This is a genomic window from Devosia crocina, from assembly GCF_900116545.1.
Lineage (GTDB): Bacteria > Pseudomonadota > Alphaproteobacteria > Rhizobiales > Devosiaceae > Devosia > Devosia crocina.
Genome location: NZ_FPCK01000001.1, coordinates 341,274 through 452,678, shown reverse-complemented (window position 1 = coordinate 452,678; position 111,405 = coordinate 341,274). Strand labels below are relative to the sequence as shown.

The following is a 111,405-nucleotide window of genomic DNA, read 5'->3' as shown; positions in this document are numbered from 1 at the left end:
CGGCGCGACGACCACCTCCGGCACCGCCATACCGCCCATTCCCAAGCCGCGACCTGCTCACCTTGCGCAGGCGCCGGTGCAGGCCGTGCGCGCAACGACCGTTGCGCCCCAGGTCGCACAAGTCAGCTCTGGCGGCAATGCGTCCGCTGCAGGCGCAAGCAGCGGCGGCGGAGGCGGCGGGGGCAGCAGCGGTTGCCAGGCCTATCGTCCGCCCATGAGCCTGTCGCCGGCCGGCGCGCTGTCCCATGCGTGGTGTTTGATGGAGCTGAACCGTCCGGCACAGGCGGCCGACCATTTTAGCCGGGCGCTCGATTCAGCCACCCAGTCGGTTCGCAGCGATGCCGCCTATGGCCAGTCGCTCGCCTTTTTGCGCATGGGTCTTGCCGATGAAGCGGCCGTCGCGGCCGCTGCAGCCCCGCTCACATCGCGGCGCGCCGTCGAACTCGAAATCGCCATCCTCACCGACAAGGCGACCAGCGCCTATAGCATCGGCGAATATGCCATGACGCTCAATCTGCTCGATGCCCGCGCTCGCTTCGCGCCCGAGCGCAACGATCTCCTGACCCTGCGCGGCTGGAGCTATTTCCACCTCAAGCGCTATCGCGAGGCCGAGCGCATTTTCGAGGCCGTCGCGGCGACCGGCTATGGCGACGCCGTTGCCGGTCTCGAAGCGTCCCGCGCTTCGCTCGCCACCTACTAGGCAATCATCACGACACGAAAAAGCCGGGCTGGCCCGATCCCTTGTGAGGATCAGGCCAGCCCGGCTCCATGTTCTTTAGCCCTGCGCGAGTAGCTTGCGGATCTTGCCCACTGCAGTCGACATTTCTTCGCGATAGGCGATGGTGCCTTCGAACTCGCCCTCCCGGTTGAGGAGAAACACCGAGGCGGTATGGTCCATCGTATAGTCATCGCCCTCGAGCGGCACCTTCTGGTGGTAGACCGCCCAGGCACTAGCAGCCTTTTCGATCTCCTCAACCGATCCCGTCACGCCTGTGACATGGCCTGTCCAGGACACGTAGTCGGCCACGATCGGAGCCGTATCGCGCTCGGGATCCACGGTGATGAAATAGGCCTTGAGATCCCCCGCCTCGTCTCCCAGCGCCTCATACCACGCCGTCATCTCCGCCAGCGTCGTGGGGCAGACTTCCGGGCAATGAGTAAAGCCGAAGAACAAAAGCGAAGGATGCCCTTCAAAACTCGCCCGCGTGAATGGCGTGCCATCGGTCGTGGTCAGCTGATAATCCCCTGCCCCGACGGCTGCCACAGCTTGCGGGCGGTTGAATGCGGAATAGGCATAGAGCCCGGTAGCGGACAACGCCACCACTGCCACTACCGTCCAAAGAACCGTGCGTATCGTTGAAAGCCGCATCTTCGCCTCAGTGCCCCATGGAGCCATGATCGTGCGCGGGCGCATCGGCGGCCGAGCCCGCAGCCACGAGATCGAGGGTGACATCGCCAGCCTGTTCAAAGCTCAGCGTCACCGGGACCGTGTCGCCTTCCACAATCGGGGCATGAAGACCCATGAACATCAGGTGCATGCCGCCGGGCTTGAGGGTGATGGTCTCACCTGCCGGGATTACGATGCCCCCGGCCAGCTGACGCATCTTCATCACATCGCCTTCCATGGCCATCTCGTGGATCTGAGTGTCCTTGCCGATGGCGCTCTGGGCCGAAACCAGGCGATCATCGGTGCTACCACCATTGGTGATGGTCAGAAATCCGCCGCCGACCGGCGCATTGGGCAGAGTTGCGCGGGTAAAGGGACCGGAAATCGTCAGGTCGCCTACGGTAACTTCGCCGCTATTTTGACTGGCATGGTCGTCGTGCTGCCCATGGTCGTGCCCGTCATGGGCCAGGATAGGCGTGGCTAGAGCCAGCAGCGAAGCTGAAGCGAAGGCGAAAAGAGAGGTGCGGAGGGACATAGAAAGTCCTTGTCATGGAAAGGTGTGCGGCTCCGCCCCACGGGCAGTCGAGCCTTCAAAAACGGGAAAGTCGGCGGCAGTGCCGCAGCACGTCAGGCCGCGTGCGGCGGTCCGCGCGGCTGTCCCGGCCGTCCCCCGGCATGGTCGGCCAGCACCGACCCCTTTTGCCCATAGGCGACCGCAAGACTATCCTGCCGCACAGCGATAGGCACGGCCCCGTCCGGCGCGACCGCCAGTTCCGTCTTGCCGGCACTGGCGAGCGGGCATTTGATCGCCGCCGGCCTATCGGTTTCGCCCGGCTCGCTGACCGAAGTGCAAACGCTCCAGGAGAGCTGGCTTTCATAGCCCAGAACCGCCAGGTCGCGCTGCAGGCCTGCGGCCTGGTGCAACGGCGCCAGCAGCACCAGCACATAGAGCGCCAGCACCGCAAAAGCGGCGCCGATTTCACCCATTATGTGCCGCTGCCGGTTCCGCATGCCGCTCCCTCTTATGCCCGAGGAGCTACACCGGACCCCTTGCGGACGCAAGGCGCGCACTGTCGCATGCATGGAACTCCCCGAAAAGACGCGCCGTTTCGAACCGAGTGCCTTCTTTGGCAGAACACACAAAAGCGTCCCATGGCCCCAAGCAATACCGACACCGGAACCGCCCAGAACCTGTCCATTTTCCCCGCTCCTACCGATCTCTGGTCCGTCCATCGCGCCGTTTCCCCCCTGATCGGCACGGCCATCCACAATGGCCACCACGTCCGGCCCGAGCTGGTCGAGCAGATGGCCCTCGGCGAAGCCGGGCGCCTGCGCGAAGAAGATCCGTTCACCGAATTCACCATTCGCGACGTGCCAAATCGCGTCGTCTTCCATCGCTCCCGTTTCGAGGTGGATCTCAATCGCGCCCGCGACGGCGCGGTCTACCTCACCCCTGACCAGGCCTGGGGGCTCGACATCTGGCGCCGCCAGCCCGAGCCCGCTCTCGTCGAGCGTTCGCTGCGCGCCCATGATGGCTACTATGCCATGCTCGAAGCCATGCTCTCCGGCATCGCCGCCGATCATGGGCAGTTCGTTCTTCTCGACATCCACTCCTATAATCACCGGCGCAATGGCGCCGACGCCGCCCCCACTCCCGCGGAACAGGCGCCTGTGGTCAATATCGGCACCTTCTCCATGGACCGGGCCCGGTGGGCGCATGTGCTCGATCCATTCATCGAGAGCCTGCGCAGCACCAGCTTCATGGGCCGTCCCATGGATGTGCGCGAGAATGTGGCTTTCGCCGGCAAGGGCGAACAGACCCGCTTCGTGCACGAGCGTTTTCCCCGCTCGGGCTGCGCCATCGCCATCGAGTTCAAGAAGGTGTTCATGGACGAGTGGACCGGCGCGCCCGATCCCGGGGCGCTTCTGGCGCTGCGCCGCATGATCGCCGCGTCTCTCCCCGTGCTGCTCGAGAGCCTTGAGGCGCACGCATGACCAAGCCCGACCCGCTTTTGGCGGACATTGCCCATCTGCTTGAAACCGGCCAGCCCATCCGCAAGGATTTCGGCCGCGGCGAGCGCCTTCATATCGATCGCCCGATGCCCTTTCTCTGCGTGCACCTGGGCAAGGCGCACGAGCTGGCCGCTCGCGACCTCGTCACCTCCAATTCCGCCTATCTCGTGGTTGCAAGCCTCAAGCGCGCCAAGGCGATCATCGCGCTCGTTGCCGACGCCATGCGCGAACGCTTCGGCGGCTTCGTCCTCTTCGACATGGGTGAGTTCGCTCACGACAAAATGGCGAGCGACACAGCCTACCTGCCGCCCTTCGAGGTCTCGCTTTCGGCTGGCGCCGATGAAGCCAGCCAATCCGCCGCCGCGGCCTTTGCCGCTGCAACGCAAAAGGTGAAGGTCCGCTTTCGCACCCCGCAGCTGACCCAGCTCCCTCAAGCTCAAGACCCGGCCGCGCGCCTTGCCCGGCAATTGCCCGCCATTCCGACGCTGACCCTGCGTCTTGCTCCTATCTACCGCACGCCCGATGGCACCGCGACCTATCCGCAATTGCACGAACAGATGGTCGCCAATCTCGTCGATGCGAGCCTTCAGGCTCTCGCGGCCTTTGCCGAAGCCTCGACCAGCCTTGCCGTCTCGACCCACCGCGCCCTTGGCCGCAAGGCTTTCATCGATGCCGTCAGCCGGGCCGATCGCGCCATGGACGAGGTCGCCCAATCCTTCGACTTTCTCCTTTCCGTCACCCCGATCAATTCCGGTGCGGCCTGGGAAGAGTTCAGCGCCAGTAGTTTCGAGCGCGCCCCCACCCTGCTCTATCGCCCTTTGACCATCTCCCAGGACCGGCAGAAGCGGCAGCTCTTTTCCATCGCGCTCGATCATCTCGAAGACCCGGTTCTGACAACGCTTTACCGCGAAAAGCAGCAGGAGCTCGATCTGCAGCTATCTCTGCTCGCCGCGCGCGAAACCCCGCGTTTCGTTGAAATCAGCCGCGCGCTTTATGGTCCGGTCGAACCGAGCCTGCTCCGCGCTGCTCAGGACGTGCTCGACGCCATGCCGGGGAAAAAGCGCGGCACCCGCAATGCCGGGCAAAGCGCGGACTCCGCCTTTGTCGAGCGCGAGGCGCGCGCCATGATCAAGCACTATGCCGGTCAGTCGGCGGATTTCTCCGCCACCATCGAGCTGCGCGAGGATCTGCCCTCGGGCCTCATGGTTTCGGGCGGCAAGCTGTTGATCGCCCGAAGCACCACCATGCCACGGACGCGCGTCGAGGCGCTGTTGAGCCATGAAGTGGGCGTGCACCTGCTCACCTATTTCAATGGTTCGGCTCAGGGCCTGCGCCTGTTCCGGTCGGGTCTGGCGGGTTATGAAGGCGTGCAGGAAGGCCTTGCCGTCCTCTCCGAATATCTCGTCGGCGGCATGACGCCCGACCGGCTGCGGCTGATTGCGGCCCGCGTCATCGGCTGCCATGCCATGCTCGATGGCGCCAGTTTCGTCGAGTGCTTCCGCCTCGTGCGCGATCTCGGCCTTGCTCCCGCCAGCGCCTTCAACCTGACCCTGCGGGTTTATCGCGGCGGCGGTCTTGCCAAGGACGCGGTCTACCTCAGGGGTCTTCTTGAAGTGCTAGCCCATCTGCGTTCGGGCGGAGCGCTCGAACCGTTCTGGATGGGCAAGATCGCAGCCACCCATTTCCGCATCATGCAGGAGCTGAATACGCGCGGGCTGTTGCGCGCGCCCCAGCTGCATCCTGCATTCCTCTCCCACCCCGATGCCGGCCGTCGCCTCAAGGCGGCCTCTGCCGGTCTCACCCCCATAGATCTGCTTGCGAGCTAGGAGCGTCCCATGCGCATCGCATTCTTCGTCAATTCCATCGAGGGCGAGCACGCCACCTATTCGACCACGCATCTGGCGCTCGCCGCACTCAATCGCGGCCACGACATCTGCTATCTGACCCCGTCCGACTTCGTATTGCGGCCCGACGATACCCTCGCCGTTTGCGCCCGGCGTCCCGCCAAGGACCGCTACAAGAAGGCCGAAACTCTCTTCAAGGACCTTCAGGCCAAGGATGCTCCGGTCGAAACTCTCGATGTGGAGAACCTCGATGTGCTGTTTTTGCGCAACGACCCATCCGAGGATGCCGCCGAGCGGCCATGGGCCGCCAATGTCGGGGTGATCTTCGGGCGCATGGCCGCCGAGCGTGGCGTCCTGGTGCTCAACGATCCCGACGGGCTCGCCCGCGCCCAGAACAAGCTCTACTTCCAGGAATTTCCCCAAGCCGTCAGGCCCGAGACGCTGATCTCGAAAAGCATTGCCGAGATCCGCGCCTTTATAGAAAGCCAGCCCGAAGGCGTCGTGCTCAAGCCCCTCCAGGGCTCGGGCGGCAAGAACGTGTTCAAGATTTCCTCTCCCAAGGACAGCAATCTCAACCAGATCTTCGAGGCGGTGAGCGAGGAAGGCTATCTGATCGCCCAGGGCTTCATGCCTGAAGCGGCCGAAGGGGACACCCGCTTTTTCCTGATGAACGGCAAGCCGCTCCAGCGCGACGGCAAATTCGCGGCCTTCCGCCGCGCTCCGGCCAAGGGCGAGATCCGCTCCAATATCCATGCCGGCGGCAGCGCCCAGAAAATTGCCGTCACCGACACCATGCTGCGCATTGCCGAAATGGTCCGGCCCAAGCTCGTGCGCGACGGCATGTTCCTGGTCGGGCTCGATATCGTGGGCGACAAGCTGCTTGAGATCAATGTCTTCACCCCCGGCGGGCTCAACAATCTCTCCCAGATGTACGAGACCGATTTTACCCAGACCGTGCTTGAAGCCATCGAGCAAAAGGTCGCGATCAACGGTGCCTATGAAAAGCGCCTGACCAATCGCGAACTGAGCACGATGTAACCGCCTCCTCTAGTGGCCGCGACCCGTCGCGGCCAGTTCCTCGCCGAAGCGCCATTCAAGCGCGCTCTTGAGCACCAGGGTCACCAGGGCCAGCAGTGCCAGAAGCGAGGCCAGCGCAAAAGCGGCCGTGCCCTGATATTCGTTGTAGAACATTTCGACCTGGAGCGGCATGGTCGTCGTCTGCCCGCGGATCTTGCCCGAGACAACCGCTACGGCACCGAACTCGCCCATCGCGCGGGCGTTGCAGAGCAGAACGCCATAGAGCAGGCCCCACTTGATATTGGGCAAGGTGACGCGCCAGAAGGTCTGCCAGCCTGAGGCCCCCAGCGAAAGCGCCGCTTCCTCGTCGCCCGTGCCCTGGTCCTGCATCAGCGGGATCAGCTCGCGCGCGACGAACGGAAAGGTCACGAAGATCGTCGCCAGCACGATGCCGGGCACGGCAAAGAGAATTTCGATTCCGTAAGACTTGAGCCAGGGGCCGAGCACGCTGCCCGCGCCGAACAGCAGCACATAGACGAGGCCCGAGATCACCGGTGAAACCGAAAACGGCAGGTCGATCAGCGTGATCAGGAAAGCCTTGCCCTTGAACTCGAACTTGGCGATGGCCCAGGACGCGCAGATGCCGAACACCACATTGAGCGGCACGGCAATGGCCGCCACCAGCAGCGTCAGCCGGATAGCCGAAAGCGCATCGGGCGATTGCAGCGACTGGATATAGGTGCCGATCCCCTGCCGCAGGGCCTCGGAAAAGACCGCGACCAGCGGCAGCACCAGAAAAAGGGCCATGAACAGGAGGCCGACCAGGATCAGCGTCCAGCGCACCCAAGCCGGCTCGTTCGTCGGCGAGCTGATGCGACGGGTGCGGTGTTCAGCTGCCATAGCCATATCTCCGGCGGCTCCAAGCCTGAATGAGATTGATGATAAAGAGCATCGCAAAGGAGATGGCGAGCATAACCGTCGCGATCACCGCCGCTCCGGCATAGTTGTATTCCTCGAGCCGGATGACGATCAGCAACGGCGCTATTTCGGAGACGAAGGGAATATTGCCGGCAATAAAGATCACTGAGCCATATTCCCCAACGGCCCGGGCAAAGGCGAGCGCGAAGCCGGTCAGGATGGCCGGCGCAAGGCTCGGCAACAGCACGCGCGAAATCGTCTGGAAGCGGTTGGCGCCGAGGGTGGCCGAGGCTTCCTCGACCTCCTTGCTGGTTTCTTCCAGGATCGGCTGGATCGTGCGCACGACAAAGGGCAGTCCGATAAAGATCATGGCGATGGTGATGCCGACCGGCGTATAGGCGATGCGCCAGCCGAAGGGGGAAAAGAGCTGCCCCACAAAGCCGTTGGGCGCATAGATCGCGGTCAGGGCGATGCCGGCAACCGCCGTGGGCAAGGCAAAGGGCAGATCGACCATGGCATCGAAAATGCGCCGCCCCGGGAAACGGTAGCGCACCAGCACCCAGGCGATCAGCGTTCCGAACACCACATTGATGCCCGCCGCGATCAGCGCCGTCACAAAGCTCGTCCGCAGCGAGGCCAGCACGCGCGCATCGAGCGCCGCGGCCCAGAACCCGTCCCACCCCAGCCCGGTCGAGCGGATCACGAGGGCGATCAGCGGCATCAGGATGATCAGCGAAAAATAGGTGATGGTGAAGCCCAGCGTCAGCCCGAAGCCGGGAAGAACGCTGGGCTGGCGAAAGCCCTTCATGACTCACCCCGCCCGCTGGTCTGGTCTTGAGACAGCCTCATCGCCGTGCCCCATCCTGTTTAGCTAACCCTAGCCTGCCGGTCGGCTTTCTCAAGCTGCGCCACTGGCAAGATTGAGCGTCAGAATAGAAAATCCTACCCAGCAAACCGCTTCCCCGAGCAAGTGGCAAGTGGAGGCCCGTCACGGGCTGGGCGCCAGGCCTTGGGCGGAGCGGGACGCCCGGTTGCGCCGCACCGCACGCTGGTCTGCCTCCTCGGCCACCTGCCGGGCCAGATCGTAGCCCGCCGGCCAACGTCCGAAGCCGCTTGCCACATTCACATGTCCCGCATAGCCGAGATCGTGCACCGGAATACCCCAGTCGCCCGCAACCATCCTGGCCTTTTCAAGCGACATGTAGACGTCGTCCCGGCTCGCCACCATCAGGGCCGGAAAGGGCAGCGCATCCTTCGGTATGGTGCCGAAGTCATAGGTCCGGGCATGGAGCACCGATGTCCGTTCGATATCGGCGGGCGCCACCAGCAGAGCTCCGCCCACAAGCGGTGCTACCGAACTTTGCGCCAGCCGTGCAGTCAAAATCGCGCCCAAACTGTGGGAAACGATCAGCGCACCGGGATTGGCGATCACCGCCTGTTCGAGCCGATGCAGCCAGCGCCCCTCCTTGGGATCGGACCAGTCGGCCTGCTCCACAAGCTCGGCTTCGTCATGGTCGGCCAGCCAATGTCTTTGCCAGTGGTCGCCGGTCGAACCGTTGAGACCAGGAGCGATCAACACGCGCCGCTTCATCGATGCCCCCCTGCCCCATCGGGCGGCGCCAGATCCCGGTCCTCGGGTTCTGGCGCCATGCCATAGAGAAAGCACAGTTCCTGTTCGGCCCGCCCCGCCGGGTCCGCTGTCAGCTCCTGGTGCCCGGCTCCGCCGAAAAAGTGCGCCTTGGATGGCGCTTCGGCCGCGGGAGCACGGCGAAACCGGCCGGGGTTCAAAATCCCAAAGAAATGCACCATGTCGTCCTCCGAATAAACACTCGTCAGGCTCGAATGGGCGGCCGCTTGGAAGCGGCCGCGCTTTGGCTTACTGGCCCGGACCGGAATAGATCTGGTCGAACACGCCGCCATCGCCGAAGAACCTGGGCTGAGCTTCCCGCCAGCCGCCGAAATCCTCGATGGTCACAAGATTGACCTCGCCAAACCGGGCGATGTCTTCGGGCGCTGCCGCCGCCGGATTGGATGGACGGTAGTAATGCTTGGCTGCGATGGCCTGACCTTCGTCCGAATAAAGATAGTCGAGATAGCCCTGGGCCAGCTCCCGCGTGCCGCGCTGGTCGACATTGGTGTCGACAATGGCGACCGGCGGCTCCGCCAGGATCGAGATCGACGGCGTCACGATATCGAAGGCATCGGGCCCGAGTTCCTCGAGCGCGAGATAAGCCTCGTTCTCCCAGGCGAGCAGCACATCGCCGATCCCGCGCTGCACAAAGGTTGTCGTGGACCCACGCGCCCCAGAATCGAGCACCGGCACATGCTTGAAGAGCTCGCTGACATAGGCCTGCGCCGTTTCCTCGGAGCCGCCCTCCTGGGCCAGCGCCCAGCCCCAGGCGGCCAGGAAATTCCAGCGCGCTCCGCCCGACGTCTTGGGATTGGGCGTGATCACTTTGACCCCGTCAGCGACGAGATCGCCCCAGTCTGCAATGCCCTTGGGATTGCCCTTGCGCACCAGAAACACGATGGTCGAAGTATATGGCGCGCTGTTGTTGCCGAGCGATGCACGCCAGTCCTCGCGGATCAGCCCGGCATCGGCGATGGCGTTGATGTCGCTTTCAAGCGCCAGCGTCACCACATCGGCCTCCAGCCCATCGATTACCGTGCGCGCCTGCGAGCCGGAGCCGCCATGGGTCACCTGTACCCCCACCCGCTCGCCCGTGGTTTCCTGCCAATGGGCGATGAAGACCTCGTTATAGTCGCGATAAAGTTCGCGCGTCGGATCGTAGGACACGTTCACCAGTGTCCTGTCCTGAGCATGCGCGGTAACCGAAAACCCCACGGCCAGCGAGGCGGCGAGGGCAGTATAGGCGATAAACTTGGATGTCCGGTTCACGTGAACCTCCCACTGCAACGATGGGAGAACTCTACCAAGCAAGTAGAGATTGGAAAGGTTCACACTTGCTCGCGCCCGGCAGCGAAGAGAAAATTATACTCACAGTGAGCGCTGCACTTCAGCAGCGAGCAAGTTCATTCCATAGATCAGGCGCGGGCCCGCGGCGCCTCCAGCATCACCTGCAAGACCGAAGCCATGGGCGGGCCTGAAAGCTGCTCGCGTTCGAGGCAGAAATCGGGCAGTTCTCCCTCCCGCGCCAGCGTCACGATCACGGGCACGTCCTGCTGGTCGCATTCTTCGAGCACCACCTCGCAGGTGTCCGAGCCGAGATACGTATCGACAAAGGCCAGGTCCGGCTTTTCACGCCAGATCAGTTCAAGCGCCGAGGAACAATCCGGCGCCGGACCCAGCACCGTGTGCCCCATGCTTTCGAGCATGTGCTTGAGCGCGCGGCCCTGTTCGGCATCGTCCTCGACAATCAGAATGCAGGAGAGGGTCATGGTCAGATCGTGCCCCGGATCCGGTCGATGATCTGGGACAGCATCAATTGCCCCGCCGGGTTGAACACAAACCGCCCCCCGCTTTCCGCCCCCAGTTCCTTTTCGGTCAACTCCGCCAGCGCTTCGGGATCGGCGCGATGGCCCGCACCATCCTCGGAAACGACACTTGTGATCGCATCTCCGCTTTCGAGCTGGTGATAGGCGGCAAAGGCGAACACGGCGAGGGCCTTGTCGCTGAGGTCATTTGGCGTGGTCACGGGGCTCTCCATGGGGCTTGAGGTCACACCAGCAACGGTATCGATCCTCACTCGTTCCTCCCCGCAAGGAGGACCGCAATGAACACCGCCAATCTTCAGCTCGAAGGCCTGCTCATGGCCATGGCCGAACTCAACCGGCTCCTCGTCCGCAAGGGGCTTGTCAGCCAGGACGAGATCGACAAGGCCCTCGCCCGTTCCGAACAGACCGTGCTCGGTGATGATCGGGTGGTCGAGGATCTGTCTCCGGCCAATCGCGATGCCATCGCCTTTCCCGCCCGGCTCCTGCGCCTCGCCAACGAGGCGGGCGAAACGGCGCCCGGCTTTGCCGAGCTGGCGCGCCGCGTGGGTGAAACCAAGGGTCCCGACAACGACCAGCTTTAGCGCGCATGAAAATCGCCACTTACAATGTCAACGGGATCAACGGGCGCCTGCCCGTTCTCCTGCGCTGGCTTGGAGAAGCACAGCCCGACGCGGTCTGCCTTCAGGAACTGAAGGCCCCCGACGAGCGCTTTCCCCTCGCGGCCATAGAGGCAGCCGGCTATGGCGCGGTCTGGCACGGGCAGAAAAGCTGGAACGGCGTCGCCATCCTCGCGCGTGGCGCAAAGCCCGTCGAAACCCGCCGCTTCCTGCCCGGCAATCCCGATGACACGCAGAGCCGCTACCTCGAAGCGGCAGTCAATGGCATTATTCTGGGCTGTCTCTACCTGCCCAATGGCAATCCCGCACCCGGCCCCAAATGGGAGTACAAGCTCGATTGGTTCGGCCGCTTCGCCCGCCATGCGGCCGATATGCTGAAAACCGGCCTGCCGGTGATCCTGGCAGGCGACTACAATGTCATGCCTGGCGAACGCGACGTCTATAAACCCGAGCGCTGGACAGATGACGCTTTGTTTCGCCCCGAAGTCCGGGCCGCCTATGCTGGCCTTATCGATGCCGGCTGGACCGATGCCCTGCGCCATCTCCATCCGGAAGAGCGCATCTATACCTTCTGGGATTACCTGCGAAACGCCTATGGCCGGGACGCTGGCCTGCGTCTCGACCATCTTCTGCTTGCCCCGGCCATTGCCCCGCGTCTGCGAACGGCGGGTGTTGATCGCCATGTCCGCGGCTGGGACAAGTCGAGCGACCATGCCCCGGTCTGGATCACGCTTGCAAAGCCCTAGGGCTTGGGCACCTCTGCCGCTTCGAGCGCGGTCGTTACCCCCTCGTCATCGCCCGGCAGCGGCAGATAGCCCTGCCCCATCAGCCAGTCGCTGACAATGGTGGCGATCGCCTCCTCGCGGCTCATCCGCCCATGCGGCGGGCGGTCCTGATCGGCGATAAACCGCTCAACACCTGCCAGCACATCCGGGTCGAGCTCATTGCGGGCCATTCGGCTCCACCTTGCTGTTGCCCACACTCGGAGCATCCCCGTCATGCAGATAGCTGTTGCCGCCAAAGCCCTTGTCCTTGGGCGGATGCTCGCCGCCTGGATGCGGAATCTTGTCATAATCCTCCTCGGTCGAAGGATGCGGATCGGCCACGTCGTTTTCGGCTGAAGTCCCCTCGCCCGTCGGCACGCCTGACTTGTTCATTTCCGTTCGAGCTCCTTTTCGACTTCTTTGCGGCTATTGCCGGCCGATTTGATTGCATCCTTGACCGCCTGGCGCGATTTGCCCGTCTTTTCCGCCTCGTAACGGACTTCGTGCGCCTGTCCGCCCGCCACCAGTGCCCGATCCTGGGCCCTGCCGCGCGATGTGTGTGCCTGAGCCATCTCGGCCTCCTTTCCATTCTGGATCAGGCCAACGCATGGAAAGACTCACCGGTTGCCGTCCCCGGAACCGACGCGGCGATCTTCCGTTGCGCAAACACGTGCACAAGCTCCCAAGAGGCGACATGACCAGCCAGTCCGAAATCAGCCGCGACCTGGGCGTCGCGCCCCAGTTCGATGCCGCAAGCGAAGCCATGCGCCGCCGCACTTTTCTCCAGACCTATCTGGAGCGCTCCGGCCTCAAGGCCCTGGTTCTCGGCATCAGCGGCGGCATCGATTCCACCACTGCCGGCAAGCTTGCCCAGGAAGCGGTGACCGAGTTGCGCAAGCAAGGCTCCGATGCCCGCTTTGTCGCGGTTCGCCTGCCCTATGGTCACCAGGCCGATGCTGCCGACGCCGACGCCGCCCTTGCCGCCATCGGTCCCGACGAAACGTTCGAGGTCGATATCGCAGCGGCGACCGATGGCATGTGGCAGGCGATCGAGGCTGCCGGCTTTTCCGCCGCAAGCCCCGCCCAGTCCGATTTCCTGCGCGGCAATGTCAAGGCGCGCCAGCGCATGATCGCCCAGTATGCGCTGGCCGGAGGCTTCAACGGTCTTGTTCTCGGCACCGATCATGCCGCCGAGGCGGTGATGGGCTTTTTCACCAAGTTCGGCGATGGCGCGGCCGACCTCCTGCCGCTCGGCGGGCTGACCAAGCGCCGCGTGCGCGCCCTGGCAGCCCATCTCGGCATCCCCGACCGCCTGGTCAACAAGGTGCCCACCGCCGATCTTGAGGATCTCGCCCCTCTCCGCCCCGACGAAGATGCCTATGGCGTCACCTATGAGCAGATCGACGATTTTCTTGAAGGCAAGCCCGTGCCGCCCGAAGTCGCCGCGATCATCGTCGCGCGGTACGAGGCCACGGCGCATAAGCGCGCCCTGCCCATCTCCGCGGCGTCCATCCATGCCTGATCGTCCCCGGCGCCTCGCCCATCTTTGTGTCGACGTGCAGAACATGTTTGCCGCCGACACCGACTGGCAGACCCCCTGGCTCAACCGCATGCTGCCCGCCATCGAGGCGCTGGTCGAGCGCGACCCGGAAGCGACTGTCTTTACCCGTTTCGTGCCGCCCTCTTCGGCAGACAGGGAAACCGGCGCCTGGCAGCAGTATTACGAGCGCTGGCCCGCCATGACCAGCGAGCGGCTTGCCCCCGAAATGGTCGACCTCGTTCCTGCTCTCAAGCGCTTCGTGCCCCCAGCACGCGTCTTCGACAAGAACCGCTACTCGCCCTGGCTCTTCGGCGATCTCGACAGGACCCTGCGCGGGGAAGGCGTTGAAACTATTCTGATTACCGGCGGGGAAACCGATGTTTGCGTGCTTGCTGCGATCCTGGGTTCCATCGATCTCGGTTATCGAACGATCCTTGCCTCGGACGCAGTGTTCGGCTCCGCCAATCAGACGCACGATGCGGCGCTCACCGTGCTTGACAGCCGGTTCGGCGAGCAACTGATCGTCCGCACTACCGCCGAACTTCTCGAGCATTGGGATGAACTGGCATGGTCATGATCGGCTATCACGCCTCGCACGAGCAGTTTTCTCCGCGCGAGCTTTTGAACCTCGTGGTCGAAGCTGAAAAGGCCGGCTTCGATTGCGCCAAGTCATCCGACCATTTCCACCCCTGGAGTGAACGCCAGGGGCAGTCCGGTTTTGCCTGGTCCTGGCTTGGCGCTGCCATGCAGGCGACCGGGTTCGGCTTTGGCATGATCTCGGCTCCCGGCTTTCGCTATCATCCCGCCGTACTGGCCCAGGCTGCAGCCACTATCGGCCAGATGTTTCCCGGCCGGCTCTGGCTGTCCCTTGGCAGTGGCGAGGCCATCAACGAATCCATTACCGGGCAAGCCTGGCCGGAAAAGGCCGAACGCAATGCGCGCCTGCGCGAATGCGTTGATATCTTCCACGCTCTTTTCGATGGCGAGACGGTCACCCATCGCGGCCGCGTCACCGTCATCGAGGCAAAGCTCTATTCCCGCCCGGCCGAACCCGTGCCCCTTTTCGGCGCCGCCGTGACCCCCGCCACCGCCGCCTTCTGCGGTCATTGGGCCGATGGTCTATTGACGACCGGCGGCGATGTTGAAACCGTCAGGACCGTCATCGACGCCTTCCGCGACAATGGCGGGGCGGGCAAGCCGGTCCATATCCAGCACGCCCTCTCCTGGGCGCCCGATGAGGCTACCGCGCTACACGAAGCGCTCGATCAGTGGGGCCCCTCCTCGATCGGCGGGGAAGCGGCGTGGGATTTGCGGCGCCCTAGTGACTTCGACAGCGTCGGACGGCTGGTGACCGAAAAGGATATCCGCACCTGCGTCCATGTTTCCGCTGATCCGACGGAGCACCGCGCCCGCATCGAAGAGCTATCGGCGCTCGAACCCACGGCCATCCATCTCCACTGCGTCGGGCGCAATCAGCGCGCCTTTATCGACATGGCCGCGCGCCATCTGCTGGACAACGCGCTCTGAGTTCGTCCTGAACGCAGAATCTTGGCCTCTCATGCCACCAGACCGGCGGAGATGCGTTTGTTCTTCAACGCTTAAGGAAAAGGTGTGCCCATGGACAATGCGATCCGTTCCCTGATCTTTCGGCTGGAAACCATCGGAGATGTGACCGCCGATGACAGGGCGGCGCTCGCCTCCATTCCGCTTCGAATTGCCTCCGTGCCCAAAGGCGGCGAGATCGTGGCCGATGGCGAAATGTCGACCTCGTGCTGCCTTGTTGTCGATGGCTATATCTATCGCTCCAAGATGCGCCCCGACGGCAAGCGCCAGATCTTCTCGCTCCATCCGCCCGGCGACATTCCCGATCTGCATAGCCTCCACCTGCCCAGAATGGACCACAACCTTGCCGCCATGAGTGATTGCACCGTGGCCCGTCTTGCCCATGCCGACGTGAAGGCCGTCATCGAGGAGCGGCCTCGCCTCGGCAGTCTTCTTTGGCGCGATACCCTGATCGATGCTGCAGCGTTCCGCGCCTGGATGCTCATGCTGGGCGCCGCTGAAGCCCTCGAGCGTATGGCGCACCTCTTTTGCGAGGCCTATACGCGCGCCAGCATGGCCGGGCTGAACGAAGGCAACACCTTCCGCCTGCCCCTTACCCAGACCGATCTCAGCGACATTCTCGGCATTTCGCTCGTGCACGCCAATCGCACCCTGCAGGATCTGCGCAGCCGCGGCCTGATGGATTTTGACCAGCAGGTGGTCACCATCATCCACTGGGATCACCTGCGTGCCCTTGCCCAGTTCGACCCCAGTTACCTGCACTATCTCGATAGCCGCGTCGGCCGCATCGATCCCGCTAAGATGTGAGGGAACCACGATAATTCCTTCCTCCTTACCTTGGCGAGGAGAAGGTCCATGCCCCGCTACTTCGTTGATTTCACCCACAATGATACCGAGATCGTCGACACGGTCGGCCAGGTGCTCGATAGCGAACTCGCGGCACGGCGCGAAGCGGTCAAGGCGCTTGCCGAGATATCGGCCGAGGAAATCCCGCGCGACGGTCCCCTCCTTCTGACCGCCACCGTCTTCAACGAAAGCCGCAAGACGATCTTCGTCTGCTCGGTGCGCTTCGACTTCGAGGTGTCGCACGCGCAAGACGGCGGCTGAACCAACTCTGGCCGCCCTCCCCCTCAGCGGACTGCCCCACCGACTTTAACTTATGTTGTTGCGAGGTTGCCCAAGCACGCTAATTCGGAAAGAGCCGGTTCAGAAATGCCGGTCGTTCGTTTGTCCCTTAAGCGTCCACTTCCAATAGAGCCGCATGCCTCAAGCGGCCGGAACCGAAACCATCAGTCATGCTTGCAGTTGTGCTCACCGAAAAAGCTCATCTCGTATCCATCCGCAAAGGATCTCTGGTCGCCTTCGCTCAACTGTGGAAGGACGAACGATAATGAAAACCTTCAGGGTCGTTGAACTGAACGCAGAACAGGCCACCGAGGCCGAACACACAGTCCGCGCCGCGACCCCCGAGGCTGCCGTCCAGCAGGCTCTGGGCATCGAGGTCGTCCGCGGCAGCTCCAAGACGATCCGCCCGGTCGCACGGGTTTACTGGCAGGATACGCCTGCCCAGACCAACATGGTCCGGCTCTATCCCCGCATCGGAACGGGGCGGCGCGAGGAAGCTTAGCCCCTCGCGCGTGAGCCAGGGCAGCCCCGCCGCCCTGGCCGTCATGCGCCTTGCTTACGAGGCCATGCCCGGCTTGAGGACCACCTTGGTCCACTCGTTCTGCTGGTCGTGGAAGTTCTTGTAGCCTTCCGCGGCCTTTTCGAGCGGCAGGCGGTGGCTGATCAGAAACGTCGTGTCGATCTGGCCTTCCTGGATGCGCCGCAACAGGTCCTGCGTATATTTCTGCACATGGGTCTGGCCGCCGCGGATCTGCAGGCCCTTTTCCATCATTGCGCCAAGCGGCCACTTGTCGAGCATGCCGCCATAAACCCCGGGCACTGAAACGCGTCCGCCCTTGCGGCAGGCCAGCAGCGCCTGGCGCAAGGCATGCCCGCGATCGGCACCGGGAGCGATCTTTTGCTTGACGAGATCGAGCACGTTGTCGACGACAAAACCGTGCGCCTCCATGCCCACCGCATCGATCACCGCATCGGGCCCGAGCCCGCCGGTCATCTCCATCAGCGCCTCGCGCACATGGGTTTCCTCGAAATTGATGATCTTGGCGCCGAACTTTTGCGCCAGCTCAAGCCGGCGCGGATAGTGGTCGATGCAGATCACCTGCTCTGCGCCCATGATCATGGCGCATTGCACCGCAAATAGGCCCACCGGCCCCGCACCCCAGACCGCCACCGTGTCGCCCGGCTCGATCTGCGCATTCTCCGCGGCCATCCAGCCGGTCGGCAGGATATCGGACAAAAACAGCACCTCGTCGTCATCCATGCCATCGGGAATGACGATCGGTCCCACATCGGAAAACGGCACGCGGACATATTCGGCCTGCCCGCCGGCATAGCCGCCCGTCAGGTGCGAATAGCCGAAGGCCGAGCCCATTGCATGGCCATAAAGCTTTTCCGAAGCGTCCTGCTTTTCCACCGGATTGGTGTTGTCGCAGGCTGAAAACAGCTGGTTCTGGCAGAAAAAGCACTGTCCGCAGGAGATGGTAAAGGGCACCACCACGCGCTGCCCCTTGCGCAGCGTGCTCTTGGGCCCGGTCTCGACCACCTCGCCCATGAATTCATGGCCCAGGATATCGCCCGATTTGAGCCCGGGAATGACCCCATCGTAAAGGTGCAGGTCCGATCCGCAGATGGCGGTGGACGTCACCTTGAGAATGGCATCCTTGGGGTTCATGATTTCGGGATCGGGATGGGTATCGACGCGAACATCGTTGTTTCCGTGCCAGGTCAATGCGCGCATCAATCGTCTCCTCGGTCGGATTTGTGGTTGGCGCCGGTGGCGATTTCACCGGTTTCCATCAGCATCTTGAACCGCTTGAGTTCGTGCCGTGCCTGAATATTGGGTTCGGCCATGAAGAGCTTGGCAAGTAGCCGGCCCACGTCTCCGCCGGGTGGCTCGTAGCCGATTTCGGCGCTTACCACCGTGCCGCGTCCGGCCGGCGCATCCTTGAACGTGACGTGCCCGCTCGTCTTGATCTGCGACCCCTCGACCGAACACCAGCCGATCTCTTCGTTTTCAACGAGACCGGTTACCTCGGTTTCAAAGGTCACCGTCTGCCCCACCGGCGCCTTCACCGTCCAGGTCGAGCGCCTGTCTCCGGTCATTTCGATCCGCTCGATGGCATGCATGAAGCTGGGTAGATTGGTGAAGTCGCGCCAATAGCTGAAGAGTTCGGCGCGCGGCCGGTTGATGGTGACGCTCCGGCCCACGATGGCGAGGTCGCCGTCCTTGTCGTCGCGCCGTGTCCTTTTGGGAGCATCGTCCCGCTGCGCCGTACCTGCAGCGTCAGCACGTTGTGCCTCATCGGCAGTATCGTGGTGTGTCTCTTGCGCCATGCGCCACGCCTTTCCGTTCGAGTTGATCAGCACGACCAATGGTCTGCCCCCATCCCGGTTGCCTCGCGCCAACCTCGGTCAACCGGCATTAGGCCTCTAGCACGCGGCAAAGCCTGCTCTGCGGGCGTTAGGCTTTCGTTCACTTTTCCTGCAGCGAGCAACGTTTCAGCTCCGGATCTATTGCAGGAACGCAACCGGAGGCTCCCCGATGAAGCTCAGAACTGCTCTTGCCGCCCTCGCTGTGCTGGGCGTTGCGCCCGCGCTCGCGCAACAGGGCGATGGCACCGACATCGCCTACCCCGTCAGCGTCTTCAAGCCCAACAAGCTCCTGCCCACGAGCGACAAGCTCGCCCAGATCAGTGCGCCCGAAGGCTTCACGGTCGAGCCGTTTGCCGCAGGCCTTGGCAATGTGCGCATCCTGGCAGTCGCCGATGACGGCACGATCTATGCGAGCCGGCGCGAAGAAGGCGACGTCATCATGCTGCGCGACGCCGATGGCGACGGCAAGGCCGACAAGGCGCCGGTTGTGGTCGCCACCCGTCCCCAGACCCATGGCATCGCCATTCACGAGGGCAGGCTCTACATCGCCACAGTCAAGGAGATCTTTGTCGGCGACATTCTCGACGATGGCACCATTGGCGAGCTTGAAATGATCGTGGGCGACCTGCCTGATGCCGGCCAGCACCCCAATCGCGTGCTCGAATTCGGCCCCGACGGCATGATCTACTATAGCTCGGGCTCGACTTGTAACGCGTGCAACGAAAGCAATGCCGAAAACGCGGCCATGCTGCGCATGACGCCCGATGGCGCCTCCCGCACCATCTTTGCTTCGGGCCTCCGCAACACCATTGGCTACGATTGGCACCCCGAGACCGGCGAACTCTGGGGCCTTGATCACGGCATCGATTTCCTCGGCGACGACGTGCAGCCCGAAGAGCTCAACCGGCTCGAACAGGGCAAGCAATATGGCTGGCCGCACGTGCATGGCGAAGGCGATTTCAATCCCCAGAGCACCCCGGTCGGCGGCATCACCAAGCAGCAATGGCGCGATCAGAGCGAGCCCATGGTGATCGGCTACACCGCCCATGCCGCGCCGATGCAGTTCCGCTTCTATACCGGCAGCGGATTCCCGGCCGAATATCAGGGCGATGCCTTTGCCACCATGCGCGGATCGTGGAACCGCAATCCGGCAAGCGGCTATGAAATCGTCCATATCGCTTTCGAGAATGGCGAGCCCACCGCCATCGAGCCCTTTGTCACCGGTTTTCTCACCGATGATGGCACCACCCACATTGCCCGCCCAGTCGGCCTTGCCGTTGCCGCCGATGGTGCCCTGCTGATGGCCGACGATGCCAATGGCGTCATCTACCGGATCGCGTATGACGGGGAAGACACCGCCGCCGAACCCGCTGCTGCGGCCCCGTCTGACGCCATGGAACAGCAGGCCGCTGAAGGTGTCGGCGTGCCCTTGGCCCTCGAACGGGAAGAAACTGCAACCGAAGGCGAAGTCACTGTCTCCTCGCCCACTATCGAAGCAGGCGCCAGCATTCCCGAAAAGCACAGCGACTATGCCGATGGTGTTTCCCCTGCGCTAGCCTGGAACATGATCGATGGCGCCGCCTCCTATGCCATCATCATGGAAGACCCCGATGCGGCTCCGATCACGCCGTTCGTCCACTGGGTGGCCTGGAACATCCCCGCTTCTGTCTTCGATCTGCCCGAAGGCCTGCAGGAGCAGCCCCGCCTCGTTGCTCCCGAGGGCATGATGCAGGGCCGGAACAGCGCCGGCACCAACGGTTATTTCGGCCCCAAGCCGCCCGTGGGCGACCCGGTCCATCACTATCACTTCCAGATCCTCGCCCTCGACAAGCTGCTTGATCTGCCCGCCACGGCCGACCGCGACGATCTGCTCGCCGCCATGGAAGGCCATGTCCTCGCCAAGGGCGAACTGGTCGGCCTTTACCAGCAGAGTGTGGAGCCGCCGAAGTGAGCTGCCCCCGCGCCATCAGCCGTCAACCGCAAGGACTTTCCATGTTGACCCTCAAGACCCTCGCCTTGCCTCTTATGGCTTCCGCTCTTCTGGGCACCGCCATCACCAGTGTTTCAGCCCAGGACCAGACCGCGCCCGCGCCGGCTGCCGCTGAAGCCCGGCCGGAGAGCGAAATGGCTCAGCCGAACGAACAGATGCAGGCCGTCCTCGATGCTCTCGCCGAACTCGAGGCCAAGCCGTTCCACGAACTGTCCGTGCCCGATGCGCGAAGCCAGGCCACGCCTGCCGACGCAGCCCGTACTGTCCAGCGCGACCTCCGTATCCCGCCCGGGCCCGAAGCCGGTGTCGACAGCCACGATATCGGCATCCCGGGCCCCATGGGCACGCTGCCGGCGCGCGTCTACATGCCCGAGGAAGCCGAGGCCGGCACCGCCCTGCCCGTCATCGTCTACTTTCACGGCGGCGGCTGGGTCGTCGCCGATCTCAATGTCTATGACGCAACACCCCGCGCCCTTGCTGCCGGCACCGGCGCGCTCGTGATTTCGGTCGATTATCGCCACGCGCCCGAGTTCAAGTTTCCCGCCGCTCATGACGATGCCTGGACCGCCTATGAGTGGGTGGTTGAAAACATCCACACTCTAGGCGGCGATTCCGCACGCATCGCGGTTGCCGGAGAAAGCGCCGGAGCCAATCTTGCAACCAATGTCGCGCTGATGGCTAAGGAGCGGCAGGCGACCATGCCGGTCCACCAATTGCTGGTCTATCCCGTCGCCGGCAACGATACCGATACCCCGTCCTATCGCGAGAATGCCGAGGCCCTGCCGCTCGGCAAGGCCGATATGGAATGGTTCTTCGAGCATGTTCTGGCTGATCCGGCCGATGCCGATGATCCGCGCCTCGATCTCGTGTCCCGCACCGATCTCGGGGGCCTGCCCCCCGCCACCGTCATCACGGCCCAGATCGACCCGCTGCGGTCGGAAGGGCAGACCTATGCCAAAAATCTCGAAGCAGCTGGCGTTGAAGTCAACGCTTTGCAGTTCGACGGCGTCACCCACGAATTCTTCGGCATGGCCGCAGTCCTCGATGAGGCCAAAGAGGCGCACGAGGCTGCCTATGCCGATCTTCTTGCCGCTTTCGGCGCTGAATAGGAAAGACCAAAGCCATGACCAAAACCAGATACGGTCTCGCCCTCGGCGCTGCGCTGATGCTGGCAACCCTGCCCACCATCGGCTTCGCCCAGACGGTTGAGTCCACCCCGCCCGGCGATGCCTCTCCCATGTTCGTCGTCGACACGCCGCACTTTCTCGCGCAGGTGCAAAGCGCCAACCAGTTCGAGATCCAGTCGAGCGAACTGGCGCTCGAAAAAGACCAGGACGAGGATATCGCCGAACTCGCCCAGATGATCATCGCCGATCACACCGCCGCAGGCGAAAAGCTCGAACAGCGTCTTGCCGAAGCCGGTATCGAAAACACCGATGCTTCGGCCGAGCTTGCCCCCAAGCACGCAAAGATGCTGAGCCAGCTCGAAGCCGCCGATGCCTCAGACTTCCGCATGCTCTATCTCGACATGCAGAACCAGGCCCATATGGAAGCCATCGCGCTGTTCCGCACCTATGCCGGTTCGGGCGACAATCAGGTGCTGGTCGGCTTTGCCCGCGAAACCCTGCCGGCCCTCGAAACCCATGCCGCGCATGTCAAGGCCCTGGTCATGGCCGACGCCGAGTAAAACGCTTCAGATCATGATCCCTTGGGGCCGCCGCACAAGCTGGTGGCCCCGATGCCGTTCAAAAGAGGTCTTCGAGCGGCAGCGAGATGCGGCAGACCAGCCCCTCGGAGGCAAACTCGACCTCAGCCCCACCGCTCGCCGAATATTGCAGGCTGCGCGTAATCACCGTCTGCCCGAACCCGTGCCGCGTCGGCACGCTGATCTGGGGTCCGCCGCTTTCGCGCCATTCGATCACGAACCGTTCCTCGCCCGCAGCACTGATCGGCTGCACGGTCACCCGCCCGCCGGGCACCGACAGCGCTCCGTACTTGGCTGCATTGGTTGCCAGTTCATGGATCACGAGCCCAAAGGCGATGGCAGCGCGCGGTGCCATCAGGCGCGACAGATTGTGCGTCACCAGACGCCCCGCGGCCCCACTGGTAAAGGGCGCCAATTCGCTCTGCACCACGTCTTCGATCGTCAGATTGGTCCAGGAATTTTCCGCCAGCAGATTATGCGTCGCCGCCAGCGCCTGAATGCGCCCGGTAAACGCCTTCTGGAACCCTTCCAGCGTATCCTCGTGATTAAGCGTGCGGCTCGAGATCGAGAGCACCAGCGCCAGTGTATTCTTTACCCGGTGATCGAGTTCGCGCATCAGCAGAAGCTGCTGCTGCTCCGCCGCCTTGCGCTGTGACAGGTCGACCATGGTGACGACACAGCCGCTGATCGCGTCATTGCCGATCTGCAGCGGCGCTGCGCTGACGAGATAATCCTTGACCTTGGGCGCTTGGGGGGCATGGGCCTCGACGCCCTGCACAGCAGTACCCTGCACCGCCATGGCCACGATATCTTCCGAGCGCATCAGCCCGGTGGCATCGGGAAACACCAGCGGCACCGCTTCGGCAAATGTCCGCCCCAGCGCGTCGCCCTCGAAAAGCGCCTGGGCGGCTGCATTGGTGTGGGTGATGATCCCGTTGGTGTCGCACACCAGCACCGCTTCGTTGGCGGAGGCGATCACCGCGCGCGCCGCGCGCTCGCTTTGCTCGGCCGCTTCCGCCCGCACCCTTTCGGTCACATCGGTGAAGGTGACGGCGACCCCGAAGGTCGTCGACAACTGCAGGGGATTGGCCGCGAGGATGAAGTGCACACACTCGCCATTGCGCTCGAACGTCACTTCGGCCGAAACCGGCCCGACGAGTGGCGGCTCCAGGAGCCGGTCTATGGCATCGGCCACGGGCGGCGGCGAAACCTCCCCGATCATGCTGCCTTGCACCGAATTCTGCGTGAACCCGAGAACGGAGGTGAGTTTGGCATTGGCATAAAGGATGCGTCCGGCCGGATCGATCGCCGCCGCACCCACATTCATCACTTCCATGAAGGCGTGATAGGCGTCCGCACCCCCGCCGATATCGAAGATCTGCGGGGCATCGTGCTGCTCAACCACCAGCGCATCGACATCGCCCTGGCGGATCGCCTGCAGCGTGTCCTCGGCCTCGGAGAGCCGGCGCCGCAGTTCGTCGATCTCACTCTGGCTCATTCACCCTGAACCTTGAGGTTGACCAGCACCTTTTCCACATCGGAAAGATCCCCGATGATCTTGCGGATCGGCACGGGCAATTCGCGCACCAGCGTCGGGATTGCGACGATGCTGTGCTCCTTGGCCAGCTTCGGGTTCTGCCGCAGATCGATCACCTCGATCTCGTACTGGCCCTGCATATGCTCTTCGGTGATCTTCTTGAGATTGGCGATCGCCGCCAGCGATTTCGGAGTCTGGCCGGCCACGTAAAGGGTCAGCTTCTTGGGGTTCGACGCTTGGGTCATCAGGGTCTCATCTGCCATCGCCACGACGGCTTAATTCCATTTCGGCGGCATCGGCCTCCGCCTGTCGCCGGTAATCGGCCTCGGCTTGGGTCACCGCCGCAATTTCCGCTGCATCGGCCTCGAGGTCGGCCTGCAGCGCCTCGATCTGCGCCAGGGCCCTGCGCCTGCGGGCCTCGATCTGCTTGCGCTTGCGCTCCACCTCGGTGCGGCGCTCCACTTCCGCGCGCCGCGCCTTGGCTTCTTCATAACGCCGGGCCGAGCCGGTCAGCGCACCGGTTTCACCCAGATAAGGCGGCAACAGCTGGATGCCGTCTGCATTCATCACGAATTCGCGCACCTGGTTGGAGTGGGCGGTGCCGCGCGCCTTGAGCAGATAAAGCTCGCGATTGAACTCGCCATTGATCTCCCGATTCAGCATCAGGATCCAGCCATCCATCAGCGAGGAGAGCCCGATATCGGTTGCCACCGCGCCGTCTTGATTGTGCATGAGGTGGGTGAAGACCGCGCTTATGCCACGGCTTTTGAGAAAGTCCACCATGCGCAGCAACATCGACTGCACTTCCAGGTGATCGCCGCTTTCAAGGAAGGCTGAAATCGGGTCGAGCACCACCACATGCGGATCGAACCGGTTCACTTCGCGCAGCATGATCGCCAGATGCATTTCAAGGCTGTAAAAGGTCGGCCGCGCCGAAACGAAACGGATCTGCCCATTCTCGATAAATTGCGACAGGCCGAGCCCGATCGAGCGCATGTTGCGCACGATCTGGCCTTGAGCCTCTTCGAACGAAAAGTAGATCGCCCGCTCCCCCCGGGCCGCTGCGGCCGCAACGAAGCTGGCCGCAAGCGAGGATTTGCCTGATCCCGCCACGCCCGAGACCAGGATCGAGGATCCCCGGAAAAATCCGCCGCCTTCGATCATCGCATCGAGATCTTCAACCCCTGAGGCGATCCGCTCCTCGGACACCTGATGGTCGAGCCCGAGCGAGCTGACCGGGAGCACGGAAAATCCGTCGCGATCGATCAGGAACGGATATTCATTGGTCCCATGCGCCGTGCCGCGATATTTCACGATGCGCATGCGCCGGGTCGAAATCTGGTTATGGGCGCGATGATCGAGCAGGATCACGCAATCGGAGACATATTCCTCGAGCCCCTGGCGGGTCAGCGTCCCATCGCCGCGTTCGGCGGTGATGACGGTCGTCATTCCCTTGTCCTTGAGCCAGTCGAAGAGCCGCCGGATTTCGGCACGCAGCACTGCCTGGTTGGTGAAGGCGGAAAACAGGCTCTCGATCGTGTCGAGCACCACCCGCTTGGCTCCGATCGCATCGATCGCCAGCTCAAGCCGCAGGAACAGTCCCTCAAGATCGAAGTCGCCGATCTCGGCCACTTCCGCCGGGTCGATCTCGATATGCTCCATGGCGATCTTGTCGCTCTCGATCAGCCCTTCAATGTCGAAGCCGAGCGAAGCGACATTGGCGGCGATATCGACCGGCCGCTCCTCGAACGTCACGAACACGCCGGGCTCGTCATAGTCGCGCGCGCCATGCACGAGGAAGGTGGTTGCAAAAAGCGTCTTGCCGCAACCGGCCGAACCGCACACGAGCGTTGGCCGCCCGGTCGGCAGCCCGCCCAGGGTTAGATCGTCGAAACCTTCGATGCCGGTGAGTGACTTGGTGATGCCGAGCGAGGCGTCCATGGTAATTCCAGACAATGTAGATCTGCTCTTCTAGGGCAAAGCCGCAGGGGCAGCCAGCAAAATGGGCCACACTCCCTTGGTAAACCTTTGCAGGCATGCCGGCCCCAACAACACCGTAAGCGAAACGACAAGACCCTAGTCCATCAAGCAACTTCTGAACTCTTGCGCCCGGTCCAGAACCCACAGGCCCGATGAAGTGACGCAATGGTGCCTCCGCGACAGACAAGATGCCTGTGCTCCGCGTCCGGCATATGGTGCGCCCTCACCACTGCGCCAACACCCTCGACTTTCCATTATTGTTAGTGAACGGCGATACCTCTCGCCAATTTAGTAACCATGTAGCATTATAGTACTGTCACTGCTCGAAGATAAGTAAAGCGGCAGGCAAAAACACCACGGCAAGTGGTTTGGGACAGGACAAGAAGATGGCAAGAAAATCTCTGGCGGATACGCTCCGGCCGGACCAATGGCACCTCAACAATATCGGTCAGACCGGCGGCACACCGGGTATCGACATCAACGTACTCCCGGTTTGGGAAGACTACCGTGGCGAAGGGATCAGGGTTGCCGTTCTGGACAGCGGTGTGGACACCACCCATCCGGATCTCGTGGGCAATTACCTGAGTGAATTTGGCTATGATTTCGGCAGTGAGGTGCCGGACGGCTCTTATCTGACCCAGGACGTGTTCGATCCGCATGGCACTTTCGTTTCCGGCCTGATCGCCGGCACCGCTCAGGGCACCGGCATCCGCGGCGTCGCCTTCGAATCCAAATTCACTTCCTATGCCGATTTCAACGGCGCGCAAGCCCACACGTCCTTTGCCCGCGCGGCCGATGCGGGCTTCGATGTGATGAACAACAGCTGGGGCGCCATACTGCCCTTCAGCCTCACGTTCCGGCTCAATCCGGCCTTGGGCGAATCCGTCGAGCATGCCGTCAGCACTGGTCGCGATGGGCTCGGGCTCAACATCGTTTTCGCCGCCGGCAACAGCTACGCACGTAACAGGGTCTTCGAGGAGCTGGGCTTTGTCTGGTCAGGCGAGTTGGGCATTGCCGATACCAACACCGACAGCTTGCAGAATTCGCGTTTCACCATCACGGTTGGCGCACTCGATCACGACGGCACCTATAGCGACGGCCTTGACGATCTCGGCTACACCACGCCCGGAGCATCCGTTCTTGTGTCGGCTCCTGGCACCGCTGTGGCCTCTACCGATATCCAGGGCGATCGCGGCTATAATCCGGGTGAAGACTTTGCCGTTGATTCCGGCACCTCCTTTGCCGCCCCCGTGGTTTCCGGCGTCGTCGCACTGATGCTCGAAGCCAATCCGCTCCTGGGCTACCGCGACGTCAAGGAGATCTTGGCCTATTCCGCACGCTGGAACGATCAGGATGAACCGGCATGGTCATTCAACGGCGCGATCAACCACAACGGCGGCGGGCTGCTCAGCAACTACAATTACGGCTTCGGCATGGTCGATGCCACTGCGGCTGTACGCCTTGCCGAGACCTGGCACAAGCAGAGCACTTTCGCCAACGAGGCCATGGTCAAGGCCGAGCCGATGGTGGTCAGTACCGCCATTCCCGATGGTGATGTGATCGAGTTCCAGTTCACCCTTGAAGCTGGCGTCAGCATCGAAACTGTGGAACTCGACTTCGGTCTTAATCACGAGGAAGTCGGTGACCTGATCGTCAGCCTGATTTCGCCTTCGGGCATGTCTTCGACCCTGCTCGCCCGTCTATTCGACGGACGCGCCACCGAAGTGATGCACGCCCTGATCGAACGGGAAGGGATCGAAGCGGACCCGGCCAAGATCGCCCACACCTTGTCGAGCAACGAGTTCTGGGGCGAAGACAGCGGCGGGGTCTGGACCGTCGTCGTCGAGGATGCCCACATCGGAAATGTCGGCAGCATCGATCACCTCGCCCTGCGCGCTTACGGAGCCGAAGCGGGCGAAGACACCACCTATATCTTCACCAACGATTACGCGACCATCGCCGAACTTGATCCCGCCCGCCAGCACATCAGCAATGCCAACGGCACCCATAGCCTGAACTTTGCCGCGGTCAGCACCGGCATCGTGCTCGACCTCGCCCAGCGCCAGGGCACCATTGCCGGCACCGATCTCACCATCGGCGCCGATACCGACGTCAACCGTGTCTTCAGCGGCGACGGTAATGACCTGATCACGCTCTCTGCCGCTGGCGGCTCCGTCTTCACCGGCCGTGGCAATGACACGATCGAACTGCTCGGCCAGGGCACCGTCGATGGCGGCGCAGGCGTCGACCGCGTGCTCCTCTCCCAGAACCGGGCGGATTACGAGATCGCCGTCAGCGATGGCACCGTGACCCTGTCGCCTGCCGATCAGGGCGGCGCCGTAATTGCCAGCAATGTGCAATATTTCAGCTTCGCCCAGGGTGCGGATATTCTGGTTGCTGCGGCCAATGCCTTCGAGGCCCGGGTCGCCAGCTTCTACGAGACTCTTCTTGGTCGCGCCGCCGACTTCGATGGTCTTGCCTATTGGTTCGGCGCCCTCGACGACGGCATCGATGCCGGCGAGATTGCCTCGTCCTTTGCCGCCAGCACCGAGTTTGCCCTCGGCCACGCTGTCCTCGCCGACCGCGACTATCTCGGCATGCTTTATACTCAGGTGCTCGGGCGCGAAGCCGACACGAGCGGCCTCGACTATTGGGCGGGCGAACTCATCTCCGGCATTTCGCGCAGCGAGATCGCCGCCAGCTTCGCCATGTCTAACGAAGCGGCCAACCAGTCCTACGACAGCATTCTGCTCGTCTGAATCGCGCCGGCACCCTGATTTTGTCAGGGTGCCGGCCTCACGTTAGCGAAAACGCGTTTCGAGCGCCTACATGCTAACCAAATGCTAACCAAACTGTCACTTGAACCGGGCTGGACGCATCACCTTCGCACGGGTTGAATTAGGTTAACATGCCGATCCATGGCTCCCTGATTCAGGCTGGCAATGAAGATACGCGACTTGATTTTGGTGCTGACGATCGGCCTGGGTTTCACTCTCGTCCTGGTTGCCGTGCTATTTCTGCGCGACGAACTTGCAAGGCTCGATACTGCCCAGCGCCTGCAGGCTTCCAACAATGTACGCCAGGAATTGCTGGTCGCCAGCACCGCCTTGGCGCGTGAGCGCACCAAGACCTTTCTGCAGCTAACTGCTTATCATCATGCAGAAATCACCGAAAACACCGGCAGACTCCGGCGCGACGCGGACGCGGCGCTGGCCGGTGCGCGCATGGCCCTTGCCGAGGGCGAAGCCCTGATGCCGCGCGCCCGCCAGAGCGCCGATATTCTCGCCGAAGCCCAAGGCGAACTTGCCGCTCTCCGCGCCCAGATCGACCGCATCAGCGCCCAAGGCAATGGCAACCTCCGGCGCCGGGAAGCCAATGCCTGGCTGACCGAAGCCACCCGCCTCATCGATCAGCTTCAATCTGCCCGCCTCGACCTCCTCAACGACAATCGCCCCAGCGATGCGGTCCTCGCGGCCGAGGCGAATATCCGCGCCTTTGTCGATATCCTACATGAATCAATAGCTTACAACGAGGCTATCGGAGTCGCGCTGCTGGCGAGCGAAGGCCGGGCTCGTACCGACCTCGCCACCACGCTCCAGCGCACTATTGGTGAAATCGACCTCGCCTGGCAGCTGATCGGCTATGAACTCGACACCGCACTGCCCCCCTCGATACTCGCAGCAGTGCAAAAAGCGCACGAGAACCACCTGCGCACCTACAATCCGCTCCAGCTCACCCTCGTCAACGCCGCGCCCAATCTGACCATGGATGTGATGATGGTGGCCTGGGAAGAGACATCGGATCAGAGGCTCCAGGAACTGGGAGACCTTCAGGAACAGCTGATCGTCAGCTCGCGCAGCAGGCTCGACTCTCTTGTCGCCAACGCCCAGCGATCCGGATTTATTGTAGGGCTGGCAACCCTTTGCGGAGTTCTTGCGGCCGTCCTGATCCTGCTCGTCATCCGCCGTCGTGTCATCGCCCCTATCGGCCGGATCAGTCAGGCCATGGTCCGCCTCGCCGACAACGACCTTTCCACACCGGTTCCCCGCGCCACGCGCAGCGATGAAGTGGGCGTCATGACCAATGCGCTTCGCACCTTCAAGGCCAATGCCATAGCCCGGCAAAGGACCCAGCAGGAATTGCACCGTGTGCACGAGGACCTCAAGGCGACCTATGGTCAGCTTCGTCACGATCTCGAAGCCGCAGCGACCATCCAGCTCGCCATGCTGCCCGCGCCCGATACGGTCGGCGGCATCAGCCACACGGGGCTGTATTCCCCCTCGAGCCTGGTTGCCGGCGACACCTACAATGTGATCGCTCAACCTGATGGCAGCGTTGGTTTTTTCCAGATTGACGTCGCCGGCCACGGGGCTGCCGCAGCTCTTGTTTCGGTGGCGGGCCAGCACACCCTTTCCCAAGCCATCCTGACCCGGCGACGCGAAGATCGGCTTGAAGATATTGTGGCTGAGGTCAATCGCGACTGGCCCGAAGACCTGCCTTATTTCACCACGATTCTCGGCGAGATCGATCCCACCGCTCCGGTTGCCCGCATGGTGCAGGCCGGCCATCCAAGCCCGGTGCTGATCCGCTCGGATGGACAGGTGCAGTATATAGGCGGCAGCGGCTTTCCGGTCGGCATGCTGCCGCAGGCCCGTTATGAGACCCTTGAATTCGCCTTCCGCGCAGGAGATCGCCTGCTGATCTATTCGGATGGGGTGATTGAGACAGAAAATCCGGCCGGCGATCTCTATTCTGAAGCGCGTCTCCTCGATCTGATTGCCGAACATTCCGGCGGCTCGACCGCTGACCTCTTGACTGCGCTCCAGAAGTCCTTGCGCAACTGGCGCGGGCGCAGCGAACTGACGGACGATGTGAGCGTTCTGGTTGTGGAACGCACCAACTCTCGGAGCAACCATGCTATCCACTGAAACGATCAACGACGTTCTGGTTGTCCAGGTCACCGAACGCCGGCTCGATGCCAGCAAGGCGCCTGCCTTCAAGACCGAGGTTGCCGCCCTGACAGAAGGCGGCGTTCACCGCCTGGTGCTCGATCTGCGCAAGGTGGACTTCATCGACAGCTCCGGCCTTGGCGTCATCGTGTCCTGCCTCAAGCGCCTGGGGCCCTCAGGCAATCTGGCGATAGCAGGCGCCAATAGCGCCGTGCGCCGGCTTTTCACCCTGACGCGCATGGACCGCGTTTTCTCGATCCACGACACGCCCGAAGCGGCTGTCGAAAACATGCTGGCCTGATTTCGATCATGAGCCCGAACCTCAGCCTCAAGATCGATAGTGATCTCGGCAGCGTCGAACTCGTGGCCAAGGCCGTGCGGGCTTTGTGTTCGGACAGCTTAGGTGAAGATGCCCTCAACGATGTGGAGATCGGCGTCGTCGAAGCCATCAACAATGTCATAAAGCACGGCTATGCCGGCCAGAAAGGCTCCGCTGTCGAAGTCTCGGTGGGGCTACGCCAGGACAGGGTCGTGATCGATATCGTCGATCAGGCCCCTCCCATGCCGCCGGACGCGCTTGGCGCTCCGCTCTATGGCCATGCCGGTCCGTCCAGCACCGAGGATCTGCCCGAGGGCGGCATGGGTCTTTCGCTGATCCAGATGACCATGGACGAGGTCAGCTATTCAAGCGAGCAAGGCAGCAATCGGCTACGCCTGACCAAGCTAATTGGAAGCGAGTAAAGGCGAAATCCGCGTTTCAAACTGTGGCATAGCCGCAGCGACGAGCCCGAGCGCGGGATGAATGGCCGCGTCCGCACCACTGGTTTCGAGCGTTCCGATGATCTCGTCGACAAGGCGATGGTGCTCTGCGACTACTCCGATGCCCTGGGAAACGCCGAGCACCGCTGCATTGAGGGCGGCCGCTTGCGCGAACGGAACCTGGGGATTGGCCTCGTAGACCGTGCGGCCACTATCCACGGCCGCTTCCAGCGCAGACCGGGACCGCACGTCCGGCTGGCCAGCCGATCCGGTAACAGCGATATCGGCAACGACCTGCTCCCGAATGCGGGCCGTCGTGTCGATTCCTTCAAGATAGATGATCGCAGCGGTCGACACGATCAGGGCTGCGGTGAAGGCGATCTGCCCGCGCGCCTGCAACAGTCCTTCGCGAAAGCTCATGAGGCCATCTCCTCCTGGTTCAGATCCGCCCTGCGCATCTTGCCCGAAACGATTTCCGCCTCGAATTCCTCATCCGGCTGCCAAAAGGCTGCGCGGATGATCGGCAACATGGAGATGGCATTGCTCGCGCCCCAAAGCGTATTGGCCAACATCGCTCCAAGGCCATATCCCGGCACGCCCAAAGCATAGGCAACCCAGCCCCAGACGAGCCCGACAACCGTGAGCAGGGCAATCGCGGTCTGCCAGCGCACCAGCCGGCCATAGGTGCCCACCTGCCGGTCCTTCGGCGTCACCGGAAAAGAAATTTTCTTGCGACGCACAACGGCCCAGAGTGCCTGAAGACCGAGTGGGAAAGTTGCGAGAAACCAGGCGCGCCCTTTGCTGTTGGAATTGCCCCAGGCTGCCACCAGCTTGGATAATTCGTTCAGGATCAGGAACGGGGTGATGTGGAGGAAGAACTCCAGCGAATATCCGGCCAGGGGCGCAATACCGCTGAACAAAAAAATGATCGGAGCGAGCAGAAACATCACGTTCCAGATCGGTGAGAGATAGGAATAGAAGGTCGCCGCATACATCAGCTTCTGCTGCAGTGTCAGCCCCTTGCGAAAAAGCGGGCTGTCATTGACGAAGATGTCGAGCGTGCCCCCTGCATATTTGAAGCGCTGCACGGTCCAGCTCAACAGGTCGTTCGGCGACAGCATGCGCGCCTGAACGACCGGGTGAAGCACAGATTTCCATCCGCGTTCGCGGTCTTCATGTAGGGCGATGGACGTGTAAATGTCTTCCGAGACGTGGAATTTATAGGGCTGGAACTCCTGCTCCAGCGCGCCTTGCCAGAGCATCGCGCTTTTGACGGAATCGGAGATCGCCTTTTCCCCCGTCAGCCGCTTCGCTGCAGCTTCATCGCGTCCCGCTGCCGCCTCGATGGCGTTGGACCACTGGCGTAGAGCCGCTTCCATCACCGCTTCGCGCCGATGGATCGATCCGGCACCACAACAGAAGCTGGCATTGGCCCAGTTGCGGCGGCGCAGGATCACGTCGAAAAACAGCTGCGGGTCGTTGGCGAACGGATCCTCGCCAAGCTGCACCGGCCCGATGACGCGCTCGACCGACCGCCCGAGCCAACCACCGAAACGTCCCAGACGGCGCTGCAACTGCGCCGGTAACGGAATGCCGGGCGGCACGTCGTAGAACCATTGAGGCGTCTGCACCCAGGCAACCTTGGGGTCGCGGAAATAGCCCAGCGTTTCTTCAAGGAAACTGGGAAACGGCACCATGTCCGCATCGCAGATCAGGATGAAATCGCCCGATGTTTCGGTCATGGCATTGCGCAGATTGCCTGCCTTGAAACCGAGATTATCCTCGCGCGTGATATAGTTGACGCCTTCCTCGGCGGCGACTGCGGCCATGGCCGGGCGCTTGCCGTCGTCGAGCACATGCACGGCAACGGTGATCGGATGAGGATAGCGCAAGGCCTTTGCGGCCTGCAAACCCTGGCGGACAAGTTCGGGATCTTCGCTATAGGTGGCAAAGAACACATCGACCGTTAATGGCCGGTCGGGCTCCTCCACATCCTCGGCGCAATCACGCGTGGTCGCCGGCGGAGGGCCACGATCAGGTGAACGCGCAGACCACAGATTGATGGTGAAAAGCACAAGACCGATGAAAGCACCGGTTTCTGCCACCACAAGCGGGATGGCGAACCAGAGTGCATCCATGTTGATCGAGAACAGCCAGCGCCAGGCAAGATACCAGGCGCCGAAAATCAGGCATGCTGTGCTCAGAAACTGCCACAGCGCCTCGTGAAGCGGCGAATATGGCAAGGGAGTCCAAGGCTTTTGCGCCTCAAAGCGCGTCCGTGGTTTGCTCGTCATGGGCTGCTACTGTTCCGCGCCGGGCACAGGTTCCCCAGCAATAAGCCGAGCCTTGGCCTGTTCGAGCAACCACAGCACTTCCTTGGGATCGGTGTTGCTGGAGCGGACGTAGAGCTCACCGGTGGCGCGCCAGCCGAGCACCAGCAGATGCGCCAGATTGGCCTCGCGGGCATCGCGCGCGATCTGTGCAACGGCGTCGTCATCACCAGAGGCAATTGCATCCGGCTGGCCCGCGGATTGGGACACCGCCGGGCTCCAAAGCTGCACCGTCACACGCCGGTTGTCGGCGGCAAGCGGGCCGAATTCATCCGTCCCAGTGGTCGAAACGATATTGGCGCTCGGAAAACGTGCGCCGGCCAGGATTAGCGCGTCGAGCACGGCGCTGGCACGCGCCGCTGTCAAACGCAGATTGGCGAGTTCGGAGCCGCTCTTGTCGGCATAACCGGTCAGTGTCACCGAGCACGCGCCGGAACGCGCCGCATCCACAACATGTTGAAGGGTCTCGCCTGCGAGCCCCAGCGCGACGCTGCCGCTCTTGATGCCTACCACCTCGGCATAGGCCGAACACTCCGGGTTTTGAGCCTCCACGCGAGGCACGGCGCCTCCGCCCAACCACCCACCTTGCGGGGCTGGAGCAACAGCGATCTCGTTGCCAGTCCAGATCAAAACACCGCTGGACCGGTCTCGCTCGATGGGCGCATCGTTTTCGACAAGCAGGAAATCGTCCGGCGTCAATTCAGTCCCGCCGATATTTGCGCCAAGAACGGTGAGGCTGCGATCCTCTCCTTCGCCAGCGAAATAATCGTTGGTGAGGCGCAGGGTGAGATCGCCCGATCCGGACAGCAGATCGTCGGGTACCTCGAATGTGAAATCCTGCCCTTCCGGAACCGGTTCATCGATGGTTCCGGAGGCAATGACCACGCCGCCAAGCGTCGCCTCGAATGCCGGTCCGCCTTCAAATGCCGTGCCCGACAGCTTCAGGCGGACCTCGGCGGCTTGAAGGCTCAGCGCCGAACAAGCCACTATCGCAAACGCAACCGGTATCCTCAGCAAGCCCGCCTCCTGTCTCCCATCCTCGAGACAGAACGCCACAAAAGGGCAATGGTTGTCATCCCAGTTTCGGGCTCTGGCAAACCCTTAACAAAAGACTAGCAGAGACAAAGCCCGGGGAGAGATCAGCCCGCTTTTGCGCCGAGCTGCCGCGACAGGGCCGCCACTTCCCCTCCGGCAGCCGCGATTGCCGCCTTGATGCCGTGAGCGACGGCAAGGGAATGCGGCGTGTCGGAATGAACAAGGATGGACTGCACCTCGACATGGAGGACCTGCCCATCGATGGTCAACACGGTTCCCTCATTGAGCAATCTCGTGACCCGCGCATAAACATCGGCTTCGCTCTTGATCACCGCGCCCGGCAGAGATCGCGGGGCGAGTTGTCCATTGATGGTGTAGGCACGATCGGCAAGAAACAGATTGACCGTAGGCGTTCCCGCGTCCTTTGCGGCCGCTTCGAGCTCCGTGCCGCTGAGAACCAGAAGCGCAATTTCAGGATCGAAATCGGCTGTCGCACGCACAAGAGCTTCCGCCACCTTCCGGTCTGCACAGGCCAGATTTCCCAGTGCGCCATGGGGATTCATGTGCGTGATCCGGTGACCGACAGGCCGGGCGAGCCCGTCAAGCGCGCCCAATTGGTAGAGGACGTGCTTTTCAAGTTCGGCCAGATCCATCTGCATGTGACGACGGCCAAAGCCCATGCGGTCAGGATAGCCCACATGAGCGCCCAGATCGACGCCGTGCTCCTGGGCGATTCGAATGGTACGATCCATGACCACCGGATCACCTGCATGATAGCCACAAGCGACATTGGCGGAGGTGATCACGCCCATCAGAGCTTCGTCATCGGCGATCACATAGGGCCCGAAAGCTTCGCCCAGATCCGAATTGATATCGATCTTCATGGAAATCAGGCCTCAACAAGAATGGTCAAGACAGGCGCGCCATAGCCGAGCAAGGCGCCTTCACTCGCAAGGATGGTGCCTACTGTGCCCGCCTTGCCCGCGACGACGGGAAGAAGGACGGAGCCGTTTTCGAGGAAACCTACCGTGGCTCCGGCTGCAACGGCATCACCAGGCTGAACAAGGGGATCGGAGTGCTGCGGATGCGTCAGCAGCAAACGGCCGAGGCCCTTCGTGGTGACCGTCGCTTCGCTCCGCGGCGCGAGTGGCGCCGTTTCGCTTCCCGAAAGCGTCAGGGACAGCAGCGCCTCGCCTTCGCGGACGCGCAGTGTCTCAAGGCCATGCTCCTGCATCAGGCTAAGGGCACGATCAAGATCGGCAATGGTGATCATCTGGTCCATCCTTGAGCAGCATTGCGGACACGGGCCGTCGTGCTGCGCACTTGGGAAAGGAACGCATCGAGTTCGCCCAGCGCGTCCAGCGCCTCCGCGAAGCTGACCTGCCGGAAGCGCAGTTTGGCGCCGGGGCGGGCTTGCGCAAGACGCCAAAGATCTGCCTCGATTACGGCGCCGATCTTGGGATAGCCGCCCATGGTTGCCGCATCGGCAAGCTGGATGATCGGCGCGCCGCCCGGCGGCACCTGAATGACTCCAGGCACGATCCCGTGCGAGCGTAGTTCCACCGGCGCTTGGAGGCGCAGTTCGGGGCCCGCAAGACGATAGCCAGCGCGATTGCTTTGCGGAGTCACATCCCATTCCGCCGACCAGAGCGCCTGGTGGGCTTCAGGGACAAAGAGACCGTATTCGGCTGCGGGAATGACCCTGACCTCGGCCACGTCGCCGACGGTCGGCCGAAGCGGAACAAGGTTGACCCCAATACCACCTGCGGGAAGAAGCGTCTCGGCGCGACGGCCGTTCAGCCGGTCGCCTTTTTGTAGCATGCGCCCTTCCAGCCCGCCGAACTGCTCGCGCAATTGCGTGCTGCGTGACCCGAGTACCGCCGGCACATCGAAGCCACCCGCGACACACAGATAGGCCCGGCAGCCGGAGCGCGGCGCCCCTAGGGTCAATGTCTCACCGGCCTTGGCCGTGATCGCCCAATTGGGTGGTAAGGCCCGATCATCGAGGCGCGCACTGCAATCCGCGCCCGTGACGGCGATGTCGAGGTCCTGATCGAACCGGACGGAAAATGGCAGCATGGGGATTTCAACCGCTGCTGCGTCCGCATCGTTCCCCAGCAACGCATTGCCAAGGGCAAGGGCAACGCCGTCCATCACCCCGGAACGGGATACCCCGTCGCGATAATAGCTGTGCCGGCCTGCATCCTGGATGGTGGCGAGAGCCGAACTGCTCAGGATTTCCATCATGACAGCACCTTTTCAGGATGGAAGCGGATGGAGTCGCCCGGCCTCAACAGCGATGGCGGCTGCCTTGTCGGATCGAAAAAGGAAATGTCCGCCGACCCGATCGTGTGCCAACCACTTGGGCCCGCCGATGCAGAAACCCCGGTTTGGGCGCCCGCAATCGATAGCGAACCACCTGGAATGGACAGAAGCGGCACGGCACGGCGTGGAACAAAAAGGCGAGGGTCGAGACCGCCGAGATAACAATATCCGGCATGGCTGCCCACGGCGTAAACGGTGTAAGTGGGGGCAGAATGGATCCCGACCACTTCCTCGACCGAAAGGCCCGTGAGGGACGACACGTCTGCCAGGTGCGGCCCGCCTTCGCCGCCATAAACGATAGGCAAGTCGAGGGTCTTGCCGGTTACCGCCTTGGAAATCCCGCTATTCCAGAGCGCAATAATCCGCTCTCCGAACGTATCGATATCGCGCGGCGGCGTGGCAAAAAGCACGGTGAGATTGGTCATGCCGGGCACGGCTTCGCGAACCCCGTCCCAGGTTCCGACCGCATCCGCCATGGCCCAGATGCGCTGCTGATGTTCTATATCGAAGGCGCCGGGCGCCTCGAAGATCATGCCCGTCGTGCCAAGAGGACTGAAGCGGGGCTTGGTTTGGTCGGTGGGAGCCATAGCGTTCATGACGCCGCCCTTTCGGCGAGCCAGTGCTCAAGATGATGGATATTTATGCCGCCTTTGGCGAAGCCGGGCTCGTTCATCAGTTCCGCCTGAAGCGGGATATTGGTGGTGATGCCGCCGATCCGGAAATCGGAAAGCGCTTTACGCATGCGCTGGAGCGCATCTGCCCGATCCGCCCCATGCACGATGAGCTTGGCGACCATGGAGTCGTATTGGCTTGGAATGGTGTAACCTGCGCGGATATGAGTATCGAGCCGGATGCCCTCCCCGTTGGGTGCAACTACCTCGGTGATCGTTCCCGGCGATGGGCTGAACGTGAACGGGTCCTCTGCATTGATGCGGCACTCGATGGCGTGGCCGCGTGTTTCCACATCCCCTTGCTGCACCGTGAACGCCTCTCCACGCGCCGCCTGAAGCTGCATGGTCACGATATCGAGCCCGGTCACCAGTTCGGTTACGGGATGCTCAACCTGCACGCGCGTGTTCATTTCGATGAAGTAGAACTGACCGTCTTCGAAAAGGAACTCAAAGGTGCCTGCACCGACATAGCCGATCTGGCGGCAGGCATTGGCGCAACGTTCTCCGACTTCAGCAATGAGCGCGCGGTCGATACCCGGCGCAGGCGCCTCTTCGATCACCTTCTGGTGGCGGCGCTGCATGGAGCAATCGCGATCGCCGAGCCACAGCGCATTGCCATGGCTGTCGCAGATCACCTGAATCTCCACGTGCCGCGGATTTTCGAGGAACTTCTCAATATAGATTTCGGGATTGTTGAAGAAGCGCTGCGCTTCTTCGCGCGTCAGTGCCACCGCCTCGGCGATGTGCTCCCGGCTGCGCACGACACGCATGCCGCGCCCACCGCCGCCACCGGCCGCCTTGAGAATGACCGGATAGCCGATCTCATCGGCGATCGCGGCGATTGCAGTCACATCCTGCGGCAGAGCGCTGTCGGGCCCCGGCACGCAGGGCACACCGGCCGCAATCATGGCCCGCTTGGCCTCGACCTTGTCACCCATGGTGCGGATGCAGTCGGCGCTAGGTCCGACAAAGACGAGGCCCGCATCCGCAATAACATCGGCAAAGCGTGCATTCTCGGACAAGAACCCGTAGCCCGGATGAATCGCCCCGGCTCCAGTCTGGAGCGCTGCCAGCACGATGGCGTCGGCGTTGAGGTAACTGTTGCGCGCCGCGCCCGGCCCGATGCAGATCGTTTCATCCGCCGTTTCGAGGTAAGGCGCTTCGGCATCGGCCTGGGAATAGACGCAAACGGTCTTGATACCGAGGCCTCGTGCCGCCTTCTGTATGCGGAGGGCAATCTCGCCGCGATTAGCAATAAGCAGCTTGTCGAACATGGGCTATTCTATGCGAAAGAGGGTTTGACCCGCAGAGACCTCGGCCCCGTCCTCGACGAGGATCGCAGCAAGCGTACCGGCACGATCCGCCTCGATGGGGCTGAAGACCTTCATGGCCTCGATGGTACAAAGCGACTGTCCCGCGGTAACGGCCTGGCCCAGGGCAACGAAAGGGTCTGCACCAGGAGCTGGACTAAGGTGAATGACGCCAAAACTGGCCGCAACCACATCGTAGCCCTTCTTCGCCTTGGAAGGCGCCGGAGGCATGGCAGCCACCGCCTGGCCGGAAGCGGCCTTTTTCAGATGAACCTCGAAATCGCCGTCAGAAATTTCAAGTTCGGCGACCGGCGAGCGAGCCATCCAGTCTAGAATTTCCTTTAGTCGCGCTAGGTCCATTGTGGTCGTTCTGCTCTGGACAGGGGAGCGGCGAAGTCATGCCGCGATAGTGATTTGCTAACATGCTGACTAAGCGATGGGGTCAGATCATTGCGCGATGGGTTTAATCATCGCCGTTCCTTATCGCACCAGAACGAAGCGGTTTTAGCAGCGCATTTGCCGCATCTTTATGCTGGTCCGCGGAGCGGCCGAGCCGCTGCATTCCGGGGCATCGGGCCCCTGTCAGGATCAGCTATGAGCAACTTTCAACCGGCTGCGCGCGTAACGCGCATCAAGCCATCCCCCAGCGTGGCGGCTGCCGCGCGCGCCAAGGAACTGAAGGCCGCCGGCAAGGACATCGTCGACATGACCGTTGGCGAGCCGGACTTCGATACGCCCGACAGCGTCAAGGCAGTCGGCATTGCCGCCATCGAGGCCGGCGACACCAAGTATACCCCGGTCAACGGCACCCCTGCCCTGCGCAAGGCCATTCGCAATCGCATGGCTCAGCGCACCGGCATCACCTATGGCGACGATCAGATTTCGGTCGGCGGCGGCGCCAAGCAGATCATTTTTGTCGCCCTGATGGCCTCGGTCGACAACGATGCCGAAGTCATCATCCCCGCGCCTTATTGGGTCTCCTATCCCGACATGGTGCTTGCCAACGAGGGCAAGCCCGTCATCGTCAGCTGCCCGGAAAGCGATGGCTTCAAGCTTTCGGCCGAAGCGCTCGAAGCGGCCATCACGCCCAAGACGCGCTGGCTGATCCTGAATGCACCGTCGAACCCAACAGGCGCGGCTTACTCCGACAGCGAACTCAAGGCGCTTGCCGATGTGCTCGACCGCCATCCCCATGTGTGGGTAATGACCGACGAGATCTACGACGAGATCTGGTTCGAAGACCGGCCGCTGTCGAGCATCGTCAAGGTCGCGCCGCATCTGGCGGACCGCATCTTCGTGGTCAACGGCGTGTCCAAGAGCTATGCAATGACCGGCTGGCGCATCGGCTACGGTGTGGGCCCGGCTCCGCTGATCGGCGCCATCAACAAGCTGCAGTCCCAGATGTCCTCCTGCCCTGCCTCGATGAGCCAAGCGGCCGCCGCCGCGGCCATGGAAGGCGACCAGTCGTTCATCACCGATTGCGTCAAGGTTTATAAGCAGCGCCGCGACTTTGCCGTTGCATCGATCAACGCCATTCCCGAATTGTCCTGCTCGACGCCGAGCGGCGCCTTCTATCTCTATCCCAATTGCAGCGGCGTGATCGGCAAGGTGACCCCCGAGGGCAAGACCATCGAGAACGATCTCGATTTCGTCCTCTATCTGCTCGACAGCGGCGTTGCCGCCATTCATGGGGCCGCCTACGGCCTTTCTCCCCACTTCCGCATCTCGACGGCCACGTCGACCGATCTGGTCGAAGAAGCCTGTCGTCGCATCGCCGCCGCTTGCGCGGCCCTCAAGTAAGGAACTTCAGATGGTTCACGTCAAAACCAAGATCGAGCGGGCCGATGCCGCTCATGTTGCTGCACTGGCAAAGTTCGGCACTGCAACCATTCACGAAGCGCAGGGCCGCCTGGGCGCCCTCAGTTCGCGCCTCAAGCCTGTCGACCGCTCGATGTCGCTTTGCGGTACCGCCTTCACCGTCAAGTGCGCACCGCGCGACAACATCATGCTTCAGGTGGCAATTTCCTATGCCAAGCCTGGCGATGTGATCGTCGTTTCGGCTGGCGAATACGAGGAAGCAGGTTCCTTTGGCGACGTTCTGGCAAATGCCTGCCTTGCCAAGGGCATTGCCGGTCTCGTCACGGACACCGGCGTGCGCGACACCGCCGAGTTGATCAAGCTCGGCTTCCCGGTCTTTTCCCTCAGCACCTGCATCAAGGGTACGGTCAAGGAAACCATCGGCAACGTCAACGACCCGGTCGTGGTCGGTGACGAGATCATCTATCCCGGCGACATCATCCGCGGCGACGCAGATGGTCTGGTCGTGGTTCGCCGCGAGCACGCTGCCTATGCGGTCCAGAAGAGCCAGGAACGCGAAGATGCCGAAGCCGGCTATATCGCCGCCTACAAGGCCGGCAAGAGCGTGATCGAGGTCTCCAACCTTGCAGGTGTCCTTGCCGCCAAGGGCCTGACCACCGACGAGTAAGCTGGTAGCGCCGGTTTACCGGCGCTCCCTTTCATCAAGGCAAAGAAAAGGGCGGCCGTCTGGCCGCCCTTTGCTTTCTCCGCCTCTGTCGCCGTCTAGCCCAAGAGCAGGTTCGGCAGGAAGTGAACAATCCCCGGAAACACCGCGAGCAAGATGGTGAACGCCATCATGATCAGCAGATAGGGCATCGTCACGCGCGCCACAAAGCCCGTACTGCGGCCGGTAATGTTCTGGATCACCGCGAAGTTGAAGGCGACCGGGGGCGTGATCTGCGCCATTTCCACCACCAGCACGATGAAGATACCAAACCACACTTTATCGAACCCGGCAGCCTCGACGATCGGCAAAACGACCGGCAGAGTTGTCGCGATCATCGAGAAACCCTCGAGCGCGGTACCCAGGATCAGGTAAAGCAGCATCAAAGCCAGGATGAGCATGATCGGAGAAAGATTCCAGCTCTGAACCGTGCCCGCAACTGCTTCGGGAATGCCCAGGATTGCAGTGACATTGCCCAGCACCGAAGCGCCCAGGATGATGATACCCATGACCGAACAGGTCTGAACCGCACCCAGCGCGATGTCGCGGAGCGTCCGCAGGTCGAGCGCGCCTTGGCTCAGCGAAACGATGAAGGCACCGACAACACCGAGCGCTGCAGCCTCGGACGGAGTGGCGAGACCGCCATACATGGACCCCAGCACGCACAGGATCAGGAACATGGCCGGCCAAAGATCCTTAAGCGCTGAAAGGCGCTTGCGGAACGGCATGTGGCGCAGGGCGCGTTCGCTTTCGGGCACCATATCCTTGCGCAGCGAGGTGTGGATCATGATCCAGCCGCTGAAGACGAGAGCCAAGAGCACGCCCGGGATGAAACCGGCAGTGAAGAGGCGCAGCACCGATTCCTCAGCCAGAACGCCATACATGATCATAACCGTCGAGGGTGGGATCAAGAAGCCCAGCGTGCCTGCACCGGCCAGACTGCCGATCGCAACTTCGTCCGAATAGCCGCGCTTGAGCAATTCCTTGAGCGTCATGCGTCCGACGACCTGCGTGGTGGCGGCCGAGGAACCCGAGATCGCCGCGAAAATCGAGCAGCCGATGACATTGACGTGCAGCAGCCGCCCCGGCAGGAGGCCCGCCCACGGCGCAAGGCCCGAGAACAGGGCTGCCGACAGCTTGGTGCGGAACAAGAACTCGCCCATGAGCACGAACAGCGGCAATGCCACGAGATCCGGCGTGGTCAACACGTTGAAGACATATTGGGGGATCAGGCGATCGATGGGAATGGTCGTGAACAGATAACCAAGCCCGATCGCGGACGCGAGCAGAGCGATGCCGATCCAGGTCCCAACCGAAAGAAATGCGAAAAGAAGGCCAAACAGGCCACCAAAAACTGCGCCCATGTCAGCCCTCGATCTGTGTTGCGGCGCCCAGTTCAGGGTGCTCGACAGGTGCATCCATAAGGCTTGCCAGCAGTCGCAAAACCATCTGGATCGCCAGAATGATGGCGCCCACCGTCAAGGCCGCCTGCGGCATCCACAACGGTGTGAAACTGTCTTGCGAGGCTTCGCCTGAAGCAAACATGCGCATGGTCAGCTGACTCATGGTGATGGCCAGGAAGACGGTAGTTGCTGTGCCCACAAAGCACGACGCGATCTCGCAAACACGCGCATATTTACGTGCGCCGGCGCGCAGCAGCAGTTCAACGCGGATTTGCTGACCGGCGCGCAGCGTCATACCGGCACCCAGCATGAAGGCACCACCCATCAGATAGGCACTGTATTCCCAGCCGATATGAATACCGGACGGCATGGAAGGCACGAACCGGGCAAAGAATGCTACGGTGATTTCCGTGAGGATGAGCCCAGTCAACGCCAAGATACAGGCCGCCGCGAGAAAGGCGGCGACCAAGGCGATTCCGTCGGCGAGCCCATAAAGCACCGCCAACGGGTTGTTCACCTGGGCGTCGTCACGGGATGACGACAGGTTCTGCATTACCGGGATGCCTTGTACTGGTCGACGATCTCGCCGGCAGCAGGAACGCGCGAGACGAACTCGGCCTGCAATTGCTGGGCGCGGTCCACCATGGCAGCACGCAGATCATCGGGGATGGTCATAAGGGTCATGCCGTGCTCGGTCATGGTGGCGATGCTGTCGAGGTCGCCCTGGCGCGAGACTTCCCAGAACTCAGGCTCAAGACGGGCAGCGACTTCCTCGATGGCAGCCTGATTTTCCGGCGACAGGCGGTTCCAGGCATCGAGATTGACCGTCACCATGTTGGAACCCCAGGTATGATTAGTGGGGTAGATATAGTTCATGAATTCCCAGAATTTGCCATCGACGCCGGAAGTGGCCGAGGTGGCGACACCCTTGACGCGACCGGAGGCCAGAGCGGGGATCAGTTCGCCCCACGGCATGGCAACGCCCGACATCCCGAGAGCCGACACGATATCAACGGTATTCTTGTCGGCACCGCGAACCGGAATGCCGCGGAAGTCCTCGATGTCGTCGACCTCGACGTTGAGATAGACGTACTGGGCCGGCGAGGGCACCATGTAGAGGATCTTCTGGTTGTTCTGCGCTGCCAGTTCCTCGAACACGGGGCGGACGAATTCGTGATAGGCCTTGAGCTCTTCCATGGAGCTGACAAGGAACGGCACGCCTTCAACGCCGAAGAGCGGGTTTACGCCCACCTGCTGGCTGATATTGATGTCGGCCATCTCGACCAGACCATCACGCACGGCGGTCAGCTGGTCCGGGCCCTTGAAGCCGAGCGAACCGCCGGCCTTGACCGAGATGTTGACTTCGCCATCTGTGGCAGCCTTCACTTCATCGGCAAACTTCATCACATTGGTGACCATGAAGTTCGATTCCGGCAGCACGTCCGCCAGGTTGAACGTTGTCTGCGCATGCGCGACGACGCTGCTTGCTGCCATGGCAAGTCCTGCCAGCGCGGCAACCGCGTAAGCCCGATTGAAAGACATAAGAGGTCCTTTCCCTTGAAATTCCTGGAGGCCGCCAGTTTCCCTCTGCGGCTCCTCCAGGAGACAATCTCGCCTTCTGCCCACCGGGCTTTTGTTCGCCGGCGGAATTTATGAAGGTTTGGTTACGCTACAGCCCGGTGAGGAACAGCAGCAAAGAACACCTGCATCTGACGTGATCGGGAATTGTTATGTTTTATGCGAACCATCGCATACTATTGGCAAAATGGACTATGGGCTCACCCATCAGGCACAAACCGGAGGAGAGTTGCGATGGATACGAGACGTCTGCACGCGTTCGTCAAGATCATCGACATCGGCAGTTTGACGCGCGCCGCCGCAATCCTTCACATTGCCCAACCGGCCCTTAGTCAGCAGATCGTGGCGCTCGAAACCCATTTCGGCAAGCAGCTACTGGTCCGCTCCAAGCGTGGTGTCGCGCCCACGGAAGCGGGGCGCATGCTCTACAAGCACGCCCAGGTTATGCTGCGTCAGCTCGAGCAGGCCGAAACCGATATCGAGAGCACCGGTTCGACGATTTCCGGACGGGTCTCGGTGGGCCTTGCCCCCCTGAGTACGGCGACCAGTCTTGCCCTGCCTCTTCTCCAGGCCGTGCGCGAGCGCTTTCCCGGCATCGTGCTGCAGATCAACGAGAATATCGGCGGCGTGATCAGTGAGATGATCATGACCGGCAAGATGGACGTGGCCTTCATCTACGATCCCGGCGAAATCCGCGGCGTCGATTTCGAGCCGATCCTCACCGAAGACTTGTTTCTGGTTGCACCCCGCACCCTGCTCACCGAAACGGCGCTGGCCGAAGGCGAGATTTCGGTAGAAGACGTGGCGCGACTCGACCTCGTGCTTGCAACGCGCATCCATACCGTTCGCCAACTTGTCGACCTGACTTTTCGACGGGTCGGCGTCGAAACCAATGTCATTGCCGAGATCGAGTCGGTCCCAACGATCGCACGGGCCATCTGGGCCGGTCTGGGTGCCACCATCCTGCCCTGGTCCTCTGCCAACGCCATCCTTGCCGGACACGACGAGGTTGCCGTCTGCAGGATCACCAAACCCTCCATGCAGGTCAAGGTGTCGATCTGCACCTCGGATCAATTGCCGCTTTCCGAACCAGCTCAGGTGGTCAGCGACCTCTTAGGTGAGCTGGCGCACAAATTTGCTGCCGACCACCAGGAAAGAGGCGTGCGCGCCATCCCGCGCCAGAGCCGCCGCTAGCCTGTTCGGCCTGCGCAGAAGACGCCACGTTCTTCTTGGCTACTCCAACTCAGGTGCGGAGGGGGAAGAGCGCGTCATCGCCTTCTTTGACCTGCCGCCTGTCCTTTCTGGAAGCAACGTATCGCCGGTGGATCGCCGGATCACCTGAACCGGCGCTATCATAGACTTTTGCTATCGCCACATCGCATCGGGGCCAGAACCTGTCCCCCGCACAAGCTGGTATCGATATGACGGAGGGAGTGCCGTACAGCGGGTCCCGGAGCATCTAGTTATCGATAACATATATCGCGCAGGCTGTTGTCATGTCGAAACCCGAAATCCTCCAGATGGGCGCCTATCCCGCCTGGGACGTCGAGGCCCTCGAGGCCAAGTTCACTCTGCATCGCTATTTCGAAGCGGATGACAAGCAGGCCTTTATCGCCCAGCACGCACCCGCCATCCGCGGAATCGCGACCCGTGGCGAGCTTGGCGCCAATCGCGCGCTGATCGAGGCTTTGCCAAATCTGGAAGTGATCTCCGTCTATGGCGTTGGCTATGATGCGGTCGATCTTGAAACCGCCAAGGCGCGCGGCATCCGTGTGACCAACACGCCCGACGTTTTGACCAAGGATGTTGCCGACCTTGCCATTGCCATGATGTTAGCGCAGTCGCGCGCTGTGGTCACAGGCGATGCCTGGGTGCGCTCTGGCGATTGGGCAGCCAAGGGCAACCTGCCGCTTCAGCGTCGCGTCTTCGGCAAGAAGGCTGGCGTTCTCGGCCTCGGGCGGATCGGTTACGAGGTCGCTCGGCGCTTAGCCGGCTTCGACATGGACATCGCCTATTGCGATGTTGCCCCGCGTGAGTTTGCCGGGGATTGGACCTTTGTCGACAATGCACAGGCGCTCGCCGAACGCAGCGACTTCCTGTTCGTTACCCTGACCGGTGGCCCGGCCACGCGGCACGTCGTCAACCAGAGCGTCATCGAGGCGCTTGGGCCCAAGGGATCGCTAATCAACGTTTCCCGTGCCTCCAATATCGACGAGAACGCCCTGCTCGACGCTCTGGAAGCCGGCAAACTCGGCTGGGCGGCATTGGACGTTTTCGAAGGCGAGCCGAAGCTCAATCCGCGCTTCACCAAGCTCGAAAACGTCCTCCTGCAACCGCATCAGGCCTCAGCCACCGAAGAGACCCGCCGTGCCATGGGCGCGCTGGTTCTCGACAATCTTGCGGCCCATTTCGATGGCCGCCCCCTGCCAACCCCGGTTTTGTGAGCCAGCCCATGCGATCTCTCGTCATTCACTCCGCCAAGGATCTGCGGATCGAAGAACAGACCGTTGAAGATCTGGGCCCCGGTCAGGTACTGGTGCGGATCGAACGCGGCGGCATCTGTGGCTCGGACCTGCACTACTTCAACCATGGCGGCTTCGGCGCCGTGCGGCTGCGCGAACCAATGGTTCTCGGCCATGAGGTCGCGGGCCGGATCACCAAGCTTGGTGAAGGCGTTGAAAACCTCGCCATCGGCGATCTCGTTGCTGTCAGCCCATCCCGCCCCTGCGGCCGTTGCCAGTATTGTCAGGAAGGCAAGCAGAACCACTGCCTCAATATGCGCTTTTACGGCTCTGCCATGCCGTTTCCGCACATTCAGGGCGCTTTCCGCGAAGAGCTCGTTGCCGATGCATCCCAGTGCGTGGTTGCCAACGGCCTCACGGCCGGTGAAGCTGCAATTGCCGAGCCGCTCGCCGTTTGCCTTCATGCCGTGCGTCAGGCTGGCGAGGTTCTGGGCAAAAAAGTGCTGATCACCGGCAGCGGCCCGATCGGCGTTTTGACCGTTCAGGCGGCCCGACGCGCAGGTGCTGCGGAAATCGTCGTTACCGACATCACCGACCAGACACTCAAGCATGCCGAAAGAGCCGGTGCCGATCGTACGATCAACACTGGAATTGATCGATCAGCCATGGATGCATTTTCGGCCAACAAGGGCTATTTCGATATTCATTTCGAATGCTCCGGTGCCCCAGCGGCGCTCGCCAGCGGCATCAGCGCGCTGCGGCCTAAGGGCGTGGTGGTCCAGTTGGGCATGGGCGGGGACATGACGCTGCCGGTGCAGGCAATCACGGTCAAGGAACTTTCGCTCAAGGGCTCGTTCCGCTTCCACGAAGAGTTCGCCACGGCAGTCAAGCTCATGCAGGGCGGGCTGATCGACGTAAAGCCGCTCATCACCCACACCATGCCGATCGAACAGGCCCAAGCCGCGTTCTATCTGGCATCGGATCGCGAGCATGCCATGAAGGTCCAGATCGAGATGGCGTAGCCGTTTCGGTAGCATTGTTGAGGAGACATGACATGATCAACGCACGCGCCAGACGCGCCGTTTCCGAGCGCTCTTCCGACTCGCTTTTGCAATCGGCGCTGCTGGTTCTGGCCGGCACCGCCCTGCTCGCGATTTCGGCCCATATCCAAGTGCCGTTCTGGCCGGTCAAACTGTCTATGCAGAGCTTTGTCGTGCTTGCCATTGGGTTCGCCTATGGCAGCCGCCTCGGCGCTCTAACGGTCCTGACATACATTCTTGAGGGTGCGCTGGGCCTGCCCGTGTTCCAGAGCGGCGCCGGCCTCGCCTATCTGGCTGGCCCGACCGGCGGTTACCTGCTCGGCTTCGTGCTTGCGGCAGGGCTCATGGGCTATGCTGCGGAACGACTGGACCTGCGCTCGCTGCCTGCAGTGGCAGGCACGGTTCTGCTGGCCATGGTCGCCATCTACGGTCCTGGCATTGCCTGGCTCGCCGTGTTGTTCGGCGCAGAGAACGCTCTTCCCTACGGGCTTTTCCCCTTTGTCCCCGGGGAAGCACTCAAGGCCGCTCTCGCGACGGCAGCTATCATTGCCTTCCGCCGCTGAACTACGCTGCCATGAAACAAAAAGCCCGGCTTCCTTCAGGAGCCGGGCTTTTTCATCGCTGAGTGCCAGTCGCGCTATGTGTCAGCACGCCATTGTTCGACCGTCTGCAAGAGTGCGTCCATAGGCTCCCTGCCATCAAGGACGAGGACGTCGTTCTCACCCTCCGGCCGCTCCAGCGTGCGCAATTGGCTATCGAGCAGGGCTGGTGGCATATAGTGCCCGGTGCGCTCGGTCATTCGCCTTTCAAGCACCGCCCGTGGCAGATCGATCATCACGAACTGCAGATCAGGCCCTACGGCTTGTCGCAATCGATCTCGATAGATGCGGCGCAAAGCCGAGCAACTGGCGACCGCACCCTTGCCATGACCCAGAAGCGCCGAACCGATCCGGTCGAGCCAGGGCCAGCGATCGGCATCTTCGAGCGCGATGCCAGCCGCCATCTTGCGCACGCTTTCCGGCGCATGAAGCGCATCACCCTCTATAAATGGAGTGCTCCAACGGGCCGCAAGCGCTTCACCAAGCGTGGACTTGCCGCAGCCGCTGACACCCATAACGATTAGACGTATGGCCATGATCAGAGCGAGACGGTGATGCCGCCATCCACATAAAGCGTGTGGCCGTTGACGAAGCTCGAAGCATCGGAGCTGAGGAAAACTGCGGCACCGACAAGTTCTTCGACATCGCCCCAGCGGCCTGCCGGCGTACGCTTTTCCAGCCAGGAGGAAAACTCCTCGCTGTCGACCAGCGCCTGGTTGAGCGGGGTCTTGCAATATCCGGGCGCAATGGCGTTGATCTGAAGGCCGTGCTTGGCCCAATCGGTGCACATGCCGCGCGTCAGGTTACGCACCGCACCCTTTGTGGCAGTATAGGGGGCAATACCGGGGCGGGCGAGCTCAGCCTGGACCGAGGCGATATTGACGATCTTGCCCCGTCCGCGCTTGATCATGTGCCGGGCAACGGCCTGGCCCGTATAAAAAACGCTCGACACATTGGTCGCCAGCAGCTGCTCCCACCGCTCCGCCGGAAAATCCTCGAGTGGCGTGCGGAACTGCATACCGGCATTGTTGATCAATACATCGATCGGGCCGAGGCTGCGCTCGATATTCTCGACCCCTGCTGCCACATCGTCCGCCTTGGTGACGTCGAACGGGGCGGTTTCCACATCGCACCTTTCTGCGCGCAAGTCTGCAGCAGCCTTGGCGAGCTTGTCTGGATCCCGGCCATTGAGAACGACGCGAGCGCCGTATTCTGCAAGGCCTTTCGCCAGCGCCAGGCCAATCCCCTGGCTTGAACCAGTGACGAGGCAAAGCCGGTTGGAAAGATCGAAATGTCGTGCAGTCATTGCATACTCCTGAAGCCTATGCCGGCTCATCTTTTATCGATAACAACCTTGCGTCCGGCATGCGCTGATGACGATCAGCCGCGCCCGACAAAAGGCATTTGGGTCGCCATGATCGTCATGCTCAGTACATTGGCATCAAGCGGCAGCGCAGCCATATCCGCCACTGCCTTGCCGATCAGCGCGCTGTCGATTGTCGGCTCACTTGCCAAGGTGCCATTCGCCTGAAGAACACCCGAGCTCATCTTGCTCGTCATCTCGGTTCCTGCATTGCCGATATCGATCTGCCCGCAGGCGATATGGAAAGGCCGGCCGTCAAGCGCCGAAGACTTGGTCAGTCCGGTGATCGCATGCTTGGTGGCGGTATAGGGCGCTGAGTGAGGACGCGGGGTCGTAGCCGAAATCGATCCGTTGTTGATGATGCGTCCGCCTTGCGGAGACTGCGCTTTCATCTGTCGAAAGGCTGCCCGCGTGCACAAAAAGGCGCCCGTCAGGTTGGCAGCCAGAACCTGGTGCCAAAGGGCGACGTCCAGCTCATCGATGGGCACAGCGGGCGCTGACATGCCGGCATTGTTGACGAGAAGGTCGAGCCGGCCGTAACGATCGACCACTGCGCTGAACAGCGCATCGACCTGATCGGACTGTCCGATATCGGATGAATAAACAAAAACGTCGCCGCCCAGCTCAGCCGCGGCTGAATCCAAAACGTCCTGCCGGCGCCCCGTGATTGCTACGCTGAAACCCGACCCCAACAGGGCTCGGGTGATGGCCTTACCGACCCCAGTGCCCCCGCCGGTGACGATTGCGACTTTATTGCTCATGGCCAATGCCTTTCTCGCGCCAAAGCGGCAGCGGCAACTCCTTGAAGGGTCGCACGCTGTCCAATGGGCACATCATGGCACAACGGGTTCTGCATGCGCAGGGCAGATGCATCGGCATCAAGCCTGCCATTCGTCCGGCCTTAAATCTCGCCGGGACGAGCAGTCTGCAGACCACCCATCACCTGCAGAGTGGGCGTGATTTCCATATGGCCGACATTCATCGACACCGGAGCTGCCACCACAAAAGCGATCGCATCGGCAATATCGGAAGCGTAGGGCAGTTCGAAGCCCTCGATAAACCGCTCGCGGATGCTCGGATCGTCGCCATGAACATGGTTGAAGATATCTGTGGCAACGCGGCCCGGGCAAATTTCGGTGACCCGCACGCGCTTGCCGAACGTGTCGATCCTTAGCTGGTTGGACAGCATGGCAACGCCGGCTTTGGTGGCGTGATAAGAGGAATTGCCGCCAAAGTTATAGTTGCCGGCGATCGAAGTGATGTTGATCACATGGCCTCGATCACGCGCCACCATGCCAGGCACCACGAGGCGGCAGATATGCATGACTGCACGCAGGTTCACATCCACAAGAAGGTCGATGTCTTCGGGATCGGCATTGAGGAACTTCTTAGGGCGGTCGACGCCCGCATTGTTCACCAACACATCGAATTCGTGCTCGCTTGCAAGAGCAGCGATCGCCTCGCGGTTGGTCACATCGATGGCATGCGGTATGCAGCCGGTCTTTTGCGCCAGTTCCTCAAGCGCGCCAGCACTGCGGGCCAGTGCGTGCACCTCAATGTTTTCACGGCAAAAGCGCTCGACGATGGCGGCGCCGATGCCAGAGGATGCGCCGGTCACAAGGGCTTTTTTATAGTCGGAAAATGGCATGGATATCCCCTAGATGTTGGCCAAAGCCTAGTGCAGCGCCGCGCGCGCGCCTAAGACCGTTTGGTATTGGTGTGATAAAGAGTTGTTATGGGCATGCGGCGCCCGGTAGCCTCGGCGCCGCATCTTGACCCTCGGCTCAGAGCCAGGTCTTGAGCTGGTTTACGGAGGTGGGGAAATCGTCGATATGGTGGGGCTTCGTCGCCGCTTCGAGCACCAGCGTGCCGGTATAGCCATCAGCCTTGAGTGCTTCGACCTGGCCCTTGACGTCGGTTACGCCTTCACCGTAGCGCTTCCAGATCATTTCGCCGTTTTCGATCGCGCCGTCCTTGAGGTGGACGTTGCGGATATAGGGCTTGAGCTTGTCATAGCCAGCACGGAAATGGGCCTGCTCGGCCTCATAAAGGTTGCCCGTATCCCAGACATAACCGAATGCCTCGCGGTTCACTGCTTCGAGAAGGTTAAGGCAGTCATCGCTTGTGTCGGCCCAGCTTCCGGGCAGGTTTTCGAGCTGCACGGTGAAGCCGCGCTCTGCCGCAATGTCGACGGCCGCCCCAAGAATATCGACCACCCGGTCGAACTCGCCGTCCTGGGCCACAGCCGAACGAGTGGGCGCGAAGACGATCATGGTGTTGACGCCGACCGTTTCGGCCAGTTCAAGGCTCATCGGAAGCAGGTATTTGGTGTGCAGCACCATCAGATCGCTATCGAGACCCGCCTTGAAGAGACCAGGCGAAGCGGCGGTGTAGGTTATGCCATAGTCTTTGCCCAGGCTCTTGAGACGCTCCCAGGATTCAGCATCGTACGCTGGGAAGCGGCGGCTCTCGACGAGGCGCAGCTCAAAGTGATTGATCCCTGCATCGGCGGCGCGCTTGAAGATCTTGGGCAGCGAATCCGCCGAGGCGTCGGGAAACACTTCATTGGTTACAGCTGTGACGATCATGGTCTGTCTCCTGGATTTTTCGATGAGCCGCCAGCCCCACTCTCAGTGGTGGCGGGCGGATGAGAGGCGGAATCGATCGCGCTAAAGCAGCGACCGCAGGTATCGGAGCGAATTGGGGAAGTCTTCATCGGTCTGAGGCTCGCATTTGGCCTCGACTGTGAGCGTGCCTTCGTAGCCGTCCGCCTTGAGCGTTTCGATCTGACCCTTGATGTCGGTCAATCCCTCGCCGAACTGCTGCCAGATCATGCGGCCGTTCTCCACCCGGCCGTCCTTGAGGTGGACATTGCGGATGAAAGGCTTGAGCTTGCGGTATCCAGGGCGGAAGTCACCCGGCTCGGCCTCATAGAGGTTTCCGACATCCCAGATATAGCCGAAGGCGGGATGGTCCACGGCTTCAAGAAGAGCAAGGCAGCTGTCGGCCGTATCTGCCCAGGTGTGGGGCAGGTTTTCAAGCTGCAGGGTGAAACCACGAGCAGCGGCCTGTTCCGCCGTTTGGCGCAGCAGATCGACAACCTGACCAAAGGCGTCTGCGCCATCGCGCGCATCCCGCAACACGCCAAAGGTGACGAGTGTGTTCACTCCGATGCGCTCGGCCATGTCCATGCTCATGGCCGCCAAGTGGTTGCGATGGGCCAGCATCAGATCGCTGTGCAACGTGGTCTTGAACAGGCCCGGCGAGACGCTTGTGTAGGTGATGCCGAATTCCTTGGAATAGTGCAGCAGGCGATCCCAAGCCTCCGACTCCACGATAGGAAAACGCTTGGCTTCCACCATGCGGATCTCGAACGTGCTGACGCCCTGCTCGGCGGCGGTCCGGAAGATGCGGGGGAAAGCGTCGTGAGAGCGGTCGGGGAGCACTTCATCGGTAACGGTAGACAAAATCATATCGAGCACAATCCTGTTGGGGTTGCGTTGGAAAAGGCTGCGGAGTGGGAAGGCGCTATCCCTTGATTGCGCCCGAGGTGATGCCGCGAACCAGCGAATTCTGCAGCAGCAGATAAACGATCAGGCTTGGGACGAGCGCTAGAAAGGCGCCGGCCAGGAGCACGCCCGTGCCTACCTGGACGTCGGCTCGCAAGCTCGCCAGGGCCACCGTGATCATATAGTCCGATGTCCGGTTGGCCGCGATGATGGGCAGCAGGTACTGATCCCAGATACCGATGAAGCCGAAGATGGCAACGACGCCAAGTGCGGGCTTGCACATGGGCAGGATGATCTCGACCAGGATGCGCATCTCGCCGGCCCCATCTATCGTCGCCGCTTCGACGATTTCGTCAGGAATATCGCGCATGAAGGCAGCCATGACGAGGATCGAGAAGGCAGAGGCCGCAACCGGCAAGATGATGGCAAATATCGTGCCGCGCAGGCTGATGCCAACGAGCGGCAGATCCCCGAGAACCACGGCGAGCGGCACAGCCACCACTTCTTCGGGCAGCATCATGGTAGCAAGGAAAATGCCGAGCACGATGGCTTGCCCCCGGAACTTGCGCCGAGCCAACGCGTAGCCGGCCGTCACCGCCACGGTGATCTGTAAAAGCAGGCCGAACCCGGCGATCATCAGCGAGTTCCAGAAAAAGCCCCAGATGCCGCGATGCGTGGCGACTTCGAAGTTCTCGAGGCTGGGATTGGTCGGAAAGAGCGTCAGACGAGTGGGGTCAGGGTTAAGGTCGAAAGCGCCGGCGATAATGGTCATGATCGGACCGGCAAAGACAAACAGGATGATCGCGCAGACTGCCGCGCGCAGCAGCATGATCGTGGGCTTGCGCGGCTGCCAGCCCAACGCCGTATCGAAACTGCTGGAGCTGACCTGGCTGCGTGCAGGGCGAAGGCGTTTGGTTGTGCTCATGGTCATTTCTCCGCACGCTTGCGGGTGATCAACAGGGCAAGCGCGGTCAAGGCCACACTCGCAAGCAGCAGCAGGATCGAGCCCGCGGCAGCGATGCCCATCTGATTGCGCTCAAACCCGAGGGAATAGATGCGTGTCATCCAGACATCGGTTGCGCCGGCTGGTCCGCCACCGGTCAATACCCACACATCGGTGAAGACGCGCAAACTGCGAACGGCGGCAAGCACTAGCACAATGGTCATGGCCGGGCGCAGGGCCGGCAGCGTGACATACCAGAGCCGGTGGCGCAGCTTGGCCCCATCGATGGCGGACGCCTCGTAAAGCGAGCGATCAACACCCGCAAGACCGGCAAGGAAGATGACCATGTTGTAGGGCGCACCCTGCCAGATACCTACGGCCATGATCGAATAGAGTGCCACGCCGGGATCTTCGAGCCAGCGCACCGGGTCGAGCCCTACCGTGCCGATCATCGAATTGAGAAAGCCGTTGGGCGCAGGAAAATAGATGATGCGCCAGACTTCACCGATCACGGCGGTGGCAGTGACCACCGGCAGAAAGGCTGCAGTGCGCACGAACCACAGGGTTTTGCTGGCGCCTTCGAGCAGAAGCGCAAGAACCAATCCACCTATCACCGCGCCAATCGACTGGCCGAAGCCCAAGATCAGCGTATGGATGATTGCGTCATGGAAACGTGGATCGTTGATCACCGCTATGTAGTTGGACCAGCCGATCCACTCGTTGCCCAGAAACGGACGGACGCGCTGGAAGCTCATCTGGATGCCCTGGAACATCGGGATGAACTTGAAATAAAGGAAAAGAAGCAGCGCCGGCAGCAGGAACAACCAGACCGACCACCATCGGGACTGGGGCCTGCTCCGCCGGCGTTGAGTGCCGGCGGACGGGCGGGATGCCGCATTTTGAACCAAAGGCGTCATGGCCTCGCCCGCCTGCTGGGTCATTGCAGTGCGTCTTGCATCGAGAGTTCATCGGCAATGCGACCGGCAAGGCCGTCGAGACTGCCCTGAATGTCACCCGTACACTGCGAGAACATCGCCTGGAACGTTTCAGCGATATCGAGTCGCGCCGTAGTGAAGTCGATATCTGAAGGCATCAGCTCGGAGTCCTCGAGCTGTTCGGCCACAACGGTCCAGCGTTCGTCGCCGTAGATTTCGGCAGCGTCGAGCGTGGTGTTGACGGGCAGCCGCACCACGGGCTGGCCGGGGGCCGTCATGCCGAGGGTCTGGGCTTCCGGGCTGATCAGGAACTCGGCTAGCGCCTTCTGCTCCTCGGGCATCGAACTCGTCGCACCGAAATAGATGCTGGTACGCTCGGTCAGCGTGGTCTTGCCGCCGGGACCGGCTGGAGCGATGACGACTTCATACTTGTCCTTGCCCGGTGCGCGGTCGAAATTGGCAAAGGCATAGGGGCCGGTCTGATAGATGCCGGCATGATTTTCGGCAAAGAATGGCGTTGCACTGGCATTGGTAAGGGCACCAGGCTGAACAAGACTGGGCGAACCGCAGAACAGGTTCTGGATCCACTCGACCGCTGCGACGCTTTCCGGAGAATTGACGGTCACCGCATATTTGCCGTCAGCGCCTTCAACGAATGAACCGCCGCGCTGCATCATGTAGGACGAGAGCCACCAGGTGAAGAAGCCACGATCCGTGGTGCCCGGCACAGCCATGCCGTAGGTATCGGCATCGACACCACTTCCGTCGGGATCTTGGGTCGCAAAGGCAGTAGCAAGGGCAATCAGTTCGTCATGAGTCTGCGGAACCTCAAAGCCCAGCTTCTTGCGCCAGTCGGAGCGAATGAACGTGATCTGGGCGTGCTGGCTGAAAGGAACGCCGTAATAGGCGCCATCTGCCATGCGCACCGAGTCCCAGGAGGCTTCGCTCAGCTGGTCATGTCCGCTGATGTCCTCTGGCACGATGGGGAGGACCATTCCGGCAGTGGCATAGGCAGCCATGCTGGCCTGATCATAAATCAGCACGTCGGGCAGATCGCGAGCAGCGGCGCGCGCCTGCAGCTGCGTTTCGAATTCAACGGTGGCGAGATATTCCACCGGAATGCCGGTCTTTTCAGTGAAGGCTTCGAAAACGGCCTTATAGGTTTCGGCCGCTTGCGGACCACTGCGCGACCAGACTTCCAACGCTTCCTGCGCGATGGATGTCGAGCTGCACAGCATGGCTGCCAGGGCAGCACCCCCCCATATGGACCGGCGGGACTGGGCTGGATTCTTGGACAAATGTTCCTCCATTGTCGCTTGCGCAGGACCCCCTCGGTCAGTTGCGCATTCCCTCATCAAGGCAAGACTGGCACTGTCATAGTCCCATCACAAAGACTATGTCGGTCTGTAGCGATAGCTGTCCGTTATGGATCAGAAGATGATCCAGAACAAACGGTTATGGGCAGCGCCAAGGCTGCCCGGAAGGTGCTGTCGATAGGGAGCGAGCTCAGGCGAGCAGCGCCAGCCCTTCTTCGTTGAACAGGATGGCCTTGCTGCTTTCAAACGAAAGGCGGATCGAGCAACCGATCTCGATTGGCCGGTCCCCATCAAGAACAGCGAGGATGGGTCCACCCGATCCCACGTCGCCATTGACGATGGTTTCGCTGCCGAGCCGCTCGACAACCGAAACGGCGCACTGGATTGCACCGCCCTCGGCCAGTTGCAGATCCTGGGGTCGGACGCCAAGGGTCAACTGTTCCCCGAGGCGTGTCTTGTCAGGCGCGGCAGGCACGTCGATCTCTGAGAGATCGGAGAATTTCACCCGGACCGTGCCGGCGCCGGTTCCCACCACCTCAACCGGAATGAAGTTCATTTTGGGACTGCCGATGAAACCCGCTACGAAACGATTTGCGGGACGCTGGTAGAGTTCGATCGGAGTGCCGACCTGCTGCACCACGCCACCATTGAGCACCACGATTTTGTCGGCCAGGGTCATCGCCTCGACCTGATCATGGGTCACATAGACCATGGTGGCGCCCAGATCGCGGTGAAGCTTGGCAAGCTCCATGCGCGTATCGACCCGCAAGGCGGCGTCGAGGTTGGACAGGGGCTCGTCGAAGAGAAAGACCTGAGGTTCCCGGACGATAGCGCGTCCAATCGCGACACGCTGGCGCTGACCGCCCGACAGTTGGGCGGGCTTGCGCTCAAGCAGATGCTCCATCTGCAGGATGCGCGCCGCATTCCGGATCTTGGCGTCGCGCACATCGCGCGCCACTCCCGTCACCTTCATGTTGAAGCCTATATTGTCGTAGACGCTCATGTGCGGATAAAGCGCGTAGGACTGGAACACCATGGCAATCCCGCGATCGCCGGGGTGAACATCGTTGCACAACTCATCCCCGATCCAGAGTTCGCCGCTGGTAATGGTTTCCAATCCGGCAATCATGCGCAAAAGAGTGGATTTGCCGCATCCGGAAGGCCCCACGAACACAACAAACTCGCCGTGCTCGATGTCCAGATCGATGCCCGTAATGACGTCGGTCTGGTTGAAAGACTTGTAGACGTCCTTAAGCGTCAGACTTGCCAAGCTCGGTCTCCTCTAATTCGTTCCCATGTCGAGCTAGCCACATTGCAGGCCGCGAGGCCAAGAACGTATGGTTCTGACGAGATATTGCTTGGCGATGACCAACGCTGTCCTCGAACACCAAGTTGAGGGTGACCATCCCCCTGTTTTCGCGCTAGTCTTGTGGCGCAGTAAGACAAAAATGCAACTGCATGGGGAGGTGGCGTGGCTCGGCAGTCGCGTTGGAGGTGGCGTTTCGCCTTGGTGGCGGCCGTTCTGGTGGTCGGCTTGGCAGCGCTTGCCTACATGCTTGCGGAAGATGCGGGCATGGATCGTCTTGCCGGGCAATTGCGCGATCGCCTGACGCTGTCGCAGCGGGCAGTCGAAAGCGAAATCGAGCGCTTCGCCTACCTGCCGCAGGTCTTGGGCGAGGACGAACGGATCCTTGAGCTTCTGGCGCACCCGTCCACCAATCGGGTGCGGGAGGTGAACCTTTATCTCCAAACGGTCGCCGGCCATGCCCAGGCGGACGTTGTCTATATCATCGACCCTTCAGGGCTGACGCTATCCTCGTCGAACTGGAGCGAGCCCAGCTCGTTTGTAGGACACAATTACAGCTTTCGCCCCTATTTCGCCGACGCGCTGGTCACCGGAAGAGGCGCCTACTATGCAGTCGGGGTGACGACCGGCGTGCCCGGCTATTTCCTATCGAGTCGCATCGATGGTCCCGAAGGGCCGCTCGGCGTTGCTGTCGTCAAGGTCGATATGTCGCCGCTTGAGCGCGTCTGGGCCGAAGCGGGCGAAATGACTGGCGTCGCCGACGCGTCCGGCATTGTGTTTCTCAGCGGCGTACCGGGCTGGCGTTATCGTCCACTGCACCAGCTGGCCGACATGGATCGTGCCCGGATACTTGCCGAGCGGCGCTATGATGGTATCGATGTCGCGGCGCGCCGGCCCCTTGTCCCTGGCTCTGCAGCAGCCGATCTCACCCGCATCTTTGAAGATGGAGCGCAGGGGCTTGCCCTGAGCACGATCGTGATCGACCCGGAAGGGTGGCACCACTTCAGTGCCTTGCCGCTCGCACCTGTCCGCGAGGAAGCAAGGCTTATTGCCGGCATTGCCGGTCTTTTGAGCCTCGTATGCCTGCTGGCAGGGCTTTACGGCTTTCAGCGGCGGCAACTCACCCGTTTCCGGCTCAATCAAAAGGCGATGCTCGAAGAGCGCGTGGCCGAGCGCACGAGCGCTCTCGGCCGCGAAATCGAGGAGCGAAAGCGCGCCGAGGCAGAACTGCGCAAGACCCAGGATAGCCTGATCCACGCCGCCAAACTCGCCGCCCTTGGCCGCATGTCGGCAGCGATCGTCCACGAAGTGAGCCAGCCGCTGTCCGCGCTCGACAATACCCTGGCAGCAGCAGCCCTGCACGCCCAGCGCGGCGACGAGCCGAAATCCACCGCATCGATCACGACCGGGCGGGACCTGCTCAAACGCATGCAGCGCACCATCAAGCACCTCAAGACCTTCTCTTCGCGCGCCCAGGCGCTGCCCAGCGACCCCATTGCGCTTGCGCAATCGGTTACCGAAGCAATCGAGATCGCAGCACCCAGAGCCAGGGAGCGTGGGGTGACTTTGCGGTTCGAGCCTTGCGAGCTCTCGCCCCTGACTGCAGCCAATGCGGTGCGCATCGAACAGGTCTTCATCAATCTCCTGCTCAACGCCATCGACGCAACGGCCAGCATGGGCAATTCGCAGGTTCTTGTTCGGCTGCAATGGGACGAGACAAGAGCGGCGGTTCACTTTCTCGATTCTGGGCCCGGCATTCCCTCCGAGATTGCCGAACAGATCATCGAGCCCTTCTTCACCACCAAGGCAACAGGCGAAGGTCTGGGGCTCGGGCTCTCGATTTCGCGCGCCATCCTGGAAGATTATGGCGGCTCACTGGTCTTTTCGCCGGCTGCCGGCGGGGGCACCTGCGCAACAGTATGGCTGCCGGCTGCAATTGCCTCCCGCTCCCTGGAGCTAGCGCGATGACCCGGGGCAAAATAGTTTTCATCGATGACGAACCGGACCTCTGCGCGGCAGCAGCCGACTGGCTGGAGGCGAGCGGCTTCAGTATCGAGGTGTTTACCGATCCGCTGGAAGCGTTGCAGACCATAGATGCCGCTAAGACCGAGTGCGTCGTTTCGGATATGCGCATGCCCCGGCTTTCAGGATTGGACCTGCTCTCGCGCCTACAGCACCGCGACCCCGAATTGCCAGTCGTTCTCCTCACAGGTCATGGGGATGTGCCCTTGGCCGTTGAAGCCATGCAGGCCGGCGCCTATCATTTTCTTGAAAAACCCTATGATGCCGAACAGCTGGTGTCCCTTCTCGACAATGCCGTCGAACGGCGGCGATTGAAGCGCGAAATCGAGCGACTACGGGACGAGCCGGCCGATCTGGAGGCTAGGTTGATCGGCACCTCCCCAGCCATCGGCCAAATACGTCGATCGGTCCAGCACCTGGCCGAAATCGACGTCGATGTGCTGATCACCGGGGAGACCGGCACCGGCAAGGAAGTTGTCGCACGCGCCCTCCACGATTTCGGCCGGCGCCGCTCGGCTCCTTTTGTCGCGATCAACTGCGCGGCCATCCCTGAGGCCATCTTCGAGAGCGAATTCTTCGGCCATGAACGCGGCGCCTTCACGGGCGCAGCGAGCTCGCGACAGGGCAGGATCGCATTTGCCGCGGGCGGGACGGTTTTTCTCGACGAGATCGAGTCCATGCCGCTGGGGCTACAGGCCAAACTGCTGCGCGTTATCCAGGAGCGGGTGGTGGAGCCCGTGGGCGCCAATCGACAGATTCCGGTCGATGTGCGTTTCATCGCGGCCACCAAGGTCGACCTCAGAGCTGAAAGCGAGGCTGGGCGGTTTCGCTCCGACCTTTATTTTCGCCTTGCCACCATCGACCTTCCATTGCCGCCCCTGCGCGAGCGGGTGGAGGACATTCCGCTCCTTTTTGCCGTTTTTGCGCGGCGTGCTGCGGAACGACACGGCTTACCCTTGCGTGAGCTTTCGGCGCAAATGAGCTTTGAGCTTCAGCACCAGCACTGGCCCGGCAATGTGCGCGAACTCAAGTCTCTGGCTGAGCGCACGGTGATCGGCTTTGGCGTCTCGGCTCTGGCACCGCTTGCCCGACAAAGCCTGCCTGATCTCGTCGCCCAGTTCGAGGCCGGCATGATCGCTCAAGCATTGGAGCAGACTGACGGAGCGACTGCGGATGCTGCAGATCTGCTCGGCGTGCCAAGGCGCACGCTCAACGAGAAGATCGCGCGATATGGATTGCGTGGCGACCGCAGTCCTGGCGAGTTTCCGCCTGGCTAGAGGCGAGCGGGGCAACAATCCGCCTCAAAGCGCCGAAAAACAACGGCCGCTGGTGGGATTCGTTCTGGCATGGCTCTTGCTCTTCCTTGTTCGGCACGCCGCAACGACCGGCACTCGCCAAAACCTTTGGGAGGATATCCGTGACCAAATTCATGACGCGCTTCGGCGCGACCGCACTGCTTTGTTCCGCTCTCGTTATTCCTGCGGCGCACGGCCAGGAGTTCATCAATGTGCTTACCGGCGGCACTTCGGGCGTCTACTATCCCCTCGGTGTTGCGCTAAGCGAGATCTACGGCGACGGCATCGAAGGGTCGCGCACCCAGGTGCAAGCCACCAAGGCTTCCGTTGAAAATCTCAATCTTCTGGCTCAGGGCCGGGGCGAAATCGCCTTCGCGCTCGGGGATTCCGTTGCGCTTGCCTGGGAAGGCAATGAGGAAGCTGGCTTCCCGCGGCCGCTCGAAAGCTTGCGTGCTATTGCCGCCATTTATCCCAACTACGTGCAGATCGTGGCCGATGCCCAGTCGGGCATTGCGACACTGGAAGATCTTCCCGGCCGCTCCATGTCGGTGGGCGCGCCTGCTTCGGGAACGGAGCTGAACGCCCGGGCGATCTTCGAGGCCGCCGGCTTGAGCTATGAGGATCTAGGCCGGCTCGAATATCTGCCCTATGCGGAATCCGCCGAACTGATCAAAAACCGCCAGTTGGACTCGACCCTGCAATCCGCCGGCCTGGGCGTTGCCTTCATCCAGGATCTGACGGCCACCCACTCGATCAACATCGTGGCCATTCCTGCAGAAATCGTCGAGGCGATCGGCGCCCCCTATGTTCCGGCAACCATCCCCGCAGGGACCTATCGGGGGCAGGATGCTGATGTGCCAACCGCTGCCATCGGCAATATCCTCGTGTCTCATGAAGGAGTGAGCGAAGAAACCGCCTACCAGATGACCAAGCTGATGTTCGAAAATCTCGAGCGCATGCAGGCCGCCCACAGTGCTGCCGCCTCCATCGACATCAACAGGGCTATCGAGGGGCTTCCGATCCCGCTCCACGCCGGCGCCGAGCGCTACTATCGCGAACAGGGCATCATTCAATAAGTCTCTGGCCCGCCGGTTCCGGCGGGCCAGTCACTGCTCTTTTTGGGAGGAAAGAGATTCATGACCCAGTCCGGTGATGTTCGTGCCGACGCCCTGGCGCATCAGGCTGAAGAAGATGTAACCGAAGGCCTGCCGCCCGGTTTTGGAGACGGCATCCCGGGCAAGATCGCCTTCGGTATCGCCATCGCCTTTGCGGTTTTCACTCTCTGGACGGCAGCGTACGGCGCCCTGCCCAGCCAGGTCGTGCGTGCCATGCATGTCGGCTTTCTGCTGCTTCTGACCTTCGCACTCGTGGCCAATCTCGTCGCGAGAACGTTTTTCGGCAAAGTGGTCTTCTGGGCGCTAGGTATCGCCGGCTTCATGACTGGGATCTACAACTGGGTCTTTTATACGGACCTGATCCGGCGTACCGGGTTTTTGACGCATCTCGATCTAGCCGTGGGCACCACCGCCGTGATCCTGGTGTTCGAGGCGGCGCGGCGGGTTCTTGGCTGGCCCCTTGCGGTCATCGCCGCGATGTTTCTTGCCTATTGTTTCTTCGGGCAGCACCTGCCGGCACCGCTCATCCATCGCGGCTACAATTTCGAACTAATCGTCGAGCACTTTGGTTTCGGCACCGAAGGCATCTATGGCACCCCGATCTATGTCTCGGCTGCCTATATCTTCATTTTCGTCGTCTTCGCCGCCTTTCTTGAACGGGCAGGCATGCTCAGGCTCTTCAACGATTTCGCTCTGGGTCTTGTCGGCGGAACGCGCGGTGGTCCGGCTCAGGTCGCTGTTTTATCCTCGGCGCTGATGGGCACCATATCGGGCTCGGGCGTCGCCAATGTCGTTGCGTCAGGCCAGTTCACCATCCCCCTCATGAAGCGTTTCGGCTATCGCTCCGCCTTTGCCGGCGGCGTGGAAGCCACGGCCTCGATGGGCGGGCAGATCATGCCCCCGGTCATGGGCGCAGTCGCCTTCATCATGGCGGAAACGCTCAACGTGCCCTATGCCGCCATTGTCCAGGCGGCCATTATCCCCGCCCTTCTTTATTTCGCAGTCTGCTTCTGGATGGTACGGCTTGAGGCCGCCAAGCTCGGGCTCAAAGGCATGGCAAGGGATCAACTGCCCAATCCCTGGCGCGCCGTGCGAGAACAGTGGCCCCTAATCCTGCCACTCGCGGCCCTCATCTACCTGCTTTTTGCCGGCTATACGCCCGTCTTCGCCGGTACCATGGGCCTGGCTCTCGTTGTCGTCCTGATCCTAGGCACCCCGCTTGCCGCCAGAATTGGACCATTGGCGTTTCGTATCGTCTTTTGGGTAGCACTGGGCTTGGCCGCGGCGTCCTTCACCTGGGCTGGTGTCAACCTGCTCCTGGGCGTCATTGTAGCCCTGATTGCCGCCTGCGCCTTTTTCCGGGGCGGGCGGGAAACACTCGCCATCTGCCGCGATGCTCTCGCACAGGGGGCACGCAATGCCCTGCCGGTGGGGGTTGCCTGTGCTGTCGTGGGCATCGTCATCGGCACCCTGACCCTGACTGGCATCGCTTCGACCTTCATCAGCGCCATTATCAGCGTGGGGGAGAACAATCTCTTTCTTTCGCTGGTGCTCACCATGGTCACTTGCCTCGTTCTCGGCATGGGCATCCCCACCATTCCCAACTACATCATTACCTCGTCCCTGGCCGGTCCGGCTTTGCTTGAGTTGGGTGTGCCCCTGCTCGTCAGCCACATGTTCGTTTTCTACTTCGGCATCATGGCCGACTTGACCCCGCCTGTCGCTCTTGCCTGCTTTGCTGCCGCACCGATCGCCAAATCGAGCGGCCTCAAGATTTCGCTCAACGCGGTCAAGCTCGCCGCTGCCGGCTTCGTAATCCCGTTCATGGCGGTTTTCACCCCTTCGCTGATGCTCCAGGATGGTGGCTGGATGGCTGACGCATTCGGCTACCCGGTGGAAGTGGCCTACGTGATCTTCAAGGCCTGTATAGGCATCGGCCTGTCTGGCGTGGCGCTGATCGGCTTCCTTTTCGTGCGGACCCTGCTCATCGAGCGCCTTCTGTTTCTTGTAGCCGGGATTACGCTGATACTGGCCTTGCCGCTGACCGATGAAATCGGCTTTGTCCTGGGGGCTGGCCTTGTTGGTTTCCAGATCTGGCGCGCGCGCAAAGAAAAGGAAAAGGCGCAACCCGAGGTCACCGCATGAGCCTTTGCATTGCCGCGGGTGGTAATATTCTTGCTCTCGCGGCGACAGCGTTCAGCCTCACCTGGACCCACTCTGTCGAAAAGACCACCTGGGCAGAACACTGGCGCATCGATAACAATGCACTGCAACTTGTCCAAGCAAGTGTCGAGGGCGCCGGCGCGGGCATCGATCTGCCCGAAAACGCAGTTCGTGTTGAGGGTGCGTGGGTCTTCCGGCCTGCACTACCGCCGCTGTCTTCGCTCCAGCTTGCAGCGTCCGGAGCGACGGTATCAGCATGGCGCCTCTGTACCGGCGAGCGCTGCCTTGAACTCGGGGCAGAACCGGGCGATCCGATTACGCTCTGGGCGGCGGACCAATGCGTTTCCGGCAAACCAAGCTCCTGAAAAAAGGGGCTCCCATACAGGAGCCCCTTTCTTTTTAGCTAGCCTGGGTCATCCGCACGATGGTGGATGTGCCGGCCTCTGGGTCCTCGGTGACGGCATAAACGGCACCGTCCGGTCCGACACGTACGTCGCGCACACGTGCGCCAACGGGCACCCGCTCCTCAAAGGCCACGAGGTCGTTGTCGATGTGGAGCACGACGACATCCTGGGTCACAAGACCACCGACGAGAAACGCACCTTCCCAGCCTGGGAATTCAGTGCCCTCGTAGTAAGCCATGCCCGATGGTGCGACGACCGGGTCCCAATAATAGACGGGCTGCTGGGTCTCGGCATTGGCCGTAATACCTTCGCCGATCTGGTCGCCGCTATATTCGACACCATAGGCTACATCGGGCCAGCCGTAGTTGAGCCCAGCTTCAGGCAGGTTGACCTCGTCGCCGCCGGCAGCGCCATGTTCGACGATCCAGAGCCGGCCTTGGCCATCAAGCGTGGCCGACTGCGTATTGCGGTGGCCGAGGCTCCAGATTTCAGGCAAAGCACCCTCAGTGTCGACAAACGGATTGTCTGCGGCAGCATTGCCCTCGGAATCGATCCGGAAGATCTTGCCCAGCCCGCTAGCGAGCTCCTGTGCCTGGGTTCGCACCGGCTGGTCTGAACGCTCGCCCACCGTCACATAGAGATGGCCATCCTCTGTCGGCACGATGCGTGAGCCGAAATGCTTGTCCCCATCATAGCTCGGCTGCTGACGGAAGATCACTTCGACATCTTCGAGCGTTGCACCGCCACTGTCATCAAGCACCAGCGTTGCTGCTGCCACGGCGGTGCCATTGCCGTCCTCGCGCGGTTCCGCGAAGGACATGAAGATGCGGTTCGAGCTTTCGAAATCAGCTGCAAGCGCAACATCCAAGAGACCGCCCTGCCCACGTGCGTCGACCTCCGGCACGCCGGCGATGGGTTCGCTCGCCTCCCCTTCCGGGGTCACAATATGCAGCGCGCCTTCCTTGGCAGTCACGAGCATGCGGCCATCCGGAAGGAACTCCATGGCCCAGAGCTGCGGCAGTCCCTCGGCGATGACCTCCTGCTCCACTTCGGCCAGTGTCTCGGGCTGCGGCGCATTCTTCTGTTCGGGAAAGGCGGGGCTCTGATCGGGCGCATTGGGCGCTGCGGTCGGCACCGGCTCTCCCTGCGCCAAGGCAGGCGCGGACATCAACACAGCGGACAGCATTGTGCCGGCGAGGAGGCGTGAGGTTAGCGTCATGGCAAACTCCAGTCTGAACTTGTCGGATGTGAGCAAAGTCGAGATGAGCGCTGATCGTTGCCCAGAGGCTGATCACTAAAAATTTGGGTGCGCCGTTGTCGCAGGGTACAGCTGCGAGGCCATCTGAGGCTGGCATAGGCGTTCGGAGCTAGTCAGGCCCGACAGCGAAGCGGGCTATATTCCACCTGATCGAGGAGCGCGGCTCCGCGGCACACCGGAGTGCAGCTATGAAACTCTCGCTATTCGGAACCGGCTATGTAGGGCTTGTCACTGGCGCCTGCCTTGCCGATGTGGGCCATGAGGTCGTGTGTCTCGACATCGATGCGGGCAAGATCGAACGCATGCAGCGGGGCGAGTTGCCGGTCTATGAAACAGGCCTCGATAACATCGTCGAGCGCACGGTGCGGATGGGCAGCCTGTCTTTCACCACCGATACGGCGCAAGCCGTCCGCCATGGCGAAGTTCTATTCATTGCGGTCGGCACACCGCCTGATGAGACCGGCGCCGCCGATCTGCGTCATGTGCTCGCCGCGGCAGAGGAGATCGGGCGGCTCATGGAGGCGCCGCGGTTGATCGTCGTCAAATCCACCGTTCCCGTGGGTACCGCTGAAAAGGTGCGCGAAACGATCGCACGCGTTCTGTCGAGCCGCCGATCGGGCTTGGGGTTCGATGTCGTTTCCAATCCCGAATTTCTCAAGGAAGGCGCGGCCGTTTCCGATTTTCTCAAGCCTGACCGGATCGTCGTCGGCGCATCCAGTTCCCAGGCCTGTGAGGTCATGAAGCAACTCTATGAACCTTTCAACCGCAGCCAGGACCGCATGCTCTATATGGATCCTCGATCCGCCGAGCTGACTAAGTATGCCGCCAATGCCATGCTTGCGACCAAAGTCAGTTTCATCAACGAGATGGCCAATCTTGCCGAGCGGCTCGGGGCCGATATCGAACAGGTGCGCAAAGGCATCGGCGCAGATTCCCGCATCGGGCATCAATTCATCTATCCCGGCATCGGCTATGGCGGATCGTGTTTCCCCAAAGACGTTCAGGCGCTCAAGCACACTGCCGAAGACCTTGGCTACGAGGCTCCGCTGATCGAAGCGGTGCATGAGGTCAACGAGCGGCAAAAGCAGCGGCTCTTCACCCAGATCGCAAGTCACTTCGGCGGCGCTGAAAACCTTCGGGGGCGGACGTTCGCGCTTTGGGGCCTGGCCTTCAAGCCTGGCACGAACGACATGCGCGAAGCACCCAGTCGCGTTCTGATCGAAGCGCTCTGGGCAGTGGGTGCACGCATCAGGACCTTCGATCCCGTTGCCATGTCCGAAGCGCGCCGGATCTATGGCGAACGCGAGGATCTGGTTCTTTGCGACAGCAAGTATGGCGCGCTGGACGGGGCGGACGCGCTGGTGCTCTGCACCGAATGGGCCCAGTTCCGCGCCCCGGACTTTGCCGAAATGGGTGAACGGCTGCGGTTCAGGCTGATCTTCGATGGGCGTAACGTCTTTACGCCACAGCGGCTTGTTGAAGACGGCTGGACCTATTTCAGCGTTGGCCGGCGGGCAGTCTATGCTGAGCCGCAGATCATCAGACATGTGGCCGGGATGACCTAGCTTTCAGGCCAGCCGGGCCGGCGCGGAGTTGGTCAGTTCAGCGAAGCCTGGCGCAAGAGCATCCTTGTCGGAGATAATGATCCTGAGGCCTTCGGCTGGCCAGGCGATGCCGATATCCGGATCGTCCCACCTCAAGGCTCGCTCGCTTTCCCTGTGCCAGAACTCGGTGGTTTTGTAGAGCACTTCGGATCCATCCTCGAGGGCCAGAAAGCCATGGGCGAAACCGGGCGGGATCCATAGTTGAAGATGGTTGACGGCACTGAGCTCTACACCGAACCAGCGCCCGAATGTGTCGGACCCATCGCGAAGGTCAACCGCCACATCAAAGACGCGGCCGGCGCTTACCCGGACCAGCTTGCCCTGCGCATAGGGCGGCAGCTGGTAGTGCAGCCCCCGCACGACGCCGGCGCTGCTGATGGATTGATTATCCTGGGCGAAATAGGCCGAAGTTCCTGTCGCTTCAGCAAATGCGAGGGCATTGAAGCTCTCGAAGAACGCGCCGCGATCGTCTTCATGCACCGTAGGCTCGAACAACATGAGGCCATCAGGGTGACAGCGCGTCGACCGCATCACTCTCACTCCTGCTCGGCTGACCGTTCGCGGATTCCATACTCTTGAGGATCGTGTCGCGCACGCCTTCCTGCCAGGGGGGAAATCGAACATCGAGGGCGCGTTGGAGTTTCTTTGTGTCGAGGCGCGAATTGCGCGGACGAAGCGCAGCCTGCCCATAATCGGCTGCAGCGATCGGCTCCAGAGCGCAGTCGAGGGTTTGCCCTTGTTCCCGTGCAGTCTCGTGAATGAACCGCGCATAGTCGTACCAGCTGCACCCGCCCGACGCAGTCAAGTTGTAGATGCCGGAAGCGAGAGGCTCGCCGTCCTCGATGCGATTGAGCGCAAGCACCGTGCTATCGGCAATCAGCGCGGCGCTCGTCGGGGCTCCAACCTGATCGTTGACTACGGACAAGCGCGACCGCTCGGCCAGGAGGCGCAGCATGGTGGACACGAAATTGACGTGCGCGGGTGCGTGCACCCAGCTTGTGCGAAAGATCAGGTGCTCGCCCTTGCGCCTTGCGATGGCCCGCTCCCCGCCAAGCTTGCTCATCCCATAGACATTGAGAGGCGCAGGCATGTCGGTTTCCTTATATGCGCTCTCCTTATGCCCATCGAAGACATAGTCGGTCGAATAGGAGACAACCAAGGGAACGCTCGTCTCGGCAATCTCCCGCACGGCGTCTGTGTTGACCCTATGGGCACTGGTTGCTTCCGTTTCGGCGCGGTCCACGGCAGTCCAGGCCGCGGCGTTTATCACGACATCGGGTTGCGCCGTCTCGATCGCAGCGGCCACATCCCCGGGGACGAGCAGGTCTACATCTTTTCGGGTCAGGCCTGTGACCGGCCAGCGGCGGGGCAGCCTTGCCATCAATGCCGACCCCACCTGCCCCTTGGCGCCGAGAACGAGAACACGCATGATATGTCCCCGCTATCCGGCAGCGCGCAGACTGGCGCCGGCAGGAACGGCATCGCGATAAAAGGCTGCTGCCTCGGTGCGGTTTCGGGCGCCGAGCTTGCTGATGATATTGTGCAGATGGATCTTCACCGTATGCCGGGAAAGATTGAGGTCATTGGCGATCGACTTGTTCTGTAGGCCCCGTTGCACCATTTCGAGCACCTGCATTTCGCGTTTGGTCAGGACCCGCAGCGGCATGGCGATCGGCTGGGCTTCCTCGGGTTCACGCGCGGCCGGTGGGGTGTCCGAGACGTGCTCCATGGCTGCACCGAGAAGGCGTCTCGGGCAATATTCGATACCTTGCAACAGCAGACCCAGAATGGAAAGCGAGATATCGTGGCGCACCTGAATGGGCAAGATGCTGCGGATGATCTGCGAGGTTGCAAGCCGGAGCGCCAGTTCCCTCTCGTCCATCATATCGTCGTGAAGCACAGCGGTCAGCGCCAGCGGATGATAGCGGAAAAGATCGGCGGAGCTGCGCTCGGCATCGGCAATCAAATCGGGATGCAAGATCAAGAGCGAGACCGTGCTTGGGAAGATCCGGATCGCCTGATCGACCTGGGAAACTTCCTCGATCACCGTCCAGGGAAAGGCTTCCTCGGCGGCTTGCTTGAGCGCGGGGGAAACACTGCCCGGAGGCACAACGAAAACAATGGTCCGCATCCGTTCTTCCCCCCGGCGGCCTGGCAGAACACGTCCCGTGAGCATATCCATATAGGTCATTTGCTTGAAATCCCCTCATTGCTGCCACCAAGGCTAGCGGCAGCACGGGATGATCAGCAATTGACCGGAGGGTGAGGTCTAGATGTAGCTAAATGGGCTTAGGGCCTAGACCGCAGGCCATGCGGCGTACGGCGAAAGTGGTAGAACCGGCGCACCTTCCTTGGGCTACCAGGCGACGCAGGTAAGCTCGCTGTAAAGATAGTCGATTGCCGCGGGCTCAGCATCGTCGCTGCGGAACATCTTGGGCCTGTGGCCAGGCAAGAGCCTTGATAGACGCGGCCTGGTGCGCACGAGCCGCATCTCCATGAGGGTAAAGACGATTCCGTGGCGCACAAACAGGTGGCGGAAGAGCTGTGAACGGCAACGCTCAAAGAGCGCGGGATCGCTGACATAGAGAAGCGTGGCAAAGAGCGGCAGGTTCTTGCGCCGATCGCGCCTATAGACGACGTAGCAATAGCGATCCCCCAGCAGCAGCAGCGCGTGTCGGACGGCCTGCGCAGAGAGATGATCATTGAAGATACGCAGATCCGCACCCGTCAGATGAATGGCGATCTCGGCGGGGTCGGTGACGAGGCGCCCGCTAGCCGGGACGAGCAACCAAGCAGGGTTCGGCACAAGTGCCGTCGCAGTGTCGAGCATCTGGAACCCGAGGCGCAGATTGATGGGCCGAACATTCCCGCTCGGGGACAGATCCGTAAAGATATAGCCCGGCTGCGCCAGGATCGCTTTCAAGAGCCGTAGGCTATGGATCCGGTACTCTGGCAGCACGCAGAAGGCAGCGATGTTGCAGAATCGGAGCGGACCATCCTGGCTGGCGCGAAGCGAGTAGAACGCGAGCTGAACGCCCACGATATCGGTTCCCTGGCGCAGCATGAAGCCGTGATTGGGATGCTCTGCCTGCCAACTGGGCACGATCATCTCCGCCCAACTCCGCGCAGCAATACGGCCGTTCAAATTCTGATGGAGAAATAGTCCAACCGCTTCGAGATCGTCTCCCGATATCGGCGAGACAGATACGGCAGGCGACCTAGCCGCGCCCGTCTCGAGCGCCCCATCACGCTGAAAGATTTCGCTGTTGTCTAGCTTGAGGGCTGCAGAGGCCATGGTCGTGCTCGGTCCGATCTCGCCTCCCGGTCACAGGCGCACAGACTGACCAGGTTCCTCCAAAACTCTCGCGCACTCGGCCGATTCTCCATTGCCCAAACCGTCTAGGCCATCAGGGCTAACAACAAGCATCCCGGCGCCCACTAGTCTTTGGTCATGGCAAGGTCACCCAACCCTCTGCCCGAGAACAACCAGGCTCTGAGGGCGCGAGCGATGATCAAGGACGTCGTCTTGGGAAAGGATGTGGTGCTTTACCATCCGGACCTGATCAATCTTTATGGCTGCACCATTGGAGAGGGAACACGCATCGGCACCTTCGTCGAGATCCAGCGCGGCGTGACCATCGGCGAAGGGTGCAAGATTTCGAGCCATTGTTTCATCTGCGAGGGCGTGGAGATCGAGAATGGCGTCTTCCTCGGCCATGGCGTGATGTTCACCAATGACCGCTATCCGCGCGCCCAGACAGCAGACGGCCAGATGCAAAGTGCCGAGGACTGGACGCTGGAGCCGACGCGGGTGTGCAAAGGCGCGTCGATCGGCAGCAATGTTACCATATTGCCGGGCCTGACCATTGGGGAGAATGCCATGATCGGTGCCGGCGCCGTTGTCACCCGGGACGTTCCCGCTGGCGCCACCATGGCGGGCGTGCCGGCGCGCATAGTTGTCTCCAAGGCAAGTGAGCCGATTGCCCGCATGGCAGCGGGGGCCGGATCATGATCGGCGTTGGCGTTGTTGGCTACGGTTATTGGGGTCCCAACCTCGTCCGCAATCTTTGCGACTTGCCAGAGGTGCAGTTGCGCTGGATCTGCGATCTTCAGACCGAACGTCTGGCGGGGGTCCGGCGGCGCTATCCTTCGGTGGAGATCACAGAGGACTTTCAGACCTTGCTCGCCGACCGGCAGGTCGATGCGATTGCCATAGCGACCCCGGTTGCGACCCACTACAGTCTCGCCATGCAGGCTTTGAAAGCTGGCAAGCACGTCTTTGTCGAAAAGCCTCTGGCCGACAGCGCCGACAAGGCTCAGCGGCTGGTCGAGGAGGCTGAACGCCGGGGTCTGATCCTGGCGGTGGATCACACCTTCATCCACACCGGCGCCGTACGCAAGATGCGCGATATCGTCCAGTCCTCGCTCGGGCAGATCTACTACTACGATTCCGTCCGCATCAATCTGGGGCTCTTCCAGCACGATGTGAACGTCATCTGGGACCTCGCCGTGCACGACCTGGCGATCATGGATTATGTGCTGCCGCAAAAACCAATTGCGGTTAGTGCGACCGGCATGGGCCATGTCGAAGGCGAGCCGGAAAACATGGCCTATCTCACCCTTTATTTCCCGGGCCGCATGCTCGCTCATATACACGTCAACTGGCTTGCCCCGGTCAAGGTCAGGCGCACCCTTGTGGGTGGAAGCGACAAGATGATCGTCTATGACGATCTTGAACCGAGCGAGAAGATCAAGGTCTACGACAAGGGGATTACCCTCTCCTCGCCTCCCGCACGTCGCGGCGAAAAGTTCCGCCAGATGCAGATCGGCTATCGCACGGGCGACATGAGCGCACCCCAACTCGATATGACCGAAGCCCTTTCGCGCGAGCTGCGCGAATTTGTCGCCGCCATCGACAAGGGCATACCGCCGCTCGCCGACGGCCAGGCCGGTCTGCGCATCGTGCGTATGCTCGAAGCGGCCACCCTTTCCCTTAGCAGGCAGGGTGCTGCAGTCGAACTCCAACCAGAACGGGTACCCGCATGATCCCCCTTCTCGACATTCAGGCCCAGTACAAGCAAATCGGCGCGGAAATCGAGGCCAGCGTTGTCGATGTATTGCGCTCGGGTCGCTACATTCTGGGCGAGGCCGTTGAAGCTTTCGAACACGATTTTGCGGCCTTTTGCGGCACGCGGCACGCCATCGCGGTCAATACCGGCACCAGCGCGTTGCATCTTTCGCTGCTTGCTGCGGGGATCGGCCGGGGCGATGAAGTCATCACCACTCCCTTCACCTTCGTGGCAACGGTTGCGGCCATTCTCTATGCCGGCGCTCGTCCCGTTCTGGTCGATATCGATCCGCTGACCATGAACCTGGATCCAGCCAAGGTCGAAGCGGCCATTTCTCCGGCTACCAAGGCCATCATCCCGGTGCACCTTTATGGTCAGATGTGCGACATGGTGCCCTTGCTCAAGCTGGCCGACAGGTTCGGGCTGGTTGTCATCGAAGATGCCTGTCAGGCTCACGGCGCCGAATACAATGGCAGCCGCGCGGGGAGCCTCGGGCTAGCCGGCGCGTTCAGCTTCTATCCCGGCAAGAATCTCGGTGCCTGCGGAGAAGGTGGCGTGCTCGTCACCAACAACGACACCGTCGCCAAGGCGGCCCGCTGCCTGCGCGATTGGGGCCAGGAAGAGCGGTACAATCACATCGCTCAAGGCTTCAACTATCGCATGGACGCCATTCAAGGCGCCGTTCTGGGCGTAAAGCTGCGCTATCTCGAAGACTGGACCGAACAGCGTCGGCAGCATGCGGCGCATTACGACCGGCTTCTTTCTGGCATCGAAACGATAGAGCTACCCCATGTGGCTGCGCGGCGGCGCCATGTCTACCACGTCTATGCCATCCGCTCGCCCACACGATCCAGGCTGCGCGAGGATCTCGCCGCCCAAGGGGTTCAGACCGGACTTCACTACCCGATTCCGGTCCACCTACAGCGTGCCTACGCAAATCTTGGCTACAAGCGCGGCGATTTCCCACTCGCCGAAGAGGCGGCCCAGCAGGTGCTTTCACTTCCCATTTACCCCGAGCTGACGCCCCGGCAGGTCGAAGCGGTGGCGAGCGCCATCTCCAGTGATGTCCATGTCCACTGAGGCGCGATCCGAAGGCCGCATCGTTGCCGCCATACATGGGCGCTCCGCTGCCGAGCCGCCAGGCTACGAGGCCGGCCTTATCGCAGCGCTGCGCCGCGACTATGGTCCAGAGGGGCTGATCGTACTCTATGGCCGTTTCGCGCAAGGGGATGGCATGATCGACGCCTTAATGCGTCGAGCCATCGTCTCGGCCGGTGCGCGGGAGTGCGGAGCCGGACTCAAGGTCGGCAGCGGCGCCGCTTTTCGCCATGTCGAGACCTTCGAGATCGGCGACAACGTCTTCATCGGGGCTCAGGCCAACATCCAGGGACGATATGACGGTACATGCCGGATCGGCCGTGGCAGCTGGATCGGCCCACAGGCCTTTCTCGACGCCCGCGACCTGACTATGGGCGAGCACGTGGGCTGGGGCCCGGGCGCGAAACTACTCGGATCGGCTCACGTGGCCGAGCCCATCGATCGTCCGATCATTGAAACGGACCTGCATGTCCGTCCGGTTCGCATCGGCGATTGGGCCGACATCGGAACCAACGCGGTTATTCTGCCCGGGGTGACGATCGGCAAGGGCGCGATCATCGGCGCAGGGGCGGTGGTGACCAGCGATGTCGCACCATTTTCCGTCGTCGCCGGCGTTCCGGCAAGATTTCTGCGCTGGCGAAACAATACCGATCAAGGGGAGGTAAGACAGCATGGGTGAGCGCATTCTTGTGACGGGTGGAGCCGGGTTTATCGGCTCCGAACTTGTCTCCCAACTTGTTGCTGAAGGGCACGAGGTGATCGTGGCCGACAATCTAGTCAACGGCAAACGCGCTAATCTCGATCATCTCGAGGGCACCCGTTGCACACTCGCGGTGGTCGACATTCGCGATCAGCAAGCCATGGCATCGCTGATGAAGGGCGTTTCGATCGTTTATCATCTGGCTTGCCTGGGAGTCCGGCACAGCCTTCATGACCCGCTCGCCAACCACGACGTCAACGCCACCGGCAGCCTCACGGTTCTTGAAGCGGCCCGTCGCGCGGGCGTGCCCCGCTTCGTGTATGTCTCGAGTTCGGAGGTCTACGGCACGGCGCGCTACGCTCCGATGAGCGAAGACCACCCCACCTTCCCCATGACCGTTTATGGCGGCGGCAAGCTCGCTGGCGAATGTTATGCACGCGCGCTTCATCGGGTGCACGGCTACCCCACAGTTGTCGTACGCCCATTCAACAGCTTCGGCCAACGCAGCCACCACGAGGGTGACAGCGGCGAAGTCATTCCCAAATTCATGCTCAGGGCCATGGCGGGACGGGAAATGGTCATCTTCGGCGATGGTGCGCAAACCCGGGATTTCACCCATGTCAGCGATACAGCGCGTGGCATTCGCCTCGCCGGCATGAGTGAAGCGGCCATCGGCCAAACGATCAATCTCGGTCAGGGCAGCGAGATCAGCATGAACGCACTGGCGAGTGCAATCGCTCTTGCCGTGGGCCGGCCCGATGCGCCCGTGTGCTACGATTCCCCCCGACCCGGAGATGTCTTGCGGCTCATCGCCGACAGCAGCCTGGCGCGAGACATTCTGGGCTTTGTACCGCAGGTCTCTCTCAAGGACGGGCTACGCCAGCTCCACCGCTGGTATCTGGCAGGGCATGTTCCGGCCGAGCGGTTGCTCCACGACGAACACACGCACAACTGGACCGTGGAGCATGCCGCATGAGCCACCATTTTCGCAGTATTCCCTTAGCCATGCCGGTTCTGGGCGAGGCAGAGGTGGAAGCAGCCGCGCGGGTCATCCGCTCGGGATGGATCACCCAGGGGCCGGAGGTCGCCGCCTTTGAGCACGAATTCGCCCAAAAGGTAGGCGCGCCCTACGCCTGTGCCGTATCTAACTGCACCACCGCACTGCACCTGGCGCTACTCGCAGTCGGCGTGGGACCGGGCGATGAGGTCATCACCGTCAGCCACAGCTTCATCGCGACGGTCAATGTCATACGCCAATGCGGCGCACTGCCTGTCTTCGTCGATATCGAGCCTAACGTCTACAATATCGACCCCCTGCTGATCGAAGAGGCGATCGGTCCGCGCACCAAGGCCATCCTCTGCGTCCACCAGTTGGGCATGCCGTGCAACATGGCCTCGATCATGGAGATAGCACGCACCCGCAGGTTGCCGGTGATCGAAGACGCTGCCTGCGCTGCCGGGAGCAGCATCGTCTGGCAAGGCCAGAACCTGGCTGTTGGCGCACCGATCGGGGACATAGCATGTTTCTCCTTTCATCCCCGCAAAATCATTTCGACCGGCGACGGCGGCATGCTGACCACTGCAAATGCGCAATATGACCAGTTGTTTCGGCTCTGGCGTCAACATGGCATGTCCGTTTCGGACCGGGATCGGCATGGATCGAGTTCGGTGATTTTCGAGACCTATGTCTCTGTCGGCTATAATTACCGGATGACCGATATCCAGGCGGCCATAGGACGCGAGCAGTTGCTTCGGCTCGACGAGATCGTGACCAGGCGTCGGCAGATCGCCGAACTTTACGAGCAGCATCTCGACGATGTGCCGGACCTGCAATTGCCGGTGGAGCCCTCCTGGGCCCGGAGCAACTGGCAAAGCTTCTGCGTCCAGCTGCCGCGCCGTGTTGATCAGCGCCATATCATGCAAACCTTGCTCGACCAGGGCATTTCGACCCGGCGGGGGGTCATGAATGCCCATCGGGAGCCCGCCTATGCCGCCCCTGGGAGCGCTCGGATCGGGAGTGCGCTTACCCGATCCGAATATGCGCAGGATCACACCATCATGCTCCCCATCTGGGCTCAGATGGGAGAGGAAGATGTGGCGCTCGTTGCCGAAGCACTGATGGGGGCCATGGCATCAGCCAGAATATCGGAACCCGCGTAAGACACACCGAAAGCTGCCTTGGGGCTCCGGCTTCTGGCCAGGAGCCCATCGGCGTGGCGCAGCGCCAGTTCGAGAATTGTCAGCGTAGGGTTGGCACTGCCCGCCGTGGGAAACACAGCGGCGCTGGCGACACTGAGATTGGGAACATCGTGGCAAAAAAGATCCGGTCTTACAACGGATTGGGCGGGATCAGTGCCCATGCGTGCACTGCCTGATGGATGAGCATAGGCCTCCGCCCGATCGGTGAAGGCCATGTCCCCGTCAGCTTCATCGACATGCCAATCGAGCGGGCAAGCCTGATCAAGTCCTTGACGCGCCCAGTAAGCGCGTAGTCGTCCGGCCACGGCGCGGAACGTAGACTCGTCGGCCTCTCTCGGGCGCCAGTCGAGCCCGGCCTTTGGCATCCCAAGGGCGTCGGTCTCTTGGGCAAGCATGATGCGGTTTTCATAATGTGGCATTTGCTCGACGGCAATCTGCAGGCCAAGCCGCACATCGTCGGGCATGAACACCTGCTGCCGGACAACGCGCCAATAGGCAGAGCGCATGACAAGCGGCAGTTCAAGCGCAAGCGCTGCAGTTTCCTTCAGACTGATTTGCCCGCGCTGCAGGCTGCGCGCCATCGTCTTGATATGGGAGAGCTTGCTGGCGGAAAGATCCATGGCAGCATAAACAAAGGCGCTCGATACCCCGGTTTGACGCTGCGCCTCCTGAGAAAAATCGAGGTGCAGGCTCCGCCGGGTGCCATGGGTGAAATGATAGCCGAAAAGACGATTGCTTTCCGCCTTGTTGCGGCGTCCGATCGTTGCCACTTCGGCCTTGAGGTGGTCCTGAAAATATCGCCCGAGCACACGCGTACGAGCGAAGGCATGCTCATCGGACTGACGGTCGAGCCACAGCAGCAGCCGCGTCGTCTCGATGGTTCCAGCCGCGAGGATGAACTGTTCCGCACGCACCCGCAGGCTTCTTCCGGCAAGCCCCCTCGCCACCACGCCCTGCAATCGGCCCGACTGCCGATCGAGATCGAAAGCGGTCACCGTTGCCCCGAGCCACACCTCAAGCGTATCGAGGCGCTTGAGTGCCGATCGCCACAGTGTCGCAAGATTGCAGCGCCTGAACGAAACCCACTTGGCGAGCCGTCCAGCGAAATCCGGGTCGTCGGCAGGGAAATCGCCATCTAGCCCTACAGTTTCGAGAGATACGCCCGAAAACGCTCCTTGGGTTATCCCGAAGATAGACTCGACATCTTGTTGGTAACGTTCAAGCTCCCGGTAAATGAGTGGCCAGGCGGCCAGACCAAGATGCCTACGCTCCTCGGTATCGCTGGCATAGATGGGCACCAGCCGCCCCCCCCAACGCGAGGAAGAGCCGCCAAGGCTGCGATAACGACCATCCATGGCGCGCGAGTAATGCCCCTGGAAATCGACTATTCTGTTGAGTTCTTGGCTCGCGCTATCAACGCCGTCTTGACCGCTCTCAAGTACGACAACGCGACGACCGCCTTCCGCGAGCCGTCTCGCCACGATCAAACCGGCCATGCCGCCGCCAATCACGCAGAATTCGGCAGTAACGCAGGTCACTTCGCTCGAAGTTGAAGACAGTTTCTCGATAGACATGACGTGTCTCAGGGGAAGGTTGACGCGGCCAGCAACTTTTCGCGACCAGCGTTCACAATGAATACCCCATCCGGTCTATGGCTGTTCCGCCTCCCTTCCCGCTTCAATGGCAAGGCAAATGAGTCATCCTGCGGCCCGCCTCCTCGGTAGGCTGAGGCGGGTGTGGGAGGTCTAAATCAGCAAGCCGCGTCACATCCTCATTTTGGTTGAAAACCTGCCCGTGCCTTTTGACCGGCGCGTCTGGCAGGAAGCCCTCGCCTTGCGAGGCGCAGGCCACACAGTTTCCGTCATCTGCCCAAAAGGCAAAGGCTTCACCGAAAGCCACGAGATCCGCGACGGCGTCTACATCTATCGGCACGATCTGGTGGAAGCCAAATCCGCCGGAGGCTATCCCGCCGAATATTTGACCGCGCTGATGCACCAGCTGCGCCTTTCGCTTGCTGTGCGGAGGCGGCAGCGGATCGACGCCATTCAAGCCTGCAATCCGCCAGACCTGATGTTTCTTATCGCACTTTTTCATCGGCTCTTGTTCGGCACCCGTTTCCTCTTCGACCATCACGATCTCAGCCCCGAGCTCTATGTCAGCCGCTTCGGGCGCAAGGACGCATTGTTCCGGGTTCTCAGCCTGCTGGAGCGGCTGACCTTCAGGCTGGCGGATGCCAGCATCGCGACCAATGAGACCTTCCGCGACATTGCGATCTCGCGCGGCAACATGGATCCGGATCGGGTCTTTGTGGTCAAGAGCTATCCCGATCCCGAGAAGACACATCGCTGCCCCCCCGAACCCGCGCTGGTGCAGGGCGGAAAGTGCATCATTGGCTATGTCGGCATCATGGGTGCCCAGGACGGCGTCGAGACGTTGATCCGCGCCATGGACCATATCGTCTTTGCCGAAGGCCGGCGCGATATCAAGGCAGTGCTGGTCGGCGACGGTCCCGAATTCGAGCGCCTCAAGGCCTTGGCCCGAACGCTGAACCTCGAGGATGCGGTGACCTTTACCGGATACCTCTCCGGCCCCACGATGATGCAACACTTGTCGGCTTTCGACATCGGCGTCATCCCCGACCCACCCAATGGCTGCAACGAAAAGCTCTCGATGAACAAGGTGTTCGAGTACATGATGCTCGGCATTCCCTTCGTGCAGTTCAACCTTGCCCAGGCCCGCCGCGAGGCGGGTAGTGCGGCCCTCGTCACCACCGATCATAGCGCCGCGGCCCTCGCCAGGAACATCATGGTTCTTGTCGATGACGGTGCGCGCCGCCGCGTCATGGCAAGCCGGGCTCGTGCCATAGCCGGACGTGAATTCCTCTGGTCCACCCAGGCGACCCGCTATCTCGAAGCCATCGATTGTCTATTCACCGGCAAGGAAATCCGCACATGATCAGTGTCATCATTCCGCACCTCAACCAGCCTGAGGCCCTTGCAACGGGACTGGCTGCGCTTGCCGCCCAAGAGCGGGTGTCTCGCCCCTTTGAGATCATCGTTGTCGACAATGGCTCCCACGCCATGCCCGAAGAAATTTGTGCTCGCTACGACAACGTGACGCTGCTGCACCAACCTGTGCCGGGCCCCGGCCCTGCTCGCAATCTGGGCGCAACACAAGCCAAGGGCGACATCCTGGCTTTCATCGACGCCGATTGCGTGGCAGCGCCGGGCTGGCTCGCCGCCATCGAAGACCACTTCGAAAGCGCTCCAGACGATGCGCTGATCGGTGGCGATGTCCGTATTCTTCAGCGCAATCCGCAGCGGCCGACAATGATCGAAGCCTATGAGAGCGTCTTTGCCTTTCGCATGAAAAAATATATCGAGGAGCGCGGCTTTACCGGCGGAGGCAACCTGGCCGTCAGAACCTGGGTCTTCCGCAAAGTCGGTGACTTCCTCGGCATCAACATTGCAGAGGACACCGAATGGGGCCTGCGGGCCAGCAGCATGGGCTATCGGGTGCGCTATGAACCGACAATGGTGGTCTATCATCCGGCACGGCGCAATTTCGCAGAACTCGCCACCAAGTGGGACCGGCACATTGCGCACGATCTCGACGAGATCAAGCGTGGGGTGAATTGGCGCTCGCGCTGGACGCTGCGGGCGCTCGCCGTTCTTGCATCGCCGCTTGCTGAAATACCGCGCATCACGGTGTCGGACCGGTTGAGAGGCGTCCGGGCACGGGGCCTTGCCATGGTCGGCGTCGTCTGCATCCGGCTTTATCGCGGCACATCCATGCTCGCAGCCGCAATGGGAAATGAGAATGCCCGCACGGCCGCGCGCTGGAACCGATCCTGAGGCCGGCATGAACGACCATTTAGGCACCAAACACAGGGATAATGGAGCCATGTCCCTCGCCATCGTTGTCGTAACCTACAACAGCGCTGAAGTGCTGAGTGGGCTGCTAGACTCTATCCTTCCCGTCATCGGAGAGGCGAGCTCCACGGCTGTTCTTGTGGTCGACAATGACTCTAACGACGGTTCGGCCGAGATCGCCGAAGCACACGCCGTTGGTGCAAAGGTGATCAGAACCGGCCGCAATGGGGGATATGCCGCCGCCATCAATGCGGCGGCAGCAACGCTCCCGCCGCAAACCGCCATCCTGGTGCTCAACCCCGATATTCGGCTTGTTCCGCTTTCGCTGGAGCACATGATAGACTGTGCAGCGAGTAACAATGATATCGGGGTGGTCGTGCCGCGAATGCTGGACCCGGATGGCACGATTGCCATGTCTCTCCGCCGCGAACCATCGCTTGTCGGTATGTGGGCGCAAGCCTTGCTCGGTCCCCGGACGGCTGCACATCTGGGCCTTGGCGAAATGATCGCCCATCCCGAGGCCTATAGGCACCGGCGGGAAGTAGACTGGGCCACCGGAGCTGCCCTCTTGATCACACCCGAGGCGCGGGCCCGCGCTGGCGCCTGGGACGAAAGCTTTTTTCTCTACAGCGAAGAAGTCGATTACCAGCGGCGCGTCCGCGCAAGCGGCCTCAAAATCCTTTACGAGCCGAGCGCATCCGTCACGCACATTGCTGGCGCCTATATGCAGAGCCCGATGCTCGCAGCCCTGATGACTCGCAACCAGATCCGCTACTTCCGTCGCCATCATGGTTGGTTGGAAACTGCGCTTTTCCGTTGCGCCATCATGGTCTTTGGCGCGCTACGCGCCTGGAAAAGTCAGGCTCATCGCGCCGTGCTGCGGGCCTGTCTCGGTCCCGTCGGTTCCTGAAGCCACATGCTGGCCCGTGCTCCCCAACAAACGATCATCAACTTTCACGGGATTGGTGAGCCGGCTCGCACGCTCGAGCCGGGAGAAGCGCCGTTCTGGCTCGGTGCCGAGCAATTCGGTCAGGTGCTTGACCAGATTGCCGCACATCCCGATCGCGCCCGTTTTGCCATCACCTTCGATGACAGCAACATCTCGGATCTGGCTATCGCCGTGCCTGAGCTCGCCAAGCGCGGCATGACCGCCTGTTTCTTTGTTCTGACCGGACGCATAGGTTCCCCAGGCTCGCTTGATCGCAGCCATATCAGGGAGATGGCCGCCGCCGGCATGGGTATCGGCAGTCACGGAATCGACCATAGGGATTTGTCCCGGCTTGGGGGGAGGGACCTGAGGGCCGAACTGGCTGCCTCGCGAGCGATACTCGAAGATGTCGTGCAAGCCAAGGTGGAGACATTCTCCATCCCCTTCGGCCGCTACAATGCCGGGGTTTTGGCCGCGATCCGCAGGGCCGGCTATGGCGCCGCCTATACCAGCGATGGCGGCACAGCACGGGACAGCGACTTTCTGCGACCGCGTCGCTCACTGCGCTGTGACATGGATGATGCCGAATTCAGCGCTATCCTTTCGGGACAATCGAGTGCCGCAAAGCGCCTCCGGCGTCTGATCGGGATGTCGCTCAAGCGTTTGGCGTAAGCAAGGCGCCTCAGACGCCGACGCCCACCGAACTCAGCACCCAACGGACAGGTTTCGGCAAGGAGCCTGGCGGAACAAGGCGCAGCAGGGCAAAAAGCGAGAAGAGCCCGGTAGTGGAGGTCAGCGCGGAGCCGACGAGGGTAGCCCACCAGAACGGCAGATAACCGAAAGCCGCAAAGCTTGATGCACAGCAGATCCCGAAGAACACCACGATCAGCCTGTTCTCGATCGAGACCGCATAGCCGCATGCGCGCCGGACGATAACGTAGACGATTATCCCATGACACACATAGAGGCAGAAGAACGCCATGCCGGCGCCATCTATGCCCAAAACCGGAACCAAGGCGGCGCTCAAGCCCACATGGATCACCGTTGCCGCAACTTCGGTCGCGATAAAGATCTTTTGCCAGCCCTTGGCAACGATGATGAAACCCATGGGCCAGGTCAGGACGCGCAGCATCATGCCGAGCGATAACCAGCGCAAAAGGCTCGCTGCTGGACCAAATTCCGGTGAATAGAACACCGTGACGAGGAGATGAGAACACGTCATCGTGGCGATCACGCCGGGGCCGGCCAGCAGCAGGCTGACCTGTGTCTGTTCGTTGACAAGACGGGACACCGCGACATCGTCTGCCACCGCGGCCGTCAGGCGGGGATAGAAGTCGGTGCCCATCGATTGGAACACCACCCCGACATAGAGCCCGGCGACTGCCCATGCCGCCTGGTAGAATCCCGCTGCCTCGAGGCCCTGCGATTGCAATACGATCATCCGCACGGCATAGGCTGCCCCCATGGTGAGAAAGCCGCTGACGGTGAAGGCGACGCCGAGCCGCAGCAATTCGCCGAGTTCGCCCGGAGCGCCCTGCGCAGACTTGCGCGCGTGGGGCACCTTCCGGCTATACCAGCGTGCGGCGAGCCAGCCTGCCAGGGCCGAAACAACCAGAAGTGGTGCAATGGCTCCTTCGCGCCAGAACCAGAGCATGGGAGCTGCGACGACAACAGCGGCAACTGAGGTGATGATATTGACCTTGGCAAGTTCGAGAATGCGCCGTGTTCCCTGCAAGAGCGCCGTTTCACCTGCCATGAGGATGCGAAACAGCACGGCTAGTCCAAGGAGCACCAATGCGGCCACATAGTCGGTGCTGCTGAAGGTGACGCGCGAGATCGGCATGGCAAGGGCAGCGAGCACGATGCCGCCAGCCGTTCCAAGGGCAAGGGAGGCGCGCTGAACCGTCGAGATCGTTCCCGCCATACGCGCCAGATCGCCCTCGCCTTGCGCCTTGGCGATCTGACGGATGCCGGATTGACCGATGCCAAGCCCGACGACAGCAACCACCACATCAATCATCGAGGTCAAAAGCGACACCGCGCCCAGGCCGGACGGACCAAGCAGAATCGCGAACATCTTCATTCTGATCAACGAGAAAAACATCGCGACGACCGAGGAGGCACCCACCAAAGCCGTGGAATGGAGGATCTCCCGGTAGCTTGAGGTGCCGCGATCAGCGACGGCCGGTCCACTGGACATAGAGCTTTTCCTGACCCGAGCTGCGGCCAGACCAGCCGCACTCCCACGCTATGCGAGATGCCCTGAAGCGCCGATAGCTCCTTTGGGCGGGAGCAATCACGCTGCCGAACGAACAAGATCGTCCCCTGCTCGGGCCGGCTCCCGCCGGCACCATTGGGGATTAAAAATGTCTTCTCACGAAGAGTTCTCCGCGTTCGACAGAGGTTTATCGCGGCCCGACACCCTGCCCCTTCCCCCCTTCAGCGGCTATCCCGCCTTCAAGCGCACTTGCGATATAGTGGGAGCGCTCGCGCTGGGGATCCTGATCCTGCCTCCCGTGCTGCTAACCGCTCTGATGATTCGCCGCGATGGCGGCTCGGCCTTCTACTTTCAGGAGCGTGTGGGCCGCGGCGGACAGGTGTTCCGGTTCTGGAAGCTGCGTACCATGGTGCCCGACGCCGAAGCGGCCCTTGCTCAGTATCTGCAGAAAAATCCGGACGCACGCGCGGAATGGGACCTCAACCAGAAGCTGCGTCACGATCCCCGCGTCACGTCGATTGGACACTTTCTGCGCAAGCATTCCATCGATGAACTGCCCCAGTTGTGGAACGTGCTGCGTGGCGACATGAGCCTTGTGGGACCAAGACCCATTCTGGTGAGCCAAAGGCGGCTTTATCCGGGGGCGCTTTATGGCAATTGCCGGCCGGGGCTGACCGGGCTGTGGCAGGTCACCGAGCGGCACCTGTCGGCTTTCTCGGAGCGGGCACGGCTCGACCGCATTTACGCTGAGCAGGTATCCCTTCGCACCGATCTCTGGATCATGGTCTTGACGCTGCGCCCGCTTCTCGCCGGCACCGGGTGCTGAAAAGAGCAGGTCGGGTCACCCGGGACGTCGAACTCCCGACCGGGCGCTCGTCTTATTCTTCGTCCAGCGCCGATACCTGCGTTTGAGCGGGCGCGGCATTCTGAACGGCCGCTACGACAGCGGAAACCTTGAGCACGTCGCCTGGAAGCAGGTTTGTCGCTTCCTGTGCGACAATATCGGCCGACCCCGATCCAGAACGAACGATTGAATAGTGCAGATCAGTCGGCTGGCTTGAAACCCCTGCACTCTTCACATCGAAATCGAGAAGCAGCCGCTGCGAACTGGCTTGCCGCAAAACCATCTCGTCGATATTGGCCTGCTCCTCCTGCAAGGAGACGGCAGCCTGTGACTGTCGCGAATCCTGCAATTGTGCCGCCTCGCGCTTGGCTTGGCTCAACGCTTGTTGCGCGCGAAGGATAGCCGTTGTCTGCGTCAATTGTTCAAAGCGCATATCGGCGATCTGCCGCTCGAGTTCGGAACGGCGGGCCGAGGTCGACAATCCCTTTTCAACCAGCGCCTGAATCCCGCGCAGATCCTCGGTGGCCGTCGCGATCATCTTCTCGACATCCTCGAGCCGGGCTTTGGTCGTCGCGATCTCCTCGTTTAGGAGGACCCCGAGTTCATCGAGCGCCTCCAACTGGCGGGCGAGTTCCCGCTTGCGGGCCGCAAAGATAGCTGCTTCGTCGGCCATGGCGCTTCGGGCAAGCTCGGCATTGAGCTGGTTCCCGGTTCCGGGCGGAAAGCTGATCGCATCTTCGCCAGACGCCTCGGCCTTGAGGCGCGCGAGGCGCACCCGGCTGCGCAGGAGGCCGTCCTCGAGCATGCGCAATTCGGTTGCGAGCTTGACCCGCTCAGCGCTTGTTTCGGTGATCTGCTCCCGGCGCTGTCCGCCTCCGAGGGCCAGCGCCTGAAGCACCGTCATGCCGGGCCGATAATCGAATGAGCCTGGTCCGCTCACGTCACCCACGACATAGATCTGCGGGTAATCGACGACGTCGACACTTGTATCCGGCGCTTTCACAAGACCCAGTTGTTCCCTCAACGAAAGCGCGATCTCGCTTGCGATCTCTTCGCTATCCTTCCCGCTGGTGGAAATCGTACCGATCACAGGCAGCGTCAGGCTGCCGTCGCTCCCGATCACATAATCGCCACTGATGGCCTCCCACTGCTCGTAGATGCCCTTGAGCGGTATCCACTGGATGACCTTGAGGCTGATCCTGGTTTGCGGCCAGAGATCTGCCGCATGCACCGCATCCAAGGGCGCAGGAAGGATCATCGCGATAGCTGCCAGAAGTGCGGCGCGACGGCGACGATGCCGTGTCGAGACAAACTTGGAAACGGAAATATGCACACCGGACATGGTTCTGGCGCCCTCCACTTGCTGTGGCACTAGACCATGCTCGCACCGGACGCAGAACTAGCCCAAGCTGGCTATGTCTGTGCAGGGCGCGCTGAGCTTTAGTGGCATGACGCCATGGCGCCGACCAACTTTCGGCCGCCGGTCTGGAGTACCACCATGACGCATGATGACCTGCGCTTTTACTCCTACCTCTTCGTCAGGCGGCTCCCCCTGATGACAGCAGTGGGCGCCCTGATCAGCGCTGCGGGCCTTTACTACGTCTTCACCCTGCCGCCGGTTTATGAATCCGCCGGCACTATTCTCGTGAAGTCTCCCGAAATCTCCGCATCGCTTCTCCCCTCAGGCAATGGCGATGGCACGCTGGCGCGCCTGCAGGTGCTGCAGCAGGAATTGCTCACCTATGATGCGCTCTTGGACCTTGCAGGGCGTCACGATCTGGTGCCGCATTCAGGGGTCGTTTCGACCGACAAGATTGTTTCTGACATGCGCAACCAGATCTCATTGAGCCCGGTATTCTTTGGCGGCAATGAGGGAGCGCTTGGCTTTTCGGTGTCGTTCTCAGCCTCTGAGCCTGCATTGGCAGCCGCCGTTGCCAATGACTTGATCGAGACCATTCTGAACCGCGACCTCGACGAGCGAGCCACACGCGCCAGCGTCCCTGTTTCTTTCTTCCAGGACGAAGTGGCCAAGAGGCGCGCGGATCTTGCGGCCATCGAGGGTCGCCTGCAGGCCTATAAGACCGAGCACCTGCAAGCCCTGCCCGATACGCTCGAATTCCGCAGGCTGCTGCAGATTAATCTGCGTGACCGGCTCCTGGTGCTCGAGCGCGAGCAAAGCGCGCTACAAAGCCGGCGATCGAATTACCTGGCTCTCCAGCGCGCCGGGGCACTTGGTCCTGGGGTTAATCTGCCACCCGAACAAAGCCAGTTGCGCGATCTGCGGCAGGCCCTTGCCAGCCAGCGCACGATCTTTTCCGAAGACAGCCAGACGATCCAATCCCTGAAGGCCCAGATTGCCGCAGCGCAAAGTGAACTCGAAACCGCTGCCAAGGCATCGGACGATCGCACTGAGCCCAGACCAGAGGACATGCAGTTGGCTGAAATGGACGCCCGGCTCGACGCCATTGCTCAGGAACGCGAGAGTCTGCAGCGCCATGACGAAGATCTCTCCACCTCGATCGCTGCGACACCGGCGAACGAGGCAGCCCTGAGTGCCATCGAGCGCGAATATGATGACGCCCGCACCCTTTATACCACCGCGGCAACCCGCCTGGCCGATGCCGCGACGGGCGAGCAGATCGAAAGCGAGCTCAAGGGAGAAAGGCTGGTCCTGATGGAAGCAGCACGTGTTCCCCAGCGGCCGAGCGGACCGAGACGCTTCTTGCTGGCTCTGGGGGTAGCAGCGGCAGCGCTTGTCGGCGCCTTGGCGAGCGCCGCGATCCCTGAACTTCTCAACCGCAGGGTGCGCCGGGCCGCCGATATCGAAAAGGCATTCGGCATTGAGGTCATCGCCTCTATCCCCAACATCCCGGTGCGGCCCCCGCTCCGGCTCAAGCTGCCGCACCTTCGCCCCTTGCCGACGGTTCAATCATGACCCTGCAAAGCATGTCACCCGCATCTGCGTTCGAGCCTGCAGACCCTGCCGGTCATTTGCCCGAGGAGCCGGTCGCAATTGCATCATTCCAGACGCATCCCACCCTGCAGCTTCGTGAACGCTGGACCGAGATTCCCGAGATCAAGACCAGCACGTGGCGGCTTGCCGGCCATCGCATCATTGCAGCGACCCGCTCGCATGACACCCACCTTGAAATAGACGTGCTGCGTACGAAGCTGATGAACAAGATCCGGCAGAATGGCTGGAAAACGCTTGGAATAACGTCGCCGCGCGGCGGCTCGGGCAAAACCACCCTGGCGCTCAATCTGGCGTTCAGCTTCGCCTGGCAGGCCGATTTCCGGGTTGGGCTCCTCGATCTGGACCTGCGCCGGCCAAAGATCGCGCGCGTGCTCAATTGCGAGCAATCACATGACATGGAAGCGTTTCTGCGCGGCCAGCGCAGCCTGGCGCAGGGCCTGATCCGCTATCGCAACAATCTCGTCATCGGCACCAATGCGGGGCCTGTTCAGGAACCAGCCGAGCTGATCATGGAATGTGTGCCCGGGCCGGTCATCGAGCGAATGCGGGAAATGCTGGGGCTGGACCTGTTGCTCTACGACCTGCCACCCATGCTCGCTTGCGATGACGCACTGGCTGTGCTGCCCGGCCTCGATGCAATGCTGCTGGTTGCGGCAGCGGGCGAAACCACCATGAGCGAACTCGATATGTGCGAGCGCGACCTTTCCGCGGCCGACAAGCTTGCGGGCATCGTCCTCAACAAGTGCCGCTATCTCACCGAGCGGTTTGGCTACTGAAACAATCTGAAGCGAGACAGGGACATGAAGGGCATTATTCTGGCAGGGGGCACCGGAACAAGGCTTTATCCGCTCACCCTTGCCGTTTCCAAGCAGATGCTGCCCATCTACGACAAACCGATGCTCTACTATCCGCTGAGCGTTCTGATGCGGGCGGGCATCCGTGAGATTCTCGTCATCTCGACTCCGCGTGATCTCCCCGCCTTTCAGGCACTGCTGGGTAGTGGTGATCAATTCGGTGTGGCCTTCTCCTATGCCGAGCAGCCGGAGCCACAGGGTCTGGCGCAGGCGTTCATTATCGGGCGGTCGTTTATCGGCAACGATCCTGTCGCGATGATATTGGGCGACAACATCTTCTTCGGCGAGGGTCTGTCCGAACTGACCCGCACGGCCGCCGCGCAAAAGGAAGGCGCGGCCGTGTTCGCCTATCGCGTCGAAGATCCCGAGCGCTATGGCGTCGTCACATTCGACCCATGCAACGGCAAGGCTCGCCTGATCGAAGAGAAGCCCAAGCTGCCGCAGTCGGACTGGGCGGTAACTGGTCTCTATTTTTACGACAACGATGTGGTTGAGATTGCTGCAGACATCCAGCCGTCGGCGCGTGGCGAGCTTGAGATTACCGACGTCAACAATGCCTACCTCAATCGTGGATTGCTTCAGGTCTACCAGCTGGGCCGCGGTTATGCCTGGCTCGACACTGGCACGACGGAAAGCCTGCACGACGCCTCGTCCTTTGTCCGGACGGTTGAGAAGCGTCAGGGCGTACAGATTGCCTGTCCAGAAGAGATCGGTCTGGAAATGGGCTGGGTAACGGCAGAAACCCTGCTCGCCCGCGCAGCCCAACTCGGCAAGACCGATTACGCCTCCTATCTGCGCCGGCGGGTGGCCGAGATGCCGGCCGCCAGTGCAGCTCACCTCCACTAGAACGAGGACCGCGATGAACTTCCTTGTCACCGGCGGCGCCGGCTTCATCGGCTCGGCGCTCTGCCGCCTGCTTGCCCGCAATAGTCAGGACCGGGTCGTGGTTCTCGACAAGCTGACCTATGCCGGTTCGATGGGGAGCCTGCGTCAGATCTGCAGCCAGCCCAATTTCCGCTTTGTCCGTGGAGACATTCGGGACCGGCAACTTGTGAGCGCCCTGCTGGCAGAGGAAAAGATCGGCATCGTCATTCACCTTGCCGCCGAAACCCATGTCGACCGCTCGATCGATAGTCCTGCCGTGGTGGTCGACACCAATGTCGTCGGCACGCTCGTTCTGCTTGAAGCGGCCCTGGCCTATCAGCGCTCGCTGCCGCATGCCGAACAGCTCGCGTTCCGCTTTCACCATGTCTCGACAGATGAAGTGTTCGGCGATCTTGATGCCTCCGACCCCTGCTTTACCGAACAGTCGCCCTATGCACCCTCCTCGCCCTATTCTGCGTCCAAAGCTGCGGCCGATCATCTGGTTCGTGCCTGGCACAGAACCTATGGTCTGCCGGTGGTACTGACCAATTGCTCGAACAATCACGGGCCCTTTCAGTTTCCCGAGAAGCTGATCCCCCTAACCATTCTCAATGCCTTGCAGGGCTCAGCCATCCCGATCTACGGCACCGGCCGCAATGTACGCGATTGGCTTCATGTGGAAGACCACGCGCGCGCCCTGGCTATCGTTGCGAAAGAGGGACGATTGGGGACGAGCTACAATATCGGTGGGCAAGCCGAGTGCACCAATCTCGATCTCGTGGAGATGATCTGCGACATCCTCGATCAGAAGCGGCCGCTCCCATGGGGCAAAAGCTACCGCTCGCTTATCACCTTCGTCCCGGACCGTCCCGGCCACGACCGCCGCTATGGGCTAGATACAACCAAGATCAGGAACGAGCTTGGCTGGGCGCCCCGCCACTCCCTCCGATCCGGCATCGAGAATACGGTTGATTGGTATCTGCACAATGATTGGTGGTGGGAGCCGATCCGCGCCCATCGTTATCAGGGTACCCGCTTGGGCCTCGAGAACAATTCTCTGCATCGAAAGGACGACGGACGCGGATCGTTCGGCCTTTCCGCATTGCCCGCTCAAAAAAGTTTCGATCAAATTAGTAACTAAGCCTGCATATTCTACATCTCTCGATCGTAATTTCGAGTTATCCTCGTCTTAGAGGCCAGTTTCGTTGCAGAGCGAACGGGGGGATTCCGTAGGTGCCAACATGCGGCAACTAAGATCGAAGGCTCTAGTTGCAGACAGTCAAGAAGTGTTCGGCCAGTCTCTTGCCAACCTGCTCGAGCATAAGGTGGGATTTGCCAAGGTTCTGACGACCACGCTTTTCGCCGAAGCGACCCGGCACCTCATCAGCGGTGCCGCCTTCACTCTGGCCGTCTTTGATCTGCAGCTCACCGACATGGATGGTTTTGCAAGCGTCAGTAGCCTGCGCATCAGTCATCCCGAGCTGCGCATTGCGGTGAGCGGTCAATCTCAACATCGTGAAGATGTTCTCCATGCGTTATCTGTTGGTGCGCATGGTTATATCCCGCGCTCATTATCGGTTGCGGAAACGGTTCTGGCCCTTTCAAGCATCGCCTCAGGCCAGATCTATGTTCCACCCACAATATCAAACCTTCGGCAAGACGATTTCGTCGATCCATCAGAAGATCAAATCGAACAACCCCACATCAATCAAGCTACCATCAATCACCTAACTGCTCGCCAGCATGAAGTCATGATGTTGATTGCACAGGGGGAAAGCAACAAGGGCATAGCCCAGAAACTTCATCTTTCGGAAGGCACGGTCAAAACACACATCAATGCGCTGTTCCGCATCCTCAATGTTCACGACCGAGGCGCTGTAGCAGCAATCGTTGCGACCCATATCCAGCGGCACTAGTGTAAGCCGCGGATTATACCTTGCTTAGACCGGATGCTTTGGATCACCCAAACTATCTAATCCATCATCGATATTGGCACGACGATCTAAATATGTTCCTATTTACAAAGAATTAACTACTACGAGAGTCTTAACCAACATGAGTTAAGACTTGCGAAAGCTGGGGACATAGTTATGCCAATCCGGGCGAAATTCTGCGTGGTCGTCGTAGATGTCCTCGAAATGCGTAGAGCGGGTATCGCCGCTTTGCTCACACCCTGGGCGGCTCCCTTCAACGCTTCGGTTGTGTCCCTGAGCCCGGAAAAACTTACTTTTGGCTTACAGCACGGTGTAAGACCTATTTTCGTCATCTTCAGTGTAGGCGGGATTTCCCTTAAGTCTAAACAGGCCGCTGATTGGGGGGAGCAGGTTCGATTGGCCTTTCCCGGTGTGCCCTCCCTTGCTCTTTCCGACCGGCAGGAGCCAGAAGAGGCGATAGCTGCGGCACGCATGGGCCTCAACGCCTTCATCAACAGCAGCATAGATCCGCAGGTGGCCCTGCATGCCTTTGCGCTCGTTATCAACGGGGGTACCTATTTCCCGAGAGATGCTCTCCTCAAGGCCTGGGAGCCGGATCACCCGGTCGCGGTTGAGCGCAGCGAGAGCGGCGGCCTGACACCACGGCAGTCCGAAGTGCTTCAGCGCCTGCTTCTGGGAAGCTCGAACAAGCACATCGCCCGTGATCTTTCGATGCAGGAGTCAACGGTCAAGGTTCATGTTCGGGAAATCATGCGCAAACTCGGCGCCAGGAACCGCACCGAAGCTGTGCTGCTAGCCGGGCGCAGCGGCATCTTCCGGCCCACCGCTTCTGCTGCCGGCGAGGAGTGGCGCGCGCCAACAATCGCGCAAGCGTCGGCGATGTAGACCACAATCAGGAATAATGGGGTGCTGCAGCCTCAGCGCGCCGCCACAAGATCGGCAAAGATCGTTTCCATACGTGCCAGACGATGATCCCAGAGTGCCGTGCGCTGCACATGGGCATAGCCCTCCTCACCACAGCGGCGGCGCAGTGCAGGATCAAGGACCATTTGCCGCATGGCGTCCGCAACATCATTGGCGAGGGCGTCAGGTGTCGTGACAGGCAGGCGGAAACCTGCAGAAGCACTCACCGCATTGCCCGGCCCACCCCGATCGCACACGATCACCGGCAAGCCGTAACTCATGGCTTCGAGGGTCACATTGCCGCCCGGCTCACGGTAACTTGGGAACACGAAAATATCCGCATTTCGGTAGAAGCGGCTCACTGAATCCCTGGGCTGCGCACCGTGAAACCTGACGCGATCGAGAACGCCTGCGTTTCGGGCGAGCTCGGTGCATGCCTCCCCGTCCGGTCCTGCCCCGACGATATCGAGTTCGAGCGGCAGGTCCGCACAGAGCGCAAGTGCGCGGATCGCCTCACGCGCTCCCTTGGTGCGAACGAGCCGGCCGACGAACAACGCCCTGACGGTCTGCTCCCGATCTGGACGCGTCACAGGCGCCGGTACGCTGAGGATCGCAGTCTCACTCATGATTTCGAGCCGCTTGATGGTGAGATCGCGCAGCTTTTCGCTCACATAGGGCGCGATGCCGAGCACGCAATCCGCGCTTTCATAAGTCCGGCGCAGCAGGCCATCGAAACGCAGCCTTGCTTCATCCAGCCCGCGCAGTCGTACGAACCAAGGATCGGTTCCCTCTTGTTGGGCAAAGGCCGCCGGCGACTTCAGCCCCCCGCCGACCGGGCCGACCACCAGCGGCACCCCCAGACCTGCAGCAGGCGAGGGATAGCGCATAGCCACCGGAACGGGCTGGAAGGCCACATCGAACTGCTCGCCGCGTCTCAGCGCGTTCCTGATCCAGCGCCTGGCGCCGACATAGAAGAGCACATAGCCCGGCGCGAGCATGCTGTTGAGCCGTTCTGCCCGTCCCAGGAGCGGCGGCTCGATCCATTCGCGGATTCGTACATTCTCCAGCTGCCCGACAGCGCTCGGCCGGTTTCGTTTGCGCGAGGTCAGCAGCGTCACCTCATGCGATCGGCTGAGCCCGGCCACCCACTGATGCGCGACCCAGGATTCCCCGACATCGGTACCATCGCAAGCCGGGGCAATAACAAGGATTTTCATGATGGAGATCGCCTGGTTCTCTGCGCGTGCCGGGGGGCTGGCCGGCGAAGTTGGCCTGAAGGCGGACGCCCGCGCAGTCCGGACGGCTTAGGCTCGGCTTCCGCCGTTGCGTCGCAAAGCCACAAGCCGCTGCCCACCAGAAACATGAACAGGACATAGGTGGCGTTCCAGAAGTGAACGGTCCATCCGGCCAGAAACAATGCGGTCAAAAAGATCATGTAGGCAGTGCGGCAATCGGTTTGCCTGCCATCAAGGCCAGGCTGAAAGCCGACGGCATGCGCTGCTGCAAAGAACGCCCCCATATAGAGAATAAAGGCCGGCAGGCCATGGCGAACCGCCGGCACCAGCCACAACATGTCGATGCTCGAGCTCATCCAGCTTGGATGCAACCAGTCGTTGAATCCCGTGCCGAAGAACGGATGTGCCATCACCGATTGCCAACCATAATCAAAGATCAGCAAGCGATAGAACGCTGTCCACTGATCGAAGGCAAACCGCGTCAAAATCATCGGCACTGTCTGGCTCGTTGGTATCTCGAGCGCCAGATAACCCACGGCCGTTAGCACCCAGAGGATACGCCAGCGCGAGGCAACATTGCGCAGAAGACCGTTCCAGACGAGCAACCCTATCTGTACCAGCATGGCAACGATTGGCCCCGAGGAGAGTGACAACATGGCCGTGAGCGCCACCAGGCCCGCCATGCTATACCGCTGCATGACGCCGAGCTTGCCCCGATAAACCAGCGCTATCATGGCGAGCGGCGCCCCGCAGAACACGCCAAAGAGGATCGGGTGCTCGAGCGGCCCCTGCACACGCGTGAGGCCCCAGCGTGGATCGGTCTGCCCCTCGGCTATGGTGGGAGCAAAAGCGCGAAAGAGCTTCAGCAACCACCTTTGCCCAGTCACCGCCTCGGCAATGGCAAAGGGCAACAGCAGCAGGACGAGAAGAAAAAGCAGTTTCGCTGTTGCCCGGAAATGTTCGGCACTTCGGATATAGCAGCGCGCCACAAGGTAGCCACCCATGCTTTCAACAAGAAGCATGCCGCCAGATTCAAGACCGGTCTCTAACCCATGGACTGCGATGAGGGCGATGATCGACCAGATGCAGAACAGCAGCAGCAGGATATCAGCAAGCCGGATCTTGCCTGCTTTTCCTGTCATCCAGCGCACAAGGCACGGAACCAAAAGCGCAAGAAGCACGAGCCTATAGGGTGATATCGCAAGGCTTCCGATTGAGAACACCCAAGGTGAGACGAGCGCTATCAGCAGGACTGCAACCGGCACGGGTGGCCAGCGCTTCTCGCCAACCGAGCTCCGGGACAGGCGGCCCAGTGAGCGCGACCACTCACGGTCCTCCAGGGATGTAGCGCTGGCGGTCATTGGCGATCCACGTGACTGGCGGATGCTGGATTGGCTCCGCGTCACAAAAGGATAAAGCGCGCGGCGTTGGGCGAACCATAGCTCCTTCGGTCGGCTTTGCGGCGGGATCATCGGTGCTAGGCCTGATGTATCGCGTGACCGGATACCGCCCAGGTGAACGAAAAATGTCCAAATGGCCTACCAAAGATGGTCAGTTCCTGATTGTACCGGCGAGCGATCCCATTTCTCCGGGCGCCCAGCGCCACAGGCTTACTGCACTTGCTGTGGACACGTTCGGGCAGGTGCCGATCATCCCCGTTCGGGACGGCTCGGACCGGCTGATCGGCGCGCTTCTCGGCACCCCGATAGACCTCGACCGTCACGAGCTTCCCAAAAGGCTAACCCTAAGCACGACAATCACGGCCGAAAGCGTCGATACCGCCATCGAAGCAGAGATCTACCGGCTAGCAGGCAGCTACATCTTCGTTCTCGACCTCGATGGACTGCAGCGGATCTATCTCGATCCCGACGGGAGTAAATCCCTCGTCTATGATCCTGCCACCAGGCTGGCTGGCGCTACGGCCATGACCCTGATGGACGAGCCAGACTACTATGCAAGGCTCAAGCTGGATCAGCACCGCCAGCTTGACGTCACTCACGCAGGCTGGTTCGCCTGCGGGCTGACGGCCCACCATGGTCTCTTCCGGCTGATCTGCAATCATTATCTCGACCTCGCCAGCTTTGAGCCGGTGCGTCACTGGCCCAGGGCGCCAGTCGCACCCTCCGCCGACCCGGCTCCGCTCTTCGACGCCATGCTGGCGCGCATCCGTGAGACGGTCGAAATTCTGCGAGATGGCGCTGATGCGCATGTGGCGCTTACGGCGGGCACGGATTCGCGCTTCGTCCTTTCAGCGCTCCGCCCCCTTGCGCAGGACATAGACTTTGTCACGGTTGCCGCCCCTGGCGCGGCTCTCGATGTTGCAGGAGCGCGTGCCCTGGCTGGGCGCTTCAACCTGCGGCATCTGCTTTTGCCGTTTCGCCGCGCCAGCCGTCAGCAGGCCGAGGCCTGGCAGATCCGGGCGGGCCATTGCGTCGGCGGCGCCAATATGACCATGCATCCCAGCGTCCAGCCTCTGGCGGAGAGCTTCTTTATCGGAGGCTTGGGCGGCGAAATCGGCCGCGGGTTCTTGTGGCTCAACGCCGCACCTGAAACGCTGCTCGACGCTGCAAATATCATCGACCGCCTCAAGCTGCCGCGCGAACCTGCACTTCTGGATGCCGTCGCGGCCTGGCTCGCACCTATCGCCCATTTCGATACGCTTTTTCTCCTCGACCTTGCTTATCTCGAACTGCGCATGAGCAGTTGGGCCTTCGCTGACGCCTATGCCAATCCAGTGCGCGGGGAGCTACATCCCATGATTTCGCGGGCTAACTTCGAAGCCATGCTGGCCGTCCCCGCGCAAATGCGACGTGAAGGTACCGCTTTTGAAGACGCAATCCACCGCGCCTGGCCCGACCTTCTGATCTTTCCGATCAACCGCTACGGCGATTGGCGCGACCCCGCCAAGCGCGCTCTGGACATCCTGTCGAACCCACGACGTGTCCTGCGCAAACTCAGACAACTCACCCTCCTCCGCCGTCACGCGGTGTGAGCCATGGGTCGGCCAAATACCTCTCAAGTCCTGCCGGTCGAGTGATGGTCATGATCGAAAACAGCCTCAACTCTGCCCGCCTGCTGGCCAGTTCCGCTCTCATCAAATTCAAGGCAGGCGCCAAACGCTATCGGCGCCAACAGGTCTCGATCCCGAAATTGAAGCGCGGCAAAGGGAGGCCAGCCGGCGTCTATTTCCTGACGCCGGACTATGAGCCGCCTTCAGGCGGCGTCCGGGTGATCTACAGACATGTCGATCTTCTGAATGCCGCCGGCATCCCCGCTGCAGTGGTGCACCAGCGCCCGGGCTTTCGCTGCACCTGGTTCGATCATAACACCCGCATCCTCGATGTGTCTCAATGCCAGATGAGCGAAGAGGATCTGCTGGTTCTGCCCGAAACCGATGGCGATCTCCTGGGGCGGATCGCGCCAGGCATCCGACATGTCATTTTCAATCAAAACGCTCATCTCACCTGGCAGCGCGACGGCGCCGTGTCGCGCTACATGAAGCAAAATCGCTTTCTGGCGGGGATCGTCACTGTGTCGTCCTACAGTGCAGAGATGATGTCCCAAGCCTTCCCCTCGCTTCGTGTGGATCGCATCCATCTCAGCATCGACGAAGAGCTATTTTTTTGTCCGCAGGGCTCAAGGGCGCGCAAGCTCACCTTTATGCCGCGCCGCGCCGGGAACGACATTCATCAGGTTCTCGGGCTACTGAACGGCCGGGACATCCTGAAGGATTGGAATATCGTGGCGCTGGACAATCTCACCCACCGTGAGGTCGCAGCAGAGCTGCGCAGCAGCCGGATTTTTCTTGCCTTCACCTATCAAGAAGGCTTTGGGCTGCCCGCTGCCGAAGCCATGGCCTGCGGCAACTTTGTTATCGGCTATCATGGCTGTGGCGGCCGGGAATTCTTCGATCCCGCCTTCAGCGCTCCGGTTCCAACGGGAGATGTGCTCGGTTTTGCTCAGGAGATCGAGAATGCGGTCCGCTCATCCGCCGAGGACGAAGCCTGGCTGAGCACACGAGCCCAGAGGTCTGCGGAGTTCATCAGAACGAACTACACCAGCGCCCGGGAAACCAAAGATGTCCTCCGCATCTATGGCGGCCTGCTGCAGGCCAGAACGCGGGAGCTCGAGCCACTATGTTGAGTCCTCACTCCATAAGGAAACAAACGTTATGGCGGCACCCGCCTCTACACCGCAATGGTGCCGCAGAAGCCAGGGTGACCGTCGTCATCCCTTGCTATAATTACGGCCGATATCTTTCGGCTTGTGTCAGAAGTGCACTCGATCAAGAGGGGGTGCGTGTCGATCTCGTCATAGTCGATGACGCTTCGACCGATGACAGCGCAGAGGTTGCCGCGCGTCTTGCCGCAAGCAATGATCGCGTAAAACTGATCCGTAACGACAAGAACTCCGGCCCCGTCTCCACTTTCAACCGGGGACTTGAACATGCCAGAGGCGAATTCCTGGTTCGTTTGGACGCCGACGACCTCCTGACCCCCGGCTCTCTCGCGCGGGCCGTGACAGTGGCGAGACAGTTGCCCAGCGTTGGCCTTATCTACGGCCATCCCCTGCATTTCACCGCGGATCGATTGCCCTGTGCACGCAGCAAGGTCACGGCCTGGACGGTCTGGCCGGGGCTCGAATGGCTCGGAGACCGCTGCCGCTCGGGCTACAACGTGATCACCTCGCCTGAAGCCGTGATGCGCATGTCTGTTGTAGAACGGGTGGGCGGCCAGCAACCATTGGCACACACCCACGACATGGAGATGTGGCTCAGAATCGCAGCCTTTTCGGATGTCGCCTATATCCACGGCGTGGATCAGGCCTGGCACCGGGAACATAGCGCGTCGCTTTCGGCTCGGAAGGTGGATGGTTATCGGGACCTCGTAGAGCGGCATCTTGCTTTCGAGACCTTGTTCCGCGGGGTCGCGGGCGGAAACCCTCGTGTCGCGAAGTTAAGAGCAGTCGCTATGACTGCGATCGCGCGCAGCGCCTTGCAGTCCGCCATCCATTGCCTCGACCACGGGCAGGCTAACTCGCCGCAGATGCAACGCTTTCTTGAGGTTGCCAACCAGACGGGGAGCGATCTGACGGAATTGCCCGAATGGCGGGCCTTAATGCGGAGATTTTCAAGGGATCCGCAAAGTCTGGCGCGCGATCCAGCTATCTTGCTCGAGCGCATCATGCGCCGGTTGAGCGATACCCTGAAATGGCGACGCTGGCACCGGAGCGGAGTGTTCTAGGGATGAACATCCTCGTTTATCCTCATCAGATGGTCGTGGGCGGAAGCCAGATAAACGCGCTGGAAATCGCCGCTCGCATACGGGATCGCGGTCATGCCGTCACCATCGTTGCCCCGGACGGGCCGCTCGTTCCCATGATCAAGCAACTGGGACTGGACTACGTTCGCACCGCCTCGGACAGCGATGAAGTGTCTTTGCGCACGGCTTTTCAGCTGCTTGATCTCGTGCAGCGGCTGAACATTGACGTGATCCACGCCTATGAGTGGCGGCCAGCCCTCGAGGCCAGTTTCGTGCCTCATCTTCTCAGGGGCGTTCCGCTCGTCGTCACCGTTCTCTCGATGGGCGTGCCCGGCTACATCCCGCGGCATCTGCCGCTTATCGTGGGAACGGCGGAGATCGCGAGCGACATGCGCCTCAAGGGGCGCAAGCAAGTCGAGGTCATCGAGCCGCCGGTGGATCTTGATCTCAACCGCCCAGGAGACGTCGCAGCCGCCCGGGCGCGCTGGTCGTTCGCGCGGGAGGAGGTCGTTATTTCCGTGGTGTGCCGAATGACCACCGACCTGCAAAAGCTGGAAGGCGTTCTTCAAGCCATCGACGCTGTCAGTGGGCTTGCCGATGTCCCTCCATGCCGCTTTCTCGTGGTTGGCGGCGGACAAGGTCTTGAAGCGGTGCAGGCCAAGGCCGGCGCGATCAACAGGCGGGCCGGACGCGAGCTCGTGCTCGTTACCGGCGCCATGAACGACCCCCGCCCCGCTTATGAAGCCAGCGACATTGTGCTCGGTATGGGCAGTTCTGCGCTGCGTGGCCTCGCCTTCGCCAAGCCACTCGTGGTGCAGGGCGCCAACGGGTTCTGGAAGCTTCTAGACCATTGTTCTGCCGATGCATTTTTGTGGCAAGGGTTTTACGGCGATGGCGGAAAAGGCACCGGCGACCTGCAGCTGATTTTGAGCGATCTGGTTGCCAGCCCGCACCGCCGTGCCACTTTGGGCAAGTTCGGTCGCCAACTCGTCGAACAGAAGTTCAGCCTTGACTGCGCAACGACCAAAGCCATGAGCATACTCGAAACTGCCGCTCGCAAACCGAGGCCACTGTCCAGCGTGGCCCCGATCGCGCGTGCCGCCGGCCTATATGGCAAGAGCCTGCTGCACGCTCTCCATCGCCACCTGCTCTCGGCATAGAAGCCGCGGGGTCCTCCACCCCAACCAATTTCGACATGAACGCGTCTCTTGGGAGGCAAACGTGACGTTGTTTCGCTAGCATCTGGCTAACACAAGACGGCCGTTATTCGCCGAAGGCGTGCACATCAGCGGCGGCTTGCCTTCTTTCGTTTGTAACGCTGCTGCATCTGCCCGGATAAGAGGACGTTTCAGGTGATAACTTCGCCGGCCGCTGATCCGTCAGCGGCCGGCACCCATTGCTATCGCTCGGTGCTTTAGTTGCCGAGCACGATCCCTTCTCGACGCTTGTCGGCTGCGCCCCTGAGGCCATCATCCGTGATCTGAATGACGTGAAGGCCGGAGTTGAGGTTGGCAATCGTCACGTCATGGCCCAGAGCCGAAAGGCCCTCGCTCATGGCTTCGGCCCCCTCGCCTTCTTCGACGCGGGTCCCGCCATTGAGATTGATGACGTGCGGAAGATCGATAGCCGCCTGTGGGTCCATGTCCCAATCCAACAAGGCAATGATGGACAGAGCCGTGTAGTCGATGATGTTGGCGCCGCCCGGACTACCGGTAAGCAGCACAGGTGCTCCATCCTGCAACACGATGGTGGGCGCCATGGACGAGCGTGGGCGCTTGCCCGGTTCGACCCGGTTCGCCACCGGCGCGCCATCGGCTTCTGCGGTGAAGGAAAAGTCCGTGAGCTCGTTGTTGAGGAGAAAGCCCCGGGTCATGACGCGATTGCCGAAGCCGCTTTCGATAGTGGTCGTTGCCGAGATCATGTTTCCGGCGCTGTCGACGATCACGAAGTGCGAGGTTCCATGCTTGGGTCGATCGGTATCGGGAGAAAGCCAGGCAACATCATTTCCTGGCGGCGTACCGGCCGTCGCCGTTCCCATGTCCCGCTCCGGATCGATCAGCGCCGAGCGCTCGGCAAGATATTCCTCGTCCAGAAGGCCTTGGGGCACGTCGACGAAGTCGCTGTCGGCCATGTAGAGCCCTCGATCGGCAAATGCCAGGCGCGAAGCCTGGGTGAAAAGATGCCGCGCCTCGACACCATCCCCCATCGTTCGCAGGTCGAAGGGCTCGAGCAGGTTGAGGATCTGTCCAACGGTGAGGCCGCCGGAGCTGGGCGGCGCCATGCCGCAAACATCGAATCCGCGATAATCGGTGCAGACCGGTTCGCGCATCGCCACCTCGTAGGCCGCGAAATCCTCCATGGTCAGCATACCGGGATTGATATTGGTGTTAAGCGCCGCCACGATGTCCTGGGCGATTTCACCGGTATAGAACGGCGCTGATCCCTGCTCCGCAAAAAGCTTCAGGGTCTCGGCATAGGCTGGATTCCTGAGCAGGCTGCCCTCTGCGATGGGCTCTCCTCCGGGCAGGAAGTATTCAGCCGTTTCCACAAACCGGTCGAGCCCTTCTGCGTCCGCCACCGAGGCTGCCATACGCTGGGAAACCTGGAACCCCTCTTCCGCTGTTTCGATGGCTGGCTCGAGCAGCGCCGCCCAGTCCGTGCTGCCGTGATCGGCATGCAGTTTTTCAAGCAGTTTCGGCGTTCCCGGCACGCCGGCAGAGCGGCCGCCGATCACCGCATCCATGAACTCCATGGGTTCGCCGTTTCCATCGAGGAAGTAGGTGCCGTCCGCCGCCAGCGGCGCCTTTTCACGGGCATCGTAGGTGGTGATCTCACCGCTTTCCTTGTCGAAATAGAGCACGAAGGCGCCACCACCGAGGCCGGAACTTTGTGGCTCCACAAGGCCCAGCATCGTCTGCACGGCGACGGCAGCATCTGCAGCCGTCCCGCCTGCGGCCAGCACATCATAGCCGGCCTGGGTTGCCAGCGGATGAGCCGAAGCCACCATAAAGTCCTCTGCGCGAACGGTTTCCTTTTCGATGATCGCCGTGGTGTCTTCCGGCTGATGCGGTGCATCCTGCGCCAGCGCCGCCGCTGGTAGAACGACGCACGCAGCAAGCATCTTGTTCATAGAGTTGAGCAGTTTCATGTTTCCCTCCATCGACGGAGGCATGTTGGTCCTGATCGAACACTGTGTAAACCCAAGGAAAAGCCGCCTTCCCTGTTGCAGCTGGTCAGCAGGGCGATCCGAAGACACAAGCGATCAAGCGTGGCGCAAAAAAAATCTTCAGTCATGAGGAGCGGGTCGGACCCGCCCAGTAGATGTTTTGCGCAACCGGTCTATATGCGTGAGCCATTCGGGCGCCCTGGCTCAACGCTATGCTGAAGCAGCTCTGCTGCTCTGGCTTCTCAATGCAAATTATCGCTGAGCCGACACGATAAGCTCAGAGTCGGCATCGACATGATCTGGAGGGAAGGCCGACGGAACGGCCTTCCCTCCTTCAAGCGACGGATCAATCCACATCCGACTTTGTGACACCGTCGAGGCGCGTTAGCGAGCGCGGGTGACCACTGTAACCTTGCACCTTCGCATTGACGACGATGGGCTCGAAACGCTCGAACATCGGCAATACGGCCGGCTTCTGCTCGATGAACATTTCTTGCAGCAGCCTGACCATATCGAGCCGCTTGGCCACGTCGCGCTCGCGGTTAGCAGCACCTCGCAACTCGTGTAGTTCCGGAATGTCCCAAGCGGATCGCCAGACATTGTTGCCTGCGTTGTTGGCCTCGAGCGAATTATCAGGATTGTTCGTGAAGCTGTCGATCGAACCCAAGGCTGTGGGCTCGCCAGACGAGGTCTGGGGAATGAGCAGCTCAAAGTCACGGGCACGATGTGACGCGATGATATCGGAGCCGTTGCCCTGCTGGATGCGCACGGTAATGCCGATCTCGGCGAGATTGGCCTGGATTGCAGTCGCCATGTCGACGCGCGGGGTCTCAGAAATAGTTTTGAGGGTGAGTGAAAAACCTTCGGGGTAACCAGCCTCGGCAAGCAGCTGACGAGCCTTTTCCGGTTGGAGCGACCAATCCGGATTGGCGATGGCGCCTTCAATGTCTTCGGGCACCGGCACATTGCGCGCCCGGCCATAGGGGCCGAGGATCGTTTGAGCGATACCCTGGTAATCGATGCCATGAGCGATCGCTTCACGGACCAGCGGGTTGTCCAGGGGTTCCTTGCCGGCGTTCATGGCGAGCATATAGAAGCCGCCGGTCTTGACCCGGTCGATCTCGAACCCGTCTTTGTTGGCGAAATTCGCGACGTCGGCCGCGGTAAGTGCATTTGCGATATCGATGTCGCCGCGCTCCAGCATCAGTCGTGCAGCCTGGCTTTCAGGCGTGTGACGAAAGATCACGCGACGCATCGCTGTCGGGCCACCCCAGAACTGCTCGTTGGCCTCAAGCATGACGATCTCGTTAGGCGCCCAGCGCCGGAGGACATATGGGCCTGATCCTGCCGTGTTGGTGCGCAGCCATTCATTGCCATAGTCGCCATTGCTGACGTGCTTTTGCACCTCAACGCTGTCGACGATGCTGGCAAAGCCTCCGGCCAGACGATACAGCAGGGATTCTGCAGTGATGTCGTCGGTCAGCTCGATGCGCACAGTCTTGCTGTCTAAGGCTGAAACCATGCTCTCGATGTTGTCAGCATTGTAGCCGAAAGTTTTCAAGCTCGAAGCAGACGACAGTTCCAGCTTCAGCAGGCGCACAAGCGAGAACACCACATCATCTGAAGTTACGGGATTGCCTGATGCAAACTCCGCATCGCGCAGCAAAAAAGTGATCCCTGTAGCATCGATCTCCCAGCTTTCGGCTAGCTGCGGCTTGATCGTGCTGCCATCGGTTCCCGAGGTTCCGGTGAAGTGGACGAGCCGATCATAAGTGTTGGCCAGGATTTCCTGCGCCTTCACCTCGGTTGCTTGCTGCGGATCGAGGGAGAGTACCTGCGCCAAGGACGTTCCAATGATGAGTTGATCATCTGGCGTGGCAGCCATGGCAGGTGCTGCCATGATCAACGTAGCAAGCGCGGCACCGGTTATAAGAATACGCGAAAATCTCGTCATAATGCTCTCCTCCCGGCTTCCGGTTCGGAAGCTCAGATGTTCTTCTACGCTAGTAATACGTATTAGCACAGTCATATCAAGTATGATGACTTTTCGCAAGAGTACCGTTGGAGGTCAGAACCGCATTCAGAGCAACACTGCGTGCCTTCGTGTGGCTTCAACCGATTAAGGGCACATGCCTTGGCCTGTTCAGCAGGTTGAGGAGCGAGCCACGCGGCCCGGCAGAGAACATCGTATCTAGGTCGTCAGGTTACCGAACATGATCGATGAAAACAGCTTGTGGACGCCATACCATTGCGGTAATGCGTATTAGCGCTGATACGCATTAGCAGATTGTGGGAACGGCATGGTGACGCGGCGACTGACACAGAAGGACATTGCAAGGCTTGCCGGCGTGAGCCAGGCAACCGTGTCTTTCGTGCTGAACGGTTCGCCTGAGAATGCCAACCGTATTCCACCCGAGACACGCGAACGCGTACAAAAAGTTATTCGCGAAACCGGTTATGTCGCCGATCCCGTGGCACGCCGCATGGTCAAGGGCCTCAACCGGATTCTGGGTGTATTCACCTATGAGCCGGCATTTCCTTCCGCCCAGGCCGATTTTTTCACGCCATTTCTCCTCGGCATCGAGGAAGCGGCGCAGGAACTGGGCTACGACCTGCTGCTGTTGACCGGCGCGGGCGTCAAGCGGCGTATCTTTGGCGACAATGTTCGCCTCAGGCTTGCCGATGGCTGCATCATTCTCGGACGTCAGTTCGATCGGGACGAGTTGACCCGGCTGGTTGCCGGCGACTTCCCATTCGTCGCTGTTGGCCGCCGCGACGATGCAGGCGGTCCCGTGCCCTATGTCGGGGGCGGCTACGTTGCCGCGACGACAGCGCTCGTTGATCGCGCCAAGGCTCTGGGCCACCAACGCATCGCCTATGTGGGCCTCAACGAGGGGGCGGAATCGACCCTCGATCGCTGGATCGGCTTTGAGCCGGCACTCGGTGGCGCAGACCTCGTCCATACCCAATTTGCCGTGGCGCAACCCCCGGGCGAAACGCTCGATGCGCTGCTTGCAGCAGGAGCGACCTGCGTCTTCTTCACCGAATTGGCCGACGCCATCGCCGTCGACGCCGTTGCCCGCCATCGCGGCATCAGCGTTCCTGCCGACCTCTCCATCGTCGTTCTTGGCAACCACATCCGCGCCGAAGAACACGGCCGCCGCTTTACGTCCTTCTCCATTCCCCGCGAGGCCATGGGCCGCGCCGCCACCCAAATGCTGGTGCGGCGCGTGGAGAATGACGCCCCGGTTGAGCAGGTTCTGCTCGATTGCGCCATCGTCGAGGGCGACACCCTCGGCCCTGTTTCTACCAAACACATTCGGAACACATGACCAAAGAGCTTCACGCAGACATTCTCATCGTTGGTGGCGGGCTCGGTGGCGTCGCTGCAGCCCTCGGCGCCTTGCGCTCGGGCCGCACCGTCATCATGAGCGAGGAATTCGACTGGATCGGCGGACAATTGACGAGCCAGGCCGTGCCGCCCGACGAGCACTCCTGGGTCGAGCAATTCGGCGTCACCCGCTCCTATCAGCAACTGCGCCGTGGCATCCGCCAATACTATCGCGACAATTATCCCCTGACCGCGGAGAGCCGCGCCTGGGGCGATCTCAATCCCGGCGCCGGCTGGGTCAGCCGCTTGTGCGCTGAGCCGCGCGTCGGTCTTGCCGTTCTTGAAGCCATGCTCGCGCCCTGGCGCGGCGGCGGCAAGCTCACCGTGCTGCAGCCCTATCGCCCCGTTGCTGCCGATGTCGACGGCGACACGGTCCGCGCGATCACCCTCCGCCATCGCGATAGTGGCCACGAAATCGTCTGCTCGGCACCCTATGTGATCGATGCGACCGAACTCGGCGATCTCCTGCCGATGACCGGCACCGAATACGCCAAAGGTTTTGAGGCGCAATCCGATACCGGCGAGCCGAGCGCTCCCGATCACGCCCAGCCCGACAATGTGCAGGCCGTGTCCGTCTGCTTTGCCATCGATCACGTCGATGGCGACCAGACCATCGACAAGCCGGAAAACTACGATTTCTGGCGCAAGTATCAGCCTGAATTCTGGGGCGGACCGCTGCTCGGCTTCAAGGCGCCGCATCCGCGCACGCTCGAAATCACCGAACGCTCCTTTACCCCAAATCCCGATGATGATCCGCTCCTGGTCGATGCCGACCAGCGCCGCAATGCCGGCGACGGCAATCTCTGGACCTTCCGCCGCATCGCCGCACGCCGCAATTTCCAGCCCGGCGCCTATCAGTCCGACATCTGCCTCGTGAACTGGCCGATGATCGACTACATGGAATCGACCATCATCGACGTTTCCGAAGAGGAGAAGGCAAAGCACCTCAAGGCTGCCGCCGATCTCTCCTACTCGGTCTTTTATTGGCTGCAAACCGAAGCGCCACGTCTCGATGGCGGCCAGGGTTTCCCCGGCCTGCGCCTCCGCGGCGACGTCACCGGCACCGACCACGGCCTTGCCATGGCGCCCTATATCCGCGAAAGCCGCCGCATTCTGCCCGTCACGCGCATCGTCGAGCAGGATGTGTCAATGACCGTCCACGGCAATAATCTTTCAAAGAGCTATCGCGACAGCGTCGGCATCGGCATGTATCGCATCGACCTCCACCCCTCGACCGGTGGCGACAACTATGTCGATGTGGAATCCGCGCCCTTTGAAATCCCGCTCGGCGCGCTTCTGCCGCGCCGCGTCAAGAACCTGCTGCCGGCGGGCAAAAATCTCGGCACCACCCATATCACCAATGGTTGCTATCGCCTCCATCCGGTTGAATGGAACGTGGGCGAGGTTGCCGGCATGCTCGCGGCGCACTGCCTCAACAATGGCCTGACCCCGCACCAGGTGCAGGCCGACGACACCAAACTCGAAGATTTTCAGGCTCAGCTCTACCGCGCCGGCGTCGAGATCCGCTGGCCAGACGTGCGCGGCTACTGATCGGCTCATCAACGGAGGAAACGATGACCAGACTTTCGATGCTCAAAGCCACGGCGGCCACAGCCGGCATTCTCCTGCCCCTCGCCTGGGGCGGAGTCTCCTGGGCCCAGGATGCGGTCAATCTGCGCATGACCATCTGGAGCGCCAACGAGGCGCACCTGGCGCTCTTCAACGAGATCGCCGAAGGGTTCAAGGAAACGCACCCGAACGTCTCGGTCACGTTCGAGCCCCTGCCCTTCGATAATTACACCACGACGCTGACCACTCAGATCGCCGGCGGCAATGCGCCTGACCTTGCCTGGATTTTCGAAACCAGCGCGGTCGACTTCGTCAGCTCCGGTGCCCTTGCGCCCCTGACTGAAGCATTCGGCGCGACCGAAGGCTATGCGCTCGACGATGTGACGGAATCGGCGACTGCCCTCTGGACCCGGGATGGCCAGCTTTACGCCTATCCATTCTCGACCTCGCCCTTCGCGATGTTCGTCAACAACGACCTCATCACCGAGGCCGGCGCCCAGACGCCTGCCGAGCTGATCGCGGCCGGCGAATGGACCTGGGACAATGCCTTGGCCAGCGCCAAGGCGGTCGCCGATGCCGGCAAGGACGGCATCGTCATCCGCGACTTCAACTTCCAGAACTGGCAGAACCTGACTGCGTTCTGGCGTGGCTGGGGCGCCGATAGCTGGAGCGCCGATGGCAAGACCTGCACCTTTGCCGAACAGCCCATGATCGACGCCCTGACCGCCTTTCACAATGCGGTCTTCGTCGATGGCTCGATGCCGGGACCGGGCGAAAATGTCGACTTTTTCGCTGGCGACGCGGCCATGACGGTGACGCAGATTTCGCGCGCCTCACTGCTTCCCGAAGATGGCTTCGACTGGGATCTGGTGCCCCTGCCCGAAGGCCCAGCCGGATCCTATTCCGTTGTCGGCCAGGCCGGCGTCGGCGCCTTTGCCAACCGCCCCAACACCGATGTGGCTGTCGAATTTTTGGCCTATATGACCAATCCGGAAAACAGCGAAAAGCTGGCGTCCTTCTTCCCGCCGGCCCGCGCAGGCCTTCTCAACACCGAGACGCTTTCGGCGACCAATCCGCTGCTCTCGCCTGAGCAGATCGAAGACGTAGTGGTCAACGGCATTGCTAATGGCCAGGTGATCGCTGGTCGCGCGAACTTCGCCCAGATCCAGCAGACCGTACGCGCCTCGCTCGACGCCCTCTGGGTCGCTGATGCCGATGTTGCCAGCGTCCTCGGCAACGTCTGCACCAGCATCAATCCGCTGCTTGCCCGCTAAGCTCAAAGCTCCCTCCCCGGCAGCGTGCCGGGGAGTTTTTCGACCACTGAGGCGAAATGACCGATCACAGCGCCGCCAATCAAAAGCGCCCCTTCTGGACCATCGCCCGCAAGGATGCGGCTGCCGGGTACCTTTTCATCGCGCCACAGCTTCTTGGCATCATCACTTTCGTGCTGATCCCGCTCGGGCTCGTATTCTACTATTCCATGCACGAATGGAACGTTTTGGCGAACACCTTCACCTTTGTCGGTGATGCCAATTACCAGATGCTGCTGCGCGATCCGAACCTGCCGCCTGTTCTCCTGGCGTCGGCGATTTTCTCTGCGGGGCTGGTGGTGCTAAACCTCAGCCTTGCTCTTTTGCTGGCCGTGCTGCTCGACCAAAAACTCAAGGGCATCGTCGTTTTCCGGACGTTGTTCTTCTCGCCCGTCGTCGTCTCGCTCGTTGCCTGGACCATCGTCTGGAGTTTTCTGCTGCAGGCCAATGGCGGCATCAACGGCATCCTCGCCGTCTTCGGCATTGAGGGCCCCAACTGGCTGCGCACCCCGACCACCGCGATGATTTCGGTCGTCGTCGTGCAGGTGTTCAAGAATGTCGGGCTCAACATGATCCTGTTCCTCGCCGCCCTTCAGGGCGTGCCCAAGGAACTCTACGAGGCTGCACGTGTCGACGGCGCGAGCCCCTTCAAGCAATTCCGCCGCATCACCCTGCCGATGATCTCGCCGACGATCCTCCTTACCTCGATCATCACCATCGTCGGCTCGCTGCAGGTCTTTGCGCAGATCGCCATCCTGACCAAGGGCGGACCCGGCGTCTCGACCACCGTATTGGTCTATTACCTCTATCAACAGGCCTTCCAGTTCAATTTCTTCGGCTATGGCTCGACGCTCTCCATCCTTCTTTTCCTGATCGTCGCGGTGCTCACCTTCATCCAGTGGCAGATGCGCAAGCGGATCGTCTTCTATGAGAACTGACCTGTCCCCCCGGCTGCGCGTCGCCCTTTATGGGTTGATGTGCGTGCTGCTCATTCCGTTCGTCTTTCCCACCTGGTGGATGATCACCTCGTCGGTCAAACCGATCAGCGACATCTTCGCCTTCCCGCCCGATCTCTGGCCGCGCCGCTTCGACTTTTCGACCTATAGCCGCGTCTTCGAATTGCAGCCCTTTGCGCAGCAATATTGGAATTCGGCCTATATCGCCGCCATCGTCACGGCAGGCACCATGGTCGTCTCCTCCATGGCCGGCTATGCCTTTGCGCGGATTAAGTTCCCGTTCAGCAATGCCATCTTCATGATCGTCTTGCTGGGCCTTCTGATCCCGTCCGAGGTCACCATCGTGCCGCTGTTCCAGATGTTCCTCGGCTGGGGCATGATCAATACGCACTGGCCGCTGATCCTTGTGCCGATCTTTGGCGCGCCCTCGGTCTTTGCGACCTTCGTCATGCGCCAGTTCTTCATCGCCCTGCCCGGCGAGCTCGAAGAGGCGGCGCGCGTCGATGGCCTTGGCCGGTTCAAGATTTTCTGGACCATCGCCCTGCCCCTCGCCAAGCCTGCGCTCGGCGCCGTTGCGATCTTCACTTTCCTTCACTCGTGGAATCTTTACCTCGAGCCCATCGTGTTCCTTTCTTCGACCCACATGTTCACCCTGCCCCAGGCGCTCACCCAGTTCACCGACGCTTATGGCGGTGCCATGTGGAACATCCAGCTTGCTGCGGCCACCATGACCGCAATCCCCGTTCTCCTGGTCTTCATCGTTGCGCAGAAGCAATTCGTCGAAGGTCTCGCCCATACCGGTCTGAAAGGCTGATCCATGGCCCCCGTTTCGCTCCAGTCCGTCAGAAAAGCCTATGGCGAAGTCCAGATCCTGCATGGCATCGACGTCGATATCGCCGATGGCGAGTTCATCGTTCTCGTCGGCCCCTCGGGTTGCGGAAAGTCGACCCTCCTCCGCATGATCGCGGGCCTTGAAACCATCACCAATGGCGACATCCGCATCGGTGATCGCGTCGTCAACGACCTCGAGCCCAAGGACCGGGACATCGCCATGGTGTTCCAGAACTATGCGCTCTATCCCCATATGACCGTCGCCACCAATATGGGCTTTTCGCTCGAGCACCGGGGCGGGTCGAAGTCCGAAATCGCCGAGCGCGTCAAATGGGCCGCCGATATTCTCGACCTTTCCCATCTTCTGGATCGCTACCCGCGCCAGCTCTCGGGCGGTCAGCGCCAGCGCGTCGCCATGGGCCGCGCCATTGTGCGCAACCCGCAGGTTTTTCTGTTCGACGAACCACTGAGCAATCTAGATGCCAAGCTGCGCGTTGTCATGCGCGGCGAAATCAAGGGCCTTCACCAGCGCCTCGGCGTCACCACCGTCTATGTAACGCATGACCAGATCGAAGCCATGACCATGGCCGACCGGATCGTCGTGATGAATGCAGGCAGGGTCGAACAGGTCGGCGCGCCGCTCGACCTTTATGATCGCCCTGCCAATCTTTTTGTCGCCGGTTTCATCGGCTCACCGGCCATGAACATTCTCGGCGGCACGCTTGAAGGCAATCAATTCAAGGCGGCCGGCGTTACCCTGCCCCTGCCTGCTGGCATCACTGCAACTGGCCCAGCCAGCTACGGCATCCGCCCTGAGCATTTCCAAATTTCGCCTGACGGCCTCCCGGCCACTGTTTCGCTGGTCGAACCGATGGGCTCGGAAACCCAGGTCACCATGACCCTCGGCGAACACGTCGTCACCGGCGTCTTCCGCGAACGCGTCGCCGCACGCCCCGGCGAAACCATCCGCATCCTGCCCGACCTTGCTGCCATCCATCTTTTCGATGCCGCGAACGGCCAGAGGATCAACTGATGTACGCAACGACCCCGCTTTATCAAAAACTCACCGACGGCAGTTTCCCGATCATCGTCTCGCTGGCCCGGCACGATCTCGACCTCGCCAAAGCCGCGCTCGACAATGGCGCCTATGCGATAAAAACCCACCTCAACGCCTATCATCGCGCC

General features: G+C 61.4%; 111 protein-coding genes (2 of these 111 running past the window's edge). 59 read left to right on the top strand and 52 right to left on the bottom strand.

Translation table 11 applies throughout. The features are described from left to right. On the top strand, positions 1-700 hold the final stretch of the coding sequence (locus BM364_RS02130) for a tetratricopeptide repeat protein (RefSeq protein ID WP_092420289.1). It extends 1,556 nt beyond the left edge of the window; the window shows 700 of its 2,256 coding nt (coding positions 1,557-2,256); its start codon lies beyond the left edge, outside the window; its stop codon occupies positions 698-700. A gap of 75 nt (positions 701-775) precedes the next feature. Here BM364_RS02130 and BM364_RS02125 read toward each other — a convergent pair whose 3' ends face one another. From BM364_RS02125 to BM364_RS02115, 3 genes are all read right to left on the bottom strand, one after another. Further along, positions 776-1,369, bottom strand: a complete 594-nt coding sequence (locus tag BM364_RS02125; RefSeq protein WP_092423763.1) for an SCO family protein — start codon at positions 1,367-1,369, stop codon at positions 776-778. 7 nt (positions 1,370-1,376) lie between these two features. After that, positions 1,377-1,922 (bottom strand): copper chaperone PCu(A)C, encoded by a 546-nt coding sequence (locus BM364_RS02120; protein ID WP_092420286.1) that lies wholly within the window; start codon positions 1,920-1,922, stop codon positions 1,377-1,379. 92 nt (positions 1,923-2,014) lie between these two features. After that, positions 2,015-2,374, bottom strand: a complete 360-nt coding sequence (locus BM364_RS02115; protein WP_092420283.1) for a hypothetical protein — start codon at positions 2,372-2,374, stop codon at positions 2,015-2,017. A 165-nt stretch (positions 2,375-2,539) separates the two neighbouring features. On the opposite strand from BM364_RS02115, the gene BM364_RS02110 reads away from it, so the two are divergent. The 3 genes from BM364_RS02110 to BM364_RS02100 are packed head-to-tail and all read left to right on the top strand — an operon-like array spanning position 2,540 to position 6,282. Continuing rightward, complete coding sequence (locus BM364_RS02110) at positions 2,540-3,382, top strand: N-formylglutamate amidohydrolase (protein WP_092420280.1); 843 nt, start codon at positions 2,540-2,542, stop codon at positions 3,380-3,382. After that, positions 3,379-5,226 carry a flavohemoglobin expression-modulating QEGLA motif protein gene (locus BM364_RS02105; protein ID WP_092420277.1) on the top strand — a complete coding sequence of 616 codons (1,848 nt, stop codon included), beginning with the start codon at positions 3,379-3,381 and terminating at the stop codon, positions 5,224-5,226. The genes BM364_RS02110 and BM364_RS02105 overlap by 4 nt, the downstream gene beginning before the upstream one ends. A gap of 9 nt (positions 5,227-5,235) precedes the next feature. Next, entirely contained in the window at positions 5,236-6,282 is a 1,047-nt protein-coding gene (locus tag BM364_RS02100) for a glutathione synthase (protein WP_092420274.1), read from the top strand. Between the two features lie 9 nt (positions 6,283-6,291). On the opposite strand, the gene cysW is transcribed toward BM364_RS02100, so the two are convergent. The 7 genes from cysW to BM364_RS02065 form a co-directional block, all read right to left on the bottom strand. After that, positions 6,292-7,161, bottom strand: a complete 870-nt coding sequence (cysW, locus tag BM364_RS02095; protein WP_092420271.1) for a sulfate ABC transporter permease subunit CysW — start codon at positions 7,159-7,161, stop codon at positions 6,292-6,294. After that, positions 7,151-7,987, bottom strand: a complete 837-nt coding sequence (gene cysT, locus BM364_RS02090) for a sulfate ABC transporter permease subunit CysT (protein WP_092420268.1) — start codon at positions 7,985-7,987, stop codon at positions 7,151-7,153. The genes cysW and cysT overlap by 11 nt, the downstream gene beginning before the upstream one ends. Before the next feature lie 180 nt (positions 7,988-8,167). Continuing rightward, complete coding sequence (locus tag BM364_RS02085; protein ID WP_092420265.1) at positions 8,168-8,770, bottom strand: RBBP9/YdeN family alpha/beta hydrolase; 603 nt, start codon at positions 8,768-8,770, stop codon at positions 8,168-8,170. Further along, positions 8,767-8,988, bottom strand: a complete 222-nt coding sequence (locus BM364_RS02080) for a hypothetical protein (protein WP_092420262.1) — start codon at positions 8,986-8,988, stop codon at positions 8,767-8,769. The genes BM364_RS02085 and BM364_RS02080 overlap by 4 nt, the downstream gene beginning before the upstream one ends. Before the next feature lie 67 nt (positions 8,989-9,055). After that, complete coding sequence (locus BM364_RS02075; RefSeq protein ID WP_175528424.1) at positions 9,056-10,096, bottom strand: sulfate ABC transporter substrate-binding protein; 1,041 nt, start codon at positions 10,094-10,096, stop codon at positions 9,056-9,058. 128 nt (positions 10,097-10,224) lie between these two features. Beyond that, positions 10,225-10,578: a response regulator gene (locus BM364_RS02070; RefSeq protein ID WP_092420256.1), complete on the bottom strand. Its 354-nt coding sequence runs from the start codon at positions 10,576-10,578 to the stop codon at positions 10,225-10,227. A gap of 2 nt (positions 10,579-10,580) precedes the next feature. Beyond that, positions 10,581-10,835 carry a hypothetical protein gene (locus BM364_RS02065; protein ID WP_139232454.1) on the bottom strand — a complete coding sequence of 85 codons (255 nt, stop codon included), beginning with the start codon at positions 10,833-10,835 and terminating at the stop codon, positions 10,581-10,583. A gap of 78 nt (positions 10,836-10,913) precedes the next feature. Between BM364_RS02065 and BM364_RS02060 the strand changes: the two genes are divergently transcribed. Both BM364_RS02060 and xth read left to right on the top strand, forming a co-directional pair. Then, positions 10,914-11,216 carry a hypothetical protein gene (locus tag BM364_RS02060; protein ID WP_092420251.1) on the top strand — a complete coding sequence of 101 codons (303 nt, stop codon included), beginning with the start codon at positions 10,914-10,916 and terminating at the stop codon, positions 11,214-11,216. A 5-nt stretch (positions 11,217-11,221) separates the two neighbouring features. Next, entirely contained in the window at positions 11,222-11,998 is a 777-nt protein-coding gene (gene xth, locus BM364_RS02055) for an exodeoxyribonuclease III (RefSeq protein WP_092420248.1), read from the top strand. Here xth and BM364_RS02050 read toward each other — a convergent pair. Genes BM364_RS02050 through BM364_RS02040 form a run of 3 tightly spaced genes read right to left on the bottom strand, consistent with a single transcriptional unit; the run spans position 11,995 to position 12,588 of the window. Further along, positions 11,995-12,207, bottom strand: a complete 213-nt coding sequence (locus BM364_RS02050) for a hypothetical protein (protein ID WP_092420244.1) — start codon at positions 12,205-12,207, stop codon at positions 11,995-11,997. The genes xth and BM364_RS02050 overlap by 4 nt on opposite strands. After that, complete coding sequence (locus BM364_RS02045; RefSeq protein ID WP_092420241.1) at positions 12,194-12,409, bottom strand: hypothetical protein; 216 nt, start codon at positions 12,407-12,409, stop codon at positions 12,194-12,196. The genes BM364_RS02050 and BM364_RS02045 overlap by 14 nt, the downstream gene beginning before the upstream one ends. Beyond that, positions 12,406-12,588, bottom strand: coding sequence for a DUF3606 domain-containing protein (locus BM364_RS02040; RefSeq protein WP_092420238.1), 183 nt, complete (start codon positions 12,586-12,588; stop codon positions 12,406-12,408). Before BM364_RS02040 ends, BM364_RS02045 begins: the two co-directional genes overlap by 4 nt. 122 nt (positions 12,589-12,710) lie before the next feature. Here BM364_RS02040 and nadE point away from each other — a divergent pair, with 122 nt between their 5' ends. From nadE to BM364_RS02010, 6 genes are all read left to right on the top strand, one after another. Beyond that, complete coding sequence (gene nadE, locus BM364_RS02035; RefSeq protein ID WP_092420235.1) at positions 12,711-13,538, top strand: ammonia-dependent NAD(+) synthetase; 828 nt, start codon at positions 12,711-12,713, stop codon at positions 13,536-13,538. After that, on the top strand, positions 13,531-14,133 hold the full coding sequence (locus BM364_RS02030) for a cysteine hydrolase family protein (protein WP_092420232.1): 603 nt from the start codon (positions 13,531-13,533) through the stop codon (positions 14,131-14,133). Before nadE ends, BM364_RS02030 begins: the two co-directional genes overlap by 8 nt. After that, on the top strand, positions 14,124-15,083 hold the full coding sequence (locus BM364_RS02025) for a TIGR03885 family FMN-dependent LLM class oxidoreductase (RefSeq protein ID WP_092420229.1): 960 nt from the start codon (positions 14,124-14,126) through the stop codon (positions 15,081-15,083). Before BM364_RS02030 ends, BM364_RS02025 begins: the two co-directional genes overlap by 10 nt. Positions 15,084-15,173: 90 nt before the next feature. Beyond that, on the top strand, positions 15,174-15,926 hold the full coding sequence (locus BM364_RS02020) for a Crp/Fnr family transcriptional regulator (protein WP_092420226.1): 753 nt from the start codon (positions 15,174-15,176) through the stop codon (positions 15,924-15,926). Positions 15,927-15,974: 48 nt separating this feature from the next. Then, a complete protein-coding gene (locus BM364_RS02015) occupies positions 15,975-16,226 on the top strand; it encodes a DUF6894 family protein (protein ID WP_092420223.1) in 252 nt (83 codons plus the stop codon). A 283-nt stretch (positions 16,227-16,509) separates the two neighbouring features. After that, positions 16,510-16,746: a hypothetical protein gene (locus tag BM364_RS02010; RefSeq protein WP_092420220.1), complete on the top strand. Its 237-nt coding sequence runs from the start codon at positions 16,510-16,512 to the stop codon at positions 16,744-16,746. Positions 16,747-16,800: 54 nt separating this feature from the next. Here the strand turns inward: BM364_RS02010 and BM364_RS02005 are convergent, their stop codons facing one another. Both BM364_RS02005 and BM364_RS02000 read right to left on the bottom strand, forming a co-directional pair. Next, entirely contained in the window at positions 16,801-17,982 is a 1,182-nt protein-coding gene (locus BM364_RS02005; RefSeq protein WP_092420217.1) for a zinc-dependent alcohol dehydrogenase, read from the bottom strand. Further along, a complete protein-coding gene (locus BM364_RS02000; RefSeq protein ID WP_092423761.1) occupies positions 17,982-18,578 on the bottom strand; it encodes an SRPBCC family protein in 597 nt (198 codons plus the stop codon). Before BM364_RS02000 ends, BM364_RS02005 begins: the two co-directional genes overlap by 1 nt. A gap of 208 nt (positions 18,579-18,786) precedes the next feature. Between BM364_RS02000 and BM364_RS01995 the strand changes: the two genes are divergently transcribed. Genes BM364_RS01995 through BM364_RS01985 form a run of 3 tightly spaced genes read left to right on the top strand, consistent with a single transcriptional unit; the run spans position 18,787 to position 22,294 of the window. Next, complete coding sequence (locus BM364_RS01995) at positions 18,787-20,568, top strand: YbhB/YbcL family Raf kinase inhibitor-like protein (RefSeq protein ID WP_092420215.1); 1,782 nt, start codon at positions 18,787-18,789, stop codon at positions 20,566-20,568. A gap of 41 nt (positions 20,569-20,609) precedes the next feature. Next, complete coding sequence (locus BM364_RS01990; protein ID WP_175528423.1) at positions 20,610-21,716, top strand: alpha/beta hydrolase; 1,107 nt, start codon at positions 20,610-20,612, stop codon at positions 21,714-21,716. 14 nt (positions 21,717-21,730) lie between these two features. Further along, on the top strand, positions 21,731-22,294 hold the full coding sequence (locus BM364_RS01985; protein ID WP_092420213.1) for a DUF4142 domain-containing protein: 564 nt from the start codon (positions 21,731-21,733) through the stop codon (positions 22,292-22,294). Between the two features lie 58 nt (positions 22,295-22,352). Here the strand turns inward: BM364_RS01985 and BM364_RS01980 are convergent, their stop codons facing one another. From BM364_RS01980 to kaiC, 3 genes are read right to left on the bottom strand one after another with little or no spacing between them, the layout of a single operon-like run. Then, positions 22,353-23,810 carry a sensor histidine kinase gene (locus BM364_RS01980; protein ID WP_092420211.1) on the bottom strand — a complete coding sequence of 486 codons (1,458 nt, stop codon included), beginning with the start codon at positions 23,808-23,810 and terminating at the stop codon, positions 22,353-22,355. Beyond that, on the bottom strand, positions 23,807-24,094 hold the full coding sequence (locus tag BM364_RS01975; protein WP_092423757.1) for a circadian clock KaiB family protein: 288 nt from the start codon (positions 24,092-24,094) through the stop codon (positions 23,807-23,809). Before BM364_RS01975 ends, BM364_RS01980 begins: the two co-directional genes overlap by 4 nt. A 7-nt stretch (positions 24,095-24,101) precedes the next feature. After that, positions 24,102-25,790 carry a circadian clock protein KaiC gene (kaiC, locus tag BM364_RS01970; RefSeq protein ID WP_092420208.1) on the bottom strand — a complete coding sequence of 563 codons (1,689 nt, stop codon included), beginning with the start codon at positions 25,788-25,790 and terminating at the stop codon, positions 24,102-24,104. Between the two features lie 425 nt (positions 25,791-26,215). Between kaiC and BM364_RS01965 the strand changes: the two genes are divergently transcribed. The 4 genes from BM364_RS01965 to BM364_RS01950 all read left to right on the top strand — a co-directional run bounded on the left by BM364_RS01965 (position 26,216) and on the right by BM364_RS01950 (position 31,519). Continuing rightward, complete coding sequence (locus tag BM364_RS01965; protein ID WP_092420205.1) at positions 26,216-28,588, top strand: S8 family serine peptidase; 2,373 nt, start codon at positions 26,216-26,218, stop codon at positions 28,586-28,588. Positions 28,589-28,771: 183 nt separating this feature from the next. Further along, the gene (locus BM364_RS01960) at positions 28,772-30,757 is read left to right on the top strand and encodes a PP2C family protein-serine/threonine phosphatase (RefSeq protein ID WP_092420202.1); all 1,986 of its coding nucleotides are present in this window, start codon (positions 28,772-28,774) and stop codon (positions 30,755-30,757) included. After that, entirely contained in the window at positions 30,744-31,079 is a 336-nt protein-coding gene (locus tag BM364_RS01955) for an STAS domain-containing protein (RefSeq protein WP_092420199.1), read from the top strand. The genes BM364_RS01960 and BM364_RS01955 overlap by 14 nt, the downstream gene beginning before the upstream one ends. Positions 31,080-31,087: 8 nt before the next feature. Next, on the top strand, positions 31,088-31,519 hold the full coding sequence (locus BM364_RS01950) for an ATP-binding protein (protein ID WP_092420196.1): 432 nt from the start codon (positions 31,088-31,090) through the stop codon (positions 31,517-31,519). Here BM364_RS01950 and BM364_RS01945 read toward each other — a convergent pair. The 9 genes from BM364_RS01945 to BM364_RS01905 all read right to left on the bottom strand — a co-directional run bounded on the left by BM364_RS01945 (position 31,502) and on the right by BM364_RS01905 (position 39,532). Beyond that, entirely contained in the window at positions 31,502-31,957 is a 456-nt protein-coding gene (locus BM364_RS01945) for a hypothetical protein (RefSeq protein ID WP_092420193.1), read from the bottom strand. The two genes, BM364_RS01950 and BM364_RS01945, sit on opposite strands and share 18 nt — an antisense overlap. Further along, complete coding sequence (locus tag BM364_RS01940; protein WP_210186372.1) at positions 31,954-33,780, bottom strand: glycosyltransferase; 1,827 nt, start codon at positions 33,778-33,780, stop codon at positions 31,954-31,956. The genes BM364_RS01945 and BM364_RS01940 overlap by 4 nt, the downstream gene beginning before the upstream one ends. Before the next feature lie 57 nt (positions 33,781-33,837). Continuing rightward, on the bottom strand, positions 33,838-34,884 hold the full coding sequence (locus BM364_RS01935) for an OmpA family protein (RefSeq protein WP_175528422.1): 1,047 nt from the start codon (positions 34,882-34,884) through the stop codon (positions 33,838-33,840). A gap of 122 nt (positions 34,885-35,006) precedes the next feature. Then, entirely contained in the window at positions 35,007-35,786 is a 780-nt protein-coding gene (locus BM364_RS01930) for a LamB/YcsF family protein (RefSeq protein WP_092420184.1), read from the bottom strand. Positions 35,787-35,791: 5 nt separating this feature from the next. Continuing rightward, a complete protein-coding gene (locus BM364_RS01925) occupies positions 35,792-36,175 on the bottom strand; it encodes an acyl-CoA carboxylase biotin carboxyl carrier protein subunit (RefSeq protein ID WP_175528421.1) in 384 nt (127 codons plus the stop codon). After that, complete coding sequence (locus BM364_RS01920; RefSeq protein ID WP_092420178.1) at positions 36,172-37,149, bottom strand: 5-oxoprolinase subunit C family protein; 978 nt, start codon at positions 37,147-37,149, stop codon at positions 36,172-36,174. The genes BM364_RS01925 and BM364_RS01920 overlap by 4 nt, the downstream gene beginning before the upstream one ends. Then, positions 37,146-37,823: a 5-oxoprolinase subunit PxpB gene (pxpB, locus tag BM364_RS01915; protein WP_244542741.1), complete on the bottom strand. Its 678-nt coding sequence runs from the start codon at positions 37,821-37,823 to the stop codon at positions 37,146-37,148. The genes BM364_RS01920 and pxpB overlap by 4 nt, the downstream gene beginning before the upstream one ends. After that, positions 37,820-39,172 carry an acetyl-CoA carboxylase biotin carboxylase subunit gene (gene accC / locus BM364_RS01910; protein ID WP_092420175.1) on the bottom strand — a complete coding sequence of 451 codons (1,353 nt, stop codon included), beginning with the start codon at positions 39,170-39,172 and terminating at the stop codon, positions 37,820-37,822. Before accC ends, pxpB begins: the two co-directional genes overlap by 4 nt. 3 nt (positions 39,173-39,175) lie before the next feature. After that, complete coding sequence (locus BM364_RS01905) at positions 39,176-39,532, bottom strand: acetyl-CoA carboxylase biotin carboxyl carrier protein (RefSeq protein WP_175528420.1); 357 nt, start codon at positions 39,530-39,532, stop codon at positions 39,176-39,178. Positions 39,533-39,802: 270 nt separating this feature from the next. Here BM364_RS01905 and BM364_RS01900 point away from each other — a divergent pair, with 270 nt between their 5' ends. Together BM364_RS01900 and BM364_RS01895 are read left to right on the top strand one after the other, a co-directional pair. After that, positions 39,803-41,008 carry an aspartate transaminase gene (locus BM364_RS01900; RefSeq protein ID WP_092420169.1) on the top strand — a complete coding sequence of 402 codons (1,206 nt, stop codon included), beginning with the start codon at positions 39,803-39,805 and terminating at the stop codon, positions 41,006-41,008. Between the two features lie 10 nt (positions 41,009-41,018). Next, positions 41,019-41,693, top strand: a complete 675-nt coding sequence (locus tag BM364_RS01895) for a 4-carboxy-4-hydroxy-2-oxoadipate aldolase/oxaloacetate decarboxylase (RefSeq protein ID WP_092420166.1) — start codon at positions 41,019-41,021, stop codon at positions 41,691-41,693. Positions 41,694-41,788: 95 nt separating this feature from the next. Here BM364_RS01895 and BM364_RS01890 read toward each other — a convergent pair whose 3' ends face one another. The 3 genes from BM364_RS01890 to BM364_RS01880 are packed head-to-tail and all read right to left on the bottom strand — an operon-like array spanning position 41,789 to position 44,674. Further along, positions 41,789-43,093: a TRAP transporter large permease gene (locus BM364_RS01890; protein ID WP_092420163.1), complete on the bottom strand. Its 1,305-nt coding sequence runs from the start codon at positions 43,091-43,093 to the stop codon at positions 41,789-41,791. A 1-nt stretch (position 43,094) separates the two neighbouring features. Next, positions 43,095-43,685, bottom strand: a complete 591-nt coding sequence (locus BM364_RS01885) for a TRAP transporter small permease subunit (protein ID WP_244542740.1) — start codon at positions 43,683-43,685, stop codon at positions 43,095-43,097. After that, complete coding sequence (locus BM364_RS01880; protein WP_092420160.1) at positions 43,685-44,674, bottom strand: TRAP transporter substrate-binding protein; 990 nt, start codon at positions 44,672-44,674, stop codon at positions 43,685-43,687. Before BM364_RS01880 ends, BM364_RS01885 begins: the two co-directional genes overlap by 1 nt. 270 nt (positions 44,675-44,944) lie before the next feature. Between BM364_RS01880 and nac the strand changes: the two genes are divergently transcribed. The 4 genes from nac (at position 44,945) to BM364_RS01860 (ending at position 48,775) form a co-directional block, all read left to right on the top strand. Next, positions 44,945-45,904, top strand: a complete 960-nt coding sequence (gene nac, locus BM364_RS01875; RefSeq protein ID WP_092420157.1) for a nitrogen assimilation transcriptional regulator NAC — start codon at positions 44,945-44,947, stop codon at positions 45,902-45,904. A 302-nt stretch (positions 45,905-46,206) separates the two neighbouring features. Then, the gene (locus tag BM364_RS01870; protein WP_092420154.1) at positions 46,207-47,154 is read left to right on the top strand and encodes a 2-hydroxyacid dehydrogenase; all 948 of its coding nucleotides are present in this window, start codon (positions 46,207-46,209) and stop codon (positions 47,152-47,154) included. Between the two features lie 8 nt (positions 47,155-47,162). Further along, a complete protein-coding gene (locus tag BM364_RS01865) occupies positions 47,163-48,194 on the top strand; it encodes an L-idonate 5-dehydrogenase (protein ID WP_092423751.1) in 1,032 nt (343 codons plus the stop codon). A 32-nt stretch (positions 48,195-48,226) separates the two neighbouring features. Continuing rightward, on the top strand, positions 48,227-48,775 hold the full coding sequence (locus BM364_RS01860) for a biotin transporter BioY (RefSeq protein ID WP_092420151.1): 549 nt from the start codon (positions 48,227-48,229) through the stop codon (positions 48,773-48,775). 74 nt (positions 48,776-48,849) lie between these two features. Here the strand turns inward: BM364_RS01860 and BM364_RS01855 are convergent, their stop codons facing one another. The 10 genes from BM364_RS01855 to BM364_RS01810 all read right to left on the bottom strand — a co-directional run bounded on the left by BM364_RS01855 (position 48,850) and on the right by BM364_RS01810 (position 58,147). Continuing rightward, complete coding sequence (locus tag BM364_RS01855) at positions 48,850-49,347, bottom strand: gluconokinase (RefSeq protein WP_092420148.1); 498 nt, start codon at positions 49,345-49,347, stop codon at positions 48,850-48,852. A gap of 2 nt (positions 49,348-49,349) precedes the next feature. Continuing rightward, positions 49,350-50,117 carry an SDR family oxidoreductase gene (locus tag BM364_RS01850; RefSeq protein ID WP_092420145.1) on the bottom strand — a complete coding sequence of 256 codons (768 nt, stop codon included), beginning with the start codon at positions 50,115-50,117 and terminating at the stop codon, positions 49,350-49,352. A 74-nt stretch (positions 50,118-50,191) separates the two neighbouring features. Then, entirely contained in the window at positions 50,192-50,935 is a 744-nt protein-coding gene (locus BM364_RS01845) for an SDR family oxidoreductase (protein WP_092420142.1), read from the bottom strand. A 140-nt stretch (positions 50,936-51,075) separates the two neighbouring features. Then, a complete protein-coding gene (locus BM364_RS01840) occupies positions 51,076-51,822 on the bottom strand; it encodes an SDR family oxidoreductase (RefSeq protein ID WP_092420139.1) in 747 nt (248 codons plus the stop codon). 136 nt (positions 51,823-51,958) lie between these two features. Continuing rightward, positions 51,959-52,762, bottom strand: a complete 804-nt coding sequence (locus tag BM364_RS01835; RefSeq protein ID WP_092420136.1) for a sugar phosphate isomerase/epimerase family protein — start codon at positions 52,760-52,762, stop codon at positions 51,959-51,961. 81 nt (positions 52,763-52,843) lie between these two features. After that, a complete protein-coding gene (locus BM364_RS01830) occupies positions 52,844-53,647 on the bottom strand; it encodes a sugar phosphate isomerase/epimerase family protein (protein WP_092420133.1) in 804 nt (267 codons plus the stop codon). A 55-nt stretch (positions 53,648-53,702) separates the two neighbouring features. Beyond that, on the bottom strand, positions 53,703-54,608 hold the full coding sequence (locus BM364_RS01825) for a carbohydrate ABC transporter permease (protein WP_210186371.1): 906 nt from the start codon (positions 54,606-54,608) through the stop codon (positions 53,703-53,705). 2 nt (positions 54,609-54,610) lie between these two features. Then, a complete protein-coding gene (locus BM364_RS01820) occupies positions 54,611-55,450 on the bottom strand; it encodes a carbohydrate ABC transporter permease (RefSeq protein ID WP_210186370.1) in 840 nt (279 codons plus the stop codon). Between the two features lie 113 nt (positions 55,451-55,563). Then, on the bottom strand, positions 55,564-56,859 hold the full coding sequence (locus BM364_RS01815; RefSeq protein WP_210186369.1) for an ABC transporter substrate-binding protein: 1,296 nt from the start codon (positions 56,857-56,859) through the stop codon (positions 55,564-55,566). Positions 56,860-57,067: 208 nt separating this feature from the next. After that, entirely contained in the window at positions 57,068-58,147 is a 1,080-nt protein-coding gene (locus BM364_RS01810) for an ABC transporter ATP-binding protein (protein ID WP_092420124.1), read from the bottom strand. 201 nt (positions 58,148-58,348) lie between these two features. Between BM364_RS01810 and BM364_RS01805 the strand changes: the two genes are divergently transcribed. From BM364_RS01805 to BM364_RS01785, 5 genes are all read left to right on the top strand, one after another. Beyond that, positions 58,349-60,151: an ATP-binding protein gene (locus tag BM364_RS01805; RefSeq protein WP_210186368.1), complete on the top strand. Its 1,803-nt coding sequence runs from the start codon at positions 58,349-58,351 to the stop codon at positions 60,149-60,151. After that, positions 60,148-61,482 carry a sigma-54-dependent transcriptional regulator gene (locus BM364_RS01800; RefSeq protein ID WP_092420118.1) on the top strand — a complete coding sequence of 445 codons (1,335 nt, stop codon included), beginning with the start codon at positions 60,148-60,150 and terminating at the stop codon, positions 61,480-61,482. Before BM364_RS01805 ends, BM364_RS01800 begins: the two co-directional genes overlap by 4 nt. A gap of 152 nt (positions 61,483-61,634) precedes the next feature. Next, positions 61,635-62,576: a TAXI family TRAP transporter solute-binding subunit gene (locus BM364_RS01795; RefSeq protein ID WP_092420115.1), complete on the top strand. Its 942-nt coding sequence runs from the start codon at positions 61,635-61,637 to the stop codon at positions 62,574-62,576. 60 nt (positions 62,577-62,636) lie between these two features. Next, on the top strand, positions 62,637-64,760 hold the full coding sequence (locus tag BM364_RS01790; RefSeq protein ID WP_092420112.1) for a TRAP transporter permease: 2,124 nt from the start codon (positions 62,637-62,639) through the stop codon (positions 64,758-64,760). Next, positions 64,757-65,143: a DUF1850 domain-containing protein gene (locus BM364_RS01785; RefSeq protein ID WP_092420109.1), complete on the top strand. Its 387-nt coding sequence runs from the start codon at positions 64,757-64,759 to the stop codon at positions 65,141-65,143. Before BM364_RS01790 ends, BM364_RS01785 begins: the two co-directional genes overlap by 4 nt. A gap of 34 nt (positions 65,144-65,177) precedes the next feature. Here BM364_RS01785 and BM364_RS01780 read toward each other — a convergent pair whose 3' ends face one another. After that, positions 65,178-66,401 carry a PQQ-dependent sugar dehydrogenase gene (locus BM364_RS01780; RefSeq protein WP_092420106.1) on the bottom strand — a complete coding sequence of 408 codons (1,224 nt, stop codon included), beginning with the start codon at positions 66,399-66,401 and terminating at the stop codon, positions 65,178-65,180. Positions 66,402-66,628: 227 nt separating this feature from the next. Between BM364_RS01780 and BM364_RS01775 the strand changes: the two genes are divergently transcribed. Continuing rightward, on the top strand, positions 66,629-68,005 hold the full coding sequence (locus tag BM364_RS01775) for a UDP-glucose dehydrogenase family protein (protein WP_092420103.1): 1,377 nt from the start codon (positions 66,629-66,631) through the stop codon (positions 68,003-68,005). A 3-nt stretch (positions 68,006-68,008) separates the two neighbouring features. On the opposite strand, the gene rfbC is transcribed toward BM364_RS01775, so the two are convergent. The 4 genes from rfbC to BM364_RS01755 form a co-directional block, all read right to left on the bottom strand. Then, complete coding sequence (gene rfbC, locus BM364_RS01770; protein WP_092420100.1) at positions 68,009-68,575, bottom strand: dTDP-4-dehydrorhamnose 3,5-epimerase; 567 nt, start codon at positions 68,573-68,575, stop codon at positions 68,009-68,011. Further along, complete coding sequence (gene rfbD, locus BM364_RS01765) at positions 68,550-69,473, bottom strand: dTDP-4-dehydrorhamnose reductase (protein ID WP_092420097.1); 924 nt, start codon at positions 69,471-69,473, stop codon at positions 68,550-68,552. Before rfbD ends, rfbC begins: the two co-directional genes overlap by 26 nt. A 12-nt stretch (positions 69,474-69,485) precedes the next feature. Beyond that, complete coding sequence (locus BM364_RS01760; RefSeq protein ID WP_175528419.1) at positions 69,486-70,175, bottom strand: helix-turn-helix transcriptional regulator; 690 nt, start codon at positions 70,173-70,175, stop codon at positions 69,486-69,488. Between the two features lie 225 nt (positions 70,176-70,400). Next, on the bottom strand, positions 70,401-71,339 hold the full coding sequence (locus BM364_RS01755) for a hypothetical protein (RefSeq protein ID WP_244542738.1): 939 nt from the start codon (positions 71,337-71,339) through the stop codon (positions 70,401-70,403). Positions 71,340-71,552: 213 nt separating this feature from the next. Here BM364_RS01755 and BM364_RS01750 point away from each other — a divergent pair, with 213 nt between their 5' ends. Genes BM364_RS01750 through BM364_RS01725 form a run of 6 tightly spaced genes read left to right on the top strand, consistent with a single transcriptional unit; the run spans position 71,553 to position 77,071 of the window. Further along, positions 71,553-72,056 carry an acyltransferase gene (locus BM364_RS01750; protein ID WP_092420091.1) on the top strand — a complete coding sequence of 168 codons (504 nt, stop codon included), beginning with the start codon at positions 71,553-71,555 and terminating at the stop codon, positions 72,054-72,056. Continuing rightward, the gene (locus tag BM364_RS01745) at positions 72,053-73,090 is read left to right on the top strand and encodes a Gfo/Idh/MocA family protein (protein WP_092420088.1); all 1,038 of its coding nucleotides are present in this window, start codon (positions 72,053-72,055) and stop codon (positions 73,088-73,090) included. The genes BM364_RS01750 and BM364_RS01745 overlap by 4 nt, the downstream gene beginning before the upstream one ends. Further along, complete coding sequence (locus BM364_RS01740; RefSeq protein WP_092420085.1) at positions 73,087-74,193, top strand: DegT/DnrJ/EryC1/StrS family aminotransferase; 1,107 nt, start codon at positions 73,087-73,089, stop codon at positions 74,191-74,193. The genes BM364_RS01745 and BM364_RS01740 overlap by 4 nt, the downstream gene beginning before the upstream one ends. Continuing rightward, complete coding sequence (locus BM364_RS01735) at positions 74,183-74,890, top strand: acyltransferase (protein ID WP_092420082.1); 708 nt, start codon at positions 74,183-74,185, stop codon at positions 74,888-74,890. The genes BM364_RS01740 and BM364_RS01735 overlap by 11 nt, the downstream gene beginning before the upstream one ends. Further along, positions 74,883-75,887, top strand: a complete 1,005-nt coding sequence (locus tag BM364_RS01730; protein WP_092420079.1) for an SDR family NAD(P)-dependent oxidoreductase — start codon at positions 74,883-74,885, stop codon at positions 75,885-75,887. The genes BM364_RS01735 and BM364_RS01730 overlap by 8 nt, the downstream gene beginning before the upstream one ends. Further along, positions 75,884-77,071 (top strand): DegT/DnrJ/EryC1/StrS family aminotransferase, encoded by a 1,188-nt coding sequence (locus tag BM364_RS01725; protein WP_092420076.1) that lies wholly within the window; start codon positions 75,884-75,886, stop codon positions 77,069-77,071. The genes BM364_RS01730 and BM364_RS01725 overlap by 4 nt, the downstream gene beginning before the upstream one ends. Here the strand turns inward: BM364_RS01725 and BM364_RS01720 are convergent. After that, positions 76,987-78,684, bottom strand: coding sequence for a GMC oxidoreductase (locus tag BM364_RS01720; protein ID WP_092420073.1), 1,698 nt, complete (start codon positions 78,682-78,684; stop codon positions 76,987-76,989). The genes BM364_RS01725 and BM364_RS01720 overlap by 85 nt on opposite strands. A 220-nt stretch (positions 78,685-78,904) precedes the next feature. On the opposite strand from BM364_RS01720, the gene BM364_RS01715 reads away from it, so the two are divergent. The 4 genes from BM364_RS01715 to BM364_RS01700 are packed head-to-tail and all read left to right on the top strand — an operon-like array spanning position 78,905 to position 82,582. After that, the gene (locus BM364_RS01715; RefSeq protein WP_244542737.1) at positions 78,905-80,065 is read left to right on the top strand and encodes a glycosyltransferase family 4 protein; all 1,161 of its coding nucleotides are present in this window, start codon (positions 78,905-78,907) and stop codon (positions 80,063-80,065) included. Next, positions 80,062-80,964 carry a glycosyltransferase family 2 protein gene (locus tag BM364_RS01710; RefSeq protein ID WP_092420070.1) on the top strand — a complete coding sequence of 301 codons (903 nt, stop codon included), beginning with the start codon at positions 80,062-80,064 and terminating at the stop codon, positions 80,962-80,964. The genes BM364_RS01715 and BM364_RS01710 overlap by 4 nt, the downstream gene beginning before the upstream one ends. A gap of 7 nt (positions 80,965-80,971) precedes the next feature. Next, entirely contained in the window at positions 80,972-81,892 is a 921-nt protein-coding gene (locus tag BM364_RS01705) for a glycosyltransferase (protein ID WP_244542736.1), read from the top strand. A 6-nt stretch (positions 81,893-81,898) separates the two neighbouring features. Next, positions 81,899-82,582, top strand: a complete 684-nt coding sequence (locus BM364_RS01700) for a polysaccharide deacetylase family protein (protein ID WP_092420064.1) — start codon at positions 81,899-81,901, stop codon at positions 82,580-82,582. A 10-nt stretch (positions 82,583-82,592) separates the two neighbouring features. On the opposite strand, the gene BM364_RS01695 is transcribed toward BM364_RS01700, so the two are convergent. Then, on the bottom strand, positions 82,593-84,110 hold the full coding sequence (locus BM364_RS01695) for an O-antigen translocase (protein WP_092420061.1): 1,518 nt from the start codon (positions 84,108-84,110) through the stop codon (positions 82,593-82,595). Positions 84,111-84,276: 166 nt separating this feature from the next. Between BM364_RS01695 and BM364_RS01690 the strand changes: the two genes are divergently transcribed. Then, a complete protein-coding gene (locus BM364_RS01690; RefSeq protein WP_092420058.1) occupies positions 84,277-84,954 on the top strand; it encodes a sugar transferase in 678 nt (225 codons plus the stop codon). Positions 84,955-85,006: 52 nt separating this feature from the next. Here the strand turns inward: BM364_RS01690 and BM364_RS01685 are convergent, their stop codons facing one another. Beyond that, the gene (locus BM364_RS01685; protein ID WP_139232453.1) at positions 85,007-86,314 is read right to left on the bottom strand and encodes a polysaccharide biosynthesis/export family protein; all 1,308 of its coding nucleotides are present in this window, start codon (positions 86,312-86,314) and stop codon (positions 85,007-85,009) included. A 156-nt stretch (positions 86,315-86,470) separates the two neighbouring features. On the opposite strand from BM364_RS01685, the gene BM364_RS01680 reads away from it, so the two are divergent. From BM364_RS01680 to BM364_RS01655, 6 genes are all read left to right on the top strand, one after another. After that, positions 86,471-87,907, top strand: coding sequence for a GumC family protein (locus BM364_RS01680; protein WP_092420052.1), 1,437 nt, complete (start codon positions 86,471-86,473; stop codon positions 87,905-87,907). Continuing rightward, entirely contained in the window at positions 87,904-88,722 is an 819-nt protein-coding gene (locus BM364_RS01675; RefSeq protein ID WP_092420049.1) for a CpsD/CapB family tyrosine-protein kinase, read from the top strand. Before BM364_RS01680 ends, BM364_RS01675 begins: the two co-directional genes overlap by 4 nt. 24 nt (positions 88,723-88,746) lie before the next feature. Beyond that, a complete protein-coding gene (rfbA, locus tag BM364_RS01670; protein ID WP_092420046.1) occupies positions 88,747-89,646 on the top strand; it encodes a glucose-1-phosphate thymidylyltransferase RfbA in 900 nt (299 codons plus the stop codon). Between the two features lie 13 nt (positions 89,647-89,659). Beyond that, positions 89,660-90,805 carry a dTDP-glucose 4,6-dehydratase gene (gene rfbB, locus BM364_RS01665; RefSeq protein WP_092420043.1) on the top strand — a complete coding sequence of 382 codons (1,146 nt, stop codon included), beginning with the start codon at positions 89,660-89,662 and terminating at the stop codon, positions 90,803-90,805. Between the two features lie 100 nt (positions 90,806-90,905). Further along, positions 90,906-91,580 carry a response regulator transcription factor gene (locus tag BM364_RS01660; protein ID WP_139232452.1) on the top strand — a complete coding sequence of 225 codons (675 nt, stop codon included), beginning with the start codon at positions 90,906-90,908 and terminating at the stop codon, positions 91,578-91,580. 174 nt (positions 91,581-91,754) lie between these two features. After that, positions 91,755-92,483, top strand: a complete 729-nt coding sequence (locus tag BM364_RS01655; protein ID WP_092420037.1) for a response regulator transcription factor — start codon at positions 91,755-91,757, stop codon at positions 92,481-92,483. Positions 92,484-92,515: 32 nt separating this feature from the next. Here BM364_RS01655 and BM364_RS01650 read toward each other — a convergent pair whose 3' ends face one another. Continuing rightward, positions 92,516-93,718 carry a glycosyltransferase family 4 protein gene (locus tag BM364_RS01650; protein ID WP_244542735.1) on the bottom strand — a complete coding sequence of 401 codons (1,203 nt, stop codon included), beginning with the start codon at positions 93,716-93,718 and terminating at the stop codon, positions 92,516-92,518. Continuing rightward, on the bottom strand, positions 93,715-94,878 hold the full coding sequence (locus tag BM364_RS01645; RefSeq protein WP_092420032.1) for an O-antigen ligase family protein: 1,164 nt from the start codon (positions 94,876-94,878) through the stop codon (positions 93,715-93,717). The genes BM364_RS01650 and BM364_RS01645 overlap by 4 nt, the downstream gene beginning before the upstream one ends. Positions 94,879-95,261: 383 nt before the next feature. Here BM364_RS01645 and BM364_RS01640 point away from each other — a divergent pair, with 383 nt between their 5' ends. The 4 genes from BM364_RS01640 (at position 95,262) to BM364_RS01625 (ending at position 100,157) form a co-directional block, all read left to right on the top strand. Continuing rightward, positions 95,262-96,728 (top strand): hypothetical protein, encoded by a 1,467-nt coding sequence (locus BM364_RS01640; RefSeq protein ID WP_244542734.1) that lies wholly within the window; start codon positions 95,262-95,264, stop codon positions 96,726-96,728. A gap of 50 nt (positions 96,729-96,778) precedes the next feature. Continuing rightward, on the top strand, positions 96,779-97,879 hold the full coding sequence (locus BM364_RS01635) for a glycosyltransferase (protein ID WP_244542733.1): 1,101 nt from the start codon (positions 96,779-96,781) through the stop codon (positions 97,877-97,879). A gap of 74 nt (positions 97,880-97,953) precedes the next feature. Then, positions 97,954-98,979 carry a glycosyltransferase family 2 protein gene (locus tag BM364_RS01630; protein WP_175528418.1) on the top strand — a complete coding sequence of 342 codons (1,026 nt, stop codon included), beginning with the start codon at positions 97,954-97,956 and terminating at the stop codon, positions 98,977-98,979. Between the two features lie 2 nt (positions 98,980-98,981). After that, entirely contained in the window at positions 98,982-100,157 is a 1,176-nt protein-coding gene (locus tag BM364_RS01625; protein ID WP_175528417.1) for a glycosyltransferase, read from the top strand. Positions 100,158-100,411: 254 nt separating this feature from the next. On the opposite strand, the gene ggt is transcribed toward BM364_RS01625, so the two are convergent. Beyond that, complete coding sequence (ggt, locus tag BM364_RS01620) at positions 100,412-102,145, bottom strand: gamma-glutamyltransferase (protein WP_092423740.1); 1,734 nt, start codon at positions 102,143-102,145, stop codon at positions 100,412-100,414. A 364-nt stretch (positions 102,146-102,509) separates the two neighbouring features. Continuing rightward, positions 102,510-104,117, bottom strand: a complete 1,608-nt coding sequence (locus BM364_RS01615) for an ABC transporter substrate-binding protein (RefSeq protein WP_092420023.1) — start codon at positions 104,115-104,117, stop codon at positions 102,510-102,512. A 346-nt stretch (positions 104,118-104,463) separates the two neighbouring features. On the opposite strand from BM364_RS01615, the gene BM364_RS01610 reads away from it, so the two are divergent. The 7 genes in view from BM364_RS01610 to BM364_RS01580 are tightly spaced (at most 56 nt apart) and all read left to right on the top strand, a layout consistent with a single transcriptional unit that may run on beyond the window. Beyond that, entirely contained in the window at positions 104,464-105,495 is a 1,032-nt protein-coding gene (locus BM364_RS01610; protein WP_092420020.1) for a LacI family DNA-binding transcriptional regulator, read from the top strand. After that, a complete protein-coding gene (locus BM364_RS01605) occupies positions 105,492-107,105 on the top strand; it encodes an FAD-dependent oxidoreductase (protein ID WP_092420017.1) in 1,614 nt (537 codons plus the stop codon). Before BM364_RS01610 ends, BM364_RS01605 begins: the two co-directional genes overlap by 4 nt. 23 nt (positions 107,106-107,128) lie before the next feature. Then, positions 107,129-108,397, top strand: coding sequence for an ABC transporter substrate-binding protein (locus BM364_RS01600; protein ID WP_092420014.1), 1,269 nt, complete (start codon positions 107,129-107,131; stop codon positions 108,395-108,397). Between the two features lie 56 nt (positions 108,398-108,453). Then, positions 108,454-109,371, top strand: a complete 918-nt coding sequence (locus BM364_RS01595; protein WP_092420011.1) for a carbohydrate ABC transporter permease — start codon at positions 108,454-108,456, stop codon at positions 109,369-109,371. After that, positions 109,361-110,203 (top strand): carbohydrate ABC transporter permease, encoded by an 843-nt coding sequence (locus BM364_RS01590; RefSeq protein ID WP_092420008.1) that lies wholly within the window; start codon positions 109,361-109,363, stop codon positions 110,201-110,203. The genes BM364_RS01595 and BM364_RS01590 overlap by 11 nt, the downstream gene beginning before the upstream one ends. Positions 110,204-110,206: 3 nt before the next feature. Further along, positions 110,207-111,253, top strand: a complete 1,047-nt coding sequence (locus tag BM364_RS01585) for an ABC transporter ATP-binding protein (RefSeq protein WP_092420005.1) — start codon at positions 110,207-110,209, stop codon at positions 111,251-111,253. Next, on the top strand, positions 111,253-111,405 hold the 5' portion of the coding sequence (locus BM364_RS01580) for a hypothetical protein (RefSeq protein WP_092420002.1). It continues 534 nt past the right edge of the window; only the first 153 of its 687 coding nucleotides appear in the window; it begins with the start codon at positions 111,253-111,255; the stop codon falls past the right edge of the window. Before BM364_RS01585 ends, BM364_RS01580 begins: the two co-directional genes overlap by 1 nt.

What these genes read in the sequence shown, in the direction of transcription:
- BM364_RS01745 (WP_092420088.1), top strand. Translation starts at nt 72,053, where the DNA reads ATGATCGGCGTTGGCGTTGTTGGCTACGGTTATTGGGGTCCCAACCTC.
- cysT (WP_092420268.1), bottom strand. Translation starts at nt 7,987, where the DNA reads ATGAAGGGCTTTCGCCAGCCCAGCGTTCTTCCCGGCTTCGGGCTGACG.
- BM364_RS01845 (WP_092420142.1), bottom strand. Translation starts at nt 50,935, where the DNA reads ATGAGCAATAAAGTCGCAATCGTCACCGGCGGGGGCACTGGGGTCGGT.
- cysW (WP_092420271.1), bottom strand. Translation starts at nt 7,161, where the DNA reads ATGGCAGCTGAACACCGCACCCGTCGCATCAGCTCGCCGACGAACGAG.
- BM364_RS01880 (WP_092420160.1), bottom strand. Translation starts at nt 44,674, where the DNA reads ATGTCTTTCAATCGGGCTTACGCGGTTGCCGCGCTGGCAGGACTTGCC.
- BM364_RS02010 (WP_092420220.1), top strand. Translation starts at nt 16,510, where the DNA reads ATGAAAACCTTCAGGGTCGTTGAACTGAACGCAGAACAGGCCACCGAG.
- BM364_RS02040 (WP_092420238.1), bottom strand. Translation starts at nt 12,588, where the DNA reads ATGGCTCAGGCACACACATCGCGCGGCAGGGCCCAGGATCGGGCACTG.
- BM364_RS01610 (WP_092420020.1), top strand. Translation starts at nt 104,464, where the DNA reads ATGGTGACGCGGCGACTGACACAGAAGGACATTGCAAGGCTTGCCGGC.
- BM364_RS01975 (WP_092423757.1), bottom strand. Translation starts at nt 24,094, where the DNA reads ATGACCCAAGCGTCGAACCCCAAGAAGCTGACCCTTTACGTGGCCGGC.
- BM364_RS01590 (WP_092420008.1), top strand. Translation starts at nt 109,361, where the DNA reads ATGAGAACTGACCTGTCCCCCCGGCTGCGCGTCGCCCTTTATGGGTTG.
- BM364_RS02050 (WP_092420244.1), bottom strand. Translation starts at nt 12,207, where the DNA reads ATGGCCCGCAATGAGCTCGACCCGGATGTGCTGGCAGGTGTTGAGCGG.
- BM364_RS02085 (WP_092420265.1), bottom strand. Translation starts at nt 8,770, where the DNA reads ATGAAGCGGCGCGTGTTGATCGCTCCTGGTCTCAACGGTTCGACCGGC.
- BM364_RS01755 (WP_244542738.1), bottom strand. Translation starts at nt 71,339, where the DNA reads ATGGCCTCTGCAGCCCTCAAGCTAGACAACAGCGAAATCTTTCAGCGT.
- BM364_RS02120 (WP_092420286.1), bottom strand. Translation starts at nt 1,922, where the DNA reads ATGTCCCTCCGCACCTCTCTTTTCGCCTTCGCTTCAGCTTCGCTGCTG.
- ggt (WP_092423740.1), bottom strand. Translation starts at nt 102,145, where the DNA reads ATGAAACTGCTCAACTCTATGAACAAGATGCTTGCTGCGTGCGTCGTT.
- BM364_RS01955 (WP_092420199.1), top strand. Translation starts at nt 30,744, where the DNA reads ATGCTATCCACTGAAACGATCAACGACGTTCTGGTTGTCCAGGTCACC.
- BM364_RS01600 (WP_092420014.1), top strand. Translation starts at nt 107,129, where the DNA reads ATGACCAGACTTTCGATGCTCAAAGCCACGGCGGCCACAGCCGGCATT.
- BM364_RS01890 (WP_092420163.1), bottom strand. Translation starts at nt 43,093, where the DNA reads ATGGGCGCAGTTTTTGGTGGCCTGTTTGGCCTTCTTTTCGCATTTCTT.
- BM364_RS01720 (WP_092420073.1), bottom strand. Translation starts at nt 78,684, where the DNA reads ATGTCTATCGAGAAACTGTCTTCAACTTCGAGCGAAGTGACCTGCGTT.
- BM364_RS01635 (WP_244542733.1), top strand. Translation starts at nt 96,779, where the DNA reads ATGATCGAAAACAGCCTCAACTCTGCCCGCCTGCTGGCCAGTTCCGCT.
- BM364_RS01690 (WP_092420058.1), top strand. Translation starts at nt 84,277, where the DNA reads ATGTCTTCTCACGAAGAGTTCTCCGCGTTCGACAGAGGTTTATCGCGG.
- BM364_RS01785 (WP_092420109.1), top strand. Translation starts at nt 64,757, where the DNA reads ATGAGCCTTTGCATTGCCGCGGGTGGTAATATTCTTGCTCTCGCGGCG.
- BM364_RS01945 (WP_092420193.1), bottom strand. Translation starts at nt 31,957, where the DNA reads ATGAGCTTTCGCGAAGGACTGTTGCAGGCGCGCGGGCAGATCGCCTTC.
- BM364_RS01615 (WP_092420023.1), bottom strand. Translation starts at nt 104,117, where the DNA reads ATGACGAGATTTTCGCGTATTCTTATAACCGGTGCCGCGCTTGCTACG.
- kaiC (WP_092420208.1), bottom strand. Translation starts at nt 25,790, where the DNA reads ATGGACGCCTCGCTCGGCATCACCAAGTCACTCACCGGCATCGAAGGT.
- BM364_RS01735 (WP_092420082.1), top strand. Translation starts at nt 74,183, where the DNA reads ATGTCCACTGAGGCGCGATCCGAAGGCCGCATCGTTGCCGCCATACAT.
- BM364_RS01990 (WP_175528423.1), top strand. Translation starts at nt 20,610, where the DNA reads ATGTTGACCCTCAAGACCCTCGCCTTGCCTCTTATGGCTTCCGCTCTT.
- BM364_RS01920 (WP_092420178.1), bottom strand. Translation starts at nt 37,149, where the DNA reads ATGATGGAAATCCTGAGCAGTTCGGCTCTCGCCACCATCCAGGATGCA.
- BM364_RS01995 (WP_092420215.1), top strand. Translation starts at nt 18,787, where the DNA reads ATGAAGCTCAGAACTGCTCTTGCCGCCCTCGCTGTGCTGGGCGTTGCG.
- BM364_RS01650 (WP_244542735.1), bottom strand. Translation starts at nt 93,718, where the DNA reads ATGAAAATCCTTGTTATTGCCCCGGCTTGCGATGGTACCGATGTCGGG.
- BM364_RS02125 (WP_092423763.1), bottom strand. Translation starts at nt 1,369, where the DNA reads ATGCGGCTTTCAACGATACGCACGGTTCTTTGGACGGTAGTGGCAGTG.
- BM364_RS01625 (WP_175528417.1), top strand. Translation starts at nt 98,982, where the DNA reads ATGAACATCCTCGTTTATCCTCATCAGATGGTCGTGGGCGGAAGCCAG.
- BM364_RS01760 (WP_175528419.1), bottom strand. Translation starts at nt 70,175, where the DNA reads ATGCGGACCATTGTTTTCGTTGTGCCTCCGGGCAGTGTTTCCCCCGCG.
- BM364_RS01655 (WP_092420037.1), top strand. Translation starts at nt 91,755, where the DNA reads ATGCCAATCCGGGCGAAATTCTGCGTGGTCGTCGTAGATGTCCTCGAA.
- BM364_RS01895 (WP_092420166.1), top strand. Translation starts at nt 41,019, where the DNA reads ATGGTTCACGTCAAAACCAAGATCGAGCGGGCCGATGCCGCTCATGTT.
- nadE (WP_092420235.1), top strand. Translation starts at nt 12,711, where the DNA reads ATGACCAGCCAGTCCGAAATCAGCCGCGACCTGGGCGTCGCGCCCCAG.
- BM364_RS02110 (WP_092420280.1), top strand. Translation starts at nt 2,540, where the DNA reads ATGGCCCCAAGCAATACCGACACCGGAACCGCCCAGAACCTGTCCATT.
- BM364_RS01870 (WP_092420154.1), top strand. Translation starts at nt 46,207, where the DNA reads ATGTCGAAACCCGAAATCCTCCAGATGGGCGCCTATCCCGCCTGGGAC.
- BM364_RS02100 (WP_092420274.1), top strand. Translation starts at nt 5,236, where the DNA reads ATGCGCATCGCATTCTTCGTCAATTCCATCGAGGGCGAGCACGCCACC.
- BM364_RS01700 (WP_092420064.1), top strand. Translation starts at nt 81,899, where the DNA reads ATGCTGGCCCGTGCTCCCCAACAAACGATCATCAACTTTCACGGGATT.
- BM364_RS01640 (WP_244542734.1), top strand. Translation starts at nt 95,262, where the DNA reads ATGTCCAAATGGCCTACCAAAGATGGTCAGTTCCTGATTGTACCGGCG.
- BM364_RS01710 (WP_092420070.1), top strand. Translation starts at nt 80,062, where the DNA reads ATGATCAGTGTCATCATTCCGCACCTCAACCAGCCTGAGGCCCTTGCA.
- BM364_RS01840 (WP_092420139.1), bottom strand. Translation starts at nt 51,822, where the DNA reads ATGCCATTTTCCGACTATAAAAAAGCCCTTGTGACCGGCGCATCCTCT.
- BM364_RS01985 (WP_092420213.1), top strand. Translation starts at nt 21,731, where the DNA reads ATGACCAAAACCAGATACGGTCTCGCCCTCGGCGCTGCGCTGATGCTG.
- BM364_RS01965 (WP_092420205.1), top strand. Translation starts at nt 26,216, where the DNA reads ATGGCAAGAAAATCTCTGGCGGATACGCTCCGGCCGGACCAATGGCAC.
- accC (WP_092420175.1), bottom strand. Translation starts at nt 39,172, where the DNA reads ATGTTCGACAAGCTGCTTATTGCTAATCGCGGCGAGATTGCCCTCCGC.
- BM364_RS02060 (WP_092420251.1), top strand. Translation starts at nt 10,914, where the DNA reads ATGAACACCGCCAATCTTCAGCTCGAAGGCCTGCTCATGGCCATGGCC.
- BM364_RS02045 (WP_092420241.1), bottom strand. Translation starts at nt 12,409, where the DNA reads ATGAACAAGTCAGGCGTGCCGACGGGCGAGGGGACTTCAGCCGAAAAC.
- BM364_RS01705 (WP_244542736.1), top strand. Translation starts at nt 80,972, where the DNA reads ATGAACGACCATTTAGGCACCAAACACAGGGATAATGGAGCCATGTCC.
- BM364_RS02000 (WP_092423761.1), bottom strand. Translation starts at nt 18,578, where the DNA reads ATGGCGCAAGAGACACACCACGATACTGCCGATGAGGCACAACGTGCT.
- BM364_RS01675 (WP_092420049.1), top strand. Translation starts at nt 87,904, where the DNA reads ATGACCCTGCAAAGCATGTCACCCGCATCTGCGTTCGAGCCTGCAGAC.
- BM364_RS02015 (WP_092420223.1), top strand. Translation starts at nt 15,975, where the DNA reads ATGCCCCGCTACTTCGTTGATTTCACCCACAATGATACCGAGATCGTC.
- BM364_RS01860 (WP_092420151.1), top strand. Translation starts at nt 48,227, where the DNA reads ATGATCAACGCACGCGCCAGACGCGCCGTTTCCGAGCGCTCTTCCGAC.
- BM364_RS01855 (WP_092420148.1), bottom strand. Translation starts at nt 49,347, where the DNA reads ATGGCCATACGTCTAATCGTTATGGGTGTCAGCGGCTGCGGCAAGTCC.
- BM364_RS01595 (WP_092420011.1), top strand. Translation starts at nt 108,454, where the DNA reads ATGACCGATCACAGCGCCGCCAATCAAAAGCGCCCCTTCTGGACCATC.
- BM364_RS02070 (WP_092420256.1), bottom strand. Translation starts at nt 10,578, where the DNA reads ATGACCCTCTCCTGCATTCTGATTGTCGAGGACGATGCCGAACAGGGC.
- BM364_RS01585 (WP_092420005.1), top strand. Translation starts at nt 110,207, where the DNA reads ATGGCCCCCGTTTCGCTCCAGTCCGTCAGAAAAGCCTATGGCGAAGTC.
- BM364_RS02115 (WP_092420283.1), bottom strand. Translation starts at nt 2,374, where the DNA reads ATGGGTGAAATCGGCGCCGCTTTTGCGGTGCTGGCGCTCTATGTGCTG.
- BM364_RS01790 (WP_092420112.1), top strand. Translation starts at nt 62,637, where the DNA reads ATGACCCAGTCCGGTGATGTTCGTGCCGACGCCCTGGCGCATCAGGCT.
- BM364_RS02025 (WP_092420229.1), top strand. Translation starts at nt 14,124, where the DNA reads ATGGTCATGATCGGCTATCACGCCTCGCACGAGCAGTTTTCTCCGCGC.
- BM364_RS01750 (WP_092420091.1), top strand. Translation starts at nt 71,553, where the DNA reads ATGATCAAGGACGTCGTCTTGGGAAAGGATGTGGTGCTTTACCATCCG.
- BM364_RS01865 (WP_092423751.1), top strand. Translation starts at nt 47,163, where the DNA reads ATGCGATCTCTCGTCATTCACTCCGCCAAGGATCTGCGGATCGAAGAA.
- BM364_RS01685 (WP_139232453.1), bottom strand. Translation starts at nt 86,314, where the DNA reads ATGTCCGGTGTGCATATTTCCGTTTCCAAGTTTGTCTCGACACGGCAT.
- BM364_RS01905 (WP_175528420.1), bottom strand. Translation starts at nt 39,532, where the DNA reads ATGGCTCGCTCGCCGGTCGCCGAACTTGAAATTTCTGACGGCGATTTC.
- BM364_RS01775 (WP_092420103.1), top strand. Translation starts at nt 66,629, where the DNA reads ATGAAACTCTCGCTATTCGGAACCGGCTATGTAGGGCTTGTCACTGGC.
- BM364_RS01740 (WP_092420085.1), top strand. Translation starts at nt 73,087, where the DNA reads ATGATCCCCCTTCTCGACATTCAGGCCCAGTACAAGCAAATCGGCGCG.
- rfbC (WP_092420100.1), bottom strand. Translation starts at nt 68,575, where the DNA reads ATGCGGTCGACGCGCTGTCACCCTGATGGCCTCATGTTGTTCGAGCCT.
- BM364_RS01680 (WP_092420052.1), top strand. Translation starts at nt 86,471, where the DNA reads ATGACGCATGATGACCTGCGCTTTTACTCCTACCTCTTCGTCAGGCGG.
- BM364_RS01800 (WP_092420118.1), top strand. Translation starts at nt 60,148, where the DNA reads ATGACCCGGGGCAAAATAGTTTTCATCGATGACGAACCGGACCTCTGC.
- BM364_RS01730 (WP_092420079.1), top strand. Translation starts at nt 74,883, where the DNA reads ATGGGTGAGCGCATTCTTGTGACGGGTGGAGCCGGGTTTATCGGCTCC.
- rfbD (WP_092420097.1), bottom strand. Translation starts at nt 69,473, where the DNA reads ATGCGTGTTCTCGTTCTCGGCGCCAAGGGGCAGGTGGGGTCGGCATTG.
- BM364_RS01835 (WP_092420136.1), bottom strand. Translation starts at nt 52,762, where the DNA reads ATGATCGTCACAGCTGTAACCAATGAAGTGTTTCCCGACGCCTCGGCG.
- BM364_RS02005 (WP_092420217.1), bottom strand. Translation starts at nt 17,982, where the DNA reads ATGCGCGCATTGACCTGGCACGGAAACAACGATGTTCGCGTCGATACC.
- BM364_RS01980 (WP_092420211.1), bottom strand. Translation starts at nt 23,810, where the DNA reads ATGAGCCAGAGTGAGATCGACGAACTGCGGCGCCGGCTCTCCGAGGCC.
- BM364_RS01695 (WP_092420061.1), bottom strand. Translation starts at nt 84,110, where the DNA reads ATGTCCAGTGGACCGGCCGTCGCTGATCGCGGCACCTCAAGCTACCGG.
- BM364_RS01660 (WP_139232452.1), top strand. Translation starts at nt 90,906, where the DNA reads ATGCGGCAACTAAGATCGAAGGCTCTAGTTGCAGACAGTCAAGAAGTG.
- BM364_RS01605 (WP_092420017.1), top strand. Translation starts at nt 105,492, where the DNA reads ATGACCAAAGAGCTTCACGCAGACATTCTCATCGTTGGTGGCGGGCTC.
- BM364_RS01930 (WP_092420184.1), bottom strand. Translation starts at nt 35,786, where the DNA reads ATGAAGATCGATATCAATTCGGATCTGGGCGAAGCTTTCGGGCCCTAT.
- BM364_RS01825 (WP_210186371.1), bottom strand. Translation starts at nt 54,608, where the DNA reads ATGAGCACAACCAAACGCCTTCGCCCTGCACGCAGCCAGGTCAGCTCC.
- xth (WP_092420248.1), top strand. Translation starts at nt 11,222, where the DNA reads ATGAAAATCGCCACTTACAATGTCAACGGGATCAACGGGCGCCTGCCC.
- BM364_RS01830 (WP_092420133.1), bottom strand. Translation starts at nt 53,647, where the DNA reads ATGATTTTGTCTACCGTTACCGATGAAGTGCTCCCCGACCGCTCTCAC.
- rfbB (WP_092420043.1), top strand. Translation starts at nt 89,660, where the DNA reads ATGAACTTCCTTGTCACCGGCGGCGCCGGCTTCATCGGCTCGGCGCTC.
- BM364_RS01645 (WP_092420032.1), bottom strand. Translation starts at nt 94,878, where the DNA reads ATGACAGGAAAAGCAGGCAAGATCCGGCTTGCTGATATCCTGCTGCTG.
- BM364_RS01925 (WP_175528421.1), bottom strand. Translation starts at nt 36,175, where the DNA reads ATGATCACCATTGCCGATCTTGATCGTGCCCTTAGCCTGATGCAGGAG.
- BM364_RS02020 (WP_092420226.1), top strand. Translation starts at nt 15,174, where the DNA reads ATGGACAATGCGATCCGTTCCCTGATCTTTCGGCTGGAAACCATCGGA.
- BM364_RS01950 (WP_092420196.1), top strand. Translation starts at nt 31,088, where the DNA reads ATGAGCCCGAACCTCAGCCTCAAGATCGATAGTGATCTCGGCAGCGTC.
- BM364_RS01900 (WP_092420169.1), top strand. Translation starts at nt 39,803, where the DNA reads ATGAGCAACTTTCAACCGGCTGCGCGCGTAACGCGCATCAAGCCATCC.
- pxpB (WP_244542741.1), bottom strand. Translation starts at nt 37,823, where the DNA reads ATGAACGCTATGGCTCCCACCGACCAAACCAAGCCCCGCTTCAGTCCT.
- BM364_RS01850 (WP_092420145.1), bottom strand. Translation starts at nt 50,117, where the DNA reads ATGACTGCACGACATTTCGATCTTTCCAACCGGCTTTGCCTCGTCACT.
- BM364_RS02105 (WP_092420277.1), top strand. Translation starts at nt 3,379, where the DNA reads ATGACCAAGCCCGACCCGCTTTTGGCGGACATTGCCCATCTGCTTGAA.
- BM364_RS02080 (WP_092420262.1), bottom strand. Translation starts at nt 8,988, where the DNA reads ATGGTGCATTTCTTTGGGATTTTGAACCCCGGCCGGTTTCGCCGTGCT.
- rfbA (WP_092420046.1), top strand. Translation starts at nt 88,747, where the DNA reads ATGAAGGGCATTATTCTGGCAGGGGGCACCGGAACAAGGCTTTATCCG.
- BM364_RS01960 (WP_092420202.1), top strand. Translation starts at nt 28,772, where the DNA reads ATGAAGATACGCGACTTGATTTTGGTGCTGACGATCGGCCTGGGTTTC.
- BM364_RS01795 (WP_092420115.1), top strand. Translation starts at nt 61,635, where the DNA reads ATGACGCGCTTCGGCGCGACCGCACTGCTTTGTTCCGCTCTCGTTATT.
- BM364_RS01885 (WP_244542740.1), bottom strand. Translation starts at nt 43,685, where the DNA reads ATGCAGAACCTGTCGTCATCCCGTGACGACGCCCAGGTGAACAACCCG.
- BM364_RS01725 (WP_092420076.1), top strand. Translation starts at nt 75,884, where the DNA reads ATGAGCCACCATTTTCGCAGTATTCCCTTAGCCATGCCGGTTCTGGGC.
- nac (WP_092420157.1), top strand. Translation starts at nt 44,945, where the DNA reads ATGGATACGAGACGTCTGCACGCGTTCGTCAAGATCATCGACATCGGC.
- BM364_RS02030 (WP_092420232.1), top strand. Translation starts at nt 13,531, where the DNA reads ATGCCTGATCGTCCCCGGCGCCTCGCCCATCTTTGTGTCGACGTGCAG.
- BM364_RS01780 (WP_092420106.1), bottom strand. Translation starts at nt 66,401, where the DNA reads ATGACGCTAACCTCACGCCTCCTCGCCGGCACAATGCTGTCCGCTGTG.